This is a genomic window from Flagellimonas aequoris (assembly GCF_003584165.1).
Taxonomy (GTDB): domain Bacteria; phylum Bacteroidota; class Bacteroidia; order Flavobacteriales; family Flavobacteriaceae; genus Flagellimonas; species Flagellimonas aequoris.
In genome coordinates, this window is the sequence record NZ_QXFJ01000009.1 from 173,015 (window position 1) to 288,357 (window position 115,343).

Consider the following 115,343-nt stretch of genomic DNA (forward strand, 5'->3'; position numbering starts at 1 on the left):
TGAGCATGTGATTGGTTTTGCGCAAAAATATAGTGCCTAATAGCAGCCCACAGTAACAAAGGGCACAATTACAAATCTATGATATGGATGTAGCTCCTATGCAATTTCAGCTTTTTCATTTTCTCCAGCTTTTTCAACAATCTGGAAACCACAACCCTTGAGGTGTGCAGATCATAGGCAATTTCTTGGTGGGTGCTCCTGATCTTGTTATCATTGGTCACTTCCACTTTCTTTTTAAGGTAATCCACTAGCCTTTGATCCAAATTTTTAAAGGCGATACTGTCCACGGTCTGCAGCAACTCGTTCAGGCGGTTATGGTAACTGTCGAACACATAATTACGCCAACCTTGGTATTTGCTCATCCATTCCTCCATCTTCTGAACAGGTATCATAATGATCCGGGCATCCGTTTCTGTTATGGCCCTGATCTCGCTTTTGGTGTGGCCCATGCAGCAGGCCATGGTCACTGAGCACGTCTCTCCCTGTTCCAAATAATACAGAAGGAGTTCATCGCCTTCCTCATCTTCCCTCAACACTTTAATGGCTCCGGACAGCAACAAAGGGATACTACGGATGTATTGCCCAATATCCATAATGGTCTCCCCAGCTGGGACTTCCATCAATTTTCCGACCTCCAAAATCTCATCGATAAGGGGTTGCTCAAAATAGTTGCTGAATGTTCCAATAAGATCTTCTTCCATGCTGTTGGTATAGGCCCCCTAAGGTAATTATTTTAATAAAGAAATTCCCGCATCAATTTTGCCCTAATATGCAGAACCCACACTTAAAGTGTGGGTACATCGCAAATTAACGCAAACTAATTAACTGAAATTAAACCTACTTAAACTTAAATTTTTAGGGGTTGCCCCTTGATTTCCTTGGGGATGGAAGTATTCAAAATCTTTAAAATGGTCGGTGCAAACTGGTTGGAAAAGAGCTGCTCTTCCTGTTTTACCTCGCCCAAGGGCTGAATCCCCTTTCCAAAGGTGACCATCCAAACTTGGTCAGCTCCCTTGATATCCGCACCATGGCTTCTCCAAGTATCCAAAGGCTCGGTGCCCCTGCCATGGTCCGTGGTGACGATAAAAACGGTTTGATCTTTATAAAAATCATCCTGTTGGGTAAAGTTCCACAACTCCTTGATCAAGGCATCGGTGTTATGCGCCGATTTTAGATATGCCTGATATTCCCCGTCATGGGCAAAGTCATCTGTTTCACCATAGGAGATGTACAGCAATTTGGGATGCTCCTTCTTCATATGTTCCAAAGCATAATGATGGGTGAAGGCATCCAAACGGACACTGCCCCATGGACTGGGAACCTGACCCTGAAGTTCGTTCAGGAATTTTTCCCTTTCGTTCAAATTACCCGTAGCCGTTTCAAAACCAGCATTCACAGGAACCCCGGAACGCTTTTCGTTGATGATGAACGGGAACACATCCCAACTACCAAAGGCGGCCACTTTCCCTTTCCCTTCGGAGGTATTGTTGTACTGTTCCAAAATGGTGGTATTGGGATTTTCAATCTTATCGTTGCTACGGATATTTTTATCATCCGCGGTTCCTGTCAAGATTTCGTTATAGCCTGGGTAGGAAAACCACATGCCATTGGTAAGGTTCACTTTGCTCCCCAAATTCCTGTTCCCATGCAACTGTCCCATTTTGGAAACCTGGGTCCAGAAAAAGGGCATCAAAGCCTCCCTTCTCTCCTCCAGAGTCTCCCTCCAAAAGGCTTCTTTTAATGCATCCATCTCATGAACATAATCCTTATTCCCAATCAATAAAGGGTCGGCACCTGTAAACAATTCCTGCCAACGGTACCCATCAAGTGTAATCAAAATCACTTTGGTATCGGAATCCTGTGCACTTATCTTTAGAAAAGCTACCAAGGCAGCCATCAAAAGCAAAATCTTGTTTTTCATTTTCTATTTGGTTTTAAATGATGCTGTTTCGGACCACCCGCTCCAATTGAGGTTTTGGTCTCGGTAACGGACCCTCCAATAATAGGTGGTTCCCGGTTTCAATCTTTTGGTTTTTTCGTCGGTAAGGTCGTCATCTTTTTGGCGGTCTTCCTCATAGTACCAGTTTTCATATTGTTTCCAACTGTCCAATGCCAATTTTTCAAAATCCTTTGTTTCAGAAACCTGCCAATGCGCGGCGGCATGGAAAGCCCCGTTGATTGGACTTGAAAATTCCCCAGCTTGTAACGTGGCAAATTCATCTTCAACTTCCACATTGTTTGTAGGCGAAACTGCTTTGGGGGTTTCGGGTTTCTTTTCCAATCTCCAAATGGTAATGCTATCGCGAAGCTCATTGTCTCTAAACTTGCTTTCGTTACCGCGACTGATTCGCTTAATGGTGAACTTGGGGTCGTTTCTATTCCCGTCCACTTCCACCATCACAAAACCATATTCGTCTTGGGAAACCGTAAACTCATCATAATCCCTGCCTTCAAATTCGCCCCAATTGTCTATGGCACCACCTGCCGAGGCCACATTGATCCACAAATGCTTGTGATCTCTAGACTGTCCCCTGGAATAGGCATGGGTGTGTCCAAAAAAATGTATGCTGGGTTTTCCTGTTTTTGTGGAGAACGCTTCCAACATTTTAACCACTTTTCCTGTGGGTTCTTCTTCCCCAGGAATCCAAAGTTCCGATTTATAGGGATGGTGGAGTTGGGCAAAAACAAAGTCGATATTATCGTCCTTTTCCGTGTCTGCCAATACCTTTTCCAACCATTCGTACTGCTCTCTCAAATCTCGATACCCATCATTGGAATTCAACCCAATCACACGGGTATTACCATAGTCCTTGTACCACCAATGCTCTGCATAAGCTGGAGTTCCGTTCTCGGGAAGACTGAAATATTTGAAGTAAAAAATGGAGTTCCGTTCATGGTTGCCCAAAACCGGGTACACGGGCACTTCTGCAAACAATTTTTGTGCGGGGTCGAAAAAATGGTCTTTCCATTGATAATATTGACTACCACTCTGCACCAAGTCCCCCGGAATCATGATCATGGCCAAATTATCGGGCAATTTACCCCCGTATTCTTTTTTCAAATATTGAATGATGCCCTCGTTCACCACTTCGGAAAACTTATTCGGATTTTGGCTATCGTATTGCATATCGCTCATGGCAACAATGTTGAACGATTCCTCATCACTGGCAAAGGGTGGTGTTTTAAATTGATAGATGTCCGATTTGGCCTTTCCTGTCTTTACCCGATAAAAGTATTCGGTAAAGCGTTCCAAACCTGTCAACGTAACGGTATGTACCCTAGAATCCGAAAAATTGATGTCTTCGGCCTTGCCTGTGGCCTTTTTGCCCAATTTTGGAGTGGTTCCATATTCCACAATACTCTCCTCTCCATTGGTGGTCTCCCACATGATGGTGATGGAATTGGGTTCGGCGTTCTGCAGATAGGGTTGTACCAAAATCTGTGGCTCGGATTGAGCCATGATTTGGGCAATGCCCAAAAATAAGAAGATCAGTAGTTGGTTGATTTTTTTCATTAGGCTATAGCGTTGGTTTTTAGGAAGGCCTCGTTCAATATTTCCAAGGCTTTTTCCAGTTCTTCCCTAGAAATGGTCAAAGGTGGGGAGAGTTGCAGTACATTTCCTTTGGAAACTTTGAAACTCAGTCCATTTTTTAGGCATTCGTACATGATTTCCTCTGCTTCGGCTGTCGCTTTTTCCTTGGAGGTCCTATTGGTCACCAGTTCAATTCCCCATAAAAGTCCAACCCCACGCACATCGCCGATCAAGGAGTATTTTCTATGCATTTTGTACAGGGCTTTCTTCATAAATTCCTCATCTGCCTTCACCTTTTGCAATAGGTTTTCTTCTTCAATAATTTCCAAAAGGGTTAACCCGGCTACGGAGCCCAACGGACTTTTTTCGTGGGTATAATGCCCCAAGGAGATGTGCCCGAACCTGTTGTATTCCTCTCGGGTCACAATGGCTGCTTGGGGAACAATGCCTCCACCCAAGCCTTTGCCCAAACAAAGGATATCGGGTTCAATACCAAACAGTTCGTAGGCGAACATTTTACCAGTGCGTCCGAAAGCGATCGGGATTTCATCCAAAATCAACAACACCCCATACTTGTCACAAAGTTCACGAGCACCTTGCCAATATTTAGCGGATGGGATCTGAACATCGGTGTTCCGGATGGTCTCGGCCAAAAAGGCGCCGATCTCATCATCCTTGGACAACACATGCTCCAAATACTCCAGGGCTTTTTCCTCGTTCCCTTCAAAAATACCACGATAGGTAATAGGGGGCGGAATGCGTTCCACACCGGGCATCAATGGCCCCATATGTTCTTGAAAAATGGATTCTCCGCCTACGCTGATGGCATCCAAATTGGCCCCATGGAACGAGTCCCAAAAGGAAACCACCTTATGTTTTCCGGTCACCGCACGGGCCAGTTTCAAGGCAATACTAATAGATGAGCTCCCGTTCGGGGTCAATAAAATACGGTTCAGTCCTTTTGGGGTATAGGATGTCAATTTCTCAGCAAACTGGATGGCTTTTTCATTGGTATATCTTCGGGTTGAAAACGTGAGTTCCTGAAGTTGCCCCATGAGCGCACTCACCATTTTAGGGTGCGAAAATCCTACTTGGTGCACATTGTTTCCATGAAAATCCAGATAGCGTTTCCCTGAAATATTCTCCAAATAGGAGCCTTCGCAATTTTTTAATACGTCCAGACAAGGGGTGGACATGGATTGGTGCAAAAAATATTTGGCATCCTTTTCCAATAGCTCCTTGGTCTGGTCGTTCACTTCTTCCCTTAACCATTCGCCCCTTGCAGAGGTGAGGTTGATGTCGCCTTCCACAACAGATTCCGTGTTGTGCCTATCGTGCTTCATATGGTCCATATTTCGCTAGTATTTCCCTTTCTTCGGATGAATCGTTCAACACATAAATATCGTACGAATTCCCGTGATTGTAAACCCGTACTACAATGTGTCCTTTTTGGCTTTTGTATTGGTCCAATCTGCCCCCGATCACATCCTTGGTGCCTTGGAGCATAATCGTTGAAAAAATATCCCGTTCGCCAGGGTACAATTGTGTTGAAGTGATTCTTCTTAAAACTTCCTCGCCCGGATGGTCAGCCGTCCAATTCTGTTGGATCCAAACACGTGGTCGGATCGTACGAACATAAAATGGATTTTGGGAATCCCGGTTACCGTGATGGTTGAGTGTGGCCACATCCACCGGGCCGATTACCGGAGCCACGTGGGATTCCAAGGCATCCAAATTGGTCTGGCCCATGCCGTCTATTCCCGAAATATCACCGCCCGTGTAGTAGTTGAACTTGCCGTAATCGATACGGATACCGTTGCTCAATGGGTTCTCCCCGGGATATTCCCCCTGTTTGAACAAAGGGTAAAAGGAATCATCATAACCCGTCCAAATGTTTCCGTTGGAGGCAATGTTCTGTATTGAGAATTTTGGATAATCCTTTGGATTATTTTTCAAAATGATTTGGTCCGAACGACCCACTTTCAAGGCCTCATTGATTAATCCAACTTTTTTAGCTTGATAATCGATAAACTTCCAATACTCTTTTAAAGTGGGTATCATCCCATAGGCATCGCTTGAGAAACGTTTCTCAGCCTGTACTTTGGAATCTTTCAGGTTGAGGGGGAATTCAAACCCACGGTCGATCAATTTTTTGATGGGGATCAAGGTTCCCACTTCCATGATTCCGGTCAATTGATACCCTCCCGGAGCTGTTTTTCGCAAGGAATCAATTTCCCCAAAATGATCATCGTGGTAATGGGTGATGAGGGCATAATCCAATTTTCGCTCTTGCGTTTTGGGCAAAAATTGGTCAATATAATCCACGATCCATTGGGGTGCCGTTTTGGACCTGTTCGGAACCAGCTGGGCATTTCTACTCGATGTGGTCCTAGGATGGGTCTCGGACATGTCCCCTGCATCCACCAACATGGTGGTACCATCAGGAAAAACCATAAAAGCGGCATCACCTCTACCGGTATTAATGTGATGGATGTCCAAAAAACCAGGTTGCCAAGCAGGTAATTGCTGCTTTTGGCCTAGTACCATTAAAGCCGAAAGGAATAGAACGGCAAAAAAACCTGATTTTTTGAAGTTGATATGCATGCTATTTTTCTCTGTATAAATGATTGGCGGGAATGATCTGTTTCGGGATGTTGGCTCCTTGGTATTTTACATCCAAGTGGTAGCCTCCCCCTCCGTTAAAAAATTCTACCCTGATCAAATGTTTGCCTTTGGTCAGTTCAATAGCTTCGCCACGTTCCATGACCCCATGGTCCCCATCGTTGTCCACCACCAATTTTCCATCCACATAGAGTTTGCTCCCGTCGTCACTGTTGGTAAAAAAGCCATATTTCCCATCTTCAGGAATATCCAAATAGCTTTCCAACACCAAGGCCACCTGTTCTTGTTGCACATCTTCCGTCAATGCTTGTTTATGGGAAAATTCGGCAACAAAACCTTCTTTAACAGGCTTTAAGGTAGCGAAATTGGGTAATTTGTCCATCCCTTCCCCGTAATAAATGGTATAGGCAACAGGGTCTTCCTTGGTTTCAGGAACCAACCTGAAATTGGCCTCTGCAATCGTACTCACTAATTGGTCATCTTGAAAGACACCAGCCTTTACAATCTCGGTCTGCTTCAGGTAAAAAGTATCTTGATAGACCTTGCTGTTATCCATGGTCGGAACAGCATTTCCAATGGTATATCTAATCTCACCCACATTGTTAGGGTTCTGCATCACCACAGCAACGGAATCCGCCTTAAAAACTCCTCCAGCAGGCTCAAAATAGCCTGCATCCGGAAGAATCTTTGGTTGGGTTATCTGCTCTTTTCGCTTATAGGTCAAGTTGGGTTTTTCATTACCGATAAAAGCTCCTTTAACGGGCCTCCCGATCCAAGATTGGGGAGTTTGCAATCCCATGGCATAGGCCACCGTGGCTGCATTGTCGTATTGGTATACGGTCTCTTCAATCTGATATCCTTTTTTGATTCCTGCACCATAAAGGATAAAGGGTATCTCCATTTCGGCCAAACTTTCACCCCCGTGCCCAAAACCGATTCCACCGTGATCGGCAGAAACAATGAACAGGGTCTTTTCAAAAATGCCCGCTTCTTTGGTCGCGTTGACAATCTCTGTGATCAAAGAGTCTGCCTTTTCCACGGATTTGTAATATTCCAGGCTTCCATGGCCCAAGGCATGGCCTGCATGATCTACATGATCCAAATGCACAAAGGTGAATTTTGGAGTATGCTCCTTAATATAGTTTACCGCTTCTTCTGTGGTATTGTCCTCGTGGTCCCCGTCAATATCAAAATCGACGTCCTCCTTTTCGAACAAACGTCCAAAGCCATCCCAATCGTAAATGGCCCCTACATGGGCTTCGGGCTGTTGGTCGTGGAACAAGGTGAAAATGGTTGGGAAAGTTCCATTTTTGGTCGCTACTACGGGTGGCAATTGATGGTCAAACTTTTCCCATCCGTTGGAAGTGACCCCGTGTTGTTCGGTATCGGCTCCCATGATCATACTGGCCCAATTGGGGCTGGAACTTGATGGCAGTACGGAACGGGCATGCATGGTGGCGGCCCCATTTTGTATCATGGAATCCATCATGGGCGTATGTGCCCTTTGAATCCCATTGGGACTCATACCGTCCACACCGATAATCACGATGTGCTCTATACCCTTAGGGGTATCATCCTTTTTGGAAGAACAAGACCACAGGAACAAAATCCCTGTGGTCATTGCCATTATTTTTATGGTTTTATTTAGCTTCATTACCACTAATAATTGTCCGCTACATCCCACCACAATCGGGTGTTCAAATCATCCGCTCCCATTCGTGATACGGCTTCTTGATAGTTGGCACTGTTTGTGGATTTTACAGAGTTTGGATATTGAAAGCGTACGGGCACCTTACCGCCATTTACGGCATCCGGGCCTGGAATCACTTCCGGCATGCCGGTACGTCTCCAATCAGACCAAGCTTCGAAGCCTGTATAGAAAAGGGAAATCCATTTTTGCATGGCAATTTTTCCCAATCTCTCCTCAGCTGTACCTGAAAGAGCCACATCTGCCTGAGCGATATAGGCATCAACATCGAATGCCTGTAAATCTGCGGCAATATCATTCCATCCACCAGCGATTATTCTTTCAACATAATAAGCAAAGGAAGCTCTGATACCATTTTCATAATACTCGGTTGCATCTCCAACGGCAATGAAATTCCTCTCCCTGGCTTCTGCCAAGATAAACTGTAGTTCAGAGTAGCTCATGATAATGGTCTGCGAAGCGGTAGGTGAAGCCTGTTCAACGTTACAAGCCCTACAGGCCAACAAAATACCCAACCTTGAAATAAAGTTGGAACCTGATTTATCCGCATCTCCAGAAGGGCTATATCCCAAAGCTGCCTCATCATCCAATCCATTGGGCATGCCAACATAATCAGCCAAATTATCGGAATAGATGCCTTTTCCGGAATCGGTTGTGGGCTGGGCAAAAACGATCAACCTTCTGTCCCCCAAGTCCTTCAATCTTGTCTCCAATGTTGTACTTAGACGAACTTCATCGAAACTTCCGGAACGGGTATCATATTTAGGCTGTGGATTATCTGAATTCCATTGCAACAAAGCAGCATCGGCATTGCTCTCAAAAATAGGATAGGCAGTACTGCTCCCAACTATTTCAGACATTTCAGAAACGGCTCTTGAATTGTCCACATCACTGATGCGCATGGCCAACCTTAAGCGTAGGGAGTTGGCAAATTTCCTCCATTTTAAAACATCTCCTCCATATAAAATATCCCCTGTAATGTTCTCAGCCCCAGTCAATATGGAATTTGCAGATTTTAAATCCGTCAAGATGCCGTCATATATTACACTTTGAGGCGTAAATGCGGGGGTAATGTTATCCCCGCTGATTCCTTGGGTGGCCTCGGTGTAGGGAACATCTCCATAGGCATCTGTCAAGTATGAATAAATCCAAGACTTGATTATAAGGGCAACACCATAATAGTTTTGCTGTTCCTCATTTTCTTTGGTCTCCCTAATGATATTTTCAACATCTCGCAGTGAGGCATAGGCATTATCATAGGGATTACCTGTTGGAGACCAGTTGTACGTGTCTCCAGAGGTGAACTGCAACCTTGCGGCATATTGTGTTACGGTAAAACCTTCTTCCCATCCTTGATCTCCCCAGTTATATGCCATTTCTCTCATAATCCCTGGCAACAATAGGCTTGGTTCAGCACTTTCCGGATAGTTGGGGTTCGTGTTTATTTGCTCAAAATCGTCCGTACAGTTGATCATACACAACAATGAAAATGTCATGAATATCATTTTTTGAATGTTCTGTAGTTTTTTCATCGGATTGTATAATTAAAAGTCAATTCTTAGGTTAATTGTGTATGTCTTGGTACTTGGGTAAGACATATTCTCGATACCAGGTTGCAGCGTGCCTCCGGCAACTGAAACGGTTTCGGGGTCAAAATGGGGGTTGTCTGTCCATAGCAAAAGGTTTCTTCCTGTAACAGAGAGTCTTGCCCCTGTGATCGGCAGTTTGTCCACAAACCTTTTTGGCAAGGTATACCCAAGGGTAACTTCCCTTAGTTTGGTGTAGGAGGCATCATATTTGGCCGCTTCCACGTTATCCCTTTCATAGTATCTGTTGTTCCAAGTTCTGGCATCCACGTTCACCGCGTTGGGCGTGTATACCCCTGGCGAAGTTTCCACTACACCTTCCCCAACTATTCCGGTTTCCCTTCCTTCCAAAGTTTCTTTTAACTGACCGGATGTACTACCGATGGTCTTTGTCCTTGACACCACGATACCGCCTTGTCTAGTATCCAATAGGAAGCTAAGATCGAATGCCTTGTACTTGAAGCTGTTCATCATTCCCAAGGTATAATCCGGCGCATAATCCCCTTGGTAAACCAAGTCATCCGTTCTCATCGGAATCCCTTGATCATTGAAGATCTTTTGACCGTAGTATGGGCTGTTTTTATCCTCTACCCTTTGGAATCCCCTTCCGTAAATGGCACTGATGGAGCCTCCTTCACGGGCTTGGATGTATGCCCCGTTACGTTCGGTCAATGTATAATTTACACCTCCCAAATCGGTCACTTCACTTTTATTGGTGGAGAAATTGAAAGTTGACCTCCATGTGAAATTGTCAGATTTAATTGGAATGAAACTAGCAATGGCCTCAAAACCATAGTTCCTTACCTCTCCGGCATTGATCAATTTACTGGTATAACCACTGGCTATATCGGTACTGATAGGTATGATCTGGTTCTTTGTTCTACCATCATAATAGGTAGCATCTATGTTTACCCTGCTTTGGAAAAAACGTAGGTCCAAACCAAATTCATAGGAAGAGGTAATCTCAGGCTTAAGTTCCGCATTGGGGATCAAAGAGGACTCCGTTAAGGCCGGATAATCGCCAAATGGTGATTCGTTGGTATAGAAACTTTCCAATTTGTATGGGTCCGTATCGTTACCCACCTCGGCATAGGCAGCCCTTATCTTGGCAAAGGAAACAAATTCCGGTAACTCAAAAATATCACTTGCAATGGCACTCAAGGTTGCGGAAGGATAGAAGTAAGAGTTATTATCCGTTGGCAATGTGCTCGACCAGTCATTCCTTCCTGTTAGATCAAGGTATACTTTTTCATCATAAGCAAACCTTGCAAAACCATACAAACTGTTGATCCTTTTTTCCCTGTCGCTGGTAGATACCTCCAAAGGCTTTCTGGTATTGTTGAAAGAGTAAACCCCTGGGTTTATCAGCTGAGGCGCAACGGTTTGGGTATAATCCTGCTTTTGTCTCAATTGGTTTCCACCTGCAGAAACATTGATATTCCACTTCCCATTGAAAGTATTATCGTAGGAAATCAAAAAGTCCGTATTGGATTCTTCAAAGAAGACATTGTCTTCCCTATAATAGCCCAAAGGAAAACGCTGTGTACTGAAAGCCCTTTTCTTGGCCCTTAAATCTCTATAGAAATCACGTCCTGTACGCACCATTACATTCCAATGGTCATTGATTTTGTAGTTTGCACTCACATTTCCATAAACCCTGTCCTTGTCTTGGGAGTTGGTGTTTTCATAGACATTGAAGAAAGGGTTGTCGTGGTAGTTATAGTTGTAGTTGAATTGCTGTAGTCCCTCTCTTCCACGCATCCAATAATCCCTTAGGTTGTTCGTATTGATCTGTCTTCCGTACCAGATGAACAAATACATGATACTTTCCGTACCATAACTCAATGATGGCCTGTTGCCACTATCTGTCTTAATATAATTGATGTTCGCATTTAGGGTCACCTTGTCCGTAAGGTTAAGGGCCGTGTTCAAGTTGAAGGAATTCCTCTTAAGATCGGTATTGGGAACAACACCTTCTTGATCCAAGTTTTGATAGGAGAAACGGATATTTCCCATATCCCCAGATTTGGATATGGCAATACTATTTGTCTTGGTAAAACCTGTTTCAAAGAAATCTTTGGTATTATTGGGTTGTGATACCCATGGAGTAGGTATTATTGGGGAATCACTTACCAAATAATCCCCTCCTCTTGTACCATCCTCTCTTGGGGAATCAAATTGGGGGATCAACAAACCGGTATCCAATCTTGGACCCCAGCTTTCATCCACACCATCCGCTATACCACTTCCGCTACCATCCACAAATGCAAATTGTTGGTTGTTACCTTGTCCATATTCATTTTGCCAATCCGGCAAAAGCAAAATGTTCTCAACAGTAACTCCTGTATTGATGGTAATACCCAACTTTCCGCTTTCAGATTTTCCTTTTTTGGTGGTGATGATAATGGCACCGTTTGCCGCCCTGGCTCCGTAGAGGGCCGCAGCAGCTGGACCTTTCAACACGTTTATGGACTCAATATCCTGTGGATTGATCTCAGCAGCTCCATTTCCATAATCCACGTCCTGTGTTCCGGAACCTGAAGAGCCAACAATTTCATTACTGATCGGAGTACCGTCAACAATGAACAAAGGTGAGTTACCATTGATGTTCAAGGAAGCATCACCCCTGATGCTTACCCTAGCGGACCCTCCCAATCCTGAAGGACTATTGGTGATTTGAAGACCTGCGACCTTACCAGAGATCCCGTTCAATAAATTGGGCTCCCGAGCCGAAGTTACTTCTTCCGAATCCAATTCTTGGGAAGCATATCCCAATGATTTCTTTTCCCTTTTGATACCCAGAGCGGTAACCACCACCTCATCCAACTGTTGGGAGTCTGGCTCCAACATAATGGTTGCAGAGGTTTGTCCAGAAGTGGCAAACTCTTTGGCTACATATCCTATATAGGATACCAGCAAAGTTTCATTGGCGCTGGGCAACTGAATTTGAAAGTTCCCATCAAAGTCTGTAGCCACACCTGTGGTACCACCTTTTACAACCACCGAAGCTCCAGGCAACGGTATGTTGTTCTCGTCCACTACCGTTCCCGAAAAAGTAACCTGGGAATAGCCGATGATACTTGCTGTAAAGGCAAGTAAAAACGTTAGAATTGATTTTTTCATTTATTGAGTATTTGTAAAATTTGGTTAATTATTTATCAACAAATATCCAACACAAGAGTTAAGGCATGCCCTTAAACAGATTAAAAAAATGATATGGAAAGGTTAAAAGAAACTGCCCAATGTTAGGTAAACATTATTTACAAATATGCACTTTTAAAAGAGTCTCTATTTTATTGAACTTTGAAAAGAATCCATTTTTATAAGGGATTGAAAAGTTTTTTTAGTAATTATGAAAACTGGTAGAATGTTATAAATATTAAAATAGCAAGCATACCCCAAAATGGAAGATTATTTAATCGGAATCGGTAAACGGATCAAGGAAATTCGGAAGAACAATAAAAAGACCATAAGTGATGTTGCCATCAATGCAGGGGTCACCGCAGGGTTGATTTCCAGGATAGAAAATGGAAGGACCATACCTTCCTTACCTGTCTTCTTAAAAATCGTTGGGGCCTTGGATACCGAACTCACGGATTTTTTTGATGGCATGCCCAAAGTGAACGGTCAGAATTTTTTGGTTTCCCGAAAAGATGACCAGACCATTATCGAAAAGGAAGATGAGGCCATCGGTTTTACCTACAACTACATCTTTAGCAAACATTTGAACTCGGTAGGGTTTGAAAGTGTACTCTTGGAAGTGCAACCCAATTCAAAGCGCGATAAGGTGGTCACTGATGCTTTTGAGTTCAAATACATCCTTACGGGGGAATGCTATTATGTCATCGGTGATCAAGAGGTGTTGTTAAAGGAAGGGGACTCCATCTTTTTTGATGGTAGAATCCCCCATGTTCCTATCAACAAAGGCAAAGTGCCCTCTAAAATGTTGGTGGTCTATTTCTTTATCTGATCATGGATACAGGACTCCGGCCAAAGCGTCCAAAGAAGTAAGGATGTAAGTAGGTTCTGCGGTTTCCAATTGCTCGCGGTTCTGGGCCCCCGACAGTACTGCCACTGTGATACCACAATGGGCATTTTTCCCTTCTTCAATATCGATGACGGAATCGCCAGCCTTTAACACGTGCTCAGGACCTACAATGTGGAACATTTCCATGGCCTTATCGATCATTTCAGAAGAAGGCCTTCCGTTTACCACATCATCCGCAGTGATCAATGCATCGATCTGTTTGCCAGGCTCCCATCCCAGTTTGTCTAAAAGGGATTGTGCCGTTTTTCTATCATAACCTGTGTTCAGCACCACTTTTACCCCATGGGATTTTAAAATCTCAAAAAGTTCTTCCACACCTTCATATGGGGTCACCTCCAAATTGGTATAGGCTTCTTTCAACATTCCTTTAAAATCTTCATGTACCGCTTTGGCATCCACTACTTCTTCCCTGCCATTTTGGGTCGCTTCCAAAACATCCACAATAGCCTTGTACTTTTCCTTTCCAGCACCAAATTCGAGGACCGTTTCCAGGGAAACATCCACCCCCCATTTGGCCAATGCCTGTCTAACTGTTTTATATACTACATTATCCTCGTTCACCGTAGTGCCCGCCATATCAAAAACCGCTAGTTTAATTTCTTTCATAAATTGATTTTCTGCGTATTAAAAATTGTTGCTATGTTCTTTTTGCTGAATCCGGCACTCCCTGTCATGCCCTTGCCTCCGATTCCGGTAACGATATGGATATGCTCATCAATGGTCTTTTGGAAGATATCGCTTGTCTTACACTGGGAGTACATGCCATACCACCTTCTTTGGATTTCATAGGTTGGCAAATCGATGATTTTCTTGGCTTCCTCCACCATAAAATGGTCAATATCCATATCCAAGTCGTACCCTAGGTCTTCTATGGAATTGGCATCCGCATATTGATGGGAATCTCCCAAAATTACGGAACCATCCACAGCCTGCTTGAACAAAATGTGGACCCCCCACTGTTTTTGAAAGCTATCCTCTGGCTCATTCTGCTTGATTCTAGCGAATGATGGACACTCGTGGAAGGCCTCATATCTCCTGATGGACCATCCTGTTAGAATAGATCCCTTTAACTCGTAATTGCCTTGGGGTTTGGTCTGCATCATCTGCAATTTGGACACTTCCAGATCACTATGGGCAAATGCTTCGGGATATAGATTCTTAAAATCGCTTCCATTGCAAATAACCACTTTTTTGGCCCAAAGCTTTTCCCCTGCCGAGCTTTCCACCTCAATCCAATCCCCGTTTCGTTCGCAATTGATCACAGGGAAACTCATTTTGATCTCCATTCCCTTGTGGGTCCCCAAAAATTCCTGTAACCTGTGGATCATAATCCTGGGTTCCACGGTAACTTCTTCAGGGAAAAAGAGTCCTGCAGTCACGTAATCCTTCCTCAACCCTGGGTAACGGTCCAAACATTCGCTTTTGGTAAGCATTTTTGAAGCGTACTCGTTGCTGTTGTTGATGGCCCTGAGTTCCACCAACAATTGTTCTTCCTCTTCATTGGAAGCCAAATATACCGTACCGTTCTGACGGATGCTGATATCGAACTGTGATTGGATCTCTTTGTAAATACGAAGGCTCTCCCTTCCGTATTTCTGCCATTTGGAGTTCATACCCGATGGAACCACTTGTCCAAAATTTTGTGTGGTCGCTCCTTTGGGATAGGCATTTTTTTCCACCAAACAGACTTTTAATCCCATTTCCATGGCGTGATAGGCATGAAAAGTCCCCAAAATGCCACCACCTACAATGACGACATCATATTTATTGTCCATAATCCAATCGTTCTTTTATATTTTCAGATTTGTGTCGTGCCCCAAAATGGAGAAACAACATTACGGTAATCACTATTCCGATAACGGCCACGGCATACGTGCCATACACAAAGAAGTTAAGCCAAGAAAGCTTGGCCTGTCCAAAATTCTTGTAGAGCAATACCAAAACACTGCCCGCATAGCCAAAGGCATCTGCGATGTAGATAAGAAACCCTGAGTTCCCCCTTACCTTAAAGGCTGCAATGAACCGATCAAAAAACAGGCAGTTGAAGGGCACGTAGCAAATGTAGAGTCCAAAACCGGTTGAAACCATCCAAACAAAGGGGTCCAATACCCCCGTTTGGAACAAGATGGTAGACAAAGCCAACACTACAGTACCCAACAACAAAAGACCGTGATAGGTGAGCAAGGCCTTAAAATTATCCTTAATATAAAAAATGGTCCCAATAATCAATAGTACCACAATGGCGATGATGATTTCGGAAGTCGAAAACACGGAGATATCGCCTTGATAGCCGATACTGTCCCACAATTCGCGGGCAAAATTGTCCCTGAAATCCCTAAAAGCGGTCAGAAAGGTGTAAAAGATGACCACCAACAGTAACGGAAAAAAGAACTGTTTCACCAAACTGCTACGGTCTTCCTTGGTCATGGGAATCCGCTCGGTCCTGCTTTCAATATCTTCAGGGGTTGGCGGCGGCACCTTTTGCAACATGTAGGAACAAAGGAGTAACGGTATAAAAAACAACGCTCCGGTCACTACTGGCATCCAAAATTCAGTGACTCCCCAATTGTTCATCACATAAAGTCCAACGGATTTGACCACGCCACTCGATACGATAAAACTGGCCGAGAGTACCACCCCAAGAATGTCCGTGAACCTTCTCCCTTCAATATACGAGAACACAATGCCCCAAATCATACCCAAGGGCAAACCGTTCAAAAACATAAAAGCAATATTGTACGGGGCGGGCACCCAGGCGAACAACAACAAGGAAAGCTCCGCCATCGCAATCAGGGAAATCAGGTACATCAACCTTCGGTTGGGTTTTAATTCTGAAATCACCTTGATCCCCACAAATTTGGAAAGTGCATACCCTACCACCTGTGCAATGACCAACAGTATTTTGTAGTTTATCCCGAAATAGGACAGCCCTTCAAAAGTGGCCACTGAAAACGGCTTTCTAAAGGCATACATGCAAAAGTAGGTGCCAAAAGCAGCCAGCGATGCATGCAAAACAAAAATCAAACTCGACCGCTTTTTCAACATACCTTATATATTATATGTTTACAAATACTAAAATTATGTTTCAAATTACTCAAATTTATAAGAAAAAAACCCTTCTTTTTAGATTAAAAAATTGTTAGTAAAAAATTACACTTTTTAAGGATTAGGGGATATAATCCGATTTAAAAAAGAGTTTTGATCTATAAATAACTATTTTCATTGAAGAATTCCACTTCAATTTATGTATTGGATAGGTTATGATATTGGCAGTTCCTCCATAAAAGCTGCTCTAGTGCATGCCAATGATGGCAGTGTTAAGGATATTGCCCAGCAACCCAAACAGGAAATGCCCATCGATTCCCCAAAAAGTGGCTGGGCCGAACAAGATCCCGATCTATGGTGGAAGCATGCCTGCAATGCCACCCAAGAGCTGATCAAAAAACATAACATTGACAAAAACCAGATCAAGGGAGCTGGGATTTCCTATCAAATGCACGGGTTGGTCGTGGTGGACAAGAACCTGAAACCATTGCGGCCGTCCATCATTTGGTGCGATAGTAGGGCGGTGGAAACGGGGGAAGACCTTTTCAATAAAGCGGGGCACGACAAGTGTGTGGAACATTTATTGAATTCTCCTAGCAATTTTACCCTTTCCAAGTTGAAATGGGTAAAAGACCATGAACCTGATATTTTTAGGAACATCCACAAGTTCATGTTACCTGGGGATTATATCGCCTTAAAACTTTCCGGAAAATGTGTGACAACACCTTCAGGCCTTTCCGAAGGCATTCTTTGGGATTTCAAGGAAAATGCATTGGCCACATGGCTTTTGGAAGAAGCGGGAATTGATCCCTCCTTGGTTTCAGAAATCCGTCCCTCCTTTTCGGAACAGGGCACCGTGAACAAACAAGGGGCATTGGAATCTGGCCTTCCAGAAGGTATTCCCATCATGTACCGGGCCGGGGACCAACCCAACAATGCCCTTTCCCTAAATGTGATGCAGCCCGGACAAATTGCAGCTACCGGGGGTACTTCAGGCGTGGTGTACGCTATTTCCGAACACGAACAAACAAAGGAACACACCCGAATCAACAGTTTTGCCCACACCAACCATTCAGCCACCCATCCCCGAATTGGCAAGCTGCTCTGCATCAACGGAACAGGGATCCAATACAGTTGGATCAAGAACGAACTAACCCAAGGACTTTCCTATAACGAAATGAATCTAAAAGCGGAATCGGTGCCTATCGGGTCCAACAGCCTACAAATCATTCCCTTTGGAAATGGGGCCGAACGCATGCTGGAAAACAAGGACAAGGGATCCCGTATCCTGAACCTCAACTTTAACCAACACAAGGCACCACACCTGTTTAGGGCTGCTTTGGAGGGCATTGCCTTTTCCTTTGTGTATGGTATGGAAATCCTAAAGAACGATGGAGTACACATCACCTCCGTCAAAGCGGGAAATGACAACCTGTTCCAGGCCAACATCTTTGCCAAGACCATTGCAACCCTTACCAACAGCAAAATTGAAATAGTGGAAACCACTGGGGCTGTGGGAGCGGCTCGAGCGGCAGCTTTGGCGTTTGGTGACTTTAAAAACATGACCGAGGCCACAGCTTCGGATGCCATTCAACATACGTATTCGCCAGATGCTTTTTCCGAGGCATACCAAGAGGCCTATCAAAAATGGAAAAAAGAACTCAATAGCTATTTGCACAACTGAACAAATCCATATTATGATCACAACAGGAGACAAGGAATTTTTTAAGGGAATCCCAAAAATTCCGTTTGAAGGAAAGGGATCGGACAATCCGCTCGCCTTCAAATACTATGACGAAAACAAACTTGTGGGCGGTAAGTCCATGAAGGAGCATTTCCGGTTTGCCATTGCCTATTGGCATACGTTTACCGGGGTTGGTTCCGATCCTTTCGGGGCACCTACCCAAGCTTTCCCTTGGTTAACGAGTTCGGACCCAATCCAACAGGCCAAGGACAAAATGGATGCTGCCTTCGAGTTCATTACCAAAATAGGCGCCCCGTACTTTTGTTTTCACGATTTTGATTTGATTGCGGAAGGCAACACTCTTGCAGAATCCGAAAAACGGTTGGACCTCATCACCGATTATGCCCAGGAAAAAATGACGGCATCCGGGGTAAAACTGCTCTGGGGCACGGCTAATTGCTTTAGTCACCCCCGTTATATGAACGGCGCAGCGACCAATCCCGATTTTGATGTGGTGGCCTTTGCCGGGGCACAGATCAAAAATGCGTTGGATGCCACCATCAAACTGGGAGGTGAAAACTATGTTTTTTGGGGCGGTCGAGAAGGGTATATGTCGTTGTTGAACACCGATATGGGCCGGGAACTGGACCACATGGCGCGTTTTCTGCATATGGCGAAGGACTACGCCCGCAAACAGGGGTTCAAGGGTACTTTCTTCATAGAACCCAAACCCATGGAACCGACAAAACATCAATATGATTTTGATGCTGCCACCGTTCTGGGCTTTTTGACCAAGTACGACCTCTTGGATGATTTCAAACTCAACATTGAAGTGAACCATGCCACCTTGGCCCAGCATACCTTTGAACATGAATTACAGATAGCCGCCGACAACGGACTTTTGGGAAGCATAGACGCCAATCGGGGCGATTACCAGAACGGGTGGGACACGGACCAATTCCCCGTAGATGTGTATGAGCTCACCCAAGCTATGTTGGTGATACTGCAAGCAGGAGGCTTTCAGGGAGGCGGTATCAATTTTGATGCGAAGATCAGAAGGAACTCAACAGACCTGGAAGATATTTTTTATGCGCACATTGGTGGAATGGATGCATTTTCCAGAGCTTTGGTCGCCGCAAATAGTATTTTGGAAAATTCCGACTATCTTAGCAGGAGAAGAGACCGCTATGCGTCTTTTGATGCTGGGACCGGAAAAGCGTTCGAAGAAGGGAAACTTAGCTTGGAGGACCTCTATGCGCACGCCAATTTGCACCAAGACATCAAAAAGCGGAGCGGTCAACAAGAGTTGTTTGAAAACATCATCAACCAATTTATTTAATTAACAAAACAAACTAATCTATTTGGCTTTTGACCTAGGGCCAAACAATCAAATTGTAAAACATGGCACTTATTTCGTTTTTGGGATTTACGCTCTTGGTAGCATTTATATCCTGGTGGTCCGTTAGAAAAACGGATGAAACATCTTCTGATGGTTATTTTCTTGGGGGAAGGAGTCTTACTGCTGGCGTCATTGCCGGCTCATTGCTTTTGACCAACCTTTCCACAGAACAAATTGTAGGTCTTAACGGTAGCGCCTATAAGGATGGGTTATCCGTAATGGCTTGGGAAACCTTGGCTGCATTGGCCATAGTGGTAACTGCAATGTTCTTGTTGCCCCGCTATTTGAAAGGAGGCCTTACCACTGTTCCCCAATTTTTGGCCAAAAGATTCGATACTACCACCAAGACCATCACTTCGGGATTGTTCTTGACAGGTTATGTGGTGGTGTTGCTCCCAGTGATCCTGTATTCTGGTTCCGTGGCCATTAGCGGCATGTTCGATATACCCCAAGTACTGGGCGTATCCGACTCCACGGCACTGGTCATCTGCATATGGGGTATTGGAATCGTAGGTTCCATTTATGCCGTTTTTGGTGGGTTAAAAGCTGTGGCCGTTTCCGATAGTATCAACGCCATCGGACTTATTATAGGAGGTGTGCTCATTCCTGTTTTTGGATTGATGGCCATTGGGGATGGAAGCGTTCTGTCTGGCCTTGACACCTTGATGTCTGCCAATCCAGAGCGTTTCGACTCAACAGGAAATCCCGGACAAGAAGTTCCCTTCGCTACCATTTTTACAGGGATGATGCTCGTTCAGTTGTTCTACTGGGGAACCAACCAACAGATCATTCAAAGGGGATTGGGTGCCAAAAACTTGGCCGAAGGACAAAAGGGGCTTTTGCTGGCTGCCTTTTTAAAGATTTTGGGACCCATCATCCTGGTATTGCCCGGAATGATCGCCTACTATTATTTTGAAGGCGGATTGGCCAGTAGCGACCTTGCCTATCCAGAATTGGTAAGGGCCGTATTGCCCAAGCCGTTGATGGGCTTTTTTGCCGCGGTGCTTTTTGGTGCCATCTTGAGTTCCTTCAACAGTGTGTTGAACAGTTCTGTGACATTGTTCGGAATTGATATTTACAAACAGCACATCAACAAGGAAGCTTCGGAAATGACCATTGTAAAATATGGAAAGATTTTCGGGATTTGCTTGGCACTCGCCGCAATGTTCATTGCCCCACTCATTGCCAATGCGGGTAGTCTTTTCAACTATTTACAGGAAATCAACGGTATCTATAGCATCCCGATATTCACGATCATTGTAGTAGGTTATTTGACCAAAAGGGTTCCTGCCATTGCAGCTAAAATTGGTATCCTATCCGGTTCCATCTTGTACATCATCAGTCAATTTATCGTAGGGCCAAGAATGGTGGCCAGTGCGCTGGCCGAGGCGAAGGCAAACGGCGTTACCGACCCGCAAGAACTGCATATGGTAGAGGCAGGTGCCTATCCCCATTATCTTCATGTCATGGCGATATTGTTCATTACCAATATCATCATCATGTTGATCATCGGTAAATTCTACCCAAGAAAAGAGGCGTTCGAACTGGAATATACCAAACAAGTGTCCATAGAACCTTGGAAACACGTTAAATTGGCAAGTGCCTTTATTTGTATAGTGGTAATCACCATCTATATTTATTTTGCCAAATAGCAAACCAATACTATTCCATAAAAAAGAAAAAGCCCGGGATTTGATCCCGGGCTTTTTCTTTAATTGGTCGGTTTAATTATTGCAATACACTTTTTAAAAAGTGTTCTTTATAAGCACGACCAAGCGGTATTTTGGAACCATTGGTCAACAACACCTGGTTCCCAGAGATCCTGTCTATTTTTTGGGTATTGATGATATGGGATTTGTGTACTTGGTAGTATTGACCTGCTGGTAGCACGTCCAACCAATGGCGCAAGGGCTCATTGGAAAGTATTTTCTTGTTCTTTAAATGGATCTCGGTATAATCGGAATCCGAAGAAATGGTGTAAATGTCACGAATCGAGACCTTGATATGTTCGTGGCTCGATTTTACATAAATCTCACTCACCTGCGTAGCGTCGTTCCTTAAAGCATTATGTTCCTGTTTAACGCTGACCTTATTTACCGCCTGCAAAAAACGTTGGAATGAAAAGGGTTTTAGCAGATAATCCACCACGTTCAGGTCGTAACCTTCCAGGGCATATTCAGAAAAAGCCGTGGTAAGTACTACATGTGGGGCTTCGGGGATGCTTTTTAGAAAATCGAGACCGTTGATCTTGGGCAAATGGATGTCCAGAAACATTAAATCCACAGGTTCCGCTTTCAAGAACTCCATGGCCTGTATACCGTCGGAAAAGACCCCAACAAGTTCCAGGGCAGGCACATCTTGGATGAACTTTTTTAAAATACGCTGTGCAGGGGGTTGGTCCTCAACAATAATGCATCTCATATTTTAAACTTTTTCTAGTTCTAGCTTTAGGTAAACATCATAGGTATTCGAAGATTCCTTGATTTCCAGTTCATGTTTTTTCGGATATAGAATCTCTAAACGCTTCCTTACGTTCTGAAGTCCGATGCCTTTTGCGATCGTATCCAAACTGGGTACCAACTCAAAATTGTTCTTGCAATGAAAATACAATATGTCATTCTCCACTTTTATCGAAACATCTATTTCGATATCAGACGATTGACCAGATTGACTGTGCTTAAAAGCGTTCTCAATAAATACGATCAAAATCAACGGGGCAATCTTATATTCCTCCTTTATCTCCTTCACATCAAACCGAACCACTCCCCTATCCTCTATCTGTAGCTTGTACAACCGGATAAAATTGCCCAATTGTTCCAACTCCTTCTTTAAAGGTACAAACTGTTCCTTGGATTCGTACAACATATATCGCAAAACCCCACTCATCTCCAAGATGATCTCTGGGGTCTTGGGCGAGTTCTGCAAGGCGTAGGAATATAGGTTGTTCAAATTATTGAACAAAAAATGGGGATTGATCTGACTGCGCAGAAACTGGATTTCGCTTTCCTGTATGGCACTCTTCAACTCATCGATCTGTGCCTGTTTTTGAAGGGCATCCCAACCAAATTTGCATCCCGATAGGATGAACATGACCGGCAACAATCCCAAAAGGGAAATATATAGACCAGGGAAGGTATCACCTCTCTTGGTACCCGGGTACATAAGGGGCTCCAAAATCAATTCCTCAATAGAAATTACGGTAGCAACAATGATGGCGAATCCCAAGAAAAATTGCCAGTATTTCTTCTTGTACAAAAACTTGGGCATCAAATAATAAGTAACCACGACGGTGGCCCCACTGTAATAAATCAGATACAGTGTCTTATCAAAATTTATGGTTTCCTCGTTTCGGTCGAACGAGAAAAATAGGAGCACGATAATGTGCAATACAATTTGGAAAAGAAGCTCCTTTCTAGAAATCAATACCTTACATTTAAAACAAGGTCAAATCTAGGGATAAAACCCCTCTACAAAAAAACAGATTTCCAAACAACCAAGTTTGCCCCCTCAACGACATTTTCCCTTCCTTTATACAAACCACTGGTTGATTGGAGGTTAACCTTTGTCGTTTGCGGAAAATAGTGGTGCGGTGTCAAAAACATTCATCATATTTGGTTTCCCTTCTTTTCCTTCGTTGAAAAGAAGTGATTTTACAGTTTTTGGTTTACTTTACAAACCAAAACATTAAGAAACTCTACAAACACAAAAAATTAAGAAGATGAAGAAAACACTATTTGCCATTGCCGTGTTGACTGGTCTGATGGTATCGGCACAATCCACATGGAAAGCAGATGGCGCACACTCTAAAGTAGGCTTTGCCATCACTCACTTGATGATCTCTGAAGTTGAGGGACATTTCGGCGAATTTGACATTTCGGCAACGGCCACCGATGCTTTTGAAGAGGTCGAATTCACTGTTGAGATCAAATCCACCAGTGTGGACACCGACAATGAAAGACGAGACAACCATTTAAAGAGCCCTGACTTCTTTGATGCGGAAAAATTTCCGTCCATCTCGTTTAAAAGTACCGGTTATGAAAAAACCGGAGACAAAACTTTTATGTTGACCGGAGACCTTACCATGCACGGGGTAACCAAGCCCGTGACCTTGGAAGGCAAGGTAAACGGAATCATCACCGATCAGCGCAGCAATAAATTAAAAGCAGGCCTTAAATTGACCGGAACGGTGAACAGGCTTGAATTTGGTGTGGGGGGAGACACCCCGACCTTGGGCGACGAAGTGGAGATGACCATTAACCTTGAAATGGCACAACAATAAAAACCGTAACCAAAATATCTTAACCAAGTAGAAGGGCAGGCCCAGGTCTTCCCTTCTACTTTATTTTTTATAGAGACCTAACAAAATGGGAAGAAAATCAGAAAACACTTTTAGGGAATTCCACCGTTACTTGGGATTCTTTTTAGCCGGCATCATGGCCGTTTATGCCATTAGCGGCATCGTACTTACGTTTAGAACCACAGACTTCTTGAAAAGCGAGTATGAGGTGAGCACCACTCTGGAACCAAACTTGCAAGAAGAGGCCTTGGGGACCGCTTTGCGAAGACGTGGCTTTAAAGTGGACAAGACCGAAGGTGATGTAATGTACTTTAATGGTGGAACCTATAACATAAAAACAGGTGAGGCTTCCTATACCGAAAAACGCTTGCCCATGATTTTGGAGAACATGAACAAACTCCACAAGATGCACACTGGGAACCCGTTGTTCTGGTTGGGTATTTTCTTTGGAATTGCCCTCTTGTTCTTTGCCGTATCGGCATTTTTTATGTTCAAGCCCAATGCTCCCATCTATAAAAAAGGACTCTACTTTGCAGTGGCAGGTTTTCTTTTGACCATTGTATTGTTATTTGTTTAACGAATAGGAGTTCCCCAGAAACGAGAAAAGCCACCATTGCAGGCGGCTTTTTTTATTTTTAAAAAGTCCCTTTTCGGACTTGGCAACCATAGTCATAGCACTAGGGACCTCCCCTTGCTTAATTGTGTGCCAAAATCTTTATGCGGTATGCAAAGCTAGTAACTTTTTAAGCAATGGGATCAACACATCTTTTTCCTTTTTAGTAAGAACGGCAATGGAATCTTGCGCTTCTTGAAAACGAAATCCAATAGCCTTGTCAATCAGTTCGATTCCTTTTTTGGTTAGCCCAGCTTTCTTGATCCTACCATCCGTTGGGTCAGGGGATCTATAGATATGCTCCAGGGCCATCAACCGATCAAGCAAGGCCGTCATGGCCCCAGAAGTAATCAGCACGGATTGCATGAGCTCTTTAGGGGTCAGTTCAAAAGGCGAACCGGAACGCCTCAATGTGGCCAGTACATCCAAGTCCGTGTAATGAATCCCAAATTCACCCAAAGATTGGTTGGCTTTCTTTTCCAAACTTTTGCCCAATATCAGGATTCTTCCCACAATATGCATGGCATCGGAATCCAAATCCGGCCGTTCCCGATTCCAGTCTGAAATCAAGGAATCGATGATATCAATTTTTTCTTCCATCCAAATAAAAATACACCAAAATATCTTTATGTAAAGATAAAAATCGATACATTTGACCAACTATCTTTATGTAAAGATATATTATCAATCACTCATCATCAAAAAAACAATCATGAGATCAACAGTTTTATTCCTATTCATTTTATTGGTATCCAGCAGTTTGACTGCACAAAAGACTCCCTTTGAAAATATACAATCAGAGATTCAACCTGAAGAATTAAAAAAGGACATTGACGTTTGGTTTGATTGGATACATGCCACCCATCCAGACCTGTCCTACACTGTAAAGGACATGGATGTGTTTTACAACAGCATTGCCCAGATCAAGGACAGTATTACACCCCCATTGAAAGTTTTGGAGTTTTGGAAACGCATTTCGCCACTGAACAGTCAATTATCGGATGGACATACATTTGTTGGCTATATAAACAGCGGCATTGTTGAAGATTACGTTTCTAAAGGTGGGGTTTTGTTCCCTTTTGAAGTTCTTTTCAATAAAAACAAACTTGTGATCCAATCCTTTATTGATGGAAAACCTACCAATTATAAAGGCTATCAAATAGTGGAGATCAATACTGTTCCCATCGGTACCATAACGGCTTCATTATTGTCAAGAATCAATGGTGATTCCGAAGAGCACAGAAAAGCACTGTTGCAAACGAAGTTCGCTATATTTCATATGTTGATGTATGGGGAGCAGAATGAATTCAGTATTAAAATAAGACAAGGAAAAAAAGAGAAAACCATATCCGTAAGCGGATTATCAATCTTACCGAAACTCTATCGGGAGGAAACCTTTGAAGACAATTTCAACTTTAAGATCTTGGATAGGGACAACGCCGTCCTTACCATTAAAAGCTTTTGGTGGGATGATAAAGAAAGATATTATGATTATATGGACAATGCCTTTACTTCCTTAAAAGAAAAGAAAATATCCCATTTGATCATCGACATACGGGAGAATGGAGGCGGCGATGATGAATTTTGGATGAAAGGCATTTTAAAATACATCGCGGATAAACCGTACCGATGGGGTTCAAACTATAAAAAGAAAATCATTGCAAAATATAGGGATGCCGGGGAAGTCATTGGATCGATCAAAACAGGCGAAATTGATACATTGATCCCTGTAGACATGGACATTACCAATACATTCAAGGGGAAAGTATCGGTATTGATCGGACCCTACACCTATTCGTCCTCCATCTTGTTTGCCAATACCATACAAGACTATTCGTTCGGACAGTTGGTAGGGGAACCCACCGGGGGCAAAAGTGGTCAAACAGGCTCCATCCAGTTTTTTAAAATGCCCTATTCCGGGCTTATGGCGGTTTCTCCTAGATTTTACTTGGAACGCCCCAATGGAGGTAATCCGACCGAACCTGTGGTTCCGGACATCGTGATAGATTATGACAAGCTAAATCCAGATGAACTGATTGACAAACTCATTAAAAAGTAAAAACCCTCTTTGGTCAGTAAAGATTGGATCAACCATAAGCAATTTGAGGTCTTAGGTTCAATTAGGTAATCCCCAAAATTCCTAGAGTTTTCTCTAAACCTGGTTTTACAGGATTCTAAGCATGAAATAAATGTTAATTCGGCCTAGACAGGTTATAAAATCTTACAAGATGCACTAACTTGTTGTACTGAACACCGAACTATTTTCCTTTATCATGGGCCATAAGTTTATATTGTTTCCTCATAAAAACGCAATCTTACTTTTGTTGCTATTGGTTTTTGCACAAATGGGTTTCTCACAGAATGTGGGTGGAATCGTTTTGGACAAAGAATCCGAGGCTCCCTTGGAAAATGTCAATATTTATATTGAAAAGACCATCATTGGGACGACTACCAATGAAAAAGGCAAATTCAACTTGCGACTTGATTCGTTCTCGAACCGTCCCGATAGCTTAACGTTCTCCATAGTTGGCTATAAGACTTTGAAGATTGCCATCTCAGACCTCAACAGCAAAACAAATAGGATACTGATGTCCGAATTGACCAACGAGTTGGGTGAAGTGATTGTTGGAGGAAAACGAAAATTACAAGAAAAGCTAAGATACAAGGAACTCTCCTCTCTAAAAAAAGGGGTTTTTGCTTTTGGTTCCACTATAGTTGACGACAAAATATACGTGGTCGGTGGCAGTGAGTCCTTTACGGAAGATACCATGCGAAAGGCCATAGACAAAGCCAACTCCAAATACATCAACCCAACATACAACCAGGTCTTGAATGAAATGGAACCCAATGGCTCCAATAACAGTTACAACAACAACTTATTGGTCTATGATTTCGGTTCGGACCAATGGCAGACCACTGACATCAATTTTGAAGACCGCGCACATCATCGGCTCAATAAGGTTGATAATAAAATTTATGCCCTTGGAGGAAAACGAACAGCTTATAATGGATCCAAGGAATATCTCCTGAACAAGATTGAAATTCTCAGCTTGGATTCCCTCAAAGTAATCACAGATGATGTCAACCCCCACCAAGCCGTTGATTTTGCCTCATTTGCCTATAAGGACAACTTATTGGTTATGGGTGGTTCCAATAAAATGACCAAGAACGGACACAAAACTTTTACGGATGCCTGCCATTTTTTTAATATAACCACTGGGTATTGGTATGAGCTTGAAAAAATGACCAAACCGAAAGAAACCAATGGGGTCATTATTGAAGACAAGGTCTATTTGATCGGGGGGTTTAATGGTGAGGCACTTTCCGAAATAGAGTCTTTGGACCTTACAACGGGCAAATGGAAAAAAGAGGGCAATCTGTTCTACGGAATGGAAAATCCAAGTGTTACCACACATGATGGGTTGATATATATCTTCAATTTTGGCAAACTATTTATTTACGACACCCTAAAAGGCTCCTTAAAAGCGTACGATATTGATCTCTTCATAAAAGATCCCAACCTCCACTACCATCAAAACAAACTATATGTACTTGGGGGCTATACTGAGGAAAAATACAGCAAAAGTCCTTCTTCAAAACTTTTTGAAATAGATCTGGGTCAGTTGGCTAAAACAAAGATCCAAAATTCGAAAGATATTAATATGTGATTCTTAAATTGTATCCATACCACTTAAAAAGTTCGTGCAAATCCACCCAAAGAACCTGAGTCGGTCCTACTTACACTATTTTTAATATCTTTCGTTTTTATCGGCCAATTCGGTTCATGTGCATGTAGTACTTTTTTCATACCAATCGGACATCTCCATCTACACATTTTACGGGTGGTGGCAACTGGTGGTCTGCCTTTTTGCATTTATTGCCTTAATGGCGATTTGGCACCACATTGGCAAAAATCAAAAAGACTACGGCCCTGTATGGTTGGCCCTTTCTGTACTATGTTGGGCCTTTTCCGGATTGGTGGAACTTCTCTTTTTGCATGATAACGGCTCAAGTCTCCCCTATAAGGAAGGGCTCCGAAGCGTGTTTTCCTTGTTGAACAGCCTGTTCATTCTATTGGCGTTGCCTTGGTTCAAATATTTGCCAAAACCTTTTGCTCCATTGATAAAATCCAAGTTTTGGGTCTATATCATCGGGATTCCGTTCGCCTTCGCCCTATTGCCTACCCTGCATAAGATGTTTTTGGGAAGAACGGCTTCGGCCATCAACGAACTGGATGTCTATTATGCCTTGCTCACCCTTGTTTTCCTAGGGTTTGTGCTTTGGGAATCCTTCAACAAAAGAAGATTGCCGTTATTGGGCTGGTTGGCCTTGATCACGATTTTGGTCACCTTATTGGCACAGGTATATAAACTGATGGACAATACCATCAACCTATTACTGTTCTCTGCCATTTTCAAGACCTCCTTGATCATGCTCTTTTTTGCCTTGGCGTTGAGCTGGGTGAAGGAACTTACCGAAACGGTCATTCCTGAATCCTACCAATTACAGTTGATTTTTGGAAAATCCAGAAAGACTGTCGGGGCGACCAATCAAACCATCATCTTCAAAGGATTTCCTGGGAACCAGGATAGAACCGTGCATTTGACCCCTGCCCTATACCGATTGTTCAAAACCTTTGCGGAACGCAAGCTGTCCACCCCAGAAGGTTGGCTCGAAATCAAGCCCAAAAATTTTGACTCCCAAAAAAACTACGACATCAACGACCATAATGAATTAAAAAGATTGATGGAATCCCTGCTCGATGGTCTCTTTGGAAAGAAAAACTGGACCAAGGACAAGCACTTTACCCCTTTAAAAAGCACCTTGTTCGAAATGTCGGAAAACAGGGAACGGAAAATTAGGTTGCTCGTGCCCAAAAGCAATATTCATATTGATAATGAATAACTTACGTTTCCTTTGTCAGTCCTTCAGTTACTGACATTTTTATATTCCTTCCGACAATACGTTCCTAATTCGGATTCGGATTCGAAATTGACCGGAAAATCGAATCCATGGTCAGAACCTTATTACTCAGCATTTTATTTCTTTTGGGCAACACTTCATTTGCCTTTTCCCAAAGCACAGGTTTGGATGAACGCATCAACGATGCCTTTATGCCATTTGCTATTTGGTGGGAAAACTTGATCCTGATGGAAATCCCCATTTTTGGGCACGGCATCCCTTTGGTGTTGATGATATTGATATTGGGCGCCCTGTTCTTTACCTTCTATTTTGGTTTTGTGAACATCCGTCATTTCCCAACAGCCATACAGGTAGTCCGTGGAAAATATGATGACCTGGAGAAGAGTGTACCCAAAATCAAACCCCATGTGTATGAAGTGGATGGGGATTTGGTGGACACGATTAAGGATGAAGGGCACCTAGGCGAGGTAAACCACTTTCAGGCCCTGGCCACTGCGGTATCCGGCACCGTAGGATTGGGCAACATTGCTATGGTGGCCGTGGCCATTTCCATTGGTGGGCCGGGTGCCACCTTCTGGATGATCTTAGCCGGACTCTTGGGCATGTCCTCCAAATTTGTGGAATGTACCTTGGGCGTCAAGTACCGGGATATTGACCAAAACGGGAATGTGTACGGTGGACCCATGTACTATCTGTCCAAAGGTCTAAAAGAAAATGGAATGGCACGGTTGGGTAGATTCTTGGCAGCCCTCTTTGCCATACTTTGTGTGGGGGCATCCTTTGGTGGTGGCAATGCTTTTCAGAGCAATCAGGCGGCCGCCCAGATCATTGAACGCTTTGGGTTAACTGGCGAAGCCTCAGGCAGCATCATTGGTCTCATCTTTGCGCTCTTGGCCGGAATTGTCATCATTGGCGGCATTAAACGAATAGCCAAGGTAACGGAGAAAGTGGTCCCCTTCATGGCCATTTTATACGTAGGTGCGGCTTTGTTCATCATTTTCTCAAAAATTGAATGGGTTGATGATGCCTTTGCCGCCATCTTCCGTGAAGCATTTACCCCAAGAGCAACCATAGCCGGGGGCATCATCGGGGTGCTCATCCAAGGTTTTCGAAGGGCAGCCTTTTCCAACGAGGCCGGTGCCGGTTCTGCTGCTATTGCACATTCCGCGGTAAATACGGCATTTCCTGCTTCCGAAGGATTGGTAGGCTTGCTGGAGCCTTTTATCGATACCGTACTCATCTGCACCATGACCGCCATTGTCATCATCCTTTTTAACATGGATGGGGTATTTGTATATGGCAATGTGGTGGATGGGCATGCTTTGCTGGCAGATGGCAGTCGACTGGGTGGGGTCAACATCACCTCCCTGGCGTTTGAAAGTTCCATTCCGGGCTCATCCTATGTTTTGATGCTGGCCGTATGTCTTTTTGCTTTCTCTACCATCCTTTCATGGTCTTACTACGGATTGCAGTCATGGAAATACCTATTTGGGCGTGGAAAATGGACCGACCTCACCTACAAGATTGTGTTCTTATTGTTTACCGTACTTGGTGCTGCCATCACGCTGGATGCCGTTATCAAGTTTTCGGATGCCATGATCTTGGCCCTGGTGTTCCCCAATATGATCGGACTTTTGATCCTGTTCCCTAAGGTGAAAAAGGAATTCGGAAAGTATATGGCTCTTATCCAAAAAGGAAATTGAAGCATAAAATGAGTCAAATCTGTAAGGAACTTGACCTAAACCACGACTGTTACGAAGTTGGGTAAGCCAAGGCACCCACCACTGGAAACTATCAAACTAAATACAACTCGCATGAAAACAAACAAATTTCTTTTTGCACTGGCATTCATTGTAATGGCCATGACCCACATCAATGCCCAAAACCTGACCGATATGATTGCGGATTGGGAACGGGCAAAAGCGTACACCCAAGAATACATGGAAGCCATGCCGGACGACAAGTTCGACTTTAAGGCAACTCCCGAGGTACGTAGCTTTGCACAGCAAATGTTGCATATTACGGATGCCAACTACGGCTTTATGGCCGCCATTGCCGCCACCGAAAGTCCAGTGGCGTTCGGGGAATCCGAAAAAACCGAGGACACTTCAAAAACACATGTGATTGAATTGGTGAACGCCGGGTACGATTATGTCATTGACGGATTGAAAAACCTATCCGATGACCAATTGGCCGAGTCCGTAAACCTCTTTGGACAATTTGAGATGACCAAGGCCAAAGCATTGGACAAAATGTTCGAGCACCAAACGCACCACAGGGGGCAGGCCACCATTTATTTGAGGTTGGCCGGGGTAAAACCACCCAATGAAAAGCTTTTCTAAATATTCCAACTTCGGATGCTGGAATAAAAACGAACATTTATAAATGAAAAAGCCACCGAAATCGGTGGCTTTTGCTTTTCTGCTCCCCCTCTTGGGCTCCCTTCGGCTACGCTCAGGATAAACTTCTCGCCACAACAGGGCAAAAACAAAAAGAGCCGCACTTTCGTGCAGCTCTTTCATTTTTGCTCCCCCTCTTGGGCTCGAACCAAGGACCCTCTGATTAACAGTCGGTTCACTTATGGCTCCATATGGTTTTATATGTCTTAAAATGCCTATTTTACAGGGATTTTGCTTATCTTTAATAAGTATTAAAAATCATTTGAAATCAAAAAAAGCACGCCAAAAGCACGCCACTTTTTTAAACGTTAAATTATGGCCACAATCAAGATAACCTTCGATAAACGGGCAGATCACAAAACTAAAGATAAAAAATTTCCATTGGTTCTGCGTGTTGGGCACGCCAGAAAAACACGTGATATACCTTTCAATTTACATTTGAAAGAGAATCAGTATGATTTTTCGACCGGAAAGATAACTGGAATAATGAACGCTACAAGACATACTAAACGCACCCGAAAAATTTATTCGGAGGTTGATTTATGGATGGATGAACATTCGGGCGAAATAAAAAATTGGGAGATAAAAAAATTAAAATCTGAAATCGAACGAATATTCTTTAAAAAATCTCCATCCCATTCTATTCTCAATCATGGTGCAGTCTATCTGAATAGACTTCGACTAGAAGAACGTTTTTCCACGGCAAGTTCTTACGAAGATGCCCTGAAAGCCTTGATTAAATTCCGCAAAAGCCTAAAAGGGGAGGATGATACAGTTTTAATCAAAACACTTTTCGAACTAAAAGACGGCAAATTAAAAGTCCTTGATGATTACAAAGATTTGGATATGGAAATCAAAGCCATGGACTACGCCTTTTCAAAAGATTTCAAGGCTTATATGAGCAACCGTTATAAATCAAAAAATACGCCCGCTATACACCTTAGAAGCATACAGGCCATAATGAACGATGCGGGGAAGACCTATCAAGATTTAAAAGACCATAAGCCGTTATCGAGCATAAAAAAACAAAGTCATGAAAACGCCCCTGCTCCTCTCAACTTAGAAGATATTAATGCCATAAGAAAACTTAAACTGGAAGCTCGCACCCCTATATGGGATACCCGCAATTTTTTATTGTTCATGTTCAACAATATGGGCATGAACCATTTTGATATGGCTATTTTAAAATGTTTTCAATTCGAGGATAACCGTATTAAATACTTCCGTAAAAAAACACATTATGAAGGAGATTACTTTAGCGTTCTGCAAAATGAAGAATCCCTCAAAATCATTAGATATTATTTGAACGGCCAAAATGATGATGAGTACCTATTTCCTATTATTCCAAAAGGCACTACGCCCGAGAGGTTACATAAAGTAAACAATGGAAAAGTAAAAACTTTCAATAAGTACGCTAAACGCATTGCAAAATTAGCAGGAATTAATAAAAAGATTACTACTTATACCCTAAGAGATACATGGACAAACATCGGCTTGGATATGGGCATTGACATACGTAAGATTTCATCGGGACTTGGGCATTCAAGTGTTCAAGTTACCGAAAAACATTACGGAAAAAGTGTGTCGGAAAAAATATTGGATGAAATAAATGCCAAAATCACGGCATCATAGGAAATAGACCGGTGCAGTTATTGCTATTATAAACTTGGTTATGTCGGGATTAAAACCTTATTCCAAAGGGGGAAATGTCGGGGTAGGTGTCTGGGTTATTCGAATGAGCAGAAAGAGATTTTTGGTTTTCTATTTTTCTTAGCAAACAAATTCTTTTTCTTTCTTCTCCCTATCCACAAAAAAAAGCGCCCGTCAGGGCGCAAAATCCCATATCAAAACACCTTTTCAAATTTTACCACCCTAGCCCATACCCACGCCTTTTCTCTTATATTTCGACCAATCCGTCAACTCATCCTTAAATCCGTTAAAGGCCTCATCCTGATTTTTGCCCCTACCGCCCAATAACGAACTAACGGCATAAACGCCTTTGCTGAGCAATCGTTTTTGTTGGACACTAGATTGCCTTTGGGATACTTGAACAAGGCTCTGCCGAAGTCCATTATCCATATGGTGCTGCACTATCTCCCGATGTAGGTTCGGATAAGCTTTTTCACTGGTCAGTATAAAGGCGACCTTATCGTAGACTCCCCTTTCCATGAGATGCCCTACCCAAAGGTTTTTGAGATCATTCCTGCCCTCTTCAAAAAGTCCTTTGATGACGGTTCGTTGTCTCTGCAATCTTACGCTCAAATCGGGAATAGAATTTAAATAAAGGCTCGTTCTTTTCGGTAATGGATAACTAGCTTTGTTGTTAGTATAAATGGATTTGACCTCGAACCCTTTCTCTCCTTTTACAAAATAGAACCCCTTGGCGTTGAAAAGTGTGATATAGTCCTTCGCCGATTTTTCAAAGGGGGCATGCATCTGTTCGGCATATTTTACATAGGAGCCCAAAGCGATACGTTCATACTGCCATTTATAAACGGGATCCATCCTTTCGTACAGTTTCGGAAAAATCATCGGCAGGAAAATGGCCGATCCCGTCATCTTGGGGCTATTTTCCGAAGATTGTTCCGTCAACATTTCCAGCATCAAATGGTTTTGACGCACAAAGCCCGTGGATACATGTTTTTCCATATTCTCTGGAAAAGGTAGATTGCCCAATTTTACGGGTATGGTATGCTTGTTCGATTGGGTAAAGGACAATTGATTGTCATGATACTTCACACCCAAAGCTTGGAACAAAAGACGGATACTTCCCTGTTCCGTGCCGACATTGAAAATACCTTTCTCCAATACCTTCCCGATAAGCTTGAACTTTTTCTCCAAGATTTCCTTTTCCTTTTTGGTTTCCAGTTCGTAGATTCTTTTCTTGATAATGGGAAAGGCATTTTCCACAGCTTTCCTGAATTCGATCCTTTGATTCCTTGGGATGTAGCGTTCCAAAAAGCGAAATTTTTCCGAGGCTTTAAGGTTCGGAACGATATCTCCGAAGTTCCTGGTGATAATATGTTCAGATAGTAACCCGTCCTGTTTCAGGGATTTCAGGTAAGATGTCGTCAATGCCTCTTTTATAGCTTTTTGGACTTCCAATTTGAACTGCTTGCTTTCGATATCGATTTGAGTAGGTTCGTTCCCGTTGCCAAAAATTTCCAAACGATTCTGCATTCGGATATGTTTACCCAGTCCCCTTTTCCCGAAAACATACTTCGACTTGTCATAGATAGTGTACCCCTCGATTACATCGCCTTTTGTCTCCAGTTCGATGTCGATACCCTGATAACCCTTGAGCACATCCTTTAGGTCATGCGGACGGATAGTTTTAAAAAGACCGTACGTTGTTTCAATTTGTTTCAACAGGCGTTTCCGGTGCATCGGCAACAATTTTGACTTGGAATGTGCATCGAAGACCTTTTGAAGTTTCGGGCCGCTAAGGTTCCGGTGCACGGCGGAACCGCTCAAGAACCTTGTCCGGTAGCCTTTTTGGTTGTTCAGTCCAAAGGCGACCCCTATCCTTCCCATTTCGTTTTTTGTTTGCCTTAGTTCGATGTGATAGGGCTTTACCAACCTTGCGAGTTCATCGAAGCTCCGCACTTTGTATTTTTGGTTGATGCTGTTGAGCACGTCCTGTAGATAGAATTTCGTCCCTTTTTCAGCATCCATACCGAACTGTTCTTCTGGCAATCGGTATATCGGGAGTTGTCTATTCCGTTTTGTCGTCGGTGCCTGGGACAGCCCGTATTTTTTCTCCAGGTACCGCCTTGTCGCCATGCTCCTTTTATGACTATTGTAAATAGGCAGGACTTTTCCATCCTCTTTCACGATGGTGGTCACGATATGGACATGTTCGTGCGTGGTATCCGTATGCCGTACCACCACATAGGGCTGTTCCCCAAAGCCCATTTTTTCCATATATTCCTTGGAGATCTTAAGGAACGTTTTATCGTTAAGGTGTTCCCCATGGGGTAGGTTCAGGCTGATATGGGCATAACGGTTCTTTGTGGCGTTGCGCTGCCCCTGAAAATGGAGCACGTCCCCGAAGAACTTTGGCGATACCTTTTGGGAAAACGTGTTGCCGTAACCGAGTATCCGCATACCTTCCTTTCCAAGGACATAGTTCAATGTGCCCTGACAGGTCTCCCCATAAATGATCTTTGCTATCATCCCTGTTTTTCTTCCATCGTAATTTCAATGAGTGCGTACAAGAGATCATTGGTTCTTTGTATCTCGTTCCGCAAACTACTGTTCGGATTTCTCAAATTTTTATGGTGCGCCAGCTTGACCAATTGGTTGATGTTGTTGCCGATCTTGTTGATATGGTAGGCAAGGTTCGAGGTATCGGGTAGCAAATCCTTTTCCTCTGCTTCGCTGTTCAAGACCAGCCTTCTTAGTAGCGGACTTATGACACCCCTTTTGGAAATATCCAGATTGTAGGATCCACAGATTTTTCGCAATCTTTCATATTCAGCATCGTTGAACCGCAACATTATGCTATGGTACCGCTTCCTAGTCCCCAATCGTTTCCGGCCTCTTTTCCGTTGTTCCATTTTCCTTGCTTATTAAAGCAAAACACTTCGTCAGAAGTAGACAATTCTAAGTTACTTAGAATGCACCTTGCTATCCGTTTCACGGATAAATATAAGTGATTAAAATTGAATTTAACTATCTTGTAATCAACTATTTAACCTGTTAAACCATATCGGGCCATATCAATATAAATGGGTACAGAAAGTGGATTTATTTGGTCTGATATGTTGTTGAAAAAATGGAAGGAAATACGAAAATGCTCAAGCTTTTTGTGGGTAGGGAGAAAAAAGGGCAAGCGGCCTTTTCGCCGCTTGTTCTTTTCCGTGGCCGCGAGGGTGTCTTGCAAAACCGAAACGGAAAGACTTCACGGCCGGACCGGCGAAGCGTGTCCGAACGGGGAGGATCGGAGTGGAAGGTTTGCAAGACTTCCGCAGGGGCTTGGGGACATATGAATGAATGCAAAAGTTAAAAAACGTATGACGCCGTTCGTTAAAATCTTTACTCGGTATCTTTGGGCAACCTCCAAATCCGAACTTGGAATCAACAAAAAAACTTCGAACCCATTGATAGGTATCGGCGACAAAATGTTCATTACAAAGGATATCAATTCGGCTACGGTAGCCTATTTTAAAAAGATAGTACTTCGTAAATTATTGATAGCATTTTCTTTTCAGCCACAATCAAACAACGAAGCTATTACCGACCTTCTCAAAAGCGTTAATCATTATGGGTTTGACTTGCCCAGCGAGTTGGAACTTGACCTTTATGGAATGTTGATGAAGTTCAAAAACGACCTTGAAAAGGACGAACTTACCGCCCTGTACTTTTGGGGCCTCGACCAAAAATACATGTGCTATTTCGAGAATTTTTTAAATGAAAGCGATACCTATTCGGAAAAGGAATTCGATGGTGAATTTGGTAGGTCACTTGCCTATAAGGTCTATGAACCAAATGCCAGTGGATTGGAGGAGGACACCATTGAAGAGCTTAAGGCACTCTTATGTGATTTCGCCGGTGAATTCGATCTGTCGATAGTGGACGAACATACCTGTAAGGATATTTTGGAAACAATGGAAACGTACTGCTTGGCGGCGAACTAATTTTTCAACGGGTCTTCAGGCAATTACAGGCTTGGTCCCCTGCCCCTGGATTTACCCTTGCCCTTTTTGACATTTTGTTCTATCGATTCTTCCTGGTTTTTGTTTTTTGAAAGCTTGGCTTCTTCGATAAACTGCTGCATGCCCAAGTGCATAGGGTTTGTGGGCATTATTTTCTCCTGGTTCTGGAGCATAGGAGCTTTGAGGTTCAGTTCAGCTGCAACCCGGTAGCCTAAGTTAAAGGATTTTTTAAACGCTTCATCTACTTTGATATCTTCTTCCATTGTTAAAAAGTTTCCCTGGCGTGTTTTTCAATATATTCCATAATCGATTCCCTATCGTAAAGTATGATCTTCTTTTGGGGCTGGGAGAACCTTATTTTACCCTCGTCCCTCAACTTTTGGAGAGTCGTGGTCGACTTGATCCGTAAAATGGACATGGCCTCTTCACCATCGATCCATCTATCGAGGGTGTCCTGCCTTTTGGATTCGACATGTTCGATAACCTTCGTAAATAAGGCATAAAAGGCTTCTTCTTGTAAACAGACAACTTCCATTAGGTTGGTTTGAACTCCAATACCCCTTTAAGATATGTTCTCCTTTCATATTAGGGTGTTCGATTTCGACAAATCACTCGTTAATTCGTTGTGGAGCTGCAATTATTAATTGTATTATACAACCGGTGGTAAAACATGTTCAGTTTGATCATGGTTTTAGCAAAACTTAAATGGTCGAGTCATAAAGGTCGGTTTTCCCGTCTGTTTATAGAGAGACACGAACTTTCGCAGTTTGTGGTTTTAGATTCTAAGAGTATTCTTATTTTCAGTTTCTATCCTTTTCAATGTTTGAACTTAGCACTTAAAAATGTGTAATTTCAATAAGGAATAAAATAAACAAATTGTAATTCTACCCATCTTTTAGACCAAAGGCTATGTGCCAAAAATAAAAATAAAACTAGCATTATCTTCAGCCTCCATTTTTAGTCTATCCCTAATTTTTTCAATTACTTCATCCGATGATTTACTGTTTTTTAGTAAATATTCGATGCTATGGCCATCTATAATATTGTGCAGTCCATCTGAACAGATTATTAGCTTATCTGTCTTATCATTCAATTCTAATTCTTGATAAGAGACATAAGATTTCCTCAGATTCCCCTGAACAGATCGTGTTACTACGTGTGAATATTTGGATTTTATTTCTGAAATATTGGGGATAGCATCATCTGAGGTCTCATTATATAAATTATGAGATTTACTTTCAAAATTCAGTTTGCTATCTGAGTACCTTAATATTTTTACGTCACCAACCCAAAAACATCTAGCCACATTATTTTCAACAATGACACCCCCTATTGTCGCTCCCAGCCTCGAATGATTCAGTTCTTGAAATTGGCGTATTACAAGATTTGCCTTGTTGACCGCTTTCTGAATGCTTTCTTCATTAATTTCTTTAACGGTAGACAAAAATGTTGAAATGCTATCTACCGTCATCGAAGCCGCAAGCTTTCCATTATCGTAACCTCCCATTCCATCAGCTATTATGTAAAGGTCCGTTCCAGAACCTAGGCTACTCTCACAAATCACATCTTGATTTGTTTTTCTTTTTCCTATATATGAAAATGCAATTGACGTCATTAGTTACCTGTAGCTTGTATAGTTCCTCCCCCATGCTTTGTTACCCTAGGTCTAGTAGAAACCTTTACTGGTTTAATTGAAATGCTTTTTTCCGTTGCTTTGGTCGCCCATAAAAATCCTTCTCCCGGAGTCAGAGCGCTCATATCCGCCGGTGTTAGAGTAGAAAGTTGAGTTATTGATTTTTGAATATGTTTAAGCCACTGAGGGCTATTAAACTTGTGTAATAGTACAACAGAACTCAATTCAATAATTTCATTTGGAAGACTAGGCGGGTCTTGACTTGCAATCATTATACTCACTCCTTTATGTCTCATTTCTCTTATTGCTGTAACAATATTTCCAGTTAAATCTTTATTGTCCATATACTTATGAGCCTCATCGAATACGATGAATTTGTTAAAATGCAATCCGTTAATATTCTTTACCGCAGAGAAAATATTCAACATTATGACAAAAAGACCCAAGGCTTCATCTTTTACAATAAATTCATCCCTTAAATCAACAACCACCAATCTTCCTGGCATTAACACATCTCTCATCATAAAGCTGTCATCAATATATTCACGAGCAAAACTTAGTTTCTGCCTTGCTAATGCTTTTTGAGAATTACTCAATAGTTCTGAATCCTCCACACTCTCGGAAAGGGCGTTTATTGTAATGTTAGATCGATGCTGCTTCATAATTGCTTTTAGCTGTCTTATGTAGGTGGAATCATTACCTATTGCTCCTAAAATAAACAGCCAATCTTGTACATTAAGTTCCTTGGAATTAAAAGCTATTGGCAATACTTTAATAGATGGATATTCGGCTTGCCTTTCTTCAATTTTGTCTTTTGGCGTGAGAATAATAACATCCTCAATGTTATTTGGCTCAGCCCCATAGCGCAACTTTAATTTTTCTAATTCCTTATTTTGGTCATTAGAGTATATCATTGAGGTAAACTCAGGTGCATAGTCCATACTTTCACTATAGTGAAAAATAACCCCTGCTAGCGGTGCTGGAAGAAGATTAATATTGCTAAATTGTTTAAGAACCATTTCGGAAATGGTGCCAATAGTATAACTTTTACCACCGCCTTGAACTCCAAATAGACTAATAGTGTTTGTCTCGCTAAGGTCAATAGCGATTTTTTTCTGTAAAATACTTTCCCCAAGAATTCCAAATTGATTGCTTGGTGATGTTTTACCAATAAGTATATCAAATTCAGGACAGATATGTTCATTATGATTTGACATGAATTCTACAGAATCAATATCTGTGTTTAATTCTATTTCCGTTTCGGCTGCCCTAAGTGTACCTTCTTGATCTTTCGGATATTCCTTTTGCTCGGTCGGCGGACGTACTGTAGGGTTATCGGGTTGGGAATCTGCCTCGGTTGAATTTTCAACCTTATCATCTCCACTAGAATCGGATGTGTTCTCGTTAGACTCCAAATTCGATTTAAATCTTTGAATAAAAGGTTTAAGCTCACTGATATTTCCAAAGGCTTTCGTAAGGTCTTTGTCAAAATCACTTTCTTCAAGCCTTTTAGTATTTAAATCTGAATTAGGATCAAGAATATCATCGATCAATTTCCCGCCGAAAGTAAAAAAGGTGGACTCATTATCTACGACTACCTTTTTATGTCTTTCTGATGCCGCAAAATCAAAAATTAAACCTAGTTTTCTAAAGTGAAGACTAAACCCCGAATCAAGTTTTTGTAAAAAAGCTAAATACTGATTGTATGCTTTATTGGATAAATACTCATATCTATGTGCTCTTTCTAAATAAAAAGTCAATAGTGATTTTAATTCCTTGTTTTTAATTTCTCTATCTAACCTGTCAAAAGAATTATTGTAGGAAGGATCAAAATGATTCCTCAAGGCTTCTATTGTATTTTCTATCTGATCAAGCATTTTTAATCTAAGAGCATCTTTTTCATTTTGCCCTAGGGCCTTACGGCATTTTATTTCTATTACCGAGATTAATATTTCTTTTTTATCAGGATTGATGGAAACAAGCAAGTTATCTGCTCTTGATTTACTTCCAGAAGGTAAATTCTCGAACAGGTTTTGATGCAAATCAATAGGAATGAGAAAAGCATCTTCCAACATTTCCTTTTTTTCCAAAACACGTTTGGTAAACGCAGAGCCAATTACTTCAAATGCCTTGTTTTTAGAAGAATTCAATTGAAGCACCAATGAACTACTTACTGCCCTTAAATCTTCAAGAAGTATTTTTATTTTATGCTCGTCCTCTTCATTATGAATATCAAGGTTGAATTCTTCAAAGTGAGGCCCTAGCAGTCCTAAGACTTCAGAGGTAGGCCTTGTTGTAAGATATGATGAAATTCCCAAAGCCTCTTCGCCAGGAACATAGTCTAGTAAAAATGGGATTTTACCATCCTTAGATGGTTGATCAAATATTTGTGGCCCTAAATTTTTATCAAACGTTATCACCCAATCAGAATAATCGTGTAGATGGGTAAGTAACACCTTGTCCTTATCATTTAGCCTAAGTTGGGTAGAAGGTATGGATAAAGTGTGTTTTGACACTAAAGCCCCGCTTACAAAACTTTGAAGGTTTTCAAAAAGCTTAATGCCGTTTGCACCTGCCGTATCATACTTTACTGGTAGTTTATTGCTTTCAATGAAACGATTCCACTTAATTTGGGATCCATTTTCATCTACCTTTACCGTAGACTCTGTAATTAAGCCATTTAAATAAAAATTGCGATCTTCTATAGTTGGTTTTATAAGTTCTATAGTTATGGGAAATGGACTTACTAAAAAGCTCAAATGAGAGGTATAAGATGAGGGGTCTTTTAAAAAGTCTGAAATATCGTTGATTGAAAAACGTAATTTTGGAAACAATCTATTCTTAGAAGGTTGAGAAAATGCTTCTGCTTCTTCGGAGATATTTGATTCTGGGTTAATTAACGTCTTTAAAGCTTCTCCATGCTCAATTATTTTGTCATCACCCTTAAAAATTCGGACTTCATAATTGATACTCTCAAATGCTTTTTCCTTTTCTAACTCGACAAATGCATTAGCAAAAACCTCTGCGTCACCCGCATTGAATAAATTAACTACTAATTTATCTATATATGGATGTTGCGCTAGGTAATTCTTAATATGTCGAATTACCAATTTGATACTTAAATCAGTCTCTACATAGTTGTCCTTAGTGATATTAAATAGCAACCTTAAATAATGTTGGAGCTGTCTAGAAATAGAAGTCATTCCGTTTTTAGATTCTTGAGATACTGTACTGAGGTAAAGCCCCCAGCCAAATGATAGCTCGCCACTATAATTAAATTGTTTTTGAGATGTTGTCTCAATTAGAACCTGTTGGTTATTTTCAGGAGAGAGCTGACCAATAAACAATTCTTCCAAATGTTGTGACCAAGATTCTTTGTGTCCTGAAAACTCTTTTGTTCTTTGTTCCCAATTTTCAAAAACTTCTAAAAGTTGTAAAGTCCAACACAAACGTAATGGATGCAAAGGTGAAAGGAGTATTGCTTCGACCTTACTCCCGTCAGGTAATTTACTTTTGACCTTAACAAGGTCAATCATTTGCAATTCGATTAGAAACTCTCTAAGTTTTGTTTTCTCGTCTAACGCTATCTCGTCAGTCGCTAACTGGTTATTTAGTTTTGTTGTCCATTTAGTATATGTATCGACATATTTTCTGATGCTCTCTTTAAGATTAAATATGTCTGCTGTTTCAAAAATTCCATTAGCCGTTGTATTTGAATTAGTAATAGCTTCAAAAAGTTGTAATCTTGACTTTAGTAATGATTTTGGTACGATTTCATTTAGTTCGCTTTTTACAAACTGTAATTGTTCAAATCCTACTGCCAACTTATTACCTTTTAGTTGACATCTCACATAGCCTAAGCTATCGGCATTTGCAAGCAACTTATTTTCTATTTGACGCAGTTTAGTCGAAATATTGATCTGATAATTATGTTGGTCGGAATAATTGATGTGAAACGTAGAGTTATGTTTTTCCTTTCCGTCATTAATCCAAATATTCGATGTCTCTGAAGGTTTTGGTAATTCAATCTCGATATCATTCTTTAACGCTTCAATGCGATATTTGAAATAGGCTTGTAAAACATTATTAAGTTTATCCTTGCGCTGATCTTCATCGCGTTCTAAAGATTCCTCAATTACATAGTCAAAATCAATCGAATCACAGCTGAGTTTATAAGGAAAAGCACTTTTTGATATACTTTCATCTTCTTTTTTAGCTTCTTCCCACGCTTTTTGAATTTTAGACTCACGAAACTCATCATTAGTATTTAACATATTACCGTGTTCGTCCTCCGCTAAAACCTTTATAAAATAAGAGCCTTCCTCAATGATATTAGGGTTCAACTCAAGAGTGGCATCCCTGTAGGGCCTATTAGAATTTGAGTTTTTGATTTTTCTTAGTACCGTAATTTCTTCTCCGTTACTTCCATTAACGGCCATCAGTATAATCCTAAAGAATCGTAAATCTTTTATATCCTTTGGATTTGGATTAGTGTGAAAACGAACCTTCAACTTTGCTACATTACCTTCTTGTGCGTAAAGCACATTGGTCCCATCTTCTACTTTTAAATCTTTAGACTTTATTTCTTCAGTTATCAATTTAATATGTGTAAAGTCTAAATCTGGAATAGGCCAGTAACTGAAATTTAATTCGTCATAGCCATTTTTAATAGCATTACAAATCTCTTGGGCATTTCTTGCTCCCTTTTCAGTTTTGAGAAAATTGACAATATCCTTTTGTATAGAATCATTTTCTAACCTTAGTTCAGCTATTCTATCATATAGTGGTTTATTGAAAGCTGATAATAACTCAACACTTTCTCTATTGAAATTTAATCTTGACCTAATTTTTTCGACATGTTTTGTAAGAACCTCATCAGGTATCAAACAAAGGTTACATATACAATTTCCAATTGCCGAAGCCTCATACCCCTCTTGATCAATAGCTATTAAGTAGTCTATTACTTCAGTATTTGAAGGGTTCAAATAGTTTATTATATCATTGACAACCATATCATAAACATCATCGGGAACCTGTTCTATAAGAGTATTGACCAATTCTTCTTCCATACCTTCTAGAGATATCTCTTTAAAGGTTGCGTTACCATACGAATCTTCTGCAGCTGTACGGCTGTTCGACGGGATTAAAATGAGTAGTGGTTTGTCCTGCTTATTGCGAAGCTCGATAAGTTTTGTTGCAGAAATAAATTTGCGACTTGTGTTTTCCGCTTCGGAAACAATATACATGTCGAGATGTGAATGTTTCTCAAATAGCAAATCCCATAAATATTCCAATTCTAGAACACCTAGCCCCGTAATTTTCATACAATGACCGGGGCCTGCCGTTTCAAAGTCAGTATCGTATAGCTCAAGGATAAGACCTATTATCTTTTGATAGTATACATTAATCGTAATTGTTTCCATTCTTTTCTTAATCGTTTAATTCGTATCGAGGACGTATTCTTTGCAAAATATAGGCATCACTTAAATCATTGTAAAAGCCTATTTGGCGTAGTTTCATTTTAAACGATTCTACATTTTCTTTAAAAGCTAAATGGGTATTCAAATCTGCATCCGCAAATCTTTCCTCAGACAAGCCATTAATAATTAATCCATAGCGTGTTCTTATATTATCCATCAATTCCTCTATGGAAAGGGTTTTTGTAGTAAAATGACCATCTTCTACATTTAGCACTAATATTTGAACTAGTGTCTCTAATAATCGAGTACCTAAGACAAAACGTCGCGGATGCTTTTTACTTCGTCCTTGAGCCATAAAGCCTCTTTCCGAATTCTTTTGTGAGAGATTATCAATCAGTTGTATATGATACCTAAATTGATACGCACCACGCGCTTTCACTATTAATTCAATGTATTTGTCGAAGTAAGAATCTTCGTACTTTACCATATCTTTTATCAGTTCCCGATCATCCTCTTCAAGTGAATTGTAGAGATTATCCCATTGGGTCTCAAAATATATTTCAAAACCCACAGGTTTTTCTGCTAAAATCTTAAGTGCTTTTTCTAGGTTTATTGAATTTGTCTTCTCCAACTTTAATCTTCTCAAAGCTGCGTTTATTTGAAAAGTAGCCTTGATGTAATCATAAATGCTGTTAGTTAAGCTTTCAGCGTCATAGCTCGCGAGTTTTGCGATTTTGCTTTCAAAATCATCCGTCGCGTCTACTACAATACTCCAATTATCACTATGGCGAATAGAACCTCTTTCTACCATTTCAGGCAAAAGAAAAACTAGCTTTTGTATATAAATTGATAAATGAAATGATGTTATGGTTTTCAAATAGTCTACCACAACGTTTCTTGGAATTTTTCTTTTATAAACCAGCAAACGTCTTACATCGTCACAGTAGAGTCTGGCTTGTTCTTCTAGTATTGGCTTGATTTGATTTAAAGAACTATTCGTATCTAAAAAACCTGGTTTAATATTTTTAATAATATGAAGTAGTCCCAGACTGTCTACATCTAAACCAGTTCTGATATTAATTTTATTAGTGGTGTTATCCCAACCTTCCATTAGAAAACTTTTGAGTTCTTCTTTTACCTTGGGATTTGCGCCAAGCATTAAATACACTTGATCTGCAGTATTATAATCTCTTGTATGGGCTGCATTTCTTACCCTATAACTTTCAAGGTGGATTGGTCTGAGAGAAGATATTTTCTCCTTATCCAAATTGCCTCTATAGACCATGTTTACCAGATTACTCCGCATCCAAAGCTCTGAGGCTTCCTTGTTCTCATTGAAGCCTTTTACAGATCCATCTTCTTCTAGTTTTCCAAAAACTCTTTGTAGCGTATCCAAGTCGATAAAAGAATTGCTTCTAGCTCGTTGTCTAGGCCTTATTCCATTATGCTTTAAGAGCATAAACAAATTCACAAATACATTATCTATGTTTACTGCTTTTGCATCCCCTGCATAAATAAGTTCATTTCTTAAGACGCTTTCTTCTTTATTTAGTTTTATCGCCATAATTATAATTGCATTGCTTTTATGCTAAGATGATTTTTAACATCCTTGCTTATTTCATAAAACTCAAGATTATCCCTTGTCACTATCACCTTATTATAAGTAAGGTTCTCAAGTAGATTTTTAAAGATGGTTAGCTCCACAAACTTTCCTCGTATATCATTAAGGGAGGGACTGTACCCTTGCTGAATAAAATAAAGCATTTCAAAAAGGTCAAGTGAAATAACTAATTCAATATGGGTTTCCTGCTTATGTCTAAATATCAAACTATCCGGTTCGTATTCTAGATATTTAACTAGATGATCTGTACGACTTACAAATAGCTCAAAATCATTTAAATCGAACAATCTGAATGATTTACTAAACGGATCGTTGATTTCCGAGGAACTTAACACCAGATTTTTTTGCCAAATTGCCTCATTTTCACATCCCTCATTCATTGATATAGCTCTTGAAATAGACATTTTGAGACGTAATAGCGAGTCTTCTGTTAGCTGCTCATATAAGCTGGGTAAAGCTTTTTTTATAGCGAGTGTATTTGTAGCTCTTTTGAAGTCTGTCCAGCTACAGCCTTTATAGGACTCTAAAGAAATCACTTCAATAAATTCAGTAGCCTGATTAATTATCGTCAATTGCTTTATTCCTTTTCCTTCCTCTTGCACCAGAGGTTTAATTTGTTTCAGGCATGCCTTTGTGAAAGAAGAATTATCAGCAAAATCTGCTTCATCAAACTTGAACTGTTTGTTTTTTGACTGTTCATCATTTGTGAGGTAACGTAGTTTTACGTCTGAAACACTATTCTCCTTTTCTACATTAAGTGCTTTATAAAAATTCTGTAAGGATTGATATGGAAGCCGCTTTTTATAATTACCTACACGTCCTTCGTAATATTGATGACGCACAAAGGACTTCTGAATTGACTTTATCTTATCCAATATTTCATTATCCTGTTCGTGAGCAGGCACCCAGATCTTGTTTGCATTGAAATCATCTAGCAAATGGAATTCACGATCAACAAATTCTAAATAATGTCTTTTAAGGTGCTGACCAAAAAACAAATCTCTATCTAGATTCGGTATGGCAACACTACCTATGTCCGTTTCTCTCAGTAATTTTACCAAACGATCGTTATCCCCAGAATCCTCATAATTTGGATTTGTAATGTTGAAATAATATAACTGCCAATATTCTTCTGGCTTATTGAATAGGCGGTTGTATACATCATCTACTTCTTCACAACTATGGTCGCGTGCAATCATAAACGCTATGAAAGATCTTAAGTCACGCATTGTAATGTGCAACTCGCGTTTTAAACCAACTGTACGAAGTAACCATTCCAATCTTGTGATAACCTCGTTACCAGAAGCAGGATCATTCAAAGAATCAACATTATATTTAATGAAACACTTGTTTGCTAGCGAGCAACCTTCGCACTTAGTCCAAAGACTTTTCTTAGTCAAAGCTTTGATTTGCTGCCTAAAGAGACTGGGTTCCTCACCGTCTATAGCAGTAATTGACCTCAAGTTAAGGTTGATAATCATTAATCCTGGAGGTAAATCAAAATGACCTTCTTTATAGAAATATTGGTCAATAGTGTCGTGTAGCGACTTGTATTTTTTAGAAGTTTTTAGAAATTCTACCAATCGTCCTTCATTTATTGCAATGATTCTTCCTTCGTTGGCTTTATTAAAATTTTTGAGCCCTTCAAAAGGATGAAAGAACGATTCTAGAACTTCATTATTTACTTTCCCGTCTTCATCCTGTGACCCGTCATAATTGCTTTCAAACGGAATACCGTTAACTTCAAATTCAGCACCATTTTTATGATCAAATCGATTTAGTTTTTTAACGCTAGCTGCGTCTTCAATCTTTCTGATGAAAGCCGTCTTACCGTCTCCCGCATTTCCGGTAATTATTATTAATTTAAAGCGTGCATCTAATATATCTGGAATTAATTTTCTATCCAGTTTAGATGGTGAATATGTGGCCTCGTCATATTGTGATCCCCGATTATTAACACGTGTTCCCCAATTACCAGACTTTGATTGACTATAAAGCGAATTAATATAATCAACCATATCAATTCCTTCAACATCTATCTTGTGTTCTTTTAAACGGTTGGTGTTTTCTTTAAAAGAGCTTTTTAAGGCATCGTACACTTTAAGGATGTTTCCATCATTAAAATTACGTGCACCACCTTTCCAAAAAACCTCATTTATCAAGACTTCATTATCAACTTTAATTACCACTTTCAATTTCTCTTTTAAAGAAATAGAGGTTTTGTAGCCGTCGATTTTTTCTTTGAATTTGTTTAAAGAAGAATATATTGTTTTCCGCAATTGACCATAATTTGACATTTCATTTAATAGAACAATAACTGTACTGCCTTGTCTAATTGAAACTTCTGTATGATATTCTTTCTGATCAAGTACTACAGAACCTGCTTTTTCTTTGTTCTCTGAGAGGAGATTTTCAACTCCGATTTCGCGTAAGCGGTCTAACATGTCTTGAGCAGAAGAAAAGCGCTTATCACCATTTGTTGCAATTGCTTTCAGAAGAAACTCAGAAAACTTTTCCGAAATTCTTTGATTAATCGTCTTAGGGTTTTCAGGCTCAATACTTATTTTAGGAATTCGACCTTGAGGCCAAGGGTATTTTTTAGTAACTAGTTCATATAAAGTAATTCCTAATGCAAATGTATCCGCGGAAAGATCCCAATTGATATTATGCCCATCCACTAAATCTGGCGCCAAATACGGGTTGGTTCCAACATATGCCTTATCATCTTCCTTAATCGAAGCCACGTTAAAATCAATCAGCACGAAACGTCCTTCATTATCCCATATAATGTTTTGCGGTTTTACATCACGGTGTAGAATGGGTTTTTCTCTATTTTGTAAATAGCTTAACGCGGAGAGCATATCCTCTGCTAGTTTATAGACGGTTCCTATAGGTAAGTTAGCATCGGTTTTTGTGTAAGTGCTTAAATTATCTCCGTCGAGAAACTCTGTTGTCGTGTAAAATTGTCCATAACGGGTTTGTCCATTCCATACGAACTTTACAATATTAGGATGATCAAGTTCTGATAGTGCTTTGTACTCATCTATTACAGAAGCAACACTCACACTTTCATGAAATAGTTTTAAGGCAAAATCACGCCCTTGTAAATCATGTTTCGCCTTAAAAACACGGGAATAGCCCCCACGTCCTAAAATTTTATGAATAATATAGTCATCTACACGATTTCCTTCTTTTAAATCATATGTATCTGGTTGGTCATTTGTTATGGAAGAATTTGTTGGCTTCGTAGATTCTTTGCTTGAAAACTCAACTTTTAAAGCTTCTTCGATATTAGTTTCCAATTCTTCTATACTATCAATACGCTTATCGCTGTCGGTTAAGATGGTTTTTAAACAGATATCATCTAGCCATTTTGGTAAAGAACTATTTTCAGCAGACGGTAATCTGTCCGGCGGTAGTTGTCCACCTAGTTTATCAAGCTCAAAAGGATTTTTTATAGGTTCTTTTCCTGTAAATAACCAAGCTATTAATACCCCTAACGAATAAATATCTGATGCTCTAGATGCATCTTTGGCGATAAGCTCTAGAGGATGGTACGCAGTAGCGCTATATTCATTAATAGTAGGCATTACGGTATAGCCATGGTCATTATGATCTGTAAAGTATGACTTTCCAAAGTTTCCTAAATATGCATATCCATTACTTAAAAAGATATTGTCAGGATTGATATCCCTATGGAAGATATTCTCTTTGTGTGCTGATTTTAAAGCACTCATCACATTCTTTATGATACTTACACGTTCATCAAAAGTGAAGGTTTTATTTCTTGAAGCTGAACGCAAAGAATCTTCTTCCATCAAATCTGTGATTTCATAGAAAAGATGATTTTCTTCATCTAGTTTGAACTCTACAGGAAGAATGAAAGGATTTGAACGGATTTTTATAAGCGCATTGTATTGATTTAAGATACTTTCTTCGCGCTTTAGCAATTCTACTGGAGACAAACCTAGCACCTGTAGCGAATACTCTTTAACCCTTTTACGTATGTTTGAAGTCACATTTTTCGGCTTAACCAAATACTCTACATAATTATCCGATTCTTGTTTTAAGATTTCTACAATTTGGTAGCCTTGTACTTCTTTCTTCTCATTTGGAGATTTTTTGTTTTGTTCCCCAATCAAGAACTGAACAATATCATTTTGAACGTCGACAATCGCTGCTTCCCATTTCCCTATTTGTTCGGGATCTTGAATATAATCGATTAGTTCATCGGTAAGTATAAATGATAGTTTTCCTGCTTCCTGTCTGAGATTTGGAATGAATGAATTAGGATATGAAAGCGTTACCATATTCTGAATCCAAGCCTTTCCCCAATCCCTGTTAGCCTCCTTAAGTTTTGAGGCTAGTATAGCTGTTTTTTGACGACCAGTTTTAAGCGGATTGGGCTTTTGTCTGTCATTGATGTACCAGTAATCATCCGCACCTTCAATTCGGCCTTTCCAATCTTTATTTTCTATATTGTAAATAGCATGAGGAGCAACAACAATCAAATCATATTCCCAAAATTGAGTTCTATTATTTCGAGGGTTCGTAGAAGCAATTTCTACATTTGGTATCAAGAAATAGTTGTCAGGGAGTTTTATCTGTAAAAAATCTAGTAAACGCTTCTCCCCTGCATTTACTACTGTTTCAAAATAGGGTGGTTTTATTATTTTTGCCATTGTTCTATTTCCTTTTCCACTAATGCTATTGCCTCTTCTTCCTTTAACAAGGCTTGATATAACATAGTATGGGCTTTTTTTACTGATTCATCTATTTCATTCATGACAGCTCTGTCCAGAATAGGTACTGGAATATCCTTGAGTAGCGCAGGAATCGGCCTACAAAGTTTAGTACCTGTTTGTGTTGATCTAATCATTCGAAATCCATAGTCAGATGAAAGCCAGCTAAATAAATATCCCGATGGAATTTCATCTTTTGTTCTCATGCGAATGAACTCACCTGCAACTAATTGCCCATCTAATTCTTCGTTTGCAAAAATCACCCTGCTAAAGGTTTCCCCCTCTCCCAAAGTCCCAACACCAGCAACTAAAATTTCTCCATAACGCACAAAATTTTCGGTGCTTACATATCTTCTAGATATCAATTTTCCAGTTTTTCTGAAATTGAATATATCAGACTGATTTAACAGTTTAATGGACTTATTAGAATTAATTGCAACTCTTTTAAAAGAGCCTGTAGAAAAAAACTTATTACTGTCAAGGCAGTTAACCAACTCTGTATGGTGATTCATTTTTACAGCATTGATAACCTCTTCAATTCTTTTTGAATAATTAAAGGCGTTTATTGAAATGCTAGTGATTTCTGAAATGTTCCGAGTAAAAGTAGATACAGCTCTATCGGAAGAATGATGCCCGAAGTATTCAAAGTTTTCCTTTTTGAGAGGTTTTAAGCCTGTGGAATTTTTAAGTGAATTTTGAGCGTCAGTTAATAATATATTTCCTTCTACCCTTAATTTTGATGATTTAACAATTAAATTGTGAATCTTTTCAGTCAATTTAGTCGAAAAAACCGGCACTAATGTTTTTCTTATTCCCGAAGCCTCTATATAACGGACAACTGAACCGGAGGCGTTTTTATTAAGCTGAGATTTTCCGTATTTAGAGGTTAAAAATGCATACACAAAACCATAAAAAGAATTTGATGACACATCTACTCTACAAACATTATTCGCATAACAAATACCAGCACTAATCTCATTTACTAACCTTGTGTTACCTATTGTCCCAAATCCTGTTACTAGAATCTGTCTATCCTTCACAATAGCCTTAACTTTCAAAGCTTGTTCCTTATTTATATAGACATTATTACCTTCTAATGTGTTAGGGATATCGCTACTTTGACAATATTGTATTGCTTTTTCAGTATTTTCACAGAACTGTCTCTTGAAAATCGGAGGATTCCAAACTTCAGCTAGCTTCTTAAGTTGAACACACTTGTCACTATTTTCTTCTAACAATCTACTATTTATGGCATCTTTATTTAAAAAATAACCACTATTCAGCCTATTAGACTCATGAATCAATTGACTTCTGACGGAAGATATAATCATAATTTATCTATTTAAAAAATCGCGATAAGCGATGAGAATTCCTTTAAGATCATCATCAATTTGCTTGACCTTCTCCTTTCTAATTTTAAGAATTTTTTCTCCGTTTTTCTTTTTGGTCAAATATTTAGTTTCGGTATTAAAGATTAATTCAGCTCCATCTTCATCTTTTAAATATATTGGACTGCCTCTACGATCTTTACCCAATTTTTCTGCAATTGCCATAAAAATGTGATAATCTTCTCCTTTTCCCTGCGCCAATTGCCTCTGCTCTTCAGTTTTCTTCTCAAGGAATAAAAGTGAAGATTGGACTCCAACCTGTGGCAAAAAGGCTTCTACTGGAAGATCGATTGATGCAAGAATTTTAAAGCGATCTAAAACCCACTCACGCACACCTTGCATGTTGGGATTTCCCAAAATACCATCGGGCAAAACAATTGCCATTCTACCACCCTCTTTTAGAAGATTATAACAAGCCTCAATAAACAAAACTTCTGGCGCACTACTATACTGGCTCAAATAATAGCGCGAAGCAATTTCCGTTTCGACCTTTACTTTGGCACCAAATGGTGGATTGGTAAAAACCATATCAAACTTTCCACGGGCATCGGTAGTATATACATTTTCAATATCCTGCATAGCTCGGATACTCTCTTCTATCGTGCGGTTTATTTTTTCAACCTCTGCGGGGTGCTCCCATAGCGGATAAGCAAGTGAGTTCACGTGAAAAATGTTGGCGTGGCCATCACCTCCCATAACCATGTTCATCCGCGCTGCTTTCTTCAGGTCCGGGTCGAAATCAAATCCAAAAATACTACGCTCTGCATAGGTTCGAACGCGCTCGTTCACTTCTACCGAATTATATTTTTCTTCTAGCAAAGGCCCTTCTAATTCTGGATACATATATTTTGTAATCTGTTGGCGCACGTGATCAAGAACCATTACCAGAAAACCTCCGGAACCACAAGCAGGATCCAATACACGATGGTGCTCTTTAGGGTCAAGCATTTGTACCATAAATTTCACAATGTTACGTGGTGTAAAGAATTGCCCTGCCTCTTGTTTTAGCGTATTACTTACTATAGTTTCATAGGCTAGACCCTTTACATCTACGGAAGCATCTAGGAAAGAATATTTTGAAAGTCCTCCTGCAATAAAGGCTAGACCCTTATCTGTAAGGTCGATACTTTCGTTTCCTTGGAATACTTCCGAAAACAGATTATCGTTCTTAAGTTCTTCAAAAAGGCCCTTAATTCTTTTTGCAACGGCTCTACGACCTTCTTCGGAGTTCTGTTCTTTGACACCTACCCAAAATTTACGACGGTAGCTTTCGCCATCCGGTAACTCCATAAATCTGCGCTTCTCATCGTAGATTTTACAGAAAATTAGGTTGAGCAATTGCCAAAAGGCATCTTTTTTTCGACCTTCATTTCCATAAATATAATCATGAGAACGTTTGAATACTTTAATCAAAGAGTCATTTGCTGGCGTGCGTGTATGCGAGCGATCTGCGCGATCTAAATCTTCTAAGGTTTCTCCTTCTCCCGGAAAGTCCGATAAATCTGTAAATTCAAAATCGAAGCCAATTCCATCATCTTCCTTTTGTAGAAAATGATAGCTAGAGCCATTTGCCCAAAGACCAAACTCACAATTATTAACCGCACCCATTGCATTCTCCAAAGTAGCAGCAAGACCTTTTTTCTTATCGGTTTCCTTAACCTTATCATCTTGTACTACGCACATGCGAATAATAAAATCTTGTTCGTGTGGTTTGTCCTTTTCAAAAATGGTTAAATCTACCTTTTGTTTTTTAGTTCGACCAGTATCTGGATCTTCGTATTCAATGGTAAAATTACGCTCCATATCATCTAGGTCGAATCCATATTCTTCATTAAGCATTAGGATTACAGATTGCAAATTGCTTTCTTGAGCCTTAATTTTCTTTACTTCTCCCGTAAGTATGCAAACAAGCTCATTATCTTCTAATACTACTTCTTCTTTACCTTTTATAGCTGTGGCCATATAAATAATAGTTGTGTTTAGTTAAGTTGGTTGATTATATTTTCTATACTATTTAGCACTTCTTCAAACGAGAATGCCTTGTGGGTTTCTATTATTTGATTGATCAGTTTACTGTCTTCCTTTTTATTATTTTCAGTAGTTAATATTTCAACTATGGAAGCTTTGGTTTTTTGATGGGTTTTGAGCAGTTCATTGATATCCTTTCCTATGAGAGTTGCGCCGCCGGTAATTATTGAAAAAGGTTCAGCTCCATAAATTTCATCATAGTGTTCCATAGCAGCTCGTTCTGAATTAATATTGAGATAGTTTTCTAATATGAATCCCATATCATCGGCATCCTTGTTGTTTTTATGATTTCGGTCTTTCCATGCCGCTATTTTCAATAAAAAAATGCCACTGAGGGTAGCAATTTTGATATCAGTCTCTTCATCGATACTAACAGATAAAGCTGCTTCATCGGCGGCCGAAAATCCTAAGACCGACATAGCAAACTCCTCTTCGGGTGGCCAGAATATCCTACTATCCTGTTTCATTATTTCTCCGAAAGGCACAATATCCAATTGAAACTTACCCTTGTAGATAAAGCGTTGTTTTTGGTTCTCGTCCTTGGTAAAATTTTCAAGACTTATAATTTCCTCTTCAACTTTTTTCCATTGTTCCCAATCATTGACTGTAATCGCAATATCAAGATCATGTGTTAAGCGTCCAGATTTTTCATTATGCAATTCCATGATGATATCCCTAGCTGTAGCACCTATGACGAAAAAGGAAATTCCCGCTTCCTTGAAATACTCTGTAAGCTCCAATAAAATGGGCTTTAATAGCGGATGAGTAAACCTACTACTAGATATATTGTAACTCATTCTCTAGTATTTGTTTTGCCATCTCTATGTTTCTGCCGTAACCGCTATTAATCAAATCAGTATATATCAAAAGCGCAGGGGCTACTCTAGTGTCATCAAAATCATTCTTCCAAAATTTTTGTAGTACTTCAATTTCCCCATTTTCACTTGGCACTAATCGAAGCACTTTAGCCAATTCTGATAGTTCTAGGTCAGTAAAAAGAGTAAAGTGTTCTGGTCTTAGGTTATCGGTAAGGATTGCACCACCAGGTTCGCCACCCCAAAGAATTGTACCAAGATTAGATTGTGTATCTATATTTCGCCAATTTTGAACATAGTCTGAATCCATAAAACGCATGCGTTTTCTTATAATTCGTGGCCTAAGCACAGAGTTGAACTCGACAAGCCAACGTTCTAAGAGTTCAGTTGTGTTCTTAAGAACTCGTTTTTCATTGGTTTTTAGAAGGAAGTTTAAGTCTTCAAGCTCTGCCATAACATTACTTACTGAGCCGATAGAGACATCTGCCTTTTCCGCTATTTTTCTATAAGAATCTTGAAGATGTTCAGGCTTAGACAAAAGATGAAAAAGTATCTTTAAACCAGCCTCTTGAAAAGCACGAGATTGATTTGTTTTTTCTCTTTTTGGTTTTTTCTGTCCTTCAATATATATTACTAAATCATTATGTTTAATGAAGGCATTGCCAGCTACATCTATATAATTGATAAGACGTTCCTTCAATTCCTTTGCGGCCATTTTAGAAATATACTCGGCAATTAAAATAACAGGCCTACTGTTACTATTTTTCATCTCCTGTAATTGAGATAATACTAGGCCTTGATTAGAAGTTCTAACAGCAGATTTTGCTTCGACGACAAACTGCTCGTTTTTGATTCGTAGTAGAGCGTCATAATTTTGACGGCTACTATCTATTTCTATGGGAATATTTATAAGCTGCTCAAGCTTAGAAGTAGCTTCATATATGAAGTCATTATTACGATACATAGCTTTTTTTGTTCATTATTTTTATTTGTTCAGCGACAATGAACATTCAAATATAATGAACACTATGTTAATTACAAAATATTCCTTTACAATAATATTAATGTATCCAACATTAAGATTTCTTGCTTTCAAACACCTTCAATACAATCAAGATTTTGAATTGAAGGTGTTTGAAAGCTGCTTTAAACTCGTAAGGGAGTTACTAATGAGCTTGTATTTGACATAAATTTTGAACCAATATAGATAGATACTATATTAAAAAAGGCACGCCAAAAGCACGCCATTAAATAAAAAAGGCAGCTACATTTTCATGTAACTGCCTGATTTTAACGCTCCCCCTCTTGGGCTCGAACCAAGGACCCTCTGATTAACAGTCAGATGCTCTAACCAACTGAGCTAAGGAGGAATTTTACCTTAAGCGGGTGCAAATATAACAGATTCTTTATTACACCACAAACAAAAAAACAGCTTTTCTATTTAAAAAGCCATTTATACAGATCATTACCGTTGGCAAACAGCAATAGGGCAATCAAAAGGAAGAAGCCCACCATTTGGGCATACTCCAAAAACTTATCGCTAGGCTTGCGGCCCGTAATCATCTCATACAACAGGAACATCACATGCCCCCCATCCAAAGCCGGGATTGGCAAAATGTTCATAAACGCCAAAATAATGGAAATAAATGCCGTAGTGGCCCAAAAGGCCGGCCAGTTCCAGGTATCGGGGAACATGCCCCCAATAGCTGCAAATCCGCCAACTCCTTTGTAAGCTCCAGTTTCTGGGTTAAAAATCTTTTTCAACTGCTTCATGTAGCTCGAGAGGGTAGACACCCCTTTGTTGATTCCGGCAGGAATGGCCTCCAAGAAAGAATATTTTTGCGTCTCAATCCTAAATACCCCTTTGTCCTGAAAATCTTCCATGGTGATAGCAGCGGTTTCCAAGCCCAATTTGGCATCCTTGCTCACTTGTGCCTTAACATGGTGTTCCGTACCATCTTCCCTTTTTACAAGGATATCAACCTCTTTTCCTTTGTTGTTATCCAATAGGGTCATCACCTGATCACGATACTTAGCGGGTGACCCATTGATGTTCAAAAACTCATCTTTTGGTCTAAAACCTGCATTCTTGTTATGCGAAGTATCTGGAACCTGGTTCACGATAAAGGGCACCCTGAAACTCAAAAAATGGATTTTGTCCTCATCCTCCAACAAAGTGGAAATAAAATCCACTGGAATTTCCTTCTCAATCCGTTGGCCATCCCTTTCTATGGTAATATTGTTCCCATTGATCAATTCTGCAAAAACACTCCTGAAGGTTTTCAACTCGTTGCCATCCACAGCAATGATTTTGTCCCCGGTCTGGATTCCCAACTCATCACCAATGGATTTTTCGGTGACCCATACCCCATCCTTCAAGCTGTCCATGGGAATATACTCGTCCCCATAAGCATAGGCCATGCCTATATAGATGACCACCGCCAAAATAAAGTTTACGGTAACCCCTCCCAACATAATGATCAAACGTTGCCAGGCCGGTTTGCTACGGAACTCCCAAGGCTTGGGTTCTTCCTTCATCTGTTCGGTATCCATGCTCTCATCGATCATTCCGGAAATCTTCACATAACCGCCCAAAGGCAACCAACCGATACCATATACCGTTTCCCCTATCTTCTTTTTGAACAGGGCAAACTTTACATCAAAAAAGAGAAAAAACTTTTCCACCCGGGTCTTAAAGATCTTTGCCGGTATAAAATGCCCCAGCTCGTGCAGGACGATAAGCAGGGAAAGGCTTAGAAAGAATTGTATGGTCTTTATCAATATAGGGGTCATCAGTCACAATTTGTTAAAACGCACAAAAGTAACCTTTTAAGAAATGATAAAAAAACCAAGGTTTTGTTCACTCATCGATTTAAGAAAGATTTAGCAACAAAAGTTGAGTTTTATCATGGCAGATCATCCCTTGGGCCGTAATTTTGCACCATGGGTTCTTTTTTTGCCAAATACAAGTTGTTCGGATTGGTGTTCCTTGGTCTGTCGGCCATTATCATCTACCTGTTCTACAATGCACTACAGCCCGAAAATATACTACCGGTATACCAGCCTAACATGGTGGACAAATCGCTTGTGGACAGCACACTCTACTACAAAAAGAAGTACCACACCATTGCTGATTTTGCCTTGGTGAACCAAAATGGGGATACCATTACCCAAGACAATTACAAAGGGAAAATCTATGTGGCAGATTTCTTTTTTACCACCTGCCCCACCATTTGCCCGATCATGACCAAAAACATGGGAGAGATACAGGCCGCCATTTTGGATGACCCCAATATCATGCTCCTATCGCATTCGGTGACCCCGGTGATCGATTCTGTGCCTCAACTGAAAAAGTATGCCTTGGAAAAAGGAGTGGTGGACAGCAAATGGAATTTGGTCACCGGAGATAAAAAGCAGATCTACGAGCTGGCCCGTAAATCGTACCTAGCCGTAAAGACCGATGGAGATGGCGGACCGTATGATATGATCCATACCGAAAACTTCATCTTGGTGGACAAGGAGAAAAGAATCCGTGGTTTTTATGATGGCACCAATCGGGAGGAAATCAACAAGCTGTTGGGAGACATCAAGATCCTTGAGGCCAGTTATAAAGACTGATGTTAAACGTTTTTGGGATGATGGCAGATTATTTATCATTTTTACTTATTTTTGCCCTTAATTAAATTCAATCTAAATAAGCTTAGTGGCTACTGTTGCAGACCTCACCCAAGGCCAAAAGGGAATCATCAAAGATTTTGCGGAACATGTTCTACCGATCAAACTATTGGAACTCGGGTGTTTGCCCGGAAACAGCATTGAACTGATCCAAGTGGCCCCTTTGAACGATCCCATTTACATTAACCTAAGTGGAAGCCACATAGCCATTAGACGATCACTGGCCGAACTCATTGAGCTGGACATCATTGAAGAAACCCAAGCCCTATGAGCAAGAATATCAACGTTGCCCTGATCGGTAATCCCAATACCGGAAAAACTTCTGTATTCAACCAACTTACCGGGCTCAAACAAAAAGTGGGTAACTATCCGGGCATTACGGTAGAGAAAAAAGAGGGCATCTGCAAGCTTCCCAGAGGGGTAAAGGCCCACATTCTTGATCTTCCCGGCACGTACAGCCTCAACACAACCTCTTTGGACGAAAGCTTGGTGGTTGAGTTGCTGTTGAACAAGAACGATAAAGACTATCCCGATGTGGCGGTCGTGATCAGCGATGTGGAAAACCTGAAACGGAACCTGTTCCTTTTCACCCAGATCAAAGACCTGAAGATTCCCGCTATCCTGGTCATCAATATGGCCGACCGTATGTCCAGAAAAGGGATTTCCATGGACATCGAGGCGATGGAAAAAAAGCTGGATACCAAGATTGCCTTGGTCAGTACCCGGAAAAGACAAGGCATAGAACGGATCAAAGAACTCATTGCGGATTATAAAAACCTGTCTTCCGCGCCTAATGTAGATGCCAAAAGAATATCCCCCGAGTACTTTGAACGACTTCAAAAAACGTTTCCCAACGAGGATCTGTACAAACTTTGGCTGGTGATCACCCAAGATGTGAACTTTATGCCGATTGAGAAGAAACGCATTGAGGACGTCACATCGTTCACCACCAAGTCCAAGGAAGAACTCAAAAAATTGCAGCACAAGGAAACCGTGTTGCGTTATCAGTTCATCAACAACACCCTAAAAGAGACCTACAAAGTGGATTTCTTGGCCGCTAAGGGCTTCCGTGCCTCCCTGGACAAGATACTGACGCACAAGATTTTCGGTTATCTCATCTTCTTTGTAATCCTGCTCACTATTTTCCAAGCTATTTTTGACTGGAGCAGCTATCCCATGGATTTTATTGATGAGCAATTTGCTCTGGCCAGCGAATGGATCAAAAATACCTTGCCTCCCGGGGTCTTTACGGATCTTTTGGCCGAAGGCATCATTGCAGGGATTGGTGGTATCGTCATCTTTATCCCCCAAATTGCCTTTTTGTTCCTTTTTATTTCCCTTTTGGAAGAATCGGGATACATGAGCCGGGTGGTTTTTTTAATGGATCGATTGATGCGACCCTTCGGACTGAGCGGAAAAAGCATCGTGCCCCTCATTTCAGGAACGGCTTGTGCCATACCCGCTGTAATGGCTACCCGAACCATTGAAAATTGGAAGGAAAGGCTCATCACCATTTTAGTGACACCGTTCACCACCTGCTCCGCCAGACTACCTGTGTATTTGATTTTGATTGCGTTGGTGATTCCAAAGGGAACCATTTTAGGACTGAGTTATCAAGCCCTGACCTTGATGCTTTTATACCTCATCGGATTTGGCATGGCCATATTCTCCGCCATGATCCTGAACAAGATTTTGAAAATTAAGAGCCGATCGCTCTTTATGGTAGAGATGCCCACCTATCGCCTACCCTTATTGAAAAATGTGGCCTATACCGTTTTGGAAAAGACCAAGAGCTTTGTGTTCGGGGCAGGGAAAATCATCTTGGCCATCTCCATTGTACTTTGGTTTTTGGGTTCCAACGGATACTCCGAAGATTTCAAGAACGCCGAGCAGATCGTGAACGATCGCATTGAACAGGAAGGCCTTAGCACATACAGTAAAAACTATATCCAGAACAATATTGATGCCTATCGGGAAAATGCCTTGGCTGAAGGTATTACACCTGAAGTCATTCAAGATTCCATACAGTCCATGACCCACGATCTAAGGGAAAGGGCCGAAGCCCAGGAAATTGCCAGCTACAAGTTGGAACATTCCTACATAGGCCAGGCCGGAAAAGCATTTGAACCCGTTGTAAAACCTTTGGGCTACGATTGGAAAATCGGTATCGCCGTGCTCACTTCCTTTGCGGCCCGTGAGGTATTTGTGGGGACTTTGGCCACCATATACAGTGTGGGGAGCGATGAGGAGGAAACCATCAAAACCAGAATGGCCGCCGAACTGGATTCTTCGGGGAGGCCGTTGTTCAACTTGGCCTCCGGTATTTCCTTGATGCTTTTCTATGCCTTCGCCATGCAGTGCATGAGCACACTTGCCATTGTAAAACGGGAGACCAATTCTTGGAAATGGCCCTTGTTCCAATTGGGCTTTATGAGTGTTTTTGCCTACCTTGTAGCATTGTTAGCCTATCAAATCCTCATCTAAATGGAAACGGTTCAGCACATATTGGTCTATCTGATCTTGGGCATGGCCGTTGCCTATTTGGTGTACAAGTTTCTTCTTCCCAAGTCCTTGATCCATGGGAGCAAGAAAAATTCCAAGGGCTGCGGGCAGGACAATTGCGGTTGTAGCTGAGCCTCTCTTCACATAAAGACCCACAACCTTTGCTTCCTTTCTTAGGGCATTCTTTAATTTTTTTTCATTCTCGTGTAACCTTTCTTAATTTCCTGACTATATAAAGTAAACGCCAACTAAAAAACATCTTTTGGAAGCGCTTTCAGATGAAATGATCATGCAAAAAGTGGCCGAGGGCAATTTAGATTTGCTCAAGGTACTTTTTGACAGGCACCACAAACATGTGTACAATTTTCTGTTCAAAATGTCGGGAGACCGCATGTTGAGCGAAGACCTGACGCAGGATGTTTTTTACAAGTTGATCAAGTATAGAAGTTCATACCATATGGGGTCTTTCAAGTCTTGGTTGTTCACCATAGCCAGGAACAATTTAAAGACACATTTTACAAGGCACCACAAAACCTTTGAAGACATTGAGGTATTGGCCTACCAATCGGCTGAAGAGGTACATGATATGACCGAAAACAATGCGCATTTGCAAAATGCATTGAACCGATTGTCCCCAGAAGATCGTGAGCTGATTTTCCTGAACCGCTATCAGGAAATACGGTACGAAGACCTTGCGGAAATCATGGGCAGTACCCCTGGAGCGATCAAGACCAAGGTCTGCAGGATATTAAAAAAATTGAAGGAAATCTATTTAGAAACGATATAACCATGGAAAACGAACACGTTTTGGATCTTATCCCCGAATATTTGGATGGCTCCCTGGACAACGAGACCATGAAAGACATTCAACGGCACTTGGAAAAATGTCCTCAATGCCAACAGGAAGTAAAGGAAATGGAAACGCTCCTCAAGGCGTTCAAGAACGATGTGGTTCCCGTTCCTTCGGAACGTTTAAAATCAAGGTTTGAAGAAGCTTTGGAAGCGGAAAAAGCAGCTATGGGCAAAGTAGTTCCCTTGTCGTCCAAAACGAAAAAATATGATTGGGCCAGTTCCGTACTCAAAATTGCGGCCAGCATTGCTCTTTTGGTAGCTTCCTTTCAGATGGGAAGTGTGTTCCAGCAGAAAAAAATTGATCAGGAATTGGCCAATTTAAAGGACGAAAACCTGAACATGAAACAGACCGCCATGCTTTCCCTTATGGAAAACCAATCGGCCAGCAAACGTATCCAAGGGGTAGCCTATATTGAAGAGTTCGAGAACCCGGATGAAGCCATTATTCAGGCCTTGGCCAACCGATTGCTCAACGATGAGAACGATAACGTACGGTTGACCGCTTTCGAGGCCCTATCCAAATACACTTCCTCGGAAACCGTAAAGCATGTGCTCATCGAAGCATTGGAGAAGGAAAAAAATCCGAGTATTCAGGTGGCGATTATACAGACCTTGGTTCAGATCCAAGAGAAAAAAGCGGCCGAACCCATGAAGAAATTGTTGGAAAATGAAGATACCCAACCATTCATCAAGGAACAGATCAAAGCAGTATTACCAAGTTTAACATAAATATCAAAAAACGAAAATCATGAGAAAATTCACCATTATCTTAGCCGTACTCTTTGCCAGTGCGGTAGCCCAAGCCCAGGCCGATTATACCAAATCGTTGAGTGGCATCCAATGGGTAAAAATCGAATCCAAGGCAGACGTAACGGTAAAAACCCACAGTTCCAATGAGCTGTTGATCAAATCCGGTCCATCAATTGAAACCCCAGAAAGGGCCAAGGGCCTCAAATTAGTGGGAGATGGCGGCACCGATAACACCGACGTTGGCTTTTCCGTAGTCCAAGATGGCAGCACCCTTATCGTTTATAACTTAAGAAAAACCGGTGATGCCGAAATCTACCTGCCAAAAAACCAAAATATTTCCGTGAAGAGCACTTGGAACGGGGATATCGATATTGACGGGTTTGCTGGGGAAATTGAGGCAGATGCCCAATTGAACGGTAGTGTCAGGGTCTCCAATGTAAACGGTCCAGTAACCGCCAATACCTTGAACGGGGAACTTACCGTAACCTTCGGTACGGTAAAACAAGATTCACCCATTTCCCTCTACTCTACCAATGGTGCCGTAGATGTGTCCTTACCCAGCAACACGCCTGCCAATCTATCCCTAAGCACCCTGAATGGCAATGTGTACACCGATTTCGATATTAAAGCTGCAGAAAAGGACGGTATGCGAACCTTGTTGGGTAGAAACATCAAATCCACCATCAACGGTGGAGGGGTCAGCTTTTCCATGAAGTCGACCAATGGGAACATGTACCTGAGAAAAAAATAGTCGAAATCAAAAATCAAAAAACGAACAGTCATGAAAAATTTCATCCTAGCCTTGATAGGTCTCTGCACCCTATCCCTGAGCGCCCAAAAAATCATTGAAAAAAACATTAACTATTCTGGGCAATACATTGAACTTGATGTAAAATTCGCATCCAACATCGAAGTGAAAACGTGGGACAAATCCACTGTCTATTTCAAAGCGGACATTACCACAAAAGATGGAAAATTCATCGATCTATATAATTTGGACATAGACGAAAGTAACTCATCCATCACAATCTCGGAAGATGCCATTCCGGTATTCAAAGCATTCCAGGATGAATGGGACAAAAATCATCCAGGAATGAAGGAAAGAGGTTTTATGGAAGATAATACCTATACGTTCAACTACGTGCTCTATGTGCCGAAAAATGCTTCTTTCAAGGTGAGCAGCATCAATGGTGAGCTTCAATCCGACATTATTGAAGGTAATTTCACCGCTGACCTGATCAATGGGGACATCGACATCAAAAAGTACAACGGCGACATGGACCTACAGACCATAAACGGGGCCATTGACTTGGTCATGAAGGATACCCAAATGGTGGCCGAAACCTTGAACGGGAACATTTACGCCGATGAAAAAATGAACCTTACAGTATCCAAGCGTCATGTAGGGCAAAAAGTAGAGGGTAGTTTTGGCAATGCCTCGCACCGCCTGAAACTGAACACGATCAACGGTAACGTATACTTAAGGCTCTAAATCACAACAACGCGGTATATCTGAAACATGACCCAATCTTGTGATGGGGTAAGAATTGTGTTATTCAAAAAAATAAATTATGAAAAAATCAGTGATTGTCTTTTCAGCACTTCTTTTGTTTTCATGCTCACAGTCAAAATCGGGCAAACCAAATATGGAAAATCTGGGTAATGACAGCATTACCCAGGTTGAAAATAATCGTATAGCAGTTTTAAATGAACTTAGAAATGAACTTCTTTTAACCTATGGCACAATTGATGGATGGTCGAGGGTTGACATGGGACCATGCGGTGAGTTTGCCTATGCCTTCTATGAAGAGTGGAATTCCAGGTTCAAAGACTCGGTCAATATTGTTTTTATGATGAAACCGGATGGTTCAGATTGCAACCATGTTCTTGTAAGGTTGCCAGATAAAAATTTGTTTGATGCCGGACTTGGGGTTATGGATGAAAGTGCCCTAAAGCTTGTTTTTATTGAAAGTAAAATTGAGGACATGGTTCATTTTGATTATGACTTATTAGAAAAATGGTCATATGGATTGCATCGAAAATATTACAATTGCCCAAACTATTCGGACAGTTTATCAAGAAGTATATTAAAACGCCATTTTGACAAACTAGCATTACAAAATAATGGAAGGTAATTTAGGATGGCAAGCATACAATTCTTTGCACAACGCCATAAGCATAAAAGTTGTGACCTATTCAAAATGAATATGATAATCTGCAATTAGTGACGAAGACCCTAAATCAAATTGGAAACAAAGGAATAGAGCAATAGGGCCCAACCGATTACCAATAGCAATCCCCCAATTGGGGTAACCGGACCCAAAAACCGAAGTTTTTCCCCTTTGGCCGCACTTAAACAAAGTGCATAAATACTGAAGGAAAACAGCAACGTACCAAAGATGAAGCAGTTGACCATGGCCGAATCCAATGGTCCGTCAAAACTTAGGTTAAAACCAAGTACCAAAAGCACTAGGGCATGGTACATCTGATATTTGACCCCTGTCTCAAAACTATGTAAGAGTTCGGGGGTCAATTTCTTTTTAAGGGCGTGGGCACCAAAGGCACCAAAAACCACAGCCAGTAGCCCGTACAATGCTCCCATAAGTTGTGCCATAAACAGTGTTCCCATTCGTATTCTTTTTAAAGATTTATGTTGATTATGTAATCCGAGGTAATGTGAAAGGCACATTCCTTGTATTTGGGTGGCCCGAAGGTTTTCATCTCGGCATTCGAAAAGGCCACCTTTTCCCTGGGGATACCCAACCAATTGGTATCCAGTTTGCCATTATCGTTTTCATCGTGGAAGACGGCCAAGGCATATTCCCCTGCGGGCAGGTTTGCAATCTTTAACACAACGCTGCCTTCATTGGCCTGCACACTTTCCGTTGTCAAGACCTGCTCAAAGGAGAGAAAGGCTTCATCCGAATTGTAGACGGCCACATTTACTTTACCTTTTTTGGATGACACATTGTTCACATGTACCGAAATGGTGTTTTGGGCCAAGAGTATCATGGGAAAAACCACCAAACAGAAAACAAAAAAAATCCTCATCATTCTTTTCCTTTGGAAGACATACGATCTTGCAAGTCCGTTTGCAAAATAGAGTATAATTCTTGGGTTTGAAGACTATCCTGCAGGTTGATGTACATTTTGAGCGAGTCATGGTACACCAGTTTGATCTTCTGCTGCCGTAGGTCGTCCACAAAAACATACACCTTGGCTTGGGTGATGGAATCCTTAAAAACCCCTTTTTCCTTCATCCCCCATGAAAAGCCACTGGAGCGTTCCATTTCGGGCAGTTTATCTACCAAAAGAACACTATCAATCTCGGCCAACGGAACCTTCTGGTAGTAGATACCTGAGAAAATTCTAAGGTTGCCTTCCTCTATCTTATGCCAATTTTTGTAATGCTCCACAAAAACGAGCACGCAAAATACCAAGGTAATCACGATCAGTACATTCCAAAGCCAATGTCTTTTCTTTTTGCCCATATTGTTAGATACGGTTGATGGATTTAAAGGTAGTGCAATTCAAATTAGCATTCAAAAATGCCCATTCCTATTATCTTTGGAACATCAAGAACCACCATTATGGATTTTACAGGAAAGAACGTACTGATCACAGGGGCCTCACGCGGCATCGGAAAAGCCACCGCCATGGCCTTCGCAAAAAAAGGAGCCAAGGTCGGGATCAACTACAGGAGCCATGACGAGGCAGCCCAAATGACATTACAAGAACTTCCCGGGGAAGGTCATTATCTTTTTAAACGGGACATTTCCCAAAAGGAAGAGACCAAGGCATTGATCGATGATTTCATCAAGGTTTATGGCCAATTGGATGTTTTGGTGAACAATGCGGGCATTTCCATTTTTCATGAATTGGACCATGTGGACTTTGATCATTGGACCCATGCCTGGGAAAAAACTTTTGAAACCAACCTCTTTGCGGCAGCAAATCTCTGCTATTGGGGAGCCAAGGCCATGATGAAATCGGGTGGCGGACACATTGTCAATGTCTCTTCCCGAGGATCTTTCCGGGGAGAGCCCACCAAACCCGCTTATGGCGCAAGCAAGGCCGCCCTGAATGCCATGAGTCAATCGTTGGCCAAAAAACTGGCCCCGTACCACATTTATGTGGGGGTTGTGGCCCCAGGGTTCACCGAGACCGAAATGGCACAGGAAACCCTTACCCCTGCCGAACGTGAAAATCTTTTGCGGGAATCTCCCTTTAAACGGATGGCCCGACCGGAAGAAGTGGCCCATGCCATATTGTTTTTGGCATCGGAAGGTGCCGCCTATTCTTCTGGTACCATTATCGACGTGAACGGAGCCTCCTATTTGAGATAAACCATCGATGAAGGCATCTACCATAGCACAGCTCAAAAAAGAACTCCAATATAAATCTTCGGATGAAGTGGTCCAACTGTGCTTGCGATTGGCCCGGTTCAAAAAGGAAAACAAGGAACTCCTTACCTACCTGCTTTTTGAGGCGGACAGTGAATCGGGATATATAGCATCCGTAAAGCTAGAAGTGGACGAGTTGTTTTCTGAAATCAATGTGAACAGCTATTTCTACATCAAAAAAAGTGTCCGGAAAATCCTCCGAATCATTAAAAAGTACATCCGCTATTCAGGCAACAAAGAAACCGAAGTGGAACTACTGCTCTATTTCTGTGAAAAACTGAAAGCCCTTCGGCCTTCCATCCACCGTAATACCACTTTAAAAAACTTGTACGATAGGCAATTGATCTATATCGAAAAGAAATTGCCCCCGCTCCATGAAGATTTGCAATATGATTTTGGGGAGCAATTGACCCATTTGAAAAGCTAGTTTGAAGTATTCTCAACAGTTTCTTTAGAATGGTTAAAAATATGGGGGACATCCTCACAAATGGTGAATCATTTTCAATCGTATTGAGTAAATTGTAGCTTTATTTAACTACTCATAACCAACACCGACATCATGGGAATGCTAAAAACCTCAACCAGAACATGGCTGCTACTGTCCATGTTCCTATCCTCATTGTTCAATTACGCCCAGAATGCTCCTACCATGCAAGTGGACACCAGTTTTTATAGCGGTTTTAAATGGCGAAACATTGGCCCAGAAAGGGGCGGCCGATCGTTAGGCTGCGCGGGAAGCCCCTCAAGACCCAACGAATATTATTTTGGGGCCACTGGTGGTGGACTTTGGAAAACCGTTGACGGGGGCAACACCTGGTCTTGTGTAACCGATGGACAGGTAACCAGCTCCTCTGTCGGTGCTGTTGCAGTAGCGGAGACCAATCCCGATGTGGTCTATATCGGAATGGGCGAAACCCAATTAAGGGGAAGCATCACCCAAGGGGATGGCGTGTATAAAACCACCGATGGCGGCAAAACATGGATGCACTTAGGCCTAGAAGAAACCCAAGCCATTGCAAGGGTTCGTGTTGACCCTACCAACGAAAATATCGTTTACGTAGCAGCCCTTGGTCACCCCTATGGGGACAACGAAGAGCGTGGCGTCTTTAAAAGTATAGATGGTGGAGCTACCTGGAAAAAAGTACTTTATGTAAGCAATAAAGCTGGCGCAGCCGATTTGATCATTGACAGAAACAACCCCAATACCCTTTATGCCAGTACGTGGCAGGTATATAGAAAAGCCTGGAAAATGTGGGGCGGTGGGCCGGATTGTAAGCTTTGGAAATCCACTGACGGTGGTGAAACGTGGACCGACCTTACCCAAAATGCAGGTATGCCCAAGGGTCCTATCGGGAAAATCGGTGTTACGGTTTCTCCTGTGGATTCTAACAGGGTCTGGGCCATTGTGGAAGCCAACGAAGGTGGCGTTTTTAGATCGGATGATGGAGGAAAAACTTGGGAACTTACCAATAACGAGCGCAAATTAAGACAACGTGCTTTCTACTATTCCAGAATTTATGCGGACCCCAAAGATAAAGATGTGGTCTACGGATTGAACGTGGGCTTTTTCAAGTCCACCGATGGCGGGAAAACCTTTGATGTGACCATAAAACCTCCCCACGGCGACAACCATGACCTATGGATAGACCCGAACAATCCCGAAAGAATGGTCAGTAGCAACGATGGTGGAGGTATTGTAAGCCTTAATGGTGGTAAAACCTGGACCGATCAGGATTATCCTACTTCGCAATTTTACCATGTAATGGCCACCAGTGATGTGCCCTACCATGTAGCGGGTGCCCAACAGGACAATACCACTTTGGCCATGCCCAGCGATGGATGGGATTTTATGCAGGCGCGTGGACCCAATAAAGGTTGGTACTATGCCGTAGGAGGTGGTGAAAGTGGTTGGATCACACAGAGCCCAACCAATCCCGATATTTTTTATGCCGGAAGCCAAGGAGCCTTATTGACCCGATATGACCGAAGCAATGGCCAAACCCGGGACATACAGGTGTACCCCCGATTTTTCTCCGGGGAACCTGCGAGTGCCCTTCCCGAACGTTGGCAGTGGACCTTCCCGATCATGTTTGCTCCCAAAAATCCCAATGTGATGTACACTTGCTCCCAACATGTTTGGAAAACGACCAATGATGGTCAAACATGGGAAAAAATAAGTCCTGATCTTACTTATGCCGATCCCGAGACTTTAGGCAAAACGGGCGGTGTAATCACCATGGACATGAACGGACCGGAAATTTATGCCACAGTTTTTGCCTTGGCGCCATCCTACCATGACATCAATACCATTTGGGCAGGATCGGATGACGGCAAGATTAACGTTACCCGTGATGGCGGCAAAACTTGGACCGACATCACCCCAAAAGACCTTCCGAAATTCTCTAGGGTCAGTATCATTGATGAATCTGTCCACAATCCTGGCACTTTATATGTGGCGGCAAACCGCTACCAAGTGGACGACCGCGAACCCTACGTTTTCAAGACACATGATTATGGTAAAACCTGGACCAAGATCATTACCGGAATTGAAAAAGGGCATTTTGCAAGGGCCATCCGTGAAGACCACCAAAGAGAAGGCCTTCTTTTCTTGGCCACGGAACACGGGGTCTATTTTTCCATCAATGATGGGGATAACTGGCAGTCCCTTCAGTTGAACCTTCCTGATACCCCGATCAGGGATTTGGTCATCAAGGACAATGACGTAGTGCTTGGTTCGCATGGCAGGGGGTTCTGGATCTTGGATGATATTCAACCCCTTCGCGAATATTCTCCCGAGCTGAAGAGCAAAAAAAATGTCCTCTTTAAACCAACCGATGTCATCCGGGGTATTTACAATGCCAACTTCCAATATTATCTGGAGGAACAGGTAGATACCATCACTTTTGAAATACTGGATGCCAAAGGAAACCTGATCGACTCCTTTGGAGGGAATCAGCCTAAGTACAAAAAAGATGATGACGATTCTTGGTACAGCAGGGGAAGTAGCACCAAACCCACCACGGCCAAAGGCATCAACACCTTTACCTGGAACTTAAGGTATCCCGGTCCTACTACTTTTGATGGCATCATCATTTGGGGTGGATCGGTCAAAAACGGTCCAAAGGCACCTTTGGGCGCGTATAAGGTCAAAATGAAAGTAGGAGATGAAGTGGTACAGGAGCTACCTTTTCATGTGGTCATGGATCCCAACTTGAAAGGCATTACGGCAGAAGATCTGGACAAACAATTTGAATTGGCTTCCAAGATTACCAAAAAGGCAAGTATTGCCAACGAGGCAGTGATCCAGATCAGAGGCATCCGCAAACAATTGGATAGTATCGGCAAGGAAATCACAAGCAAGCAGTTCAAAAAACTTTCAAGTGGTCTTATGGAGCCCCTGACCGTTGTGGAGGAAGATCTTTATCAAGTTCGGAACCAGTCCGGACAGGATCCCTTGAACTTCCCGATAAAGCTCAACAACAGGTTCATTTCCCTTCAACGCAGTATTGAAAATGGCGATGCCAAACCCACTGATGCTTCCTACGTAGTTTTTGATGAGCTGTCAAAGGAACTGGATATCCATATCGGAAAATTGAACAGTATACTGGAAAAACAACTCCCAAAAGTGAATGCCTTTTTGGAAAAAAATGGTAGTGCTACCATCAGTTTGGAATAACAACATTTCCTAACGGTATGATTTCAGGCAAATCACCTATCTTTAAGGAACATAGCGCATAATTTAACTGTGATGAAACGTTCCTCAATAAGATGGGTGATTTGTCTTCTTATAGCCCTGATCTTGGCCAATTCCTGTAAACAAAATAACAACCCGCAGACCACTACCTCTGTTCAAAATGCCGAATGGTGGAAAGAGGCCATCGTTTACCAGATTTATCCCCGTAGTTTTAAAGATTCGGATGGTGATGGTGTCGGAGACCTAAAAGGCATCATAGAAAAGCTCGATTACATTAAAAGTTTGGGAGTAACGGCCGTTTGGCTCAATCCCATCTATAGCTCGCCCAATGCCGATAACGGCTACGATGTGAGCGACTATCGCGGCATCATGGAAGAATTCGGAACCATGGAAGACTTTGATGCCCTTTTGGCCGGAATGCATGAGCGGGACATCAAATTGGTCATGGACATTGTAGTGAACCATAGCAGCGATGAACATGAATGGTTCAAACAATCCCGAAGTTCACGGGACAATCCCTATCGTGATTATTATCATTGGTGGCCGGCAGAAAAAGGTGAGCCTCCTTATCGCTATAGTTTGTTCGATGCCAAGGGCAATGCCTGGCAATATGATTCATTGACCAACGCCTACTACCTTCATTATTTTGCGAAGCAACAACCCGACCTCAATTGGTCCAACCCAAAAGTACGCCACGAAGTCTACGACATCATGAAATTTTGGGCCGATAAGGGCGTGGACGGTTTTCGGTTGGATGCCTTTCAGTTTGCGGCCAAGGATACCACCTATCCTAAATTTCCCGATGGTTTTGAGAAGGACTTCATTCAATACTATGCCATGCAGGATGGGCTCCACGACTATCTGAAGGAAATGAACCAAGAAGTCTTTAGCAAGTACGATGTCATGAGCGTGGCAGAAGGCGCCGGCCGTAATTTTGATGACGCCCATAAATTAGTGGATCAGGGCAGAAAAGAGCTCAATATGGCCTATGCCTTTGAAGGGGTGGATATTCCCAAATATGAGGGATATGAATTGGCAACCATGAAGGAAGTGTTCAGCAAATGGGACAAGGAATTTGCCAAAGACGGATGGCTTTCCATTTTTTTGGCCAACCACGACCAAGCCAGAATGGTAAGTCGATGGGGCAATGACACCGAAGCATACCGAAGTGCCTCGGCCAAATTGTTGAACACCTTTATTTTGAGCATGCGGGGCACTCCCTATTGCTATTATGGGGATGAACTTGGAATGACCAATATTGATTTTGATACCATTACACAATATCAGGACATTGCAGCCCTCAATGGCTATCAAAAGGCATTGTCCGAAGGTGAGGATATGGACTTGTTCATGAAGAAACTCAATTTTGGTTCCAGGGACAATGGACGAACCCCCATGCAATGGAATGATTCGGTAAATACAGGATTTACCTTGGGAACCCCTTGGCTTCCTGTCAATCCTAATTATGTCGACATCAACGTACAAAAGGAGAACTTCAATCCCGGTTCCGTACTGAATCATTTTCGGGAATTGACAACACTTCGAAAACAAAATCCTGTTCTGGTCTATGGAAGCTATGAGCTTTTGGCTCCAGAACATCCTTCTATTTATGCCTATACCAGAACTTTGGAAGGCAAAACGCTTTTGATCCTGTTAAACTTTTCTAAAGAAAGTTCCGGCATTACCCTTGAGGCAGGTTGGGCCAAATCCCCAATTATTATAAATAATTATAATGACCTTCAAATTATTGACGATTCCATAAAAATGAAACCGTTCCAAGCGGTGATTTTAAACATCAACTAATTCATTGTCAAAAAATCAGACTCATTCTAAATTAGTAACCAAACATTTATCCTACCATGTATTGTTGTAATTTTATCGTGTCAGGATGAATAAACTTATTACCATATTAACTGCAATGCTCATTTTGCTCCAGAGCATCAATATCCATTTTAAGGATTTGGTGGAAATGGGGCAGTTGGTGGAGCACTACAAATTCCACAGCGAGGAATATGGGGATAGTTTCATGGTTTTTATGTCCAAGCACTACGGCGAATTGAAAGCCTCACACAACGAAAAGCACCAGGAGGAACAAAAAGACCATGAAAAATTGCCATTTCAGCACCAATCACAATGTTTGCAGCATTTGGTCTTTATGGTGGATTCCAATCCTTTTTTTGAATCCCGCTCGGAAATCCCCGTGGTAAGAAAGGGCAATTTCCATTATCAAATGTCGGACTCCCAAATTTGGGGCGACGGGCTGTTCCAACCACCCAAACAAGCATAATTCATAGTTATCCGGTGTTGCCGGACACTTTTTACAGAAGCCTTATTGAATCTATAATGCTATCATTTTCTATGAATCATGTTTTCAAAAATCATTTCTTTTAGTATAAGGAACAAGTTCATTGTTCTACTCTTTACTTTATTTATTGCGTTGGTAGGTTTGTACTCCCTATCACAAATTCCCATTGGCGCCGTTCCAGATGTGACCAATAACCAGGTACAGGTACTCACCACTTCAAGTAGTTTGTCCACCCAGGATATGGAACAGTTCATCACCTACCCGGTTGAGCTGGAAATGGCCAACCTGCCCGGGGTCAAAGAAATCCGATCGGTTTCCAAATTCGGGCTTTCGGTGGTCACCATTGTCTTTGAGGATAATCTGGGAACCTATCTGCCCCGGCAACTCATCGCCGAAAAGATCAAATCGGCATCCAAACGTATCCCGGAAGGGTTTGGCACCCCTGAAATGGGACCCATTACCACCGGTTTGGGAGAAATCTATCAATACATTCTGGACGTTGAACCCAAATATCAAGGTCAATATACCTCCACCGATCTTAGGACCATTCAGGATTGGATCGTGAAACGTCAACTCTCCGGTATTCCGGGAGTAGTCGAAGTCAACACTTGGGGAGGACACCTCAAACAATACGAAGTCGCCATCGAGACCCAAAAATTGAATGCTTTGGACATTGCGGCCACCGAAGTGTTCACTGCTTTGGAAAAAAACAACAGTATTGCCGGGGGCGGTTATATCGAAAAAGTAAACCAAGCCTATTTTATCCGCGGGGAAGGTTTGGTGAACAACCTCAAGGATATTGAAAATATCGTGGTCACCACCCGAAACGGCATACCTATTTATATTAAGGACATTGCCAAGGTCGGGTTCGGTAGCGCTCCCCGCTTTGGTGCCATTACCGGTAATGGGGAAGGGGAAAAGGTACTGGGCCAGATCATGATGTTAAAGGATGCCGATTCCAAACGAGTGATCGAAGCCGTAAAGGAAAGGGTAGCCAGCATCTCGGAATCCTTGCCCGAAGGGGTTTATATCAATCCATTTTTGGATCGTAGCGAGTTGATCGGAAGAACCACTTTTACCGTAACGGAGAACCTCATTTTAGGATGTCTCATTGTGATTTTTGTGGTGGTCCTGCTTCTAGGAAATTGGCGTTCGGGCCTTGTGGTCGCCTCCGTGATCCCACTTTGCTTGTTGTTCGCCCTCACCATGATGAACATTTTTGGGGTCGACGCCAACTTATTGAGCCTTGGTGCGATCGACTTTGGTATCATCATCGACGGAGCAGTTATCATTGTGGAATTCATTGCCTTTCAAATCAGTCAAAAACAAGCCGAACTGGCCAATTTGGGCAAACATGAAATACAAGCAGTAAAGGATGAAATCACGGTACAAGGTGCCACCAAGATGATGAACTCCGCAGTGTTTGGGCAGTTGATCATTTTAATTGTGTTCATCCCTATTCTATCATTGAGTGGTGTTGAGGGCAAAATGTTCAAACCTATGGCTTTGACGTTCAGTTTTGCATTACTTGGGGCAGTTCTGTTGTGTTTTACCTATGTTCCGGTTGCTTCGGCCTTATTTCTGAAGCCGAGCAAGGATGAATCCAAAGGGATATCCGCGCGTTTGGTAAACTGGATCAACAGGCAGTACGAACCCGTAATCCACTGGGCCATGGAAAGTAAAAAATTGGTGCTATCCGTTGCCGCAGCCCTGTTGGTTGGTGCCATTCTTCTGTTCAGTTCCATGGGCGGCGAATTTGTCCCAACGCTGGACGAAGGGGATTTTGTAATCCAACCGATTCTTAAGACAGGGACCTCATTGGAGAAAACCGTGGAGACAACCACCAAGATCGAGAAAATTTTAATGGACCAATTCCCTGAGGTAAAGCAAGTGGTCAGTAGGATCGGGGCCGCTGAGGTACCCACAGATCCTATGTCCATGGAAGAAAGCGACGTAATCATATCCCTAAAACCCAAATCGGAGTGGGTTTCTGCGGAGACCAAAGATGAATTGGCTGACAAGTTCAAAAAAGCCCTTGCAGTGATTCCCGGCATGGAAGTAGAGTTTACCCAACCTATTGAAATGCGTTTTAACGAGTTGATCACCGGGGTTCGGGCCGATATCGCCATCAAGATTTTTGGGGAAAGCCTTGAAACACTGAACAAAAAGGCCAACGAAATCAAACAACTCATCGAAAATGTGGAGGGAGCCTCGGACATCACCGTGGAAAAAGTGGAAGGTCTGCCGCAAATGAACGTATCCTACGATCGAGCAAAAATTGCCCGTCACGGCCTCAACATAGCCGACCTCAATGAAATGATTTCCATGGGCTTTGCAGGGAAAATTGTAGGTAGCGTTTTTGAAGGGGAGCGGCAGTTCGACATGGCCGTTCGATTGGATTCAGAAAATCGACAGGATATTTCCGATCTTAAAAACCTGTATGTGGACCTCCCTTCCGGAGGAAAGATTCCGTTGAGCGAATTGGCTGAGATCACCTATCAAAAAGGGGCGGCGAAAATATCGCGGGACAACACCAGAAGAAGAATTGTAGTGGGTATCAACGTGCGGAATCGCGATTTACAATCTGTGGTAGACGATGTACAATTGTTGATCAACCAACACATCAAGTTGCCTACTGGGTACAGTATTTCCTATGGTGGACAATTTGAAAATTTGCAAAATGCAAAAGCTAGGTTGATGATTGCCGTTCCTATTGCATTGTTGCTCATTTTCATTATGCTTTATTTTGCCTTTGGATCGGTAAAGGAAGCCTTGTTGATATTTTCCGCCATACCGCTTTCTGCTGTGGGAGGTGTTCTATTACTATGGTTAAGGGGAATGCCCTTCAGTATTTCTGCGGGAGTCGGTTTCATTGCACTCTTTGGTATTGCAGTGCTCAACGGTATCGTCCTTATCGAACATTTTAAGGAATTGAAGGGAAAGGATTTCGATTCCATGGAAGATCTCATCAAACAGGGAACCAAAGATCGATTGCGGGCCGTATTGTTGACCGCATCGGCTGCGGCCTTGGGCTTTTTGCCCATGGCAGTATCCACCAATGCAGGTGCCGAAGTACAAAGGCCTTTGGCAACGGTGGTCATCGGTGGATTGGTGACGGCAACCATGCTCACCTTGGTGGTGTTGCCCGTTTTATATGCCTATTCACACAACATTAAGTTTAAGGGTATGAGAAAGCGAAGAAAAATGAAAAAGATGATGAAAAACCAAGGATTGACTCTTTTGCTGCTTTTGATTTCTATATCCGGATTCTCACAATCCAAATTGAATCTGGAAGATTTGAAGGCCCTGTCCTTAAAAAACAACAAGGGCATACAGGCGGGTGCTTTGATGGTGGATCAGGCCGAAGCGTTAAAAGGAACTGCATTTCAGTTGGAAAAGACCGATTTCTACTATCAATACGATGAGAACAACCTGGCGTTGAACGGGGAGCCTTTAAAGGTTTTCGGCGCAAAGCAGATGTTGGAATTTCCGACGGTTTACGGTGCGAAAAGTAAGGTGCAAAAATCGAATTTCGAGCTGCAAAAATCTACTTTGGAACTTCAGAAAAAGACCCTGTTCCAATCATTGAGCACGGCGTATTACGATTACCAAACGCTGCATCAAAAAGCCAAAATGTACCATACGCTGGATAGCATCTACACCAAGTTTGCCCATGCAGCGAACCGACGTTTTGAGCTCGGTGAGACCAACTATCTGGAAAAGGTGACGGCCCAAGCCAAACAACGGCAGATTGCCAATACCTTCACCAAGACCCAGCAGGAAATTATCACCACCAAGGCATTGATCATCAGTTTGGTGCAAAGTGGCGACACCTTGGATATTGCCATTGAAAAACCGGAAAAGCTATCGGTCTTGAACACCACTGGCCTATTGGAAACGGAAACCGCCTTCTTGGATCAGCGCCAAGAGTTGAGCAATGCCCAAAAACGGTTGGAAGAAAACCGATTGTTGCCCGACATCGACCTGGAATATTTTCAAGGGACCAATAAAGGCCTCGGTACCTCCCTGTACGGAGTGCAATTGGGAATAAGGGTTCCTTTGTTTTTCTTCGGACACAGCAACAGGGTAAAATCCTCCAAGATCCAGACCAAGATCACGGCCATGGAAAACCAGGAAATCAGCATCACCACAAACCAACGGCACAGGTCCCTTTTGCAGCAGTTGGAGCAGCAGACCAAGGAACTCTCCTATTATGAAGATGAAGGGGGGCTACTTTCCGAGCAGATTTTGAAAGCGGCTTCGGGTAATTTCAGCAATGGGGAAATCGACTTTTTCCAATACATCCAGAGCTTGGAGAACGCTTACGACATCCAGCTGAATTACTTGGATGTCCTCAACCAATACAATAAGACCGTAATCGCCATTAATTACTTGACCATAACATTATAACAATGAAAAATATCATCTATAGCTACGCCACCGTTTTCCTTTTATTGATGACAGCATGTGGCAACAAAAACAACGAAAACAGCACTTCCGAAGCCGAAACGGAATCGAACGCCATTGTTGTAACCCAAGACCAATTTTCTGCCAATAATTTCGCCATAGGCGGGTTGGAAGAAAGAAGTTTTCCCGATGTGGTGGAAACCTCGGGTATGATCGATGTGCCTCCAGAAAATAGGGCCAGTGTGATGGCCTTTATGGGTGGATTCGTAAAAAAGACGCCACTTTTAATAGGCGACAAGGTAAAAAAGGGTCAATTGATGGTGACCTTGGAAAATCAAGAATTCGTGCAAATGCAACAGGAATATCTTCAGGTGTATAACCAACTGGATTTTCTAAAAGCCGAGTTCGATCGAAACCAGACCTTGTTCGATGAAAAGATCGCTTCCCAGAAGAATTTCCTTCAGGCCAAGAGCAACTATGAAACTGCAAAGGCCAAATACCAAGGGTTACGGGAACAACTGCAGATGCTGAACATTTCACCCAGTCAAGTGGAAAAAGGCACTATCAGTTCACTGGCAAGTATCTATGCCCCTATTTCGGGCAGTGTTACCAAAGTGAACGTTTCCATGGGCAGTTATGTGTCCCCTGCCAGTGAAATTTTGGAAATTGTGAACAATGAACACGTCCATCTGGAACTCACGGTTTTCGAAAAAGACATTTTAAAGGTGAAAAAGGGTCAAAAAATCCAATTTACCATCCCAGAGGCTTCCAACGAAACCTATATGGCGGAAGTACATTTGGTGGGTGCCTCCATAGATGATGCCAAACGCACCATAAAAGTCCATGGACATTTGGAAAACGAGGATGATACGGGATTCCTGCCCGGTATGTTCGTGAATGCCATGATCATGACCGATACCAAAAATGCGCTATCCCTACCGGATGAAGCAGTTATTGAATCCGAAGGGTCATCCTACGTGTTGAAATTGGTTTCCCAAGATGCTGAGGGCTATACCTTTGAGAAAGTCCATGTAACCCAAGGCAATAGCTATGGTGGTTTTACCGAAATCAGCTCGGAAGACCTCAAGCAAGACGATCAATTTTTGCTCAAAGGAGTTTTTGATCTGATTGGAGGATAGCATATTAAGCAAATAAATACCATAACTGGGCCGTAAAAAAGCAGACCACAAATCCCAACACAATGGGCAAAAGAGTAGCAATTAGAGTCCATTTGGCACTTTTGGTCTCTTTGTAAATGGTATAAATAGTAGTGGAACAGGGGTTGTGCAGCAAGCTGAACAGCATCAGGTTGATCCCAGTAAGCAATGTCCAACCCCCTGCCCTTAATATGTTTTCGGTACTGGTGATGGAATCCATTTCGAACATGACCCCGGAGCCCTCACCGACCCCGGACATACCCGTGACCAAAACGGTGAGCATCAAAATGGTCGGGATTACAATTTCATTAGCAGGAATGGCAATGATGTAGGCCAATAAAATGACCCCGTTCAACCCAAAAACCACCGCAAAAGGGTTGAACCAATCAATGAAGTGTTCGGCCAAGCTCAATCCACCAATATGGATGTTGGAAACCAACCAAATCACCATTCCCGCTGGAACGGCAAAGACCACGGCCCTCCACAACACGAACAAAGTCCTATCGATCAATGAAGTGTATAAGGTTTGAAGCACCCTTGGCGGACGATAAGGCGGCAATTCCAAACTAAAGGTAGAAGCTTCACCCTTCAAAACGGAGCGACTTAAACCCCAGGAAACGATCAAACTAAAAGCGATACCCAAAACGGCCACCCCTACCACCGCCCCTGTGGAAACCAAACCGGCCCAAAATGGGGATACCATACCCCCGATGAAAATGGTGGCAATCAAAATCTGTGTGGGCCATCGGCCATTACAAAGCGAAAAGTTATTGGTGATGATGGCGATCAATCGTTCCCTTGGACTATCGATGACCCGTGCTGCGATGACCCCTGCGGCGTTACAACCAAATCCCATGCTCATGGTAAGGGCTTGCTTTCCGTGTGCCCCTGCTTTTCGGAACAAACTGTCCATATTGAAGGCCACCCTGGGCAAATACCCCAAGTCTTCCAAAAGAGTAAACAATGGAAAAAATATGGCCATTGGCGGCAGCATTACGGAAATGACCCAGGCCATGGCCAAATAGGCCCCATCAATCAAAAGTCCGGATAACCACCACGGCATAAAACTATCGGCCCCACTTTTCAGGATAGGATGAAGCGTATCTACCAACAAAGAGGCTAAAAGCCCTGATGGGTAATTGGCACCGGAAATAGTCACCCAAAACACCACGGCCAATAGGACAAACATGATCGGGAATCCCGACCATCGGCTGGTCACGATCTTATCAATCTTTCTATCCAGACTGAAAGCTGGTTTATCCCCATCTATGGAAACCGTTTTGCGCGCAATCTGTGCCGCATCGGCGTATAAGGAAGAAACAATCTTGTCATGGATGCCCATGCCCAATTCCCATTTCAGGTTGTTGGCCATCCCCAAGATTTCCTCCGTACTTTCTGTTTTATTTTGCTCCATCATATCGCAATTGGAGTTTCATTCTCGACCAATCCATCCAAAATGCCATTTTGCAAGGCCTCGATGATGCTCTGGTCTCCTTCCAACAAACGTAAGGCGACCCATTCCGCATTGGGCAAACCTGGATAGGTTTCCCTTAATTTTTTAGATAAGGTATCAATGGCATGTTTTAATTGTGGCGTATGGTTCCTTACCCGATGTGGCTTACAGATGTATTTGCCCGAGGCCACTTCCGCGATCATGGCCACCAGTTCGTCCATACCATCCCGTCTTCGGGCCGAAGTAGGTATCACTGGAATGCCCAATTCCCTGGTCAGCTCACGCACATCGATTTCTACATGGTTACGCTTGGCTTCATCCATCAAATTGAGACATAAAATGGCCCTATCGGTGATTTCCAATATTTGAAGCACCAAATTCAAGTTCCTCTCCAAACGGGTGGCATCGGCAACAATTACGGTAACATCCGGACGGCCAAAAAGGATAAAATTACGGGCCACTTCCTCATCCGTACTGGTGGAAAGAAGGGAATAGGTACCCGGAAGGTCTACAATCTTGTAATTGTCATCGGCATATGAAAAAGCTCCCTCTGCCCTACCAACCGTTTTTCCAGGCCAGTTTCCTGTATGTTGTCGTAATCCGGTAAGGTTATTAAAGACCGTACTTTTTCCAGTATTGGGGTTTCCGGCCAGCGCCACAACATAGTCTACCTTGTCCATATCGATTCCCAATCGGACGAGGTTTCCCTTGTGGTGCACCGGACAATTTTCGCAATTAGGCTGACTGCTCATGTTGTTCTTTTTTAATGTTATTGATGAAAATCAGGTTGGCCTGATCTTTTCTGATGGCAATGGTGGTTCCCAAAATACGGTACCCCACGGGATCTCCCGAGGCACTCCGAAGCTCAGCGGTTATCGAGTTACCCGGAACAATCCCGAAATCCATCAATCTTCTTCTTTGCAAACCGCGACAGTAGGAAGAAATGCCCACAATATTGGCAGTTTCATCCGGCTGAAGTTCGGACAACCGCTGGTATCCCTCCTGAATCGGCTCTGCCTTCGGTAGTGGCTGTACGGTAATGGCAGAGGCAAAAAGTGGGGTAAGCACACATTCATTTCCATCGGCCGCAAAGGTGATTTTTCCTTGCTGCACATCCAATTGGTAGACCTGCATGCCGGGGTATAGACCAAGGGCCGAAAGTTGTTCAAAAATATAATGGGGCTCGTCCTCAATATGTACAATTTGGGCCACTTCCCCTTCCTTTAAACTACTTAAGGGCCGTCCCGAAAACGGTGGAATTTCCCCTTCCGTAGAGGGAATGGGGTCACCATGGGGGTCAAAGGCCGGGTTACCCATTCGTGCCGCAATCCTATTGGCCTCTTCCAAGGATAATTGGTGTTCTTGAATGTCGGCCTCCCCGTGCCAATCCATATGCTGCACCCCGGTCTCATCGGCCAAAAACCGCTCCCAAATCCTGTGTACACGTACAATCCGAAGCGCATATGATTTTCCGGTATCGGTAAGTTGGATGTTGTGTCCTTCAAAAACCACGAGGCCCATATCTTTCAAGTGGGCCATCAGTTTTGCCATTTGGTCTGCACTGATATTGAGATTTCCCGCAGCACTGTTCAAATTGCAAGCAATGCCCTTATATTCGCAATCGAAAAGGTATTTCAAAGTGTCTTCCAAAAGAACACGCTGGGAGCTCATCCGTACTTTTCCCAAACGGGCCAACAATCCTTTTTTGGGCCAGAACACCCAAATGAGGATTCCAACGGCCACCAATCCCAAAACCAAGGCCATTACGGGTTGTTCCATAGCTATTTTGGATTATATAATCGTTTCATTTTAAATAGATATTACAGGCAATCTGATGCGAAACGGTATGTTCCCGTTCCCCAATCTTTAAGTGAAGGGAACCATCGAATGCCTCTTTCCCTAAAATTTGGATCGGCTTGCCGATTGAAATTTCATGCTTGTCCAAATACTGCAAAAATGCAGAGGAACTGTCCTTTACCCCCACACAAACCCCGTGAGCCCCAACAGGCAACTCACTCAACAGGTCTTTATTATGTTCCTGGAATTCACCGTTCTTTCCTGGAATGGGATCACCATGGGGATCGTATTTAGGGAACTTGAGCAATTGGTCCAACTTATCGATCAATTTTTCACTCTTGATATGCTCCAACTGTTCCGCCACTTCATGCACCTCATCCCAAGCAAAATCAAGTTTTTCCACTAGAAAAGTTTCCCAAAGTCTATGCTTGCGAACTATGGAAAGGGCCGTTTTTATCCCGGCATCCGTAAGGGAAATCCCTTGGTATTTTTTATAGTTCACCAGACCTTTCTCTGCCAATTTCTTGGCCATATCCGTAACAGAGGATGGTTTGGTTTCCATCTGCTCCGCAATGGCATTGGTGTTTATGGATGCATCATCCCCGCTTCCCAAATGGAAAATGGTTTTCAGATAGTTCTCCTCTGATCGGGTCATCTCAATTTAATTTTATCAAAAATACATTTTTTATTTATAAAAAACTATTTTTAGATTTGTCTAAATTTAATTTTATACAAATTGAAAACGTTTTGCAAACATATCGCCCTCCTTTGGATTGCTTTGGTAAGCAGTTGTTGCATGGCCCAATCGGTATCGGTAACCGGAAAAATAACGGAAAATGGACAACCTGTGCCTTTTGTGAACATTACGATCAAAAACACCCAACTTGGAACATCCTCGGATGAAAACGGGAATTTTACCTTGACCAATATTCCAACTGGGGAGCACCTGCTTTTCGCTTCGGCATTAGGCTATGTCTCCTTTTCCAAATCCTTAACCATATCAAAGGGACAGTCCTTAACAATCCATATTGAGATGGTTCCTTCGGCTCAAAGTTTAAAAGAGACCGTGGTTACCGGAACCCTTAAACCCGTAAGCCGATTGGAAAGTCCCGTTCCCGTTGAGATCTATTCCCCAACGTTTTTAAAAAAGAACCCAACAGCCAGTATTTTTGATGCCCTTCAAAACGTGAACGGGGTGCGCCCGCAGATCAATTGTAATGTGTGTAATACAGGCGACATCCATATCAACGGATTGGAAGGCCCCTACACTTTGGTGCTTATTGATGGAATGCCTATCGTGAGCGGATTGGGCACCGTGTATGGTTTAACGGGCATCCCCAATTCCTTGATCGAACAAGTGGAAATTGTGAAAGGTCCGGCTTCATCCCTGTATGGTAGTGAAGCTGTGGGTGGGTTGATCAATATCATCACCAAAAACACCTTGAGTGCCCCGGAGTTTTTTGCCGATGGTTTTGTGACCGGATGGGGGGAATACAATCTCGATGTGGGCACTAAATTCAACTTGGAAAAAAAAGCCGATGTGCTTTTTGGGATCAATTACTTCAACTACAACCAGCCTATTGACAACAATGGGGACAATTTTACCGACCTAACCTTACAAGACCGCATTTCCATCTTTCAGAAATGGGATTTTGAACGCAAAGACTCCCGAATATTCTCTTTGGCGGGTAGATTTTTCTATGAAGACCGATGGGGCGGGGAAATGCAATGGACTCCAGATTATCGGGGTGGTGATGAAATTTATGGTGAAAGCATTTATACCCGTCGTTGGGAAGTCTTGGGGAAATACCAATTGCCCTTGGAAGAAAAACTTCTGCTTTCCTTCTCTTACAACGACCATAACCAGAACTCAGTCTATGGCAATACCCAATATTTGGCCGATCAGCGAATCGGATTTGCGCAACTTACCTGGGATAAAACCTTAGGTAGACATGATCTGCTTTTTGGAAGCGCTGTGCGCTATAATTATTACAACGACAACACTCCTGCCACTCCATCAGCGGATAACATTTGGATTCCGAGTTTTTTTGCCCAAGATGAAATTGCCATTGCACCAAAACACTCTTTTTTGGCTGGAATGCGATATGATTATGACAAAAGGCACGGCAATATTTTTACGCCTAGGGTTGCTTACAAGTGGAAGGTATCCACAAACGACATTTTACGATTGAACCTAGGTACCGGGTTTCGGGTAGTGAACCTTTTTACGGAAGATCATGCTGCTCTCACTGGAGCACGGGAGGTAGTCATTGCGGAGGAGCTGAAACCCGAACGATCCGTCAACATAAACCTGAACTACCTGAAAAAAATCTATAGCGACAATGGGACTTTCATTGGCCTCGATGCCTCTGCATTCTACACCCATTTCTCCAATATCATCCTGCCCGATTACGATACCGACCCCAATCTTATCATTTATGATAACCTTGATGGAAAATCGGTTTCACAGGGTATAAGTGCCAATTTGGATGTTGCCTTTGCAGGCGGGCTCAAATTCTTGGTCGGGGCCACTTGGCAAGATGTAAGTAATACTGAAAATGGCATTCGCCAAAAGCAAATCCTAACCGAAAGCATTACGGCTACCTGGAATTTGTCATATACATTTCGAAAACTTCACTTGGCTGTTGACTACACGGGAAACCTCTATGGTCCCATGCGGCTACCGCTTTTGAGCGATTTGGATCCCCGGCGGGAATATTCCCCAACATGGAGCATTCAAAACATTCAATTCACTTACAAAGGGCTCCCCAACTTTGAAGCATATGCAGGCATCAAAAACCTGTTGGACTGGAGCCCAAATCGAGGCAATCCTTTCATCATTGCCCGGGCCAATGACCCATTCGATAAAAACGTCACTTTTGATGCCAATGGGAATGCCGTTGCCACTCCAGACAATCCGTATGCACTGACTTTTGACCCTGGATATGTATACGGCCCCAATCAAGGTATTCGAGGGTTTTTAGGATTGCGGTATACGATTTTATAAGGCTAAATATTAAACTGAAAAACATAAAAATACAGGTCGTCCATCCACAACTTCATCTATAAAATGCTGCTTTATAGGCCTTAAATCAAAAAAAAAACTATTTTTAAGGTAACGGGGTGCACATCCCCATTATTTGCACAATCATGAAACTAAACCAACAACAAAAGAAAGAAGCCCATGATATGATGGAGCTTTGGGAAGATAACGTGCTGGAACGTTACCCCGAAAATCCCACAAAGTCCAAGGAAGAATTCCGGAATTATGATGATCCTGCCAGGGATACGGTGAAGGAATTCTACAAGATGAACCATACCTTTCAGACTTACGATTTTGTATTAGAGAAAGAAAAAGAGTTCCTTTCCCTCAACCGCAGGGAAATGAGCCTTTGGGATGCCGTGGAATATTTGAACACTTTGGTGGACGATTCCGATCCCGATATTGACCTGGACCAGACCCAACACCTTTTACAGACTTCTGAAGCCATTCGCGCCGACGGACACCCTGATTGGTTTGTGCTGACCGGGTTCCTGCACGATTTGGGCAAGGTACTTTGCCTTTTTGGCGAACCGCAATGGGCCGTAGTAGGCGACACATTCCCTGTGGGCTGTAAATTCTCGGATAAAATTGTGTATCCTGAATTCTTCAATGCCAACCCGGATAATACCGATGAACGTTTCAACACCAAACTTGGCGTATACAAGGAAAATTGTGGATTGAAGAATGTTCATATGTCCTGGGGGCATGATGAATACCTCTACCACATCATGAAGGATTATCTGCCCGAAGAAGGTTTGTACATGATCCGCTATCACAGTTTTTATTCCCAACACAGGGAACATGCCTATGATCATTTGATGGATGACCACGATCGGGCCATGTTCAAGTGGGTGGATAAATTCAATCCCTACGATCTATATTCCAAGGCACCCGTAAAACCCAATGTAAAGGAACTACGCCCCTATTATGAGGATTTGGCTTCCAAATATCTGCCCGATACGATTCGGTTTTAGCGGATGGTAGCATTCATTAGTTTTTTTGTGTTCACGGCCTTTGTTGCCGCGTACTCCAGTTGGAAATTACGTAAGGACAACTTCTCCACCAAGGATGGTTATTTTTTGGGTGGGCGAAGTTTGACAGGAATTGTGATTGCCGGTTCCCTGTTGTTGACCAATATTTCCACGGAACATTTGGTGGGTATGAACGGGGATGCCTATAAACACGGTGCCATTATTGTAGCTTGGGAAGTGACCTCGGCGTTGGCCTTGGTTGCCGCAGCTCTATACTTTGCGCCACGATACCTACAAATGGGCCTCACTACCATTCCAGAGTTTCTGGAAAAGCGTTTTGACGGATTGACCAGGACCATGATTGCTTTTTTGCTCATCATTTCCTTTGTATCCACACTTTTGCCTATTGTGTTGTACTCTGGTGCCATCAGTATTGAGCAGATTTTTGATATTTCTGGTTTGTTGGGCATTACCCAGACCGAAGGCCTTTGGTTAACAGTAATTGTTGTGGGATTTATCGGTGCGGTTTATGCCATTTTTGGTGGGTTGAAAATGGTCGCCTACACCGATACCATCAACGGTTTTGGACTGTTGATAGCCGGAATTTCTATTCCATTATTGGCTTTGTGGAACATTGGGGATGGCAACATTCTGGAAGGTCTCCGATTGGTGTTTGAAAAAGCTCCCGAAAAATTCAACGTGGTCAGTGATGAAGTTTCTGTGGGACCAGGCTCCCGTGATGCCATCATGCCCTTTGGTGTGCTGTTTACTGGATTGATCATCAACCAACTGTATTTTTGGACCATGCACCAATCCATCATTCAACGGGTTTTAGGAGCAGTAAGCTTGAAAGAAGCCCAGAAAGGATTGTTGTATGCAGGACTCTTGAAGATATTGATCCCTTTGATCATCGTTCTCCCTGGCATCATTGCCTATTACTATTTCAACGATACATTTTACGATAAAAAGGAACTTGTCTATCCTAGTCTGGTGAAACAAGTGTTACCCTTTTGGATGACCGGTTTTTTTGTTGCCGTTTTGATGGGAGCCATTTTGAGTACCTTCAACAGCGCGTTGAACAGTGCAGCTACCATTTTCAGTTTGGGCATATACAAGCGTTATATCAACAAAAATGCGAACGAAAACCGGTTGGTCAAAATAGGTAAATCCACCTCCGCATTGTTGGCCTTGTTTGCCATTGGGATTGCACCCTTTATTGCACATGCTCCTAGGGGACTCTACCAATTGTTGCAGCAGCTAAACGGAATATTCTTTATCCCCATGGCTACCGTTATCTTAGCTGGATTCTTCCTGCCCAAGGTATCAGCCAAAGCGGCCAAAGTAGGTTTATTGTTCGGTTTGTTCTTTTACATTTTCACCAATTTTATTTGGCAGGTAGATATGCACTACGTCCATATTTGGGGCATTGAATTTGTGCTGAACATTGCCGTTATGCTTTTGGTTTCACATTTCTATCCAAGAACAAATTCGTTTAGCATTACCAACATTGGCGTGGTAGATGTGACCCAATGGAAATATGCCAAAGGATTCAGCATATTTTTGGTAGTGGCCACCTTGGCGGTTTACATTTTACTCGGTCATGTAGGATAGTTGCAAAACCAGATTCCCAACTACGGCTTTCTATGTGTATTTTTACGCCATGACCAAATTCGACTACATCATTGTGGGTGCCGGTGCAGCCGGACTTTTATTGGCCGAGGCCTTGGGAAGTGATGCTTTCTTCGCCAACAAATCCATTTTGGTCTTGGAGAAAGAACCTAAAGACCTGAACGACCGGACTTGGTGTTTTTGGGAAAAAGGAGAAGGTCAGTTCGATTTTTTGATGCACCAATCGTGGGACCAAATTCATGTCGCAGGTAAAGGACTGGAATTACAAACATCCATCGCTCCTTATACCTACAAAATGATCCGTGGGATTGATTTTTACCAACACTTCGTTCCCAAAGTAAAAGCATATCCCAACATTACGTGGAATCAACAAGGTGTAGTGGATATTAAGAAGAAGGAGAGTCAAGTCATCGTCACTACGGAACGTTCCACATATGTTGGTGAATGTGTTTTTTCAAGCCTGTATGATAAGGAGGTGTTAGCCCAACAAAAAAGGTATCCCCTACTGCAGCAACACTTCTTGGGATGGACAATAAAAACCAACCGTTCGGTTTTTAAATTGGACATAGCCACTTTTATGGACTTTTCAATTTCCCAAAAAGGCAATACACGGTTTATGTACGTACTTCCCTTTTCGGAAACCGAAGCATTGGTGGAATACACCTTGTTTTCAGAACATCTTCTGGAAAAAGATGAATACGAAGTGGCCATCAAGAATTATATCGAAGAGCGGTTTCCAAATATCAATTATACCATTCAAGAAAAGGAATTCGGAACCATTCCCATGACCTGTTATCCCTTTTATCATAAAAATACCAATCGGATTTTTCACATTGGCATTGCAGGCGGATGGGCCAAACCCAGTACCGGATTTACCTTTTATCATACTAGTCAGCAGATTGTAAAATTGGTGGAGCATTTGAAAATGGGGAAGCCACTTTCCCAATTCCATCAAAAAAGTAGGTTTGGGTTTTACGATATGCTTTTGTTGGACATTCTGTACAAAAACAACCATTTGGGAGCTTCCATTTTCACCTCCCTTTTCAAAAAAAGAAAACCGTCTTTGATCCTGAAATTTTTGGGCAATGAGACCAATCTATGGGAAGAATTACAAATTGTGACCGCCCCAAAACCCATGCCTTTCATCAAGGCATTGATCAACCGGATTTTTTAAACGGTACGTTGCATCAAACTTTCCCCGAATTGCCTTAATACTTGTTTGCTTGCTTCTGGCAAATTCAGTTCCCTCAACGTTTTGTAGGCTTTTTGCGTGTAAGATTCTATTTCAGATTTGGCATCCTCAACCGCCCCACTTTGCATGAAAATGGACTTTACGGCTTGTACCTTGGTGGTCGGGTCTTCGGGTTTAATAGAATACAAATGCTGCAGGCTTTCTCGATCTTGCTTGTTCGCTTTTTCCAGGGAACGCAAATACAAAAAGGTCTTTTTGTTCTCCATGATGTCCCCTCCAACCTGTTTTCCAAAAGTTTCAGGGTCCCCAAAGGCATCCAGATAATCGTCCTGCAACTGAAAGGCTATCCCAAGGTTTCTGCCAAACTCATAAATGGCCGTGGCTTCCTTTTCCGGGGCCTTGGCAATGATCGCCCCCATTTTCATGGCAGCCGCCACCAATACCGAGGTCTTGTATTCTATCATTTTAAGGTATTCCGGGATGGTGACATCGTCCCTCGTCTCAAAATCCACATCGTATTGTTGGCCCTCGCACACCTCAATAGCCGTTTTGCTAAAAAGTTTGGTCAACTCTTTGAACATATCCGTAGGGTAGCTTTCAAAAAATTGATAGGAAAGGATCAACATGGCGTCCCCGGACAAAATTCCGGTGTTGATGTCCCATTTTTCATGCACAGTGACCTTCCCGCGACGCAAGGGGGCATCATCCATAATATCATCGTGCACCAAAGAAAAATTGTGGAACATTTCAATGGCCAATGCGGCATCCATGGCTTCTTCAACTTTTCCACCAAAAAGTTCCGTGGTCATCAACGTTAAAATGGGCCTGAGTCGCTTTCCTCCCAAACCTAAAATGTAATGTATAGGTTCGTAAAGGTTTTTCGGTTCGGTAACCTGCGACCTTTTTTCTAAATGTGCCAAGAATTGGTCCTTGTACCTATCGATGAATTGGGTTTTTGCCATGACGCCAAAAATACGTGCAAAAAATCAAAAAATGATGGCAAGCTTAATGAATACTTCTCTTTTGGAAGCATCCAAAAATCCAAAACGGCATCCCTTTAAAAATTTTTGCACTAAAAATGCAATAGATTTGAAATCCTTCGTCTCTATAGTTGAAGACAGCAACCAGTCCAATTGATTAATGGCAGCCAAAACAGAAAACCATAATAACCTCACTACTTTTTTCAACGACGAATATGGTTCGTTGAGATCGTATGTGCAATCCAAAATCCGGGACACCTCGGAAAGGGATGCAGAGGATATTGTGCAGGACGTTGCTCTTCGGATATTTTCGCGGCCAGATGATGCCATCCCCATTACCAATGTAGGTGGGTTTGTGTACAACGCCATACGAAACAGGATCATTGATATTATGCGGGGGAAAAAAGAACGAAAGCTCCCCAGCGAGGACATCGATGGACAGTGGCAGGAATTTGCGGAACTGTTCTACGGTGATGCGGACAACAGCTATTCCCCAGAAATGGAAGCAGCCCTAAAAAAAGCGGTCTCTGATCTGAAGCCGGCCTACAGGGACATCATCATAGCTGTGGATTTTGAAGGATATACCTATAAAGAGATATCCGAACGGACCGGGATACCCTCTGGAACACTCATGTCCAGAAGACACCGTGCCATGTCGGAATTGTCAAAAACATTGGAAAACATAAAAGAATTTAATTATGGAACGTAAAAAAGAATTTGAAAGGAGAGTTGAAAAAAATGTGGGGCACTACGTAAAAAAGGTGGTCAAGGTCATAGCCATGATCATACTGGCAGTTGCATTCTTCCTATTGGCCAATTATGTGTTGATGCGTTTGTGGAACTGGTTGATGCCCGATCTCTTCGGATTAACCACCATAACCTACTGGCAGGCCCTTGGAATCTTTGTCATAGCCAAGCTCCTCTTCGGATTTGGTGGCGGCGGCGGAAAAAAAGGAGGAGGCCCAAGCCATAAAAGGAAATTTAATGCATCCAAGCGTTGTGGTTCCATGCGGAGGGATTTTGAAGAGTGGAAACACTATGACCAGTTTTGGAAAGAAGAAGGGGAACAGTCCTTCAAAGCTTATGTAGAAAAAATCAAAAACGAAAATCATGATAAATCAGAACAAGAATAATTCCAAAAACCGGTATTTACTCCGTTTCAGCCCCTTCTTTTGGCGCTTGGGCAGTATTATAGATGGTTCCAAAGATAATGAGCCACATATTCGCCCCCTATTTAGCAATATAGAAGAAACCCACTAGAACAAACCTTTAAGCCCTCGTTAAAAAAATGTAAAACCATGGAAACTTTTTTTGTTTTTAAAGTTTCCATACTTACATTTGCCGCTCATTATGAGGGAGAAGATTATACAAAAAGCAACAGACATGTTCTTAAACCTTGGTTTTAAGAGCATTACCATGGACGATTTGGCCAATGAAATGGGAATATCGAAAAAGACCATTTATTCCCATTTTAAGAACAAGACCGAGTTGGTACAGGAAACCACCATGTCCATGTCGGATTTCATTACCTGCGGCATCGATAACATCATAGCCCTGGAAAAAAACCCGATTGAAGAATTATATGAGATCAAAAAATTCATCATGGTGCATCTGAAGGACGAAAAATCATCCCCATTGTACCAATTGCAGAAATATTATCCAAAGATCCATTCCTCATTGAAGGAAATCCAGTTTGAGTGTACGCACCGTTGTGTGGCTGAAAATGTAAAAAGGGGAATGGAAATGGGAATTTATCGTGACAACCTCAACGTGGAATTCGTATCGCGGATCTATTTCACGGGGGTCATGAGCATTAAAGACAACAATGTTTTTCCAACGGAAATTTTCAGTAGGGCCGAATTATTGGACTATTATCTCGAATACCACCTGAGGGGAATCGTAACACCCAAGGGAAGAAACATACTAAACTCTATCATCAATTCAAATCAAGAATAAATGCGAACAACCCTTATCAGTCTAATGTTACTATTGCCCTGGCTGGCCTCGGCCCAGGATACCATCCCAAATTTCAGTTTGGATGGGGCCATTGCCTACGCTTTGGAGCACAACTATAGCGCCATCAATGCCTCTAGGGACATAGTGGATGCCCAAAAGCAAAAGTGGGAAACCATTGCCACGGGCCTACCACAGATCTCCGGAGCGGTAAGCTATCAGAACCAATTGAAACAGCCCGTATCCCAGATTCCCGCGGAATTCTTCGGGGGTGAGCCTGGCACCTACCAAGAAGTGGTCTTTGGTCAAAAGCAGTCCATGACGGCATCGGCCACCTTGAGACAACAAATCTTCGATGGTTCCTACATTGTGGGGGTACAGGCCACCAAGACCTTTTTGGAGTACAGCCAGAACAACAAGGAGAAAACCGAGTTGGAGGTTAGAAAATCCGTGGTGGAAGCCTATGGCAATGTGCTGTTGGCACAAGAAAGCGTGCAAATTTCCGAAAAGAACAAGGCCACTCTGGAAAAGAATCTTTACGAGACCAAACGTATCTATGAAAATGGCCTGGGAGATGAGGAAAGTGTGGATCAGTTGCAGATAACCCTTTCTTCTGTGGACAACCAGTTGAAGAATGCCAAGCGTTTGGAACTTATCACGCTACAGATGCTCAATTTGGTATTGGGGTTACCTATTGAAACACCCACCGTTTTAACCGAAAACCTGGATGACCTTACCCAACGTCAAATAGACCTAGGTCTTTTGGACAGCGAGTTCACTATTGAAAACAATGTCGATTACAAAATGGCAATCAATTTGAACGAGCAGAGGGCCCTTGAACTGAAATTGGCCAAAAGTTACGCACTGCCCACTTTGAATGCATTTGTCAATTACGGCGGAAACTCTTTCAGCAATGATTTCTCCTTCTTGAACAGCGGGCAAAAATGGTTCGGTTCCTCCATTTTGGGAGTGGACCTGAACATCCCCATTTTCAGCTCATTCAAGAGAAGTGCAAGTACCCAACGCGCCAAAATTGCGCTGGACAAGGCCAAAACGCAGTTTACTGAGGCTCAAGCGCAGATTCGACTTCAATTGGAAAGCGCCAAGAGCGATTATATCCTTGCCATTGAGCAGTACGGCACCTTCAAGAAAAATTTGGAACTGGCCGAACGTATCGAAAAGAAAAACCAAATCAAATACGCCGAGGGTCTGGCCACCAGCTTTGACCTAAGACAGGCACAGACACAGTTGTACACCAGTCAACAGGAATATCTGCAATCCATGGTAGATGTCATCAACAAGAAAACCGAACTGGAAACCATATTAAACAAATGATCACAAGAGAAAACCATTCCATCATGAAAAAGACTATATATATAACACTAACAGCGGCAGTTTTGGCTTCTTGCGGGGGCGGCAGCAACAAATCTTTGGAAAAAGTCCTTGCCAGCAACGACCTTGATGCCATACGTGCCAAGCATGTGGAAATTTCCAAAGAGCACAAGGCCTTGGAAATGCAGCTCAATTCCTTGGATTCCGTAATCGCCCTATTGGACGATTCCGCCAAATTGCCTTTGGTGACCACCATACAGGTACATCCACAAAAGTTCGATCACTATTTGGAGCTTCAGGGAGATGTGATGACCAAACAGAACGTGCTCATCTATCCTGAAATGGCCGGTACCCTTAACCATGTGTATGTAAAAGAGGGACAAAAAGTGGCCAAGGGTCAAATATTGGCCAGCATAGACGATGGTGGCCTGTCCAGCCAATTGGCGCAGCTTAAGACCCAAGCGGAACTGAGCAAGACCACTTTTGAACGTCAAAAAAGACTTTGGGAACAGAACATCGGTTCCGAAATCCAGTACCTACAGGCCAAGACCAATTACGAGGCCCAGCAAAGCGCGGTAAAGCAAATGGAAAGCCAAGTGGCCAAATCGACCATTAGGGCTCCTTTTGCTGGAATCATAGACGATGTGATCAAAGATCAAGGAACCGTGATCGCACCAGGTGCAGGTTCCGAGGTGTTCCGTATCGTGAACCTTTCCAATATGTATGTTGAAGTGGAAGTTCCTGAAAGCCACCTCCCCAATGTAAACCCCGGAAAGGACGTAAAAGTATATTTCCCCGTGTTGGGCGATAGTGTTGCCACCAAAATCAGGGAAACCGGAAACTTCATCAATCCGAGCAACCGATCGTTCACCGCAGAAATTCCAGTACCCAGCCACGATGGTAAGATCAAACCAAACCTAACGGCCAGGGTCATGATCAATGACTATACCAGCGAAAATGCCATTCTTATTCCCCAAAGCATCCTATCGGAAAATGCCGATGGTGAGCAATATGTGTTCTTGGTAGCCGCTGATTCCATCGAAAACGACCCAGTGGCCAAAAAGGTGGTCATCACCACAGGCAAAACGCAAGGGGATTTTGTGGAAGTACTATCAGGGATCAACAGTGGCGACGCCATTATTGATGAAGGTGCCCGAAGCGTGAAAGAGGGACAAAAAGTGAAGATCAAAAACATCCAACAATAGGATCCAACGTCTATCAACCATAGACCAAAGACTTAAAAAAATATGAGCAAACAAAAAAAGCAAGTAGATAAGGAGTTTGGTTTGTCCTCATGGGCCATCGATAACCAAACCACCATGTATGTGTTGATCGTGGTAATCCTTATCCTTGGCGCCATGGCATATTTCAGCATGCCCAGGGAAAGCTTCCCAGAAGTCAAGGAAACCAAAATATACATCAGCTCCATATATCCTGGAAACACCGCCGAAGATATTGAAAAACTGATTACGGACCCGTTGGAGGAAGAACTCAAAACCGTGAGCAACGTGGTGGAGATCACCTCTACCTCCCAAGAAGATTATTCCATGATCATTGTGGAGTTTGATGAGAACATTTCGGTGGAAGGGGCCCTTCAAAAAGTGAAGGACGAAGTGGATTCCAAAACCGCCGGTGAAGACTGGCCTACTTTTAACGATGCGAAAGTAGAACCCAATGTTTTCGACCTAAGCCTTTCCGAAGAAATGCCCATCCTGAACATCAATATTTCTGGGGACTATCCCGTGGACAAACTCAAAGAGTATGGGGAATATCTGGAAGATGAGATCGAAGGATTACAGGAAATCAAACAGGTGGATATTCGGGGCGCCCAGGAAAAGGAAGTGGAAGTAGCCGTGGACATCTATAAAATGATGGCCGCCAAGGTCAGCTTCAACGATGTGATCGGTTCCATCAGCAATGAAAACATGACCATGTCCGCCGGTAACCTTATCGCCAGTGGCCAACGGAGAACCATCAGGATCGTAGGTGAGATCGACAAACCCAAAGATCTGGAAAATTTTGTGGTGAAGTCCGAAAATGGAAATCCCATCTACCTGAAGGATATTGCAAAAGTGACCTTCAAGGAAGAGGACAAGACCACATATGCCAGGGAATTTGGTGAACCTGTGGTAATGCTCGACGTAAAGAAACGTTCAGGTAAGAACATGGTCGCCGCTGTGGAACAGATCAAAGTTATCGTGGATGATGCCATAAAGAACGTGTTCCCACAAGACTTGAAAATTACTATTGCCAATGACCAATCTACCAAAACCATTGGCCAAGTAGATGACTTGGTGAACAACATCATCTTCGGTATCATCTTGGTGGTCGGAGTATTGATGTTCTTTTTAGGGTTCAAGAACGCCTTGTTTGTAGGGTTTGCAATCCCGATGTCCATGTTCATGTCGCTGATGATCCTGAACGCAATGGGTTACACCATGAACACCATGATCTTATTCGGTTTGATCATGGGATTGGGGATGCTGGTGGACAACGGTATTGTGGTAGTAGAGAACGTGTACCGTTTGATGGATGAGGAAGGCATGTCCCGAATCGAGGCTGCCAAAAAAGGTATCGGTGAAATCGCGTTCCCGATCATCATTTCCACCTTGACCACCGTAGCAGCCTTCGTTCCTCTGGGTCTTTGGCCAGGTATCATGGGGCAGTTTATGATGTATTTCCCGATAACCCTGTCCGTTGTATTGGGATCGTCCCTCTTCGTGGCCATCTTCTTCAACTCGGTATTGGTGTCAAGATACATGACCACCGAGGACAAAGAAATGCCGTTGAAACAAATCATTCGTATTACATCCATCGTTGCCGTAATTGGATTGTTGATCATTTTCTTTGGAGGAAGTTACCGTGGTTTAGGAACGGTAATGGTGGTAACCGCCATCATGCTGTGGGTATATCGCTTCTTCTTGAGAGGATGGGCCAATGGATTCCAGAAAAACATCCTCCCCAAGTGGGAAAACCTATACGAAAGAACCTTGCGTTTCGCCTTGGCGGGTAAAAGACCTATTTTAATAGCGATCACTACTTTGGTTTTGCTTTTGATCTCTTTCGTTGGTTTTGGTATTTCCGTGGGAAGCCAAAGGACCAAAGTGGAGTTCTTCCCTGATAACAAGCCTAACCAGATAATCGTGTATATCGAATATCCGGAAGGGACCGATATTGAGAAGACCAATGCAATTACCAAAGACATTGAGAATAAAGTGTATGGCATCATCAATTCGGATGCCTACATGCACGGGGATTACAACTTTATGACCGAAAGTGCGGTTTCGCAGGTGGGTGAAGGTGCCGGAAACCCACAGACCGATGGTGGATCTTCCGCCGAGATGCCCCACCGTGGAAAAATAACCGCTACCATGCGGGAATTCAAATATCGTGAAGGTGCCGACAGTAACGAGTTGCTCAGAAAAGTACAGGAAGCCTTGAAAGATGTTTACCCAGGGGTGGCCATTTCTGTGGAAAAAGATGCGGTGGGTCCTCCAGTAGGTTATCCCATCAACATTGAGCTGGAAGGAGATGACTATACGGAGTTGATCAATACCGCTGAAGAAATGCGGAACTTTATCAATACCAAAAACATTCCCGGTATTGATGAGCTCAAAATCGATGTGAACAAATCCAAGCCTTCCATGTTGGTGGCCGTGGACCGTAAAAAAGCTGGGGAACTAGGGGTTGCTACAGGTCAGGTAGGCCAGCAATTGCGAAGTTCCATCTTTGGGTCCAAGGCAGGTATTTACAAAGAAAATGGAGAGGATTATGACATCTATGTCCGTTTTAACGAGAAAGACCGCTATAACACCAGTGCCCTGTTCAATCAAAGGATAACCTTCAGGGATCCTTCTTCAGGTCAGATCAAGGAAGTTCCTGTTTCCGCAGTGACCAAGCAGGTGAACAGTACCGGGTTCAACGCCATCAAACACCGTGATGTGCGCAGGGTGGTGACCGTGTATTCCGCTTTGGCCCCAGGTTTTACTGATGCTGCTGCCGTTGTTGGCAAAATTCAAGAAGAAATGAACGATTTTGAAAACCTCCCTTCGGGTATCAAAATCGACTATACCGGACAAATTGAAGAACAAAAAGACCAATTTCAGTTTTTGATGGGAGCCTTCTTTACCGGTTTGGGCTTGATCTTCTTCATTTTGATCTTCCAGTTCAACTCCATTTCCAAGCCAGGCATCATCATGCTTGCCATCTTCCTGAGTTTGATCGGGGTATTTGGCGGATTGGTGGCCACGGGAAGTGCGTTCGTGATCATGATGACCATGATGGGAATCATTTCCCTAGCAGGTATTGTGGTGAACAACGGGGTGGTACTGTTGGATTATACCCAACTGTTAATCGATAGAAGAAAGGACAAACTCGATATGGACGAGGACGAACTGTTGGAGATGGAAGATTTCACAGAAATCGTGGTAAGAGGTGGTAAGGCCAGGTTGCGACCTGTACTGTTGACGGCCATCACCACCATTTTGGGATTGATCCCGTTGGCCACAGGGTTCAACATCAACTTCTTCACCTTGATGAGCGACTTTGACCCGAACATCTATTTTGGTGGGGACAACGTAATATTCTGGGGACCCTTGGCATGGACCGTGATCTACGGATTGTTCGTGGCCACGTTCTTGACCTTGGTAGTGGTGCCCATACTATTCAGTTTGGTGTACAAGCTTAAGATCAGGATCAGAAAAAGAAAATTAGCAAGGGAAGAGCGCAAAGCAGTGAATACAGCAACTGCCTAAAACCTTCCAAAAGGTACCCAACAAAAAAAGCCCCGACCTAATAGGTCGGGGCTTTTTCTTAAACACTGATTTAATTACTGGTTCACAGAGACGACTTCGCCTTGGCTCCAGTTTTTAACGTTTGCAATTCGGTTGTCGGTAAAATCCACTTCCTTCAATACATCATTTTCCCAGAAGAACCATTTTCCGGTTTTCTTACCATTCATGTATTGACCTGTAGCTATCTTTTTTCCTTCATTATTGAACATCACCCAATCCCCATGTAGCTTTCCGTTCAACAAAAAGCCAGTTTGGGCGATTTCTCCATTATCGTGAAAATAAGTAGCCTTTACCATTTTACCATCTTTTTCAAAAGTAGGTTTGATATCTTGTGCAGATATACCTACCGTAAACATCACCGCCAAAAGAAATACTGCTTTTTTCATCACGTTATTGGGATTTTAAATGGTTAATACTATTAGACAACGTAACAAATATACATATATTTTACGTTAAATAAATATTTAGGTAACTTTTAATTTACATTGAATTAACATTAAAAATTTAAGTAATTGATTAATAGATATTTATAGCATTCAGTAAACTAGAGCAATCCTCCTTTTGTCGATAATTTTGACACATATTCCAGTCAAAAAGAACTTCAATGTAAATTTATTGTAAATTCTAAGTTATGTAAATAATCCTTGTATGGGACGTTAAAAAATCAATCCGTCAGAAATATTTTTCCCGATAACGAGAAAAAAAGGTTTACTAGCAATAAATAATGCTATTCCTATTAAATTTGCCCTCTCATTACAAACATCATGTACAGAAGCAATACGTGTGGTGCTTTAAGGGCATCTGATATCGGTTCCGAGGTTATTTTAAGTGGATGGGTGCACAAGGTCAGGGATAAAGGCTTTGTAGTGTGGGTAGATCTTCGTGATCGTTACGGCATAACCCAATTGGTTTTGGATGAGGACCGCACCGCGTTGGAGCTTTTGGAAAAGGCCCGTGAGCTGGGTCGTGAAACCGTTATTCAGGCCAAAGGCCAAGTGATAGAAAGGGCATCCAAAAACCCAAATATCCCCACTGGGGACATCGAGGTGTTGGTAAGCGAACTCACCATTCTCAATAAATCCCTTTTACCTCCTTTCACCATTGAGGATGAAACGGATGGCGGAGAGGATATCCGAATGAAATACCGCTATCTGGACATCCGAAGAAACCCGGTAAAAAACAACCTCATCTTCAGACATAAGGTGAGTATGGAGGTTAGAAAATATTTGTCCGACCAGGGCTTTGTGGATGTGGAAACCCCATATCTGATCAAATCCACCCCTGAAGGTGCGAGGGACTTTTTGGTGCCCAGCCGCATGAACGAGGGCCAATTTTATGCCCTGCCCCAATCCCCCCAGACCTTTAAACAGTTGTTGATGGTGGGCGGAATGGACAAGTATTTCCAGATCGTGAAATGCTTTAGGGACGAGGACCTCCGCGCGGACAGGCAACCCGAGTTCACGCAGATAGATTGTGAAATGGCCTTTGTGGAGCAAGAGGATATCCTGAACACTTTTGAAGGACTGACCAAACATTTGTTGAAGGAAATCAAAGGTGTCGAAATCGACAAATTCCCTAGAATGACCTTTGACGATGCCATGAGACTTTATGGCAATGATAAACCGGACATCCGTTTCGGAATGGTATTCGGCGAACTGAATACCGTGGCCCAACACAAGGATTTTGGGGTTTTCAATTCGGCCGAGTTGGTAGTAGGTATTGCCGTGCCAGGCGCAGCGTCCTATACCAGAAAGGAAATTGATGCCCTAATCGATTGGGTAAAACGGCCACAAGTTGGCGCCAAGGGGATGGTTTACGTAAAATACAATGAGGACGGCACCTATAAATCATCCGTGGACAAATTCTACGATGAACAGGATTTAGCTAAATGGGCGGAAGTGACAGGTGCGAAACCTGGAGACCTTATTTGTGTGCTATCCGGTGATGCCAATGCTACCCGTGCACAATTAAGTGCCTTGAGAATGGAACTGGCCAACAAAATGGGTCTACGAAAACCTGACGAATTCGCCCCACTTTGGGTAGTGGATTTCCCCTTGTTGGAACTGGATGATGAAACGGGCACCTACCATGCCATGCACCACCCCTTTACATCGCCAAAACCCGGTCAGTTGGAATTATTGGAAACCAACCCCGGTGCGGTAAAGGCCAATGCCTATGATTTGGTGCTGAATGGAAATGAAATAGGCGGTGGTTCCATCAGGATCCACGACAAGGAGACACAGGCGACCATGTTCAAACATTTGGGCTTTACCCCGGAAGAGGCCAAGGCACAGTTTGGATTTTTGATGGATGCCTTCCAATACGGAGCACCTCCCCATGGAGGTATCGCTTTTGGACTCGACCGATTGGTGGCTATTTTAGGCGGACAGGAAACCATCCGTGATTTTATCGCATTCCCTAAAAACAATAGCGGAAGGGACGTAATGATCGATGCGCCTGCCCATATCGATCAAGAACAACTGGATGAATTGCACTTGAAATTGACACATACCTCATAAACTTCAAATCCCGATTGTTATCGGGATTTTTTTGACCTTTGGATCAATGGGACATAAAAAATCTTGGTTGACAAAATTTTTGGTTTGGCGGGCCAAACACATCTCTCATAGGCAATTTGTGGCCATCTTGAGCATTCTTGTGGGCTTCACTTCCGGAATGGGGGCCGTTATACTAAAAAACCTGACGCATTTCTTCCAACATCTTATGGAAGGTAGATTGGTACAGGAATATCATCATGCCTTTTATTTTGTTTTCCCTATCATAGGCTTGACCTTGGTGTATCTCGTCATCAAATACGTCATCAGGAATAAGGTAAGCCACGGCATCCCTTCCACTTTATATGCCATTTCCAAAAGAAAGGGTATTATGGCCAGATATCAAATGTTCGGTTCGATCCTCACCGCCCCCATCACCGTTGGTTTTGGAGGTTCTGTGGGACTTGAAGGACCAACGGTGGCCACAGGTGCTGCCATCAGTTCCAACATTGCCCGTGCCTTGCACTTGAACCACGCTACACGGATTCTGTTGATTAGCTGTGCTTCTGCCGGTGCATTATCCTCCATTTTCAAGGCACCCATTGCCGCCATCGTATTTGCCATCGAGGTTTTCAGTTTGGATTTGACCCTTGCATCGCTTCTGCCTTTGTTGCTGGCCTCCATATCGGCCATTATCACCTCTTATTTCTTTTTTGGGGATGATGCCTTGTTGCCCTTTAAGATCGTAGATGGTTTTACTATTGCAGATGTACCCTTTTATATGGTATTGGGGCTGTTCGGAGGTATTACTTCCATTTACTTTACCGAGGTGTATACACGGATACAGAACTTTTTTGACAAACTTGGCTCTCCCATTCAAAAATTGATGTTAGGTGGGGTGGTCATCGGGGTATTGGTTTTTTTGGTCCCCCCCCTATATGGTGAAGGTTTCGATACGATGAACAATTTGGTACAGGGCAACACCGATGCTGTTCTTGAGAACAACTTCCTGAATCTTGACCTGAACAACGGCTGGGTGGTCATTTTGCTTTTGGCAGGACTTGTGGCCTTTAAGATCGTGGCCAGTGCCCTCACCTTTGGTGCAGGGGGTGTTGGCGGTATTTTTGCCCCTACCCTTTTTATGGGAAGTCTTATGGGTAATTGTGTGGCCAAGTTCATCAACCATTTGGGAATTTTCAAAAACATGGTCTCGGAAAGTAATTTTACCTTGGTGGGCATGACTGGGCTTATGGCCGGTGTATTGCATGCCCCGCTAACGGCCATCTTCCTTATTGCAGAGGTAACCGGAGGATATGAGCTCTTCATTCCGTTGATGGTCACTGCCGCCATTTCCTATGCGCTGGCACGCTATGTACACCCACACTCCGTTTATGCCATGGAATTGGCGCGTAAGGGCGAACTCATTACCCACAATAAAGACCATGCGGTGCTGATGTTCATGGAAATGGACAAGGTGATAGAAAAGAATTTTTTGCCCGTTTACCCTAAAATGAATCTGGGTGACATCGTCCACAAAGTGGTCACCCAATCCACACGAAATATTTTTCCTGTGGTCCATGAAAAGAAAGGCACTTTGTTGGGTATCATCCTGATGGATGACATCAGACCCATCATGTTCGACCAGACCATGTACGATAAAGTGTTGGCCACCGATGTGATGCAGACACCACCGAGCATCATCGACCTGGATACGGATAAAATGGCCGATGTAATGAAGAAGTTTCAGGATAGTGGTGCATGGAACCTACCCGTGGTAAAAGATGGAAAATATGAAGGGTTTATTTCCAAATCAAAATTGCTTACCGCCTACCGTAGGGAACTCATCAACTATACGCAATGAAAATCATCTTCAGATATATCGTTCTACTCTTGGTCATAGCGGCATTGACCAGCATTATCTATGGCTTGAACATTGAGGAGAAAGACCCCGTAACGGCCCAGAAATTTATTGGCGGGGGTACTGCAGGCCTGTTTTTAGTGGCCATGCCCCTTTTTTTATTTACAGAAAGTAGGGGCAAAAACATGAAAGATTACATGCTCACCAATGAAAATATTAAGAAAATGCAAAATAATGAACGTAAAAACACTGATACTCAATAATTTTCAAAAGATTTAATCTTCAATTCATCCAACGGGCCATAAAAAATCCTACATTCGTGTTTTAACATTTTATTTTTTTTTAATGACTGGTACAGTAAAATTTTTCAATGACTCCAAAGGTTACGGTTTCATTACCAACGACGAAACAGGAAAAGACATTTTCGTTCATGTTACGGCATTGAACGGAGTGGAACTGAACGAAGGTGACAAAGTAGAATACTCTGAAGAAGAAGGAAGAAAAGGTGTGGTTGCCGCAAAAGTGAAGGTAATCGGATAACAATATTTTATTTTGATTTGTTTTAGGACCCTGGCGCTGCCAGGGTTTTTTATTTAGTTGAGGTTCCTTCTTTGGATAAAGAACCTTTTTAACAATTCGGATGCCTCGTTTTCCAATATTCCGCTAATTACTTCGGTCTTGGGATGAAGATGTCCCCCCACCACATTAAAACCACGCTCCAGATCGGCGGCCCCATATACCACTTTCGAAATTTGGCTCCAATACAAGGCTCCTGCACACATCTGGCAGGGTTCCAATGTAACATAGAGGGTACAGCCATGAAGATATTTTCCTCCCAAAAAATTGGAAGCCGCCGTAATGGCCTGCATTTCAGCATGGGCCGTAACATCTTTTAAACGTTCCGTAAGGTTGTGTGCCCTTCCAATGATCCTATTGTTCACTACCACCACGGCACCCACAGGAACCTCCCCATTTTCGAATGCAATTTCGGCCTCTTGCAAGGCCTTTTTCATAAAATAGGTGTCATCGAACGGATTTTCCACGATAATTTTTAAAATTTTGAAGACATGGCTAAGCTACGCATAAAAAAATTTTGGAGAGAATCGGTACTTTTGTTTTTTGTCCATTGGAAACATTGCTATCACATATCAATTCCCCCGCCGACCTCAAAAAATTAACCTTGGATGAGCTGCCCCGACTTGCCCAGGAACTTCGGGAATTTATCATCGACATTGTTTCCACAAAAGAAGGTCATCTAGGGGCCAGTTTAGGAGTTGTGGAATTGACCATTGCCCTGCACTATGTGTTCGACACCCCAAACGATAAACTCATCTGGGATGTGGGCCATCAGGCATACGGTCATAAGATCTTGACGGGTAGAAAGGAAATATTCGACACCAATCGACAGTTAGGGGGCATCAGCGGTTTTCCGAAACGCAGCGAAAGTGTTTATGATGATTTTGGAACAGGGCACAGCTCAACCGCCATATCCGCTATTTTGGGTATGGCAATGGCTTCTAAATTGAAAGGTAATACCGACAGGCAACATGTAGCCGTGGTAGGCGATGCCTCCATTGCCAGCGGCATGGCCTTTGAAGGATTGAACCATTTGGGGGTCACCGATGTGAATGCCCTCATCATTTTGAACGACAATGCCATCGGCATCGACCCTAGTGTCGGAGCACTGAAAAAATACCTCACCAATGTAAAAGCTGGGACCGCCAAGGACGAGAACATCTTCGAATGCCTCAACCTCAACTACTCAGGACCCATGGACGGGCATGACGTAAAAACGCTTGTTGGTGAACTTGAACGGTTAAAAAAAGTATCAGGCCCTAAATTGTTGCATATTATCACCACCAAGGGCAAAGGCCTCAAAAAAGCAGAGGAGGAGCAGGTGGTATACCATGCTCCGGGAAAATTTGACAAACGTACCGGGGAACGGGTAAAAAAATCCAACGGTGCTGAACCTCCCAAATACCAAGATGTTTTCGGACATACCTTGGTAGAACTGGCGGAAAAGAACAACAAGATTGTGGGCATTACCCCAGCCATGCCAACAGGAAGTTCGTTAAAGTTCATGATGGATAAAATGCCGGATAGGGCATTCGACGTTGGCATAGCCGAACAACATGCCGTTACCTTGGCAGCAGGGATGGCAACCCAAGGATTGATCCCTTTTTGCAACATTTATTCCACTTTTTTGCAACGGGCCTATGATCAGGTCATCCATGATGTCGCACTTCAAAAACTCCCTGTGATCTTTTGTTTGGACCGTGCCGGACTGGTAGGCCAGGATGGCCCCACGCATCACGGTGTCTTTGATATCGCATACCTAAGATGCATTCCCAATATGATGGTCTTTGCCCCCATGAACGAAATGGAACTGAGAAATATCATGTACACCGCCCAGTTGGGGCTTGATGGCCCCATTGCCATCCGCTATCCAAGGGGTCGTGGGGTAAACCTTGATTGGCGAAATAAGTTCGAAAGGATTGAAATCGGAACCGCCAGATGTTTAAAAGAAGGTTCCAAGTTAGCCATCCTTTCCATTGGCCATTTGGGAAATGAAGTGGAAGGTTTAATCGGTGCTTTGGACAAGCCTGAAGAAGTGGGCCATTTTGATATGAGGTTCGTAAAACCATTGGACAAAAGCACACTACGTACTATTTTTGAAAAATATGAGCAGATAATCACCTTGGAAGATGGATGCAAAATGGGAGGGTTTGGATCTGCGGTACTTGAATTTGCAAATGAAGAAGGGTTTTCCAAACCTGTTAAAATTTTTGGCGTTCCCGATCGGTTTGTTGAACATGGAACAATACCCGAGACCCAAAAACTGGCTGGTATGGATTTTGATGCCCTGTTTTCTTACATACAATCAACCTTAGACCAATGCGGATAACTTGTTTTCTGATTCTCTTTCTTACCGTTTCCTTTTCTGCAAGTGCACAAATAACCCGACTGAAAGTATTTGAACCGGACAGTGTAAATGCCGGTTTCAAGATTGTCCGCATCAAGGACGTAAAATTGAAATACCTGCCCAGGAGTGCCAAACTCACGGATCCGAGGGCCGTTCTGAACCGGGTAAAACCGCTACGCAAATGGTACAAGCGTTTTGAACCCACTTCTTTTTGGAAAAAAGTCAACCAGTTTGGCCTCAACATCAACGAGGTTTCCTTTGTAAACTGGAATGCAGGGGGTGATAATTCGGTTTCCGCATTGGCAAGTTTCAACTTTGCCCGTAACTACAAGTTCCGGTATCTCAACTGGAACAACGAAGCGCAGCTACGGTACGGGCTCAATGCCCAAGAAGGGAGAAAACTCAGAAAAACGGACGACCAGATTAGGCTTTCTTCCACCATCAGTTTTAGGAAAGACACCATCACCAGTTGGTACTATTCCGTAAAGGCCAATTTCAATACCCAGTTTTCCAACGGTTTTAAATATCCGGATCGGGACAATCCCATCTCACGGTTCATGTCTCCGGGGTATCTCTATGTAGGTATGGGTACTTCGTACATCCCGGCAAACGACAAGTTCAACCTGTACATTTCGCCGGCCACCATGAAATCTACCTTTGTTATGGATGAAGCGCTATCCAATCAAGGTGCTTTTGGTGTGGACAAAGGAAAAAATGTGTTTTTGGAACTCGGTTTCCTCATCACGAACACTTGGGAAAAAGAGGTAATGAAAAATGTGTTGATGAACCATCGGATAAACCTATATACCGATTACGTGCGAAGTTTCGGGAACATCGACGTGGATTGGGAAGTGAACTTTAACCTGAAGGTCAACGACCACATCAATGCCAGTATTGGGACCCATCTCATTTTTGACGACGACATCAAGTTTGATGAAGTGGTCGATGATGAGGGCAATGTAATAGACCCAGGTATCTCCAGAATTCAGTTCAAACAATTATTGGGACTCGGGATTATTTACAATTTTTAGACCTTTCTTCCAGTAAGTTTATCATGGATGTGCACTGCGGCACTGTCCGAAAGACTGGCCACAAAACAACTGGTGTCCAACAGGATTTTATAAATCGATGTTTCGGTATCCCGATAGATTTCCGGCAGGCTTTTGATCAGTAATTTGTCATAATTGGTAGCGTGCCCTTGTTTGGCATTGATGAGAGCTGAAGTATATATTCCCAGAAGATCGGAAATGATTCTGTAGCCCGCCAGTTCCTTGTCTACCACTTCGCTTGATTGATAGATTTTGTCCACGCTCAACTTGATGATGTCCTCAACCTGGGCCTGGTATTTTCCTTTGTCCAACAAAGCGGCATCAAATCCCCCTTGCATGATCTTGTCCTCGTTTTGCACAAACACATCGACCGCATCCTGGATCAACGTATTGATGGCCAAAGCCCTTAAGTAACTCAATCGATCACTCGAATTGGTCATGGCATTGTACTTTTTGGTGTTGATGTTCGCCTTCACCAAATTGATCAAGTACTCCAAGGCATATTCTTCGGGAACCAAACCTAAATTGATACCATCCTCAAAATCGATAATGGTATAGCAGATGTCATCCGCAGCTTCTACCAAGTACGTCAACGGATGCCTGAAAAACCCTGTTCCAGGGTTGTTCGGATTGGAAAGCAACCCTATTTCGTTGGCTACTTCCATGAAAAAATCCTTTTCGGATTGGAAGTATCCGAACTTTTTATCGGCAATATGTTTGGACGGTTTTTTGGGCAATGAAGCTTTGGGATATTTCATGAACGCTCCCAAAGTGGCATAACTCAACCTGAGGCCGCCCGGAACACCTCCCCTAGATTCCGTCAACAACTTAAAGCCATTGGCATTGCCTTCAAAATCGATAAGGTCTTGGTACTCTTCCGTTGATAGGACTTCCCTGTACTTAGCTCCTGCTCCATGCTTGAAAAAATTCCCGATTGCCTTTTCCCCGCTATGTCCAAAAGGCGGGTTGCCAATATCGTGTGCCAGGGCCGCAGCGGCCACAATGGCCCCAAAATCATTGAAATGGTACCCATGTACTTCAACCAGCGAAGGATATTTGGTCAAAATCTGTTGTCCGGCAATCCTACCCAAGCTCCGGCCAACCACGGAAACCTCCAAACTATGGGTGAGGCGTGTGTGCACAAAATCTTTGTTGGACCCCACACTTATGGGCATGGGGATTACCTGGGTCTTGTCTTGCAGGCTACGGAATGCCGATGAGAAAATGATACGATCATAGTCCACTTCAAAGCCCAAACGGGTCTCGTTCTGTTCTTTTCGCAATCGTTTTGCAGTATCTCCGTGGCGTTTTAAAGAAAGTAACCGTTCCCAGTTCATGGTGCGTTCATTTGTGGCGAAGATATATTAAAAGAAGAACCTATGCTTTCCGCATGGAAAATATTGATATTTTTAAAGGAGTATTTGGTAACATTTTGTTAACCTGATTGCGGATTTATAATGGCATTTTTGTCATATTTCTGAAAGAATGGGGGAGAATATCTACATTTTCATGGTTGTTGCTCTTGGAGTTTTGGCAATAACCGATTTGGTGGTCGGCGTTAGTAACGATGCCGTTAACTTCTTAAACTCCGCTATCGGTTCCAAGGCACTGTCCTTTAAGACCATCATGATAGTTGCCAGTATCGGGATTGCCTTTGGTGCCGTTTCATCCAGTGGAATGATGGAAGTGGCGAGAAAAGGGATATTCAACCCTGGTGAGTTTGTTTTTGAAGAGATCATGTTCATATTCATGGCGGTCATGATCACCGATATCCTGCTTTTGGACTTTTTCAACACTTTGGGAATGCCTACCTCCACTACTGTTTCCATTGTATTTGAGTTGTTGGGTGCCTCGGTTGCCATTTCACTTTTCAAGATTGCCAAGACAGAAGGAGGTTTCTCCGATTTGGCCACTTATATCAATACCGACAAGGCCGCCGAAATCATTTTTGGCATATTATTGTCCGTCTTCATTGCATTTACCGTAGGGGCACTGGTACAGTTTGTCTCGAGGGTATGGATTTCTTTCGATTTTAAATCAAAGACCAAATGGATCGAGTCCATTTTTGGTGGCTTGGCCATTACGGCCATCGTATATTTCATCTTGGTGAAAGGACTGAAGAGTGCTGCACTGTTTAACGGTGCCATCTCCGATTTTGTGGCAACCCAGCCAGAACTTTTTCTGTTGGGCAACTTCGCTTTTTGGACCGTGAGTTCATATCTATTGGCCACAATGGGAAAAGTGAACATTTACAAGTTGGTCATTGGTTTTGGAACCTTTGCATTGGCCATGGCGTTTGCCGGGAATGATTTGGTCAACTTTATTGGGGTACCTATTGCCGCGTTGCAGTCTTATCAAGATTGGCAGGTTTCTGGCATTGCACCCGCAGATTTCAATATGAGCGGGCTTTCTGCTGCAGTACGAACCCCCACGCTTTTGTTATTGTTATCCGGAGCCGTAATGATCATCACGCTTTGGTTTTCGTCCAAAGCAAAAGGGGTCGTTAAGACCAGTGTGGATCTTGCAAGACAGGATGAAGGCGATGAACGTTTTCAACCCAATTACTTATCCCGCCAAATCGTAAAGCTTAGCATTGCCGCATTTGAAACCCTTTCCAAAGTTATTCCACCTGCACTTCAGAGCAGGATAGACAAACAGTTCGTTATTCCCTATACCTACGTGCCAAAAAGCAAGGTACAGGACATGCCAGCCTTTGATTTGGTACGTGCCTCGGTAAACCTGATGGTGGCCAGTATCCTTATTTCCCTTGCTACATCCATGAAATTGCCTTTGTCCACCACCTATGTGACCTTTATGGTGGCCATGGGAACTTCCTTGGCGGATAGGGCTTGGGGGGCTGAAAGCGCCGTTTATAGGGTTGCCGGGGTATTGAATGTTATCGGTGGCTGGTTCTTTACAGCACTTAGTGCCTTTATCGCTTCAGCCATTATTGCCTACATCCTGTTCTTGGGTAAATTTATTGCACTGGCACTGATGCTCGTGGCCGCTGCGGCCATTTTGCTCCGCAATTATATGTCGCACAACAAAAAATCGAAAGAAATCAAGGCAGAGGACAGTTTGCGTCGTGCGGAGAGCAGTTCCATACAGGGAGTGATCGAGGAGAGTGCCGCCAACATTGCCAATGTGGTAAAACGAAGCAACAGGATCTATTCCAATTCCATCAATGGATTGGCAAAACACGATTTGGACTTTTTGAAGAAAAACAAAAAGCAGGGCAACAAACTTTCGGAGGAAATTGACGATTTAAGGAACCATACATTCTATTTTATCAAGAATTTGGATGAAGCCCATGTGGGGGCCAGTAATTTTTACATCAATGCCATGGGTCACCTCACCGATATGTCCCAATCTTTGGAATATATTGGCAAAGTGAGTTTCAATCACGTCAACAACAATCATAAAAAGCTCAAGTACAACCAAATCAAGGAGCTCAAGGAAATAGACCAAAAACTTGAGGAGATTTTTGACAAGACCCAAAAAGCGTTCGAGGAGCGGTCTTTTCAACAAATTGGGGCTATTTTGAACTCCAAACAGGAGCTTTACGACATGGTCTCCCAAAAAATAGACCGTCAGGTTTCCAGGACCAGAACCGAGGAATCCAGCCCCAAGAACACCACCCTCTATTTCTCGCTCCTATTGGAGAGCAAGGATTTAATCACGGCCATGATGGACCTTTTGGAACTGTACTATGCCGAGCATGACAGTACCGTTGCCCCAGCGAAGATCGAGAAGAAATAAAGTATTATCTTTCCTATCACATTAGTTTGATATGAAAAGATTTTTTCTCGCTACACTTGTTGTGGTTTTCACCTCGGTTTATGGGGTTAAGGCACAGCTTACAGCCAGTCAGGTATTGGAAAAGGCCCTATCGTTCCACGATCCCCACGGCAATTGGGGAGGCCTGAACACTACTTTCAAAGTGGTGATGACCACTCCGGAAAAACCAAAGCGCACCAGTACCATTTCCGTGGATTTTCCCCATAATGTATTCATCTTGGATGTAGAACAAGGGGATGATACCTATACCTATAAAATAAAGGATGGTTCCTGTGAGATCAGCCTGAACGGTAGCGATGAAATCTCCGAGGAGGATGCCAAAAAATTCCGATTGGACTGTAATCGTGGCACTTTTATGAAAGATTATTACACTTATCTATACGGGCTTCCCATGAAATTGAAAGACCCCGGCACCCATCTAGATCCCAAGGTTCAGAAAAAGACCTTTAAAGGCAAGGAATATTTGGTGTTGAACGTCACTTATGATGCTAAAGTCGGCAGTGATGAATGGTATTTCTATTTTGATCCGAAGACCTTTGCCATGGAAGTTTACCAGTTTTACCATGACGAAAGCAAAAATGATGGGGAATATATCCTGCTCCAAGGTATTGAAGAAATCAACGGTATAAAAATGCCGAAGACCAGAGCGTGGTACGTGAACAAGGATGATAAATATTTGGGTACCGATACCCTTGAAAAAAATTCCAAATGAAAATAAAATTCCCGTTACTGTTTTCTTTTTGCCTGATATCATCGGCCCTTTTGGCCCAGACCAAGGAAAAAAGTTGGATGTTGGGTCCATTTGTGCGCCCCACGAATGCGCAACCTGTACTCCAGAAAGATGAAGCTTCTGTCTTTATTGACCCCATTACCCATACTGTTGCGCACTGGGAATCCATGGCTACATTTAATCCGGCTGCCCTAGTAAAAGATGATTCTATTGTGGTATTGTACCGGGCAGAGGAAAAATTGGGTGAAAAGGAAATTGGGGGTCACCGATCTCGCATCGGTATGGCCACTTCCATTGATGGGTTCCATTTTTCCAAAAGACCAAGTCCAGTTTATTATCCCAACGAGGATGCCCAAAAACACAATGAATGGCCCGGGGGCACGGAAGATCCACGGATTGTTCAAACGGAAGATGGTCTTTACGTGTTGACCTATACCCAATGGAACCGCCAAGTGCCCAAATTAGCGGTCGCTACTTCCAAAGACCTTATCCACTGGGAAAAACATGGGCCGGTATTTAAAGATCATAGGAATGGACTGTATTTGGATCGAGAGACCAAGTCCGGGGCTATTGTTACCGAACTCAAGAATGGAAAATTGGTAGCCGCTAAAATTCAGGGCAAATATTGGATGTATTATGGCGTACCCCATATTTGGCTGGCCAGCTCTACGGATCTTGTCCATTGGGAACCCATTGAAACCCATGAGGACAAACTTGCCCCCGTTTTGAGCCCTAGACCCGGCTATTTTGACTCGTGGTTGGTTGAAGCGGGCCCACCTCCAATTATTACAGAAAAAGGCATTGTGGTGCTGTATAATGCAGGAAACTCCCAAAACGTAGGGGTGAAAGATTTGGGCAATCGGGTCTACACGGGAGGACAGGCACTTTTTGATGCCAACGAACCCTGGAAGATGCTCGATCGCACGGATGAGCCCTTCATCAAACCTGAACTACCTTTTGAAAAATCTGGCCAATATGTAGATGGTACTACTTTTTTGGAGGGATTGGTGTTCTATAAAGGAACTTGGTTCCTGTATTATGGTACTGCGGACAGTATGGTAGGGGTGGTAACGGCAAAAGCGGAATAAATCCTATCGATAAAAATTCATCTCATCCATATATTTCCAAACAGCATAGGGAAGTAATGGACGGATATTTTTACCCTCATGGTGTGCCTTTCGGATAAAAGTGGAGGAAATTTCCATGATGGGGGCGTCCACTTTAATGATTTTGGGATGGTCCGTAAACTGATGTTCCACTTCACCATGGGAAACCCTTGGGTACACATAAATGTGGTGAAGTTCCAAAATGGCCTCATAATTTTTCCATTTATGGAAACTCTTCAGGTTATCCTCGCCCATGATCAACGAAAAATGATGGTCCTTCCCATATTTTTCCTCCAGATGCACCAAGGTATCCACGGTATAATTAGGCTGGGGAAGATCGAACTCAATGGTACTCGGTTTTAATTTGGGATAGTCCTGTACTGCTTCGTATACCATTTGATACCTGTGATGGTCTTCCAAAAGCGTTTGCTTGGTCTTAAAAGGACTTTGCGGAGTGATGACGAACCAAACCTCATCCAGATCGGAAAACTCCACCATATGGTTCGCTATGACCAAGTGACCGATGTGTATAGGGTTAAAGGTTCCGAAAAAGAGCCCTACCTTTTTCATGTATTACTCGTCTTTTGAATCCGGTATCTTGGCCCCGACATATTCGGCGACCAATCGGTGTGCCTCGTTCAGGGCTACATCCAAATCGTAATTTTTAATGATCTTATCAAACTGCGGTGCCGTGGCAAGTTCCACAGAGGCTTTGGCAATCCTCATATTGATCTTATCGTCGCTTTCGGTGCTGCGTTTCTTCAACCTGATCTTCAGCTCATCCACACTGGGTGGTTTCACAAAAACCGCCAAGGTCTTATCCGGAAATTTCTTCTTGATCCGAAGACCGCCTACTACATCAATATCAAAGATCACATTTTTCCCTTCGGCCCAAAGGCGTTCCACCTCACTCTTCAGCGTGCCATAAAAATTGTCACGGTATACTTCTTCCCACTCCAAAAAATCCTCGTTCTTAATATGTCTCTTAAACTCGGAAACCGACATGAAATAGTAATTGACCCCGTGTTTTTCCTTGCCCCTTCGGGGTCTGGAAGTCGCGGATACGGAAAAGGCCAAATTGAGCTCGGGTTGTTTCAACAAATGTTGAACGATAGTGGTCTTTCCACTTCCGGACGGAGCCGAAAATATGATGAGTTTCCCTCCTTCCGTCATAGTACATTGAGCATTTGTTCCTTGATCTTTTCCAATTCGTCCTTCATTTGCACCACCAATTGCTGCATGGGGGCATAATTGGCCTTGGAGCCAATGGTATTGATCTCCCTGCCCATTTCCTGTGCAATGAATCCCAATTTTTTTCCGTTGGAATCGTTGGATTTTAAGGTGGTCTCAAAATAATTCAGGTGATTGGCCAAACGCACCTTTTCCTCCGTAATGTCATACTTTTCCAGATAATAGATCAGCTCTTGTTCAAAACGGTTGTCGTCCAATTCAATTTGAAGGTCGGCCACCGCACGTTCCAAACGCTCACGGACCGTTCCCAAGCGTTCAGGGTCCATGGCATTCACCTTTTCCAACAAAGTGTTCAAGGTCGCTATCCTATCCATAAAATCCTTTTCCAGCACCTTCCCTTCTTCGTTCCTGAAATTCATGATTTCGGAAAGAGCCTCCTTCATGGCCTTTACGATTGCCTCGTATTCGGCTTCATTGATGTCGTCCTTGTCCGTTTTTAGGGTGTCGGGCATACGAAGGGCCAACTCCAATAACTTGATATCGTCACCTTTGGCAATTTTGCCCAACTGCTCCATGTATTTTTTGACCACCCCTTGGTTGACTTCGGCCGTGGTTTCTTCACCTGTAATTTCCACATAAAGCCCAAAATCCACCTTTCCCCGTATCAGGGCATCGGCAATCATCTTGCGCAATTCCAACTCCTTTTCCCTATAAGATTGTGGAATTCGAGCATTGATGTCCAAACTTTTACTGTTGAGCGATTTAAGCTCAATGGTTATTTTTTTGGAAGGAAGCTGTACTACGTGCTTCCCAAAGCCTGTCATGGATTGAATCATATAGTAGAATAAATTTCGCCAAAGGTAACCAAAATTGCTTTTGGCCCTTTGGCGATGCTTAATTGATGGGAACGGTCACGGAATTATTCCAATTCCCTTACCCAAATATTTCTATAACTTACACGGCTGTTATCGCCATGGTCCTGAAGTTTTAACGGTCCTTTTCCATGTACAGGGTTCTTTGGCCAGCCTACATAAGGTGTGGTCCCTTTGATCTCCACATTATCCTGGATCAGCACGCCGTTCTGAATCAACGTAATGGTTCCTGATTTCACTTTTTGGCCTTTCTCGAAGACGGGTGCATGGTAAATGACATCGTAGGTGTTCCATTCCCCGGTTGGGACAGACGCCATGGCCAAAGGCACATGCTGTTTGTAGATGGATCCTACCTGACCATTCACATAGGTATCGTTATTGTTGTTGTCCAACACCTGTATCTCATACATTCCTGAAAGAAATACACCACTATTGGCCCTGTGTTGGCCATCTCCATTCACCTCTGCCGGGGATTTCCATTCAATGTGAAGTTGCATACTACCAAAATTCTGTTTGGTCTGTATGTCACCGGTTCTGTTGTTCACGGTCATGCTACCATCTTTGTTCAAGGTCCATTTGGCTGCCGTACTATCCTTTGTACTTATCCAATTGTCAAGATTTGAACCATCAAAAAGCACAATGGCATCGCTGGGTGCAGCTCCATTTGTACCTGGAACTACCTTTGGTGGAACAGGTTCGTAAAATTCTGTTTCCTCAGGTGTGGTGGGTTCCACTTCTTGTGCCGACATGTATAGACCCATGGACATACCCATGGCCAAAAGGGTAAACTTTAATTTTGTCATCTTAAAGCTCTTTTATCTTAATATCCCTGAACGATACCATATTACCATGGTCTTGAAGACCTATCTTACCTGTTTTAAAAGCTCCGAAAGCCTCCCAGTCTGCAAACTTGGAATTGGCCACTAATTGGTCCCAACCTTCTCCCTCTACAGGGAATTCAACAATTTTGGTTCCATTGAGTTTTACATAACCTTCATTGGTTTTATGGTTGACCATGATTTCAACGGCATTCCATTCCCCAGCAGGTTTAACCACCTTTTCCGAAGGAGATACCATGTCGTATAAAGATCCGGCCAAACGATCGGTACCATTCTTGGCATCTGGGTGTCTTTCATCGTCCAAAACCTGTACCTCTGGCCCTGTTAAATAGGGCTCCCCATACTTTTCATCCTCTACAACGCCCCAAAAGATGCCACTGTTTCCACCTTCGGCAATCTTCCATTCCAAGGTCAATACAAAATCGGTGAACTCC

General features: G+C 42.6%; 90 protein-coding genes, 1 tRNA gene and 1 pseudogene (2 of these 92 running past the window's edge). 48 read left to right on the plus strand and 44 right to left on the minus strand.

Going from position 1 to position 115,343, the window contains the following annotated elements; genetic code table 11:
• From D2U88_RS03555 to D2U88_RS03595, 9 genes are all read right to left on the minus strand, one after another.
• A protein-coding gene (locus tag D2U88_RS03555; protein WP_119638923.1) for a SulP family inorganic anion transporter crosses the window boundary here: on the minus strand, positions 1–7 show its 5' end (the start). The gene continues 1,727 nt to the left of window position 1, outside the view; the window shows 7 of its 1,734 coding nt (coding positions 1–7); its start codon is at positions 5–7; its stop codon lies off the left edge, out of view.
• A 61-nt stretch (positions 8–68) separates the two neighbouring features.
• Entirely contained in the window at positions 69–701 is a 633-nt protein-coding gene (locus D2U88_RS03560; protein ID WP_119638924.1) for a Crp/Fnr family transcriptional regulator, read from the minus strand.
• Positions 702–847: 146 nt separating this feature from the next.
• Complete coding sequence (locus D2U88_RS03565; protein WP_119638925.1) at positions 848–1,921, minus strand: sulfatase-like hydrolase/transferase; 1,074 nt, start codon at positions 1,919–1,921, stop codon at positions 848–850.
• 3 nt (positions 1,922–1,924) lie between these two features.
• Complete coding sequence (locus D2U88_RS03570) at positions 1,925–3,514, minus strand: fibronectin type III domain-containing protein (protein WP_119638926.1); 1,590 nt, start codon at positions 3,512–3,514, stop codon at positions 1,925–1,927.
• Positions 3,514–4,875, minus strand: a complete 1,362-nt coding sequence (pbfA, locus tag D2U88_RS03575) for a (R)-1-hydroxy-2-aminoethylphosphonate ammonia-lyase (protein WP_235855712.1) — start codon at positions 4,873–4,875, stop codon at positions 3,514–3,516. The genes D2U88_RS03570 and pbfA overlap by 1 nt, the downstream gene beginning before the upstream one ends.
• Entirely contained in the window at positions 4,862–6,136 is a 1,275-nt protein-coding gene (locus D2U88_RS03580) for a ComEC/Rec2 family competence protein (RefSeq protein WP_119638928.1), read from the minus strand. Before D2U88_RS03580 ends, pbfA begins: the two co-directional genes overlap by 14 nt.
• A gap of 1 nt (position 6,137) precedes the next feature.
• A complete protein-coding gene (locus tag D2U88_RS03585; protein ID WP_235855713.1) occupies positions 6,138–7,808 on the minus strand; it encodes an alkaline phosphatase family protein in 1,671 nt (556 codons plus the stop codon).
• Between the two features lie 5 nt (positions 7,809–7,813).
• Positions 7,814–9,394, minus strand: a complete 1,581-nt coding sequence (locus tag D2U88_RS03590; protein ID WP_119638929.1) for a SusD/RagB family nutrient-binding outer membrane lipoprotein — start codon at positions 9,392–9,394, stop codon at positions 7,814–7,816.
• Positions 9,395–9,406: 12 nt separating this feature from the next.
• Entirely contained in the window at positions 9,407–12,571 is a 3,165-nt protein-coding gene (locus D2U88_RS03595; protein ID WP_119638930.1) for a SusC/RagA family TonB-linked outer membrane protein, read from the minus strand.
• Between the two features lie 280 nt (positions 12,572–12,851).
• On the opposite strand from D2U88_RS03595, the gene D2U88_RS03600 reads away from it, so the two are divergent.
• Entirely contained in the window at positions 12,852–13,418 is a 567-nt protein-coding gene (locus D2U88_RS03600; RefSeq protein WP_119638931.1) for a helix-turn-helix domain-containing protein, read from the plus strand.
• Here the strand turns inward: D2U88_RS03600 and D2U88_RS03605 are convergent, their stop codons facing one another.
• From D2U88_RS03605 to D2U88_RS03615, 3 genes are read right to left on the minus strand one after another with little or no spacing between them, the layout of a single operon-like run.
• Complete coding sequence (locus D2U88_RS03605; RefSeq protein ID WP_119638932.1) at positions 13,419–14,102, minus strand: HAD-IA family hydrolase; 684 nt, start codon at positions 14,100–14,102, stop codon at positions 13,419–13,421.
• Entirely contained in the window at positions 14,099–15,271 is a 1,173-nt protein-coding gene (locus D2U88_RS03610; RefSeq protein WP_119638933.1) for a TIGR03364 family FAD-dependent oxidoreductase, read from the minus strand. Before D2U88_RS03610 ends, D2U88_RS03605 begins: the two co-directional genes overlap by 4 nt.
• The gene (locus tag D2U88_RS03615) at positions 15,261–16,541 is read right to left on the minus strand and encodes a DUF5690 family protein (protein ID WP_119638934.1); all 1,281 of its coding nucleotides are present in this window, start codon (positions 16,539–16,541) and stop codon (positions 15,261–15,263) included. The genes D2U88_RS03610 and D2U88_RS03615 overlap by 11 nt, the downstream gene beginning before the upstream one ends.
• 199 nt (positions 16,542–16,740) lie before the next feature.
• Here D2U88_RS03615 and D2U88_RS03620 point away from each other — a divergent pair, with 199 nt between their 5' ends.
• The 3 genes from D2U88_RS03620 to D2U88_RS03630 all read left to right on the plus strand — a co-directional run bounded on the left by D2U88_RS03620 (position 16,741) and on the right by D2U88_RS03630 (position 21,276).
• Positions 16,741–18,225: a xylulokinase gene (locus D2U88_RS03620; protein WP_119638935.1), complete on the plus strand. Its 1,485-nt coding sequence runs from the start codon at positions 16,741–16,743 to the stop codon at positions 18,223–18,225.
• A gap of 13 nt (positions 18,226–18,238) precedes the next feature.
• Positions 18,239–19,564 carry a xylose isomerase gene (gene xylA, locus D2U88_RS03625; protein WP_119638936.1) on the plus strand — a complete coding sequence of 442 codons (1,326 nt, stop codon included), beginning with the start codon at positions 18,239–18,241 and terminating at the stop codon, positions 19,562–19,564.
• A 62-nt stretch (positions 19,565–19,626) separates the two neighbouring features.
• The gene (locus tag D2U88_RS03630; RefSeq protein ID WP_119638937.1) at positions 19,627–21,276 is read left to right on the plus strand and encodes a solute:sodium symporter family transporter; all 1,650 of its coding nucleotides are present in this window, start codon (positions 19,627–19,629) and stop codon (positions 21,274–21,276) included.
• A gap of 76 nt (positions 21,277–21,352) precedes the next feature.
• Here D2U88_RS03630 and D2U88_RS03635 read toward each other — a convergent pair whose 3' ends face one another.
• Positions 21,353–22,045, minus strand: a complete 693-nt coding sequence (locus D2U88_RS03635) for a LytR/AlgR family response regulator transcription factor (protein WP_119638938.1) — start codon at positions 22,043–22,045, stop codon at positions 21,353–21,355.
• A gap of 3 nt (positions 22,046–22,048) precedes the next feature.
• On the minus strand, positions 22,049–23,047 hold the full coding sequence (locus D2U88_RS03640; RefSeq protein ID WP_119638939.1) for a sensor histidine kinase: 999 nt from the start codon (positions 23,045–23,047) through the stop codon (positions 22,049–22,051).
• A gap of 295 nt (positions 23,048–23,342) precedes the next feature.
• Here D2U88_RS03640 and D2U88_RS03645 point away from each other — a divergent pair, with 295 nt between their 5' ends.
• Positions 23,343–23,903 (plus strand): YceI family protein, encoded by a 561-nt coding sequence (locus tag D2U88_RS03645; RefSeq protein WP_119638940.1) that lies wholly within the window; start codon positions 23,343–23,345, stop codon positions 23,901–23,903.
• An 85-nt stretch (positions 23,904–23,988) separates the two neighbouring features.
• On the plus strand, positions 23,989–24,498 hold the full coding sequence (locus tag D2U88_RS03650; protein WP_119638941.1) for a PepSY domain-containing protein: 510 nt from the start codon (positions 23,989–23,991) through the stop codon (positions 24,496–24,498).
• 138 nt (positions 24,499–24,636) lie between these two features.
• On the opposite strand, the gene D2U88_RS03655 is transcribed toward D2U88_RS03650, so the two are convergent.
• Positions 24,637–25,134: a MarR family winged helix-turn-helix transcriptional regulator gene (locus tag D2U88_RS03655; protein ID WP_119638942.1), complete on the minus strand. Its 498-nt coding sequence runs from the start codon at positions 25,132–25,134 to the stop codon at positions 24,637–24,639.
• 112 nt (positions 25,135–25,246) lie between these two features.
• Here D2U88_RS03655 and D2U88_RS03660 point away from each other — a divergent pair, with 112 nt between their 5' ends.
• From D2U88_RS03660 to D2U88_RS03685, 6 genes are all read left to right on the plus strand, one after another.
• On the plus strand, positions 25,247–26,593 hold the full coding sequence (locus tag D2U88_RS03660; protein ID WP_147378517.1) for a S41 family peptidase: 1,347 nt from the start codon (positions 25,247–25,249) through the stop codon (positions 26,591–26,593).
• A gap of 286 nt (positions 26,594–26,879) precedes the next feature.
• Entirely contained in the window at positions 26,880–28,202 is a 1,323-nt protein-coding gene (locus D2U88_RS03665; RefSeq protein ID WP_182859092.1) for a Kelch repeat-containing protein, read from the plus strand.
• Positions 28,203–28,320: 118 nt separating this feature from the next.
• On the plus strand, positions 28,321–29,439 hold the full coding sequence (locus D2U88_RS03670) for a UbiA prenyltransferase family protein (RefSeq protein ID WP_147378518.1): 1,119 nt from the start codon (positions 28,321–28,323) through the stop codon (positions 29,437–29,439).
• A gap of 107 nt (positions 29,440–29,546) precedes the next feature.
• Positions 29,547–31,160, plus strand: a complete 1,614-nt coding sequence (locus D2U88_RS03675) for an alanine/glycine:cation symporter family protein (RefSeq protein WP_119638946.1) — start codon at positions 29,547–29,549, stop codon at positions 31,158–31,160.
• A 111-nt stretch (positions 31,161–31,271) separates the two neighbouring features.
• Positions 31,272–31,799, plus strand: coding sequence for a DinB family protein (locus D2U88_RS03680; RefSeq protein ID WP_119638947.1), 528 nt, complete (start codon positions 31,272–31,274; stop codon positions 31,797–31,799).
• A 372-nt stretch (positions 31,800–32,171) separates the two neighbouring features.
• A complete protein-coding gene (locus tag D2U88_RS03685) occupies positions 32,172–33,488 on the plus strand; it encodes a tyrosine-type recombinase/integrase (protein WP_119638948.1) in 1,317 nt (438 codons plus the stop codon).
• 240 nt (positions 33,489–33,728) lie between these two features.
• Here the strand turns inward: D2U88_RS03685 and D2U88_RS03690 are convergent, their stop codons facing one another.
• Positions 33,729–36,032 (minus strand): relaxase/mobilization nuclease domain-containing protein, encoded by a 2,304-nt coding sequence (locus D2U88_RS03690; protein WP_119638949.1) that lies wholly within the window; start codon positions 36,030–36,032, stop codon positions 33,729–33,731.
• Positions 36,029–36,415 carry a hypothetical protein gene (locus D2U88_RS03695; RefSeq protein ID WP_119638950.1) on the minus strand — a complete coding sequence of 129 codons (387 nt, stop codon included), beginning with the start codon at positions 36,413–36,415 and terminating at the stop codon, positions 36,029–36,031. Before D2U88_RS03695 ends, D2U88_RS03690 begins: the two co-directional genes overlap by 4 nt.
• A 456-nt stretch (positions 36,416–36,871) precedes the next feature.
• On the opposite strand from D2U88_RS03695, the gene D2U88_RS03705 reads away from it, so the two are divergent.
• A complete protein-coding gene (locus D2U88_RS03705) occupies positions 36,872–37,495 on the plus strand; it encodes a hypothetical protein (protein WP_147378519.1) in 624 nt (207 codons plus the stop codon).
• A gap of 23 nt (positions 37,496–37,518) precedes the next feature.
• On the opposite strand, the gene D2U88_RS03710 is transcribed toward D2U88_RS03705, so the two are convergent.
• The 12 genes from D2U88_RS03710 to rseP form a co-directional block, all read right to left on the minus strand.
• Complete coding sequence (locus tag D2U88_RS03710; protein ID WP_119638953.1) at positions 37,519–37,776, minus strand: hypothetical protein; 258 nt, start codon at positions 37,774–37,776, stop codon at positions 37,519–37,521.
• Positions 37,777–37,778: 2 nt separating this feature from the next.
• Positions 37,779–38,048 (minus strand): helix-turn-helix domain-containing protein, encoded by a 270-nt coding sequence (locus D2U88_RS03715; RefSeq protein ID WP_119638954.1) that lies wholly within the window; start codon positions 38,046–38,048, stop codon positions 37,779–37,781.
• A 372-nt stretch (positions 38,049–38,420) separates the two neighbouring features.
• Positions 38,421–39,128: a PP2C family protein-serine/threonine phosphatase gene (locus D2U88_RS03720; protein ID WP_119638955.1), complete on the minus strand. Its 708-nt coding sequence runs from the start codon at positions 39,126–39,128 to the stop codon at positions 38,421–38,423.
• The gene (mads8, locus tag D2U88_RS03725; protein ID WP_119638956.1) at positions 39,128–44,569 is read right to left on the minus strand and encodes a methylation-associated defense system ATP-binding protein MAD8; all 5,442 of its coding nucleotides are present in this window, start codon (positions 44,567–44,569) and stop codon (positions 39,128–39,130) included. The genes D2U88_RS03720 and mads8 overlap by 1 nt, the downstream gene beginning before the upstream one ends.
• A 7-nt stretch (positions 44,570–44,576) precedes the next feature.
• Positions 44,577–46,130, minus strand: coding sequence for a methylation-associated defense system protein MAD7 (gene mads7, locus D2U88_RS03730; RefSeq protein ID WP_119638957.1), 1,554 nt, complete (start codon positions 46,128–46,130; stop codon positions 44,577–44,579).
• Positions 46,131–46,132: 2 nt separating this feature from the next.
• Positions 46,133–50,869 carry a methylation-associated defense system protein kinase MAD6 gene (gene mads6 / locus D2U88_RS03740; protein ID WP_235855714.1) on the minus strand — a complete coding sequence of 1,579 codons (4,737 nt, stop codon included), beginning with the start codon at positions 50,867–50,869 and terminating at the stop codon, positions 46,133–46,135.
• Positions 50,857–52,260, minus strand: coding sequence for a methylation-associated defense system restriction endonuclease subunit S MAD5 (gene mads5, locus D2U88_RS03745; protein WP_119638958.1), 1,404 nt, complete (start codon positions 52,258–52,260; stop codon positions 50,857–50,859). Before mads5 ends, mads6 begins: the two co-directional genes overlap by 13 nt.
• Before the next feature lie 3 nt (positions 52,261–52,263).
• On the minus strand, positions 52,264–54,279 hold the full coding sequence (gene mads2, locus D2U88_RS03750; protein WP_119638959.1) for a methylation-associated defense system DNA methyltransferase MAD2: 2,016 nt from the start codon (positions 54,277–54,279) through the stop codon (positions 52,264–52,266).
• Between the two features lie 17 nt (positions 54,280–54,296).
• The gene (locus tag D2U88_RS03755) at positions 54,297–55,142 is read right to left on the minus strand and encodes a nucleotidyl transferase AbiEii/AbiGii toxin family protein (RefSeq protein WP_119638960.1); all 846 of its coding nucleotides are present in this window, start codon (positions 55,140–55,142) and stop codon (positions 54,297–54,299) included.
• Entirely contained in the window at positions 55,123–56,124 is a 1,002-nt protein-coding gene (locus D2U88_RS03760; protein WP_119638961.1) for a type IV toxin-antitoxin system AbiEi family antitoxin, read from the minus strand. The genes D2U88_RS03755 and D2U88_RS03760 overlap by 20 nt, the downstream gene beginning before the upstream one ends.
• Before the next feature lie 332 nt (positions 56,125–56,456).
• A tRNA-Asn gene (locus D2U88_RS03765) sits at positions 56,457–56,530 on the minus strand.
• A gap of 67 nt (positions 56,531–56,597) precedes the next feature.
• Positions 56,598–57,953 carry an RIP metalloprotease RseP gene (gene rseP, locus D2U88_RS03770; RefSeq protein WP_119638962.1) on the minus strand — a complete coding sequence of 452 codons (1,356 nt, stop codon included), beginning with the start codon at positions 57,951–57,953 and terminating at the stop codon, positions 56,598–56,600.
• Positions 57,954–58,103: 150 nt separating this feature from the next.
• Here rseP and D2U88_RS03775 point away from each other — a divergent pair, with 150 nt between their 5' ends.
• The 9 genes from D2U88_RS03775 to D2U88_RS03810 all read left to right on the plus strand — a co-directional run bounded on the left by D2U88_RS03775 (position 58,104) and on the right by D2U88_RS03810 (position 65,074).
• A complete protein-coding gene (locus D2U88_RS03775; RefSeq protein ID WP_119638963.1) occupies positions 58,104–58,778 on the plus strand; it encodes an SCO family protein in 675 nt (224 codons plus the stop codon).
• An 85-nt stretch (positions 58,779–58,863) separates the two neighbouring features.
• The gene (locus tag D2U88_RS03780) at positions 58,864–59,106 is read left to right on the plus strand and encodes a FeoA family protein (RefSeq protein WP_119638964.1); all 243 of its coding nucleotides are present in this window, start codon (positions 58,864–58,866) and stop codon (positions 59,104–59,106) included.
• Positions 59,103–61,319: a ferrous iron transport protein B gene (gene feoB, locus D2U88_RS03785; RefSeq protein WP_119638965.1), complete on the plus strand. Its 2,217-nt coding sequence runs from the start codon at positions 59,103–59,105 to the stop codon at positions 61,317–61,319. The genes D2U88_RS03780 and feoB (D2U88_RS03785) overlap by 4 nt, the downstream gene beginning before the upstream one ends.
• Positions 61,320–61,469 carry a hypothetical protein gene (locus D2U88_RS19475; RefSeq protein WP_182859093.1) on the plus strand — a complete coding sequence of 50 codons (150 nt, stop codon included), beginning with the start codon at positions 61,320–61,322 and terminating at the stop codon, positions 61,467–61,469.
• A gap of 130 nt (positions 61,470–61,599) precedes the next feature.
• Positions 61,600–62,124 (plus strand): RNA polymerase sigma factor, encoded by a 525-nt coding sequence (locus D2U88_RS03790; protein WP_147378520.1) that lies wholly within the window; start codon positions 61,600–61,602, stop codon positions 62,122–62,124.
• Between the two features lie 2 nt (positions 62,125–62,126).
• Complete coding sequence (locus D2U88_RS03795; protein ID WP_119639026.1) at positions 62,127–62,918, plus strand: HEAT repeat domain-containing protein; 792 nt, start codon at positions 62,127–62,129, stop codon at positions 62,916–62,918.
• Positions 62,919–62,937: 19 nt separating this feature from the next.
• Entirely contained in the window at positions 62,938–63,690 is a 753-nt protein-coding gene (locus tag D2U88_RS03800) for a DUF4097 family beta strand repeat-containing protein (protein WP_119638967.1), read from the plus strand.
• 30 nt (positions 63,691–63,720) lie between these two features.
• A complete protein-coding gene (locus tag D2U88_RS03805; RefSeq protein WP_119638968.1) occupies positions 63,721–64,431 on the plus strand; it encodes a DUF4097 family beta strand repeat-containing protein in 711 nt (236 codons plus the stop codon).
• Between the two features lie 79 nt (positions 64,432–64,510).
• A complete protein-coding gene (locus D2U88_RS03810) occupies positions 64,511–65,074 on the plus strand; it encodes a hypothetical protein (RefSeq protein ID WP_119638969.1) in 564 nt (187 codons plus the stop codon).
• Positions 65,075–65,175: 101 nt separating this feature from the next.
• Here the strand turns inward: D2U88_RS03810 and D2U88_RS03815 are convergent, their stop codons facing one another.
• Genes D2U88_RS03815 through D2U88_RS03825 form a run of 3 tightly spaced genes read right to left on the minus strand, consistent with a single transcriptional unit; the run spans position 65,176 to position 66,430 of the window.
• A complete protein-coding gene (locus D2U88_RS03815) occupies positions 65,176–65,568 on the minus strand; it encodes a DUF423 domain-containing protein (protein ID WP_119638970.1) in 393 nt (130 codons plus the stop codon).
• A gap of 11 nt (positions 65,569–65,579) precedes the next feature.
• Complete coding sequence (locus D2U88_RS03820) at positions 65,580–65,993, minus strand: DUF2141 domain-containing protein (RefSeq protein ID WP_235855715.1); 414 nt, start codon at positions 65,991–65,993, stop codon at positions 65,580–65,582.
• A complete protein-coding gene (locus D2U88_RS03825) occupies positions 65,990–66,430 on the minus strand; it encodes a hypothetical protein (RefSeq protein WP_119638972.1) in 441 nt (146 codons plus the stop codon). The genes D2U88_RS03820 and D2U88_RS03825 overlap by 4 nt, the downstream gene beginning before the upstream one ends.
• 57 nt (positions 66,431–66,487) lie before the next feature.
• Between D2U88_RS03825 and D2U88_RS03830 the strand changes: the two genes are divergently transcribed.
• From D2U88_RS03830 to D2U88_RS03860, 7 genes are all read left to right on the plus strand, one after another.
• Positions 66,488–67,285, plus strand: a complete 798-nt coding sequence (locus D2U88_RS03830; protein WP_235855716.1) for an SDR family NAD(P)-dependent oxidoreductase — start codon at positions 66,488–66,490, stop codon at positions 67,283–67,285.
• 7 nt (positions 67,286–67,292) lie between these two features.
• The gene (locus tag D2U88_RS03835) at positions 67,293–67,769 is read left to right on the plus strand and encodes a hypothetical protein (protein WP_119638974.1); all 477 of its coding nucleotides are present in this window, start codon (positions 67,293–67,295) and stop codon (positions 67,767–67,769) included.
• 132 nt (positions 67,770–67,901) lie between these two features.
• Positions 67,902–71,018, plus strand: coding sequence for a VPS10 domain-containing protein (locus D2U88_RS03840; protein WP_220473477.1), 3,117 nt, complete (start codon positions 67,902–67,904; stop codon positions 71,016–71,018).
• Between the two features lie 72 nt (positions 71,019–71,090).
• Positions 71,091–72,839, plus strand: coding sequence for a glycoside hydrolase family 13 protein (locus D2U88_RS03845; RefSeq protein WP_119638975.1), 1,749 nt, complete (start codon positions 71,091–71,093; stop codon positions 72,837–72,839).
• Between the two features lie 115 nt (positions 72,840–72,954).
• Complete coding sequence (locus tag D2U88_RS03850; RefSeq protein ID WP_147378226.1) at positions 72,955–73,323, plus strand: hypothetical protein; 369 nt, start codon at positions 72,955–72,957, stop codon at positions 73,321–73,323.
• A 78-nt stretch (positions 73,324–73,401) separates the two neighbouring features.
• Positions 73,402–77,751 (plus strand): CusA/CzcA family heavy metal efflux RND transporter, encoded by a 4,350-nt coding sequence (locus D2U88_RS03855; RefSeq protein ID WP_119638977.1) that lies wholly within the window; start codon positions 73,402–73,404, stop codon positions 77,749–77,751.
• 2 nt (positions 77,752–77,753) lie between these two features.
• Positions 77,754–78,887, plus strand: coding sequence for an efflux RND transporter periplasmic adaptor subunit (locus D2U88_RS03860; RefSeq protein ID WP_119638978.1), 1,134 nt, complete (start codon positions 77,754–77,756; stop codon positions 78,885–78,887).
• 4 nt (positions 78,888–78,891) lie between these two features.
• On the opposite strand, the pseudogene feoB (D2U88_RS03865) reads toward D2U88_RS03860, so the two are convergent.
• The 3 genes and pseudogenes from feoB (D2U88_RS03865) to D2U88_RS03875 form a co-directional block, all read right to left on the minus strand.
• Positions 78,892–81,110, minus strand: a pseudogene (gene feoB / locus D2U88_RS03865) (ferrous iron transport protein B).
• Positions 81,094–82,137 (minus strand): metal-dependent transcriptional regulator, encoded by a 1,044-nt coding sequence (locus D2U88_RS03870; protein ID WP_119638979.1) that lies wholly within the window; start codon positions 82,135–82,137, stop codon positions 81,094–81,096. Before D2U88_RS03870 ends, feoB (D2U88_RS03865) begins: the two are co-directional and overlap by 17 nt.
• A 25-nt stretch (positions 82,138–82,162) precedes the next feature.
• Entirely contained in the window at positions 82,163–82,810 is a 648-nt protein-coding gene (locus D2U88_RS03875) for a metal-dependent transcriptional regulator (RefSeq protein WP_119638980.1), read from the minus strand.
• Between the two features lie 141 nt (positions 82,811–82,951).
• Between D2U88_RS03875 and D2U88_RS03880 the strand changes: the two genes are divergently transcribed.
• From D2U88_RS03880 to D2U88_RS03895, 4 genes are all read left to right on the plus strand, one after another.
• Entirely contained in the window at positions 82,952–85,162 is a 2,211-nt protein-coding gene (locus D2U88_RS03880) for a TonB-dependent receptor (RefSeq protein ID WP_119638981.1), read from the plus strand.
• A 143-nt stretch (positions 85,163–85,305) separates the two neighbouring features.
• Positions 85,306–86,172 carry an inositol oxygenase family protein gene (locus tag D2U88_RS03885; RefSeq protein WP_182859094.1) on the plus strand — a complete coding sequence of 289 codons (867 nt, stop codon included), beginning with the start codon at positions 85,306–85,308 and terminating at the stop codon, positions 86,170–86,172.
• Positions 86,173–86,175: 3 nt separating this feature from the next.
• Positions 86,176–87,780: a solute:sodium symporter family transporter gene (locus D2U88_RS03890; protein WP_119638982.1), complete on the plus strand. Its 1,605-nt coding sequence runs from the start codon at positions 86,176–86,178 to the stop codon at positions 87,778–87,780.
• 49 nt (positions 87,781–87,829) lie between these two features.
• Positions 87,830–88,972 (plus strand): lycopene cyclase family protein, encoded by a 1,143-nt coding sequence (locus tag D2U88_RS03895; protein ID WP_119638983.1) that lies wholly within the window; start codon positions 87,830–87,832, stop codon positions 88,970–88,972.
• Here the strand turns inward: D2U88_RS03895 and D2U88_RS03900 are convergent.
• Positions 88,969–89,952 (minus strand): polyprenyl synthetase family protein, encoded by a 984-nt coding sequence (locus D2U88_RS03900; protein WP_119638984.1) that lies wholly within the window; start codon positions 89,950–89,952, stop codon positions 88,969–88,971. The genes D2U88_RS03895 and D2U88_RS03900 overlap by 4 nt on opposite strands.
• Positions 89,953–90,130: 178 nt before the next feature.
• Here D2U88_RS03900 and D2U88_RS03905 point away from each other — a divergent pair, with 178 nt between their 5' ends.
• From D2U88_RS03905 to D2U88_RS03930, 6 genes are all read left to right on the plus strand, one after another.
• The gene (locus D2U88_RS03905) at positions 90,131–90,679 is read left to right on the plus strand and encodes an RNA polymerase sigma factor (protein WP_119638985.1); all 549 of its coding nucleotides are present in this window, start codon (positions 90,131–90,133) and stop codon (positions 90,677–90,679) included.
• A complete protein-coding gene (locus D2U88_RS03910) occupies positions 90,669–91,103 on the plus strand; it encodes a hypothetical protein (RefSeq protein WP_119638986.1) in 435 nt (144 codons plus the stop codon). The genes D2U88_RS03905 and D2U88_RS03910 overlap by 11 nt, the downstream gene beginning before the upstream one ends.
• A 217-nt stretch (positions 91,104–91,320) precedes the next feature.
• Positions 91,321–91,926, plus strand: a complete 606-nt coding sequence (locus D2U88_RS03915; protein ID WP_119638987.1) for a TetR/AcrR family transcriptional regulator — start codon at positions 91,321–91,323, stop codon at positions 91,924–91,926.
• Entirely contained in the window at positions 91,927–93,258 is a 1,332-nt protein-coding gene (locus tag D2U88_RS03920) for a TolC family protein (RefSeq protein ID WP_119638988.1), read from the plus strand. It begins immediately after the preceding gene.
• Positions 93,259–93,281: 23 nt separating this feature from the next.
• Positions 93,282–94,460: an efflux RND transporter periplasmic adaptor subunit gene (locus D2U88_RS03925; RefSeq protein ID WP_119639029.1), complete on the plus strand. Its 1,179-nt coding sequence runs from the start codon at positions 93,282–93,284 to the stop codon at positions 94,458–94,460.
• 42 nt (positions 94,461–94,502) lie between these two features.
• Entirely contained in the window at positions 94,503–98,009 is a 3,507-nt protein-coding gene (locus D2U88_RS03930) for an efflux RND transporter permease subunit (RefSeq protein ID WP_119638989.1), read from the plus strand.
• A gap of 74 nt (positions 98,010–98,083) precedes the next feature.
• On the opposite strand, the gene D2U88_RS03935 is transcribed toward D2U88_RS03930, so the two are convergent.
• Positions 98,084–98,434, minus strand: coding sequence for a toxin-antitoxin system YwqK family antitoxin (locus D2U88_RS03935; protein WP_119638990.1), 351 nt, complete (start codon positions 98,432–98,434; stop codon positions 98,084–98,086).
• Between the two features lie 378 nt (positions 98,435–98,812).
• Here D2U88_RS03935 and aspS point away from each other — a divergent pair, with 378 nt between their 5' ends.
• From aspS to D2U88_RS03955, 4 genes are all read left to right on the plus strand, one after another.
• The gene (gene aspS / locus D2U88_RS03940) at positions 98,813–100,567 is read left to right on the plus strand and encodes an aspartate--tRNA ligase (RefSeq protein WP_119638991.1); all 1,755 of its coding nucleotides are present in this window, start codon (positions 98,813–98,815) and stop codon (positions 100,565–100,567) included.
• A 46-nt stretch (positions 100,568–100,613) separates the two neighbouring features.
• The gene (locus D2U88_RS03945) at positions 100,614–102,404 is read left to right on the plus strand and encodes a chloride channel protein (RefSeq protein ID WP_119638992.1); all 1,791 of its coding nucleotides are present in this window, start codon (positions 100,614–100,616) and stop codon (positions 102,402–102,404) included.
• Positions 102,401–102,664, plus strand: coding sequence for a hypothetical protein (locus D2U88_RS03950; RefSeq protein WP_119638993.1), 264 nt, complete (start codon positions 102,401–102,403; stop codon positions 102,662–102,664). The genes D2U88_RS03945 and D2U88_RS03950 overlap by 4 nt, the downstream gene beginning before the upstream one ends.
• 82 nt (positions 102,665–102,746) lie before the next feature.
• Positions 102,747–102,941 (plus strand): cold-shock protein, encoded by a 195-nt coding sequence (locus D2U88_RS03955; protein ID WP_119638994.1) that lies wholly within the window; start codon positions 102,747–102,749, stop codon positions 102,939–102,941.
• A 53-nt stretch (positions 102,942–102,994) separates the two neighbouring features.
• Here the strand turns inward: D2U88_RS03955 and D2U88_RS03960 are convergent, their stop codons facing one another.
• Positions 102,995–103,444 (minus strand): nucleoside deaminase, encoded by a 450-nt coding sequence (locus D2U88_RS03960; RefSeq protein WP_119638995.1) that lies wholly within the window; start codon positions 103,442–103,444, stop codon positions 102,995–102,997.
• Positions 103,445–103,494: 50 nt separating this feature from the next.
• On the opposite strand from D2U88_RS03960, the gene dxs reads away from it, so the two are divergent.
• Complete coding sequence (gene dxs, locus D2U88_RS03965; protein ID WP_119638996.1) at positions 103,495–105,306, plus strand: 1-deoxy-D-xylulose-5-phosphate synthase; 1,812 nt, start codon at positions 103,495–103,497, stop codon at positions 105,304–105,306.
• Positions 105,297–106,355 (plus strand): DUF3078 domain-containing protein, encoded by a 1,059-nt coding sequence (locus tag D2U88_RS03970; RefSeq protein WP_119638997.1) that lies wholly within the window; start codon positions 105,297–105,299, stop codon positions 106,353–106,355. The genes dxs and D2U88_RS03970 overlap by 10 nt, the downstream gene beginning before the upstream one ends.
• Here D2U88_RS03970 and dgt read toward each other — a convergent pair.
• The gene (gene dgt / locus D2U88_RS03975; protein WP_119638998.1) at positions 106,352–107,710 is read right to left on the minus strand and encodes a dGTP triphosphohydrolase; all 1,359 of its coding nucleotides are present in this window, start codon (positions 107,708–107,710) and stop codon (positions 106,352–106,354) included. The genes D2U88_RS03970 and dgt overlap by 4 nt on opposite strands.
• A gap of 148 nt (positions 107,711–107,858) precedes the next feature.
• Here dgt and D2U88_RS03980 point away from each other — a divergent pair, with 148 nt between their 5' ends.
• The 3 genes from D2U88_RS03980 to D2U88_RS03990 are packed head-to-tail and all read left to right on the plus strand — an operon-like array spanning position 107,859 to position 111,989.
• Entirely contained in the window at positions 107,859–110,132 is a 2,274-nt protein-coding gene (locus D2U88_RS03980; protein WP_119638999.1) for an inorganic phosphate transporter, read from the plus strand.
• 31 nt (positions 110,133–110,163) lie between these two features.
• Positions 110,164–110,883, plus strand: a complete 720-nt coding sequence (locus D2U88_RS03985) for a DUF6503 family protein (RefSeq protein ID WP_119639000.1) — start codon at positions 110,164–110,166, stop codon at positions 110,881–110,883.
• A complete protein-coding gene (locus tag D2U88_RS03990; RefSeq protein WP_119639001.1) occupies positions 110,880–111,989 on the plus strand; it encodes a glycoside hydrolase family 130 protein in 1,110 nt (369 codons plus the stop codon). Before D2U88_RS03985 ends, D2U88_RS03990 begins: the two co-directional genes overlap by 4 nt.
• Positions 111,990–111,992: 3 nt before the next feature.
• Here the strand turns inward: D2U88_RS03990 and nadD are convergent, their stop codons facing one another.
• From nadD to D2U88_RS04015, 5 genes are all read right to left on the minus strand, one after another.
• Positions 111,993–112,577 carry a nicotinate (nicotinamide) nucleotide adenylyltransferase gene (gene nadD / locus D2U88_RS03995; RefSeq protein ID WP_119639002.1) on the minus strand — a complete coding sequence of 195 codons (585 nt, stop codon included), beginning with the start codon at positions 112,575–112,577 and terminating at the stop codon, positions 111,993–111,995.
• Between the two features lie 3 nt (positions 112,578–112,580).
• Complete coding sequence (gmk, locus tag D2U88_RS04000) at positions 112,581–113,180, minus strand: guanylate kinase (protein ID WP_119639003.1); 600 nt, start codon at positions 113,178–113,180, stop codon at positions 112,581–112,583.
• Positions 113,177–114,034 (minus strand): YicC/YloC family endoribonuclease, encoded by an 858-nt coding sequence (locus tag D2U88_RS04005; RefSeq protein ID WP_119639004.1) that lies wholly within the window; start codon positions 114,032–114,034, stop codon positions 113,177–113,179. Before D2U88_RS04005 ends, gmk begins: the two co-directional genes overlap by 4 nt.
• 83 nt (positions 114,035–114,117) lie before the next feature.
• Complete coding sequence (locus D2U88_RS04010; RefSeq protein WP_417935267.1) at positions 114,118–114,843, minus strand: 3-keto-disaccharide hydrolase; 726 nt, start codon at positions 114,841–114,843, stop codon at positions 114,118–114,120.
• 31 nt (positions 114,844–114,874) lie between these two features.
• Positions 114,875–115,343, minus strand: the 3' portion of a protein-coding gene (locus D2U88_RS04015; RefSeq protein ID WP_119639006.1) for a 3-keto-disaccharide hydrolase. Its footprint extends 272 nt past the window's final position; the window shows 469 of its 741 coding nt (coding positions 273–741); its start codon lies off the right edge, out of view; its stop codon occupies positions 114,875–114,877.

Excerpts from the sequence above, each read along its gene's own strand:
- D2U88_RS03680 (WP_119638947.1), top strand. The coding sequence starts at position 31,272 with ATGAAAACAAACAAATTTCTTTTTGCACTGGCATTCATTGTAATGGCC.
- D2U88_RS03820 (WP_235855715.1), bottom strand. The coding sequence starts at position 65,993 with ATGATGAGGATTTTTTTTGTTTTCTGTTTGGTGGTTTTTCCCATGATA.
- D2U88_RS03830 (WP_235855716.1), top strand. The coding sequence starts at position 66,488 with ATGCCCATTCCTATTATCTTTGGAACATCAAGAACCACCATTATGGAT.
- D2U88_RS03810 (WP_119638969.1), top strand. The coding sequence starts at position 64,511 with ATGAAAAAATCAGTGATTGTCTTTTCAGCACTTCTTTTGTTTTCATGC.
- D2U88_RS03645 (WP_119638940.1), top strand. The coding sequence starts at position 23,343 with ATGAAGAAAACACTATTTGCCATTGCCGTGTTGACTGGTCTGATGGTA.
- D2U88_RS03755 (WP_119638960.1), bottom strand. The coding sequence starts at position 55,142 with ATGAGTTACAATATATCTAGTAGTAGGTTTACTCATCCGCTATTAAAG.
- D2U88_RS03585 (WP_235855713.1), bottom strand. The coding sequence starts at position 7,808 with ATGAAGCTAAATAAAACCATAAAAATAATGGCAATGACCACAGGGATT.
- D2U88_RS03880 (WP_119638981.1), top strand. The coding sequence starts at position 82,952 with ATGGCCCAATCGGTATCGGTAACCGGAAAAATAACGGAAAATGGACAA.
- D2U88_RS03945 (WP_119638992.1), top strand. The coding sequence starts at position 100,614 with ATGGGACATAAAAAATCTTGGTTGACAAAATTTTTGGTTTGGCGGGCC.
- D2U88_RS03920 (WP_119638988.1), top strand. The coding sequence starts at position 91,927 with ATGCGAACAACCCTTATCAGTCTAATGTTACTATTGCCCTGGCTGGCC.
- D2U88_RS03895 (WP_119638983.1), top strand. The coding sequence starts at position 87,830 with ATGACCAAATTCGACTACATCATTGTGGGTGCCGGTGCAGCCGGACTT.
- D2U88_RS03900 (WP_119638984.1), bottom strand. The coding sequence starts at position 89,952 with ATGGCAAAAACCCAATTCATCGATAGGTACAAGGACCAATTCTTGGCA.
- D2U88_RS03910 (WP_119638986.1), top strand. The coding sequence starts at position 90,669 with ATGGAACGTAAAAAAGAATTTGAAAGGAGAGTTGAAAAAAATGTGGGG.
- D2U88_RS03690 (WP_119638949.1), bottom strand. The coding sequence starts at position 36,032 with ATGATAGCAAAGATCATTTATGGGGAGACCTGTCAGGGCACATTGAAC.
- D2U88_RS03615 (WP_119638934.1), bottom strand. The coding sequence starts at position 16,541 with ATGTTGAAAAAGCGGTCGAGTTTGATTTTTGTTTTGCATGCATCGCTG.
- D2U88_RS19475 (WP_182859093.1), top strand. The coding sequence starts at position 61,320 with ATGGAAACGGTTCAGCACATATTGGTCTATCTGATCTTGGGCATGGCC.
- D2U88_RS03985 (WP_119639000.1), top strand. The coding sequence starts at position 110,164 with ATGAAAAGATTTTTTCTCGCTACACTTGTTGTGGTTTTCACCTCGGTT.
- D2U88_RS03560 (WP_119638924.1), bottom strand. The coding sequence starts at position 701 with ATGGAAGAAGATCTTATTGGAACATTCAGCAACTATTTTGAGCAACCC.
- D2U88_RS03915 (WP_119638987.1), top strand. The coding sequence starts at position 91,321 with ATGAGGGAGAAGATTATACAAAAAGCAACAGACATGTTCTTAAACCTT.
- D2U88_RS04010 (WP_417935267.1), bottom strand. The coding sequence starts at position 114,843 with ATGGGTATGTCCATGGGTCTATACATGTCGGCACAAGAAGTGGAACCC.
- D2U88_RS03570 (WP_119638926.1), bottom strand. The coding sequence starts at position 3,514 with ATGAAAAAAATCAACCAACTACTGATCTTCTTATTTTTGGGCATTGCC.
- D2U88_RS03860 (WP_119638978.1), top strand. The coding sequence starts at position 77,754 with ATGAAAAATATCATCTATAGCTACGCCACCGTTTTCCTTTTATTGATG.
- D2U88_RS03850 (WP_147378226.1), top strand. The coding sequence starts at position 72,955 with ATGCTCATTTTGCTCCAGAGCATCAATATCCATTTTAAGGATTTGGTG.
- D2U88_RS03590 (WP_119638929.1), bottom strand. The coding sequence starts at position 9,394 with ATGAAAAAACTACAGAACATTCAAAAAATGATATTCATGACATTTTCA.
- gmk (WP_119639003.1), bottom strand. The coding sequence starts at position 113,180 with ATGACGGAAGGAGGGAAACTCATCATATTTTCGGCTCCGTCCGGAAGT.
- D2U88_RS03630 (WP_119638937.1), top strand. The coding sequence starts at position 19,627 with ATGGCACTTATTTCGTTTTTGGGATTTACGCTCTTGGTAGCATTTATA.
- D2U88_RS03600 (WP_119638931.1), top strand. The coding sequence starts at position 12,852 with ATGGAAGATTATTTAATCGGAATCGGTAAACGGATCAAGGAAATTCGG.
- D2U88_RS03845 (WP_119638975.1), top strand. The coding sequence starts at position 71,091 with ATGAAACGTTCCTCAATAAGATGGGTGATTTGTCTTCTTATAGCCCTG.
- D2U88_RS03885 (WP_182859094.1), top strand. The coding sequence starts at position 85,306 with ATGAAACTAAACCAACAACAAAAGAAAGAAGCCCATGATATGATGGAG.
- D2U88_RS03875 (WP_119638980.1), bottom strand. The coding sequence starts at position 82,810 with ATGACCCGATCAGAGGAGAACTATCTGAAAACCATTTTCCATTTGGGA.
- D2U88_RS03870 (WP_119638979.1), bottom strand. The coding sequence starts at position 82,137 with ATGGAACAACCCGTAATGGCCTTGGTTTTGGGATTGGTGGCCGTTGGA.
- aspS (WP_119638991.1), top strand. The coding sequence starts at position 98,813 with ATGTACAGAAGCAATACGTGTGGTGCTTTAAGGGCATCTGATATCGGT.
- D2U88_RS03925 (WP_119639029.1), top strand. The coding sequence starts at position 93,282 with ATGAAAAAGACTATATATATAACACTAACAGCGGCAGTTTTGGCTTCT.
- pbfA (WP_235855712.1), bottom strand. The coding sequence starts at position 4,875 with ATGAAGCACGATAGGCACAACACGGAATCTGTTGTGGAAGGCGACATC.
- D2U88_RS03610 (WP_119638933.1), bottom strand. The coding sequence starts at position 15,271 with ATGGACAATAAATATGATGTCGTCATTGTAGGTGGTGGCATTTTGGGG.
- mads8 (WP_119638956.1), bottom strand. The coding sequence starts at position 44,569 with ATGGAAACAATTACGATTAATGTATACTATCAAAAGATAATAGGTCTT.
- D2U88_RS03825 (WP_119638972.1), bottom strand. The coding sequence starts at position 66,430 with ATGGGCAAAAAGAAAAGACATTGGCTTTGGAATGTACTGATCGTGATT.
- D2U88_RS03800 (WP_119638967.1), top strand. The coding sequence starts at position 62,938 with ATGAGAAAATTCACCATTATCTTAGCCGTACTCTTTGCCAGTGCGGTA.
- D2U88_RS03580 (WP_119638928.1), bottom strand. The coding sequence starts at position 6,136 with ATGCATATCAACTTCAAAAAATCAGGTTTTTTTGCCGTTCTATTCCTT.
- D2U88_RS03950 (WP_119638993.1), top strand. The coding sequence starts at position 102,401 with ATGAAAATCATCTTCAGATATATCGTTCTACTCTTGGTCATAGCGGCA.
- D2U88_RS03650 (WP_119638941.1), top strand. The coding sequence starts at position 23,989 with ATGGGAAGAAAATCAGAAAACACTTTTAGGGAATTCCACCGTTACTTG.
- D2U88_RS04005 (WP_119639004.1), bottom strand. The coding sequence starts at position 114,034 with ATGATTCAATCCATGACAGGCTTTGGGAAGCACGTAGTACAGCTTCCT.
- D2U88_RS03980 (WP_119638999.1), top strand. The coding sequence starts at position 107,859 with ATGGGGGAGAATATCTACATTTTCATGGTTGTTGCTCTTGGAGTTTTG.
- xylA (WP_119638936.1), top strand. The coding sequence starts at position 18,239 with ATGATCACAACAGGAGACAAGGAATTTTTTAAGGGAATCCCAAAAATT.
- D2U88_RS03660 (WP_147378517.1), top strand. The coding sequence starts at position 25,247 with ATGAGATCAACAGTTTTATTCCTATTCATTTTATTGGTATCCAGCAGT.
- mads6 (WP_235855714.1), bottom strand. The coding sequence starts at position 50,869 with ATGGCAAAAATAATAAAACCACCCTATTTTGAAACAGTAGTAAATGCA.
- nadD (WP_119639002.1), bottom strand. The coding sequence starts at position 112,577 with ATGAAAAAGGTAGGGCTCTTTTTCGGAACCTTTAACCCTATACACATC.
- D2U88_RS03855 (WP_119638977.1), top strand. The coding sequence starts at position 73,402 with ATGTTTTCAAAAATCATTTCTTTTAGTATAAGGAACAAGTTCATTGTT.
- mads5 (WP_119638958.1), bottom strand. The coding sequence starts at position 52,260 with ATGATTATATCTTCCGTCAGAAGTCAATTGATTCATGAGTCTAATAGG.
- D2U88_RS03840 (WP_220473477.1), top strand. The coding sequence starts at position 67,902 with ATGGGAATGCTAAAAACCTCAACCAGAACATGGCTGCTACTGTCCATG.
- D2U88_RS03720 (WP_119638955.1), bottom strand. The coding sequence starts at position 39,128 with ATGACGTCAATTGCATTTTCATATATAGGAAAAAGAAAAACAAATCAA.
- D2U88_RS03795 (WP_119639026.1), top strand. The coding sequence starts at position 62,127 with ATGGAAAACGAACACGTTTTGGATCTTATCCCCGAATATTTGGATGGC.
- D2U88_RS03705 (WP_147378519.1), top strand. The coding sequence starts at position 36,872 with ATGACGCCGTTCGTTAAAATCTTTACTCGGTATCTTTGGGCAACCTCC.
- D2U88_RS03695 (WP_119638950.1), bottom strand. The coding sequence starts at position 36,415 with ATGGAACAACGGAAAAGAGGCCGGAAACGATTGGGGACTAGGAAGCGG.
- feoB (WP_119638965.1), top strand. The coding sequence starts at position 59,103 with ATGAGCAAGAATATCAACGTTGCCCTGATCGGTAATCCCAATACCGGA.
- D2U88_RS03710 (WP_119638953.1), bottom strand. The coding sequence starts at position 37,776 with ATGGAAGAAGATATCAAAGTAGATGAAGCGTTTAAAAAATCCTTTAAC.
- D2U88_RS03835 (WP_119638974.1), top strand. The coding sequence starts at position 67,293 with ATGAAGGCATCTACCATAGCACAGCTCAAAAAAGAACTCCAATATAAA.
- D2U88_RS03565 (WP_119638925.1), bottom strand. The coding sequence starts at position 1,921 with ATGAAAAACAAGATTTTGCTTTTGATGGCTGCCTTGGTAGCTTTTCTA.
- D2U88_RS03930 (WP_119638989.1), top strand. The coding sequence starts at position 94,503 with ATGAGCAAACAAAAAAAGCAAGTAGATAAGGAGTTTGGTTTGTCCTCA.
- D2U88_RS03815 (WP_119638970.1), bottom strand. The coding sequence starts at position 65,568 with ATGGGAACACTGTTTATGGCACAACTTATGGGAGCATTGTACGGGCTA.
- rseP (WP_119638962.1), bottom strand. The coding sequence starts at position 57,953 with ATGACCCCTATATTGATAAAGACCATACAATTCTTTCTAAGCCTTTCC.
- D2U88_RS03760 (WP_119638961.1), bottom strand. The coding sequence starts at position 56,124 with ATGTATCGTAATAATGACTTCATATATGAAGCTACTTCTAAGCTTGAG.
- mads2 (WP_119638959.1), bottom strand. The coding sequence starts at position 54,279 with ATGGCCACAGCTATAAAAGGTAAAGAAGAAGTAGTATTAGAAGATAAT.
- D2U88_RS03805 (WP_119638968.1), top strand. The coding sequence starts at position 63,721 with ATGAAAAATTTCATCCTAGCCTTGATAGGTCTCTGCACCCTATCCCTG.
- mads7 (WP_119638957.1), bottom strand. The coding sequence starts at position 46,130 with ATGGCGATAAAACTAAATAAAGAAGAAAGCGTCTTAAGAAATGAACTT.
- D2U88_RS03970 (WP_119638997.1), top strand. The coding sequence starts at position 105,297 with ATGCGGATAACTTGTTTTCTGATTCTCTTTCTTACCGTTTCCTTTTCT.
- D2U88_RS03605 (WP_119638932.1), bottom strand. The coding sequence starts at position 14,102 with ATGAAAGAAATTAAACTAGCGGTTTTTGATATGGCGGGCACTACGGTG.
- D2U88_RS03905 (WP_119638985.1), top strand. The coding sequence starts at position 90,131 with ATGGCAGCCAAAACAGAAAACCATAATAACCTCACTACTTTTTTCAAC.
- D2U88_RS03620 (WP_119638935.1), top strand. The coding sequence starts at position 16,741 with ATGTATTGGATAGGTTATGATATTGGCAGTTCCTCCATAAAAGCTGCT.
- D2U88_RS03775 (WP_119638963.1), top strand. The coding sequence starts at position 58,104 with ATGGGTTCTTTTTTTGCCAAATACAAGTTGTTCGGATTGGTGTTCCTT.
- D2U88_RS03595 (WP_119638930.1), bottom strand. The coding sequence starts at position 12,571 with ATGAAAAAATCAATTCTAACGTTTTTACTTGCCTTTACAGCAAGTATC.
- D2U88_RS03955 (WP_119638994.1), top strand. The coding sequence starts at position 102,747 with ATGACTGGTACAGTAAAATTTTTCAATGACTCCAAAGGTTACGGTTTC.
- D2U88_RS03655 (WP_119638942.1), bottom strand. The coding sequence starts at position 25,134 with ATGGAAGAAAAAATTGATATCATCGATTCCTTGATTTCAGACTGGAAT.
- D2U88_RS03990 (WP_119639001.1), top strand. The coding sequence starts at position 110,880 with ATGAAAATAAAATTCCCGTTACTGTTTTCTTTTTGCCTGATATCATCG.
- D2U88_RS03935 (WP_119638990.1), bottom strand. The coding sequence starts at position 98,434 with ATGAAAAAAGCAGTATTTCTTTTGGCGGTGATGTTTACGGTAGGTATA.
- dgt (WP_119638998.1), bottom strand. The coding sequence starts at position 107,710 with ATGAACTGGGAACGGTTACTTTCTTTAAAACGCCACGGAGATACTGCA.
- D2U88_RS03890 (WP_119638982.1), top strand. The coding sequence starts at position 86,176 with ATGGTAGCATTCATTAGTTTTTTTGTGTTCACGGCCTTTGTTGCCGCG.
- D2U88_RS03715 (WP_119638954.1), bottom strand. The coding sequence starts at position 38,048 with ATGGAAGTTGTCTGTTTACAAGAAGAAGCCTTTTATGCCTTATTTACG.
- D2U88_RS03685 (WP_119638948.1), top strand. The coding sequence starts at position 32,172 with ATGGCCACAATCAAGATAACCTTCGATAAACGGGCAGATCACAAAACT.
- D2U88_RS03635 (WP_119638938.1), bottom strand. The coding sequence starts at position 22,045 with ATGAGATGCATTATTGTTGAGGACCAACCCCCTGCACAGCGTATTTTA.
- D2U88_RS03665 (WP_182859092.1), top strand. The coding sequence starts at position 26,880 with ATGGGTTTCTCACAGAATGTGGGTGGAATCGTTTTGGACAAAGAATCC.
- D2U88_RS03675 (WP_119638946.1), top strand. The coding sequence starts at position 29,547 with ATGGTCAGAACCTTATTACTCAGCATTTTATTTCTTTTGGGCAACACT.